110 protein-coding genes, 4 tRNA genes and 1 pseudogene (2 of these 115 cut by a window edge) are annotated in these 112,589 nt (G+C 65.0%); 87 read left to right on the top strand and 28 right to left on the bottom strand.

Annotation, left to right across the window (positions count from 1 at the left end; all coding sequences use genetic code 11):
• On the bottom strand, positions 1 to 334 hold the start of the coding sequence (locus HV793_RS07630) for a LysR substrate-binding domain-containing protein (RefSeq protein ID WP_175181601.1). The gene continues 599 nt to the left of window position 1, outside the view; only the first 334 of its 933 coding nucleotides appear in the window; it begins with the start codon at positions 332 to 334; its stop codon lies off the left edge, out of view.
• Between the two features lie 116 nt (positions 335 to 450).
• On the opposite strand from HV793_RS07630, the gene HV793_RS07635 reads away from it, so the two are divergent.
• From HV793_RS07635 to HV793_RS07650, 4 genes and pseudogenes are all read left to right on the top strand, one after another.
• Positions 451 to 1,038: a cysteine dioxygenase family protein gene (locus HV793_RS07635; protein ID WP_119449761.1), complete on the top strand. Its 588-nt coding sequence runs from the start codon at positions 451 to 453 to the stop codon at positions 1,036 to 1,038.
• Between the two features lie 2 nt (positions 1,039 to 1,040).
• A pseudogene (gene metC / locus HV793_RS07640) lies at positions 1,041 to 2,186 on the top strand (cystathionine beta-lyase); the annotation flags it as partial.
• Between the two features lie 36 nt (positions 2,187 to 2,222).
• Positions 2,223 to 3,821 carry a rhodanese-like domain-containing protein gene (locus HV793_RS07645; protein WP_175213166.1) on the top strand — a complete coding sequence of 533 codons (1,599 nt, stop codon included), beginning with the start codon at positions 2,223 to 2,225 and terminating at the stop codon, positions 3,819 to 3,821.
• Positions 3,822 to 3,984: 163 nt separating this feature from the next.
• Complete coding sequence (locus HV793_RS07650) at positions 3,985 to 4,986, top strand: Bug family tripartite tricarboxylate transporter substrate binding protein (protein WP_125470756.1); 1,002 nt, start codon at positions 3,985 to 3,987, stop codon at positions 4,984 to 4,986.
• Between the two features lie 19 nt (positions 4,987 to 5,005).
• Here the strand turns inward: HV793_RS07650 and HV793_RS07655 are convergent, their stop codons facing one another.
• Genes HV793_RS07655 through HV793_RS07670 form a run of 4 tightly spaced genes read right to left on the bottom strand, consistent with a single transcriptional unit; the run spans position 5,006 to position 9,563 of the window.
• Positions 5,006 to 5,767, bottom strand: coding sequence for a DeoR/GlpR family DNA-binding transcription regulator (locus HV793_RS07655; RefSeq protein ID WP_054455856.1), 762 nt, complete (start codon positions 5,765 to 5,767; stop codon positions 5,006 to 5,008).
• A gap of 17 nt (positions 5,768 to 5,784) precedes the next feature.
• Positions 5,785 to 7,467 carry an ABC transporter permease subunit gene (locus HV793_RS07660; RefSeq protein WP_119449759.1) on the bottom strand — a complete coding sequence of 561 codons (1,683 nt, stop codon included), beginning with the start codon at positions 7,465 to 7,467 and terminating at the stop codon, positions 5,785 to 5,787.
• A gap of 31 nt (positions 7,468 to 7,498) precedes the next feature.
• The gene (locus HV793_RS07665) at positions 7,499 to 8,506 is read right to left on the bottom strand and encodes an ABC transporter ATP-binding protein (protein ID WP_175212949.1); all 1,008 of its coding nucleotides are present in this window, start codon (positions 8,504 to 8,506) and stop codon (positions 7,499 to 7,501) included.
• Positions 8,507 to 8,555: 49 nt separating this feature from the next.
• Positions 8,556 to 9,563, bottom strand: coding sequence for an ABC transporter substrate-binding protein (locus HV793_RS07670; protein ID WP_119449757.1), 1,008 nt, complete (start codon positions 9,561 to 9,563; stop codon positions 8,556 to 8,558).
• Between the two features lie 194 nt (positions 9,564 to 9,757).
• On the opposite strand from HV793_RS07670, the gene hisN reads away from it, so the two are divergent.
• The 17 genes from hisN to rpoC all read left to right on the top strand — a co-directional run bounded on the left by hisN (position 9,758) and on the right by rpoC (position 28,514).
• Positions 9,758 to 10,564 (top strand): histidinol-phosphatase, encoded by an 807-nt coding sequence (hisN, locus tag HV793_RS07675; protein WP_175212950.1) that lies wholly within the window; start codon positions 9,758 to 9,760, stop codon positions 10,562 to 10,564.
• 57 nt (positions 10,565 to 10,621) lie between these two features.
• Positions 10,622 to 12,007 carry a glutamine synthetase family protein gene (locus HV793_RS07680; RefSeq protein ID WP_054455860.1) on the top strand — a complete coding sequence of 462 codons (1,386 nt, stop codon included), beginning with the start codon at positions 10,622 to 10,624 and terminating at the stop codon, positions 12,005 to 12,007.
• 31 nt (positions 12,008 to 12,038) lie between these two features.
• Positions 12,039 to 13,427, top strand: a complete 1,389-nt coding sequence (locus HV793_RS07685; RefSeq protein WP_175212951.1) for an aldehyde dehydrogenase family protein — start codon at positions 12,039 to 12,041, stop codon at positions 13,425 to 13,427.
• A gap of 24 nt (positions 13,428 to 13,451) precedes the next feature.
• A complete protein-coding gene (locus tag HV793_RS07690) occupies positions 13,452 to 14,615 on the top strand; it encodes an iron-containing alcohol dehydrogenase (RefSeq protein ID WP_175212952.1) in 1,164 nt (387 codons plus the stop codon).
• 113 nt (positions 14,616 to 14,728) lie between these two features.
• A tRNA-Tyr gene (locus tag HV793_RS07695) sits at positions 14,729 to 14,815 on the top strand.
• Between the two features lie 147 nt (positions 14,816 to 14,962).
• Positions 14,963 to 15,036, top strand: a tRNA-Gly gene (locus HV793_RS07700).
• 10 nt (positions 15,037 to 15,046) lie between these two features.
• A tRNA-Thr gene (locus HV793_RS07705) sits at positions 15,047 to 15,121 on the top strand.
• A 51-nt stretch (positions 15,122 to 15,172) separates the two neighbouring features.
• Entirely contained in the window at positions 15,173 to 16,363 is a 1,191-nt protein-coding gene (gene tuf / locus HV793_RS07710; protein WP_175205412.1) for an elongation factor Tu, read from the top strand.
• A 132-nt stretch (positions 16,364 to 16,495) separates the two neighbouring features.
• Positions 16,496 to 16,571 (top strand) — tRNA-Trp (locus tag HV793_RS07715).
• 64 nt (positions 16,572 to 16,635) lie between these two features.
• The gene (gene secE, locus HV793_RS07720; protein ID WP_054459362.1) at positions 16,636 to 17,016 is read left to right on the top strand and encodes a preprotein translocase subunit SecE; all 381 of its coding nucleotides are present in this window, start codon (positions 16,636 to 16,638) and stop codon (positions 17,014 to 17,016) included.
• A gap of 9 nt (positions 17,017 to 17,025) precedes the next feature.
• Positions 17,026 to 17,559 (top strand): transcription termination/antitermination protein NusG, encoded by a 534-nt coding sequence (nusG, locus tag HV793_RS07725; protein WP_006389586.1) that lies wholly within the window; start codon positions 17,026 to 17,028, stop codon positions 17,557 to 17,559.
• 66 nt (positions 17,560 to 17,625) lie between these two features.
• Positions 17,626 to 18,057, top strand: a complete 432-nt coding sequence (rplK, locus tag HV793_RS07730) for a 50S ribosomal protein L11 (protein ID WP_006389587.1) — start codon at positions 17,626 to 17,628, stop codon at positions 18,055 to 18,057.
• Positions 18,058 to 18,059: 2 nt separating this feature from the next.
• A complete protein-coding gene (gene rplA, locus HV793_RS07735) occupies positions 18,060 to 18,758 on the top strand; it encodes a 50S ribosomal protein L1 (RefSeq protein ID WP_054459364.1) in 699 nt (232 codons plus the stop codon).
• A gap of 249 nt (positions 18,759 to 19,007) precedes the next feature.
• Positions 19,008 to 19,532 (top strand): 50S ribosomal protein L10, encoded by a 525-nt coding sequence (rplJ, locus tag HV793_RS07740; protein ID WP_054459366.1) that lies wholly within the window; start codon positions 19,008 to 19,010, stop codon positions 19,530 to 19,532.
• A gap of 81 nt (positions 19,533 to 19,613) precedes the next feature.
• Positions 19,614 to 19,994: a 50S ribosomal protein L7/L12 gene (gene rplL, locus HV793_RS07745; RefSeq protein WP_042795892.1), complete on the top strand. Its 381-nt coding sequence runs from the start codon at positions 19,614 to 19,616 to the stop codon at positions 19,992 to 19,994.
• Between the two features lie 163 nt (positions 19,995 to 20,157).
• The gene (gene rpoB, locus HV793_RS07750) at positions 20,158 to 24,270 is read left to right on the top strand and encodes a DNA-directed RNA polymerase subunit beta (RefSeq protein WP_054459368.1); all 4,113 of its coding nucleotides are present in this window, start codon (positions 20,158 to 20,160) and stop codon (positions 24,268 to 24,270) included.
• On the top strand, positions 24,270 to 28,514 hold the full coding sequence (gene rpoC / locus HV793_RS07755) for a DNA-directed RNA polymerase subunit beta' (protein WP_054459370.1): 4,245 nt from the start codon (positions 24,270 to 24,272) through the stop codon (positions 28,512 to 28,514). Before rpoB ends, rpoC begins: the two co-directional genes overlap by 1 nt.
• A 108-nt stretch (positions 28,515 to 28,622) precedes the next feature.
• Here the strand turns inward: rpoC and HV793_RS07760 are convergent, their stop codons facing one another.
• Positions 28,623 to 29,018, bottom strand: coding sequence for a TssQ family T6SS-associated lipoprotein (locus HV793_RS07760; protein WP_054459372.1), 396 nt, complete (start codon positions 29,016 to 29,018; stop codon positions 28,623 to 28,625).
• 155 nt (positions 29,019 to 29,173) lie between these two features.
• Here HV793_RS07760 and HV793_RS07765 point away from each other — a divergent pair, with 155 nt between their 5' ends.
• Positions 29,174 to 30,448, top strand: coding sequence for a serine/threonine-protein kinase (locus tag HV793_RS07765; protein WP_175160073.1), 1,275 nt, complete (start codon positions 29,174 to 29,176; stop codon positions 30,446 to 30,448).
• Positions 30,449 to 30,460: 12 nt separating this feature from the next.
• Here the strand turns inward: HV793_RS07765 and HV793_RS07770 are convergent, their stop codons facing one another.
• The 3 genes from HV793_RS07770 to HV793_RS07780 are packed head-to-tail and all read right to left on the bottom strand — an operon-like array spanning position 30,461 to position 34,652.
• Positions 30,461 to 32,782, bottom strand: a complete 2,322-nt coding sequence (locus HV793_RS07770; protein WP_175212953.1) for a CHASE2 domain-containing protein — start codon at positions 32,780 to 32,782, stop codon at positions 30,461 to 30,463.
• Between the two features lie 10 nt (positions 32,783 to 32,792).
• Positions 32,793 to 33,902, bottom strand: a complete 1,110-nt coding sequence (locus HV793_RS07775; protein ID WP_175212954.1) for a FecR family protein — start codon at positions 33,900 to 33,902, stop codon at positions 32,793 to 32,795.
• 33 nt (positions 33,903 to 33,935) lie between these two features.
• The gene (locus HV793_RS07780) at positions 33,936 to 34,652 is read right to left on the bottom strand and encodes a response regulator transcription factor (RefSeq protein WP_054459379.1); all 717 of its coding nucleotides are present in this window, start codon (positions 34,650 to 34,652) and stop codon (positions 33,936 to 33,938) included.
• A gap of 269 nt (positions 34,653 to 34,921) precedes the next feature.
• Between HV793_RS07780 and HV793_RS07785 the strand changes: the two genes are divergently transcribed.
• The 17 genes from HV793_RS07785 (at position 34,922) to HV793_RS07865 (ending at position 46,810) form a co-directional block, all read left to right on the top strand.
• Positions 34,922 to 35,626: a response regulator transcription factor gene (locus tag HV793_RS07785; protein ID WP_054459381.1), complete on the top strand. Its 705-nt coding sequence runs from the start codon at positions 34,922 to 34,924 to the stop codon at positions 35,624 to 35,626.
• Positions 35,627 to 36,176: 550 nt separating this feature from the next.
• Positions 36,177 to 36,554: a 30S ribosomal protein S12 gene (rpsL, locus tag HV793_RS07790; RefSeq protein WP_005017264.1), complete on the top strand. Its 378-nt coding sequence runs from the start codon at positions 36,177 to 36,179 to the stop codon at positions 36,552 to 36,554.
• A gap of 166 nt (positions 36,555 to 36,720) precedes the next feature.
• Positions 36,721 to 37,191 (top strand): 30S ribosomal protein S7, encoded by a 471-nt coding sequence (rpsG, locus tag HV793_RS07795; RefSeq protein ID WP_006216561.1) that lies wholly within the window; start codon positions 36,721 to 36,723, stop codon positions 37,189 to 37,191.
• Positions 37,192 to 37,209: 18 nt separating this feature from the next.
• On the top strand, positions 37,210 to 39,312 hold the full coding sequence (gene fusA / locus HV793_RS07800; protein WP_054459383.1) for an elongation factor G: 2,103 nt from the start codon (positions 37,210 to 37,212) through the stop codon (positions 39,310 to 39,312).
• Between the two features lie 76 nt (positions 39,313 to 39,388).
• Positions 39,389 to 40,579, top strand: coding sequence for an elongation factor Tu (tuf, locus tag HV793_RS07805; RefSeq protein ID WP_175205412.1), 1,191 nt, complete (start codon positions 39,389 to 39,391; stop codon positions 40,577 to 40,579).
• A gap of 75 nt (positions 40,580 to 40,654) precedes the next feature.
• Positions 40,655 to 40,966 carry a 30S ribosomal protein S10 gene (gene rpsJ / locus HV793_RS07810; protein ID WP_003806903.1) on the top strand — a complete coding sequence of 104 codons (312 nt, stop codon included), beginning with the start codon at positions 40,655 to 40,657 and terminating at the stop codon, positions 40,964 to 40,966.
• A 447-nt stretch (positions 40,967 to 41,413) separates the two neighbouring features.
• Positions 41,414 to 42,103, top strand: a complete 690-nt coding sequence (gene rplC, locus HV793_RS07815; RefSeq protein WP_008168945.1) for a 50S ribosomal protein L3 — start codon at positions 41,414 to 41,416, stop codon at positions 42,101 to 42,103.
• Between the two features lie 4 nt (positions 42,104 to 42,107).
• Positions 42,108 to 42,728 (top strand): 50S ribosomal protein L4, encoded by a 621-nt coding sequence (gene rplD, locus HV793_RS07820; protein ID WP_013397019.1) that lies wholly within the window; start codon positions 42,108 to 42,110, stop codon positions 42,726 to 42,728.
• On the top strand, positions 42,725 to 43,021 hold the full coding sequence (gene rplW / locus HV793_RS07825) for a 50S ribosomal protein L23 (RefSeq protein WP_006216557.1): 297 nt from the start codon (positions 42,725 to 42,727) through the stop codon (positions 43,019 to 43,021). The genes rplD and rplW overlap by 4 nt, the downstream gene beginning before the upstream one ends.
• Positions 43,022 to 43,849, top strand: coding sequence for a 50S ribosomal protein L2 (gene rplB, locus HV793_RS07830; RefSeq protein ID WP_054457285.1), 828 nt, complete (start codon positions 43,022 to 43,024; stop codon positions 43,847 to 43,849).
• A gap of 12 nt (positions 43,850 to 43,861) precedes the next feature.
• Positions 43,862 to 44,137, top strand: a complete 276-nt coding sequence (gene rpsS, locus HV793_RS07835) for a 30S ribosomal protein S19 (RefSeq protein WP_006216555.1) — start codon at positions 43,862 to 43,864, stop codon at positions 44,135 to 44,137.
• A 3-nt stretch (positions 44,138 to 44,140) separates the two neighbouring features.
• On the top strand, positions 44,141 to 44,470 hold the full coding sequence (gene rplV / locus HV793_RS07840) for a 50S ribosomal protein L22 (RefSeq protein WP_043541551.1): 330 nt from the start codon (positions 44,141 to 44,143) through the stop codon (positions 44,468 to 44,470).
• 9 nt (positions 44,471 to 44,479) lie between these two features.
• On the top strand, positions 44,480 to 45,274 hold the full coding sequence (gene rpsC / locus HV793_RS07845; protein WP_042795906.1) for a 30S ribosomal protein S3: 795 nt from the start codon (positions 44,480 to 44,482) through the stop codon (positions 45,272 to 45,274).
• Between the two features lie 2 nt (positions 45,275 to 45,276).
• Positions 45,277 to 45,693: a 50S ribosomal protein L16 gene (gene rplP, locus HV793_RS07850; protein WP_006389610.1), complete on the top strand. Its 417-nt coding sequence runs from the start codon at positions 45,277 to 45,279 to the stop codon at positions 45,691 to 45,693.
• 11 nt (positions 45,694 to 45,704) lie between these two features.
• Complete coding sequence (rpmC, locus tag HV793_RS07855; RefSeq protein ID WP_003806912.1) at positions 45,705 to 45,896, top strand: 50S ribosomal protein L29; 192 nt, start codon at positions 45,705 to 45,707, stop codon at positions 45,894 to 45,896.
• Between the two features lie 2 nt (positions 45,897 to 45,898).
• Positions 45,899 to 46,180, top strand: coding sequence for a 30S ribosomal protein S17 (gene rpsQ / locus HV793_RS07860; RefSeq protein WP_006216549.1), 282 nt, complete (start codon positions 45,899 to 45,901; stop codon positions 46,178 to 46,180).
• Between the two features lie 114 nt (positions 46,181 to 46,294).
• Positions 46,295 to 46,810, top strand: a complete 516-nt coding sequence (locus tag HV793_RS07865) for a hypothetical protein (RefSeq protein ID WP_175160065.1) — start codon at positions 46,295 to 46,297, stop codon at positions 46,808 to 46,810.
• Between the two features lie 12 nt (positions 46,811 to 46,822).
• On the opposite strand, the gene HV793_RS07870 is transcribed toward HV793_RS07865, so the two are convergent.
• From HV793_RS07870 to HV793_RS07895, 6 genes are read right to left on the bottom strand one after another with little or no spacing between them, the layout of a single operon-like run.
• Positions 46,823 to 47,890, bottom strand: a complete 1,068-nt coding sequence (locus HV793_RS07870) for a branched-chain amino acid ABC transporter permease (RefSeq protein WP_054457281.1) — start codon at positions 47,888 to 47,890, stop codon at positions 46,823 to 46,825.
• 11 nt (positions 47,891 to 47,901) lie between these two features.
• A complete protein-coding gene (locus tag HV793_RS07875; protein ID WP_175212955.1) occupies positions 47,902 to 48,912 on the bottom strand; it encodes a branched-chain amino acid ABC transporter permease in 1,011 nt (336 codons plus the stop codon).
• Positions 48,909 to 49,658: an ABC transporter ATP-binding protein gene (locus HV793_RS07880; RefSeq protein ID WP_119449748.1), complete on the bottom strand. Its 750-nt coding sequence runs from the start codon at positions 49,656 to 49,658 to the stop codon at positions 48,909 to 48,911. The genes HV793_RS07875 and HV793_RS07880 overlap by 4 nt, the downstream gene beginning before the upstream one ends.
• Positions 49,655 to 50,425: an ABC transporter ATP-binding protein gene (locus HV793_RS07885; RefSeq protein WP_054457275.1), complete on the bottom strand. Its 771-nt coding sequence runs from the start codon at positions 50,423 to 50,425 to the stop codon at positions 49,655 to 49,657. Before HV793_RS07885 ends, HV793_RS07880 begins: the two co-directional genes overlap by 4 nt.
• A 15-nt stretch (positions 50,426 to 50,440) precedes the next feature.
• Positions 50,441 to 51,613 carry a substrate-binding domain-containing protein gene (locus tag HV793_RS07890; RefSeq protein WP_119449747.1) on the bottom strand — a complete coding sequence of 391 codons (1,173 nt, stop codon included), beginning with the start codon at positions 51,611 to 51,613 and terminating at the stop codon, positions 50,441 to 50,443.
• A 12-nt stretch (positions 51,614 to 51,625) separates the two neighbouring features.
• Positions 51,626 to 52,522 carry an alpha/beta fold hydrolase gene (locus HV793_RS07895; RefSeq protein WP_054457271.1) on the bottom strand — a complete coding sequence of 299 codons (897 nt, stop codon included), beginning with the start codon at positions 52,520 to 52,522 and terminating at the stop codon, positions 51,626 to 51,628.
• 168 nt (positions 52,523 to 52,690) lie between these two features.
• Here HV793_RS07895 and HV793_RS07900 point away from each other — a divergent pair, with 168 nt between their 5' ends.
• A complete protein-coding gene (locus tag HV793_RS07900; RefSeq protein ID WP_054457269.1) occupies positions 52,691 to 53,650 on the top strand; it encodes an AraC-like ligand-binding domain-containing protein in 960 nt (319 codons plus the stop codon).
• 97 nt (positions 53,651 to 53,747) lie between these two features.
• On the opposite strand, the gene HV793_RS07905 is transcribed toward HV793_RS07900, so the two are convergent.
• Positions 53,748 to 55,175 (bottom strand): NAD-dependent succinate-semialdehyde dehydrogenase, encoded by a 1,428-nt coding sequence (locus HV793_RS07905; protein ID WP_175212956.1) that lies wholly within the window; start codon positions 55,173 to 55,175, stop codon positions 53,748 to 53,750.
• Positions 55,176 to 55,367: 192 nt separating this feature from the next.
• Here HV793_RS07905 and HV793_RS07910 point away from each other — a divergent pair, with 192 nt between their 5' ends.
• From HV793_RS07910 to rplQ, 19 genes are all read left to right on the top strand, one after another.
• The gene (locus HV793_RS07910) at positions 55,368 to 56,120 is read left to right on the top strand and encodes an aspartyl/asparaginyl beta-hydroxylase domain-containing protein (protein WP_244958599.1); all 753 of its coding nucleotides are present in this window, start codon (positions 55,368 to 55,370) and stop codon (positions 56,118 to 56,120) included.
• Positions 56,121 to 56,473: 353 nt separating this feature from the next.
• A complete protein-coding gene (rplN, locus tag HV793_RS07915) occupies positions 56,474 to 56,842 on the top strand; it encodes a 50S ribosomal protein L14 (RefSeq protein ID WP_006216531.1) in 369 nt (122 codons plus the stop codon).
• Positions 56,843 to 56,853: 11 nt separating this feature from the next.
• Positions 56,854 to 57,174 (top strand): 50S ribosomal protein L24, encoded by a 321-nt coding sequence (gene rplX / locus HV793_RS07920; RefSeq protein ID WP_006389623.1) that lies wholly within the window; start codon positions 56,854 to 56,856, stop codon positions 57,172 to 57,174.
• A gap of 12 nt (positions 57,175 to 57,186) precedes the next feature.
• Positions 57,187 to 57,726 carry a 50S ribosomal protein L5 gene (gene rplE, locus HV793_RS07925; RefSeq protein WP_054457265.1) on the top strand — a complete coding sequence of 180 codons (540 nt, stop codon included), beginning with the start codon at positions 57,187 to 57,189 and terminating at the stop codon, positions 57,724 to 57,726.
• A gap of 12 nt (positions 57,727 to 57,738) precedes the next feature.
• Positions 57,739 to 58,044 (top strand): 30S ribosomal protein S14, encoded by a 306-nt coding sequence (gene rpsN, locus HV793_RS07930; RefSeq protein WP_006216527.1) that lies wholly within the window; start codon positions 57,739 to 57,741, stop codon positions 58,042 to 58,044.
• A gap of 10 nt (positions 58,045 to 58,054) precedes the next feature.
• On the top strand, positions 58,055 to 58,450 hold the full coding sequence (gene rpsH, locus HV793_RS07935; RefSeq protein ID WP_006216525.1) for a 30S ribosomal protein S8: 396 nt from the start codon (positions 58,055 to 58,057) through the stop codon (positions 58,448 to 58,450).
• A gap of 12 nt (positions 58,451 to 58,462) precedes the next feature.
• The gene (gene rplF, locus HV793_RS07940; RefSeq protein WP_054457262.1) at positions 58,463 to 58,996 is read left to right on the top strand and encodes a 50S ribosomal protein L6; all 534 of its coding nucleotides are present in this window, start codon (positions 58,463 to 58,465) and stop codon (positions 58,994 to 58,996) included.
• A 21-nt stretch (positions 58,997 to 59,017) separates the two neighbouring features.
• Positions 59,018 to 59,383: a 50S ribosomal protein L18 gene (gene rplR / locus HV793_RS07945; protein ID WP_054457260.1), complete on the top strand. Its 366-nt coding sequence runs from the start codon at positions 59,018 to 59,020 to the stop codon at positions 59,381 to 59,383.
• 15 nt (positions 59,384 to 59,398) lie between these two features.
• Entirely contained in the window at positions 59,399 to 59,920 is a 522-nt protein-coding gene (rpsE, locus tag HV793_RS07950) for a 30S ribosomal protein S5 (RefSeq protein ID WP_013397003.1), read from the top strand.
• 3 nt (positions 59,921 to 59,923) lie between these two features.
• Complete coding sequence (gene rpmD, locus HV793_RS07955) at positions 59,924 to 60,109, top strand: 50S ribosomal protein L30 (protein WP_006216520.1); 186 nt, start codon at positions 59,924 to 59,926, stop codon at positions 60,107 to 60,109.
• A 9-nt stretch (positions 60,110 to 60,118) separates the two neighbouring features.
• The gene (gene rplO, locus HV793_RS07960) at positions 60,119 to 60,559 is read left to right on the top strand and encodes a 50S ribosomal protein L15 (protein WP_059379401.1); all 441 of its coding nucleotides are present in this window, start codon (positions 60,119 to 60,121) and stop codon (positions 60,557 to 60,559) included.
• Positions 60,560 to 60,573: 14 nt separating this feature from the next.
• The gene (gene secY, locus HV793_RS07965) at positions 60,574 to 61,899 is read left to right on the top strand and encodes a preprotein translocase subunit SecY (RefSeq protein ID WP_013397001.1); all 1,326 of its coding nucleotides are present in this window, start codon (positions 60,574 to 60,576) and stop codon (positions 61,897 to 61,899) included.
• Between the two features lie 8 nt (positions 61,900 to 61,907).
• Positions 61,908 to 62,126 (top strand): translation initiation factor IF-1, encoded by a 219-nt coding sequence (gene infA / locus HV793_RS07970; RefSeq protein WP_003806927.1) that lies wholly within the window; start codon positions 61,908 to 61,910, stop codon positions 62,124 to 62,126.
• 34 nt (positions 62,127 to 62,160) lie between these two features.
• Positions 62,161 to 62,274: a 50S ribosomal protein L36 gene (gene rpmJ / locus HV793_RS07975; protein WP_003806928.1), complete on the top strand. Its 114-nt coding sequence runs from the start codon at positions 62,161 to 62,163 to the stop codon at positions 62,272 to 62,274.
• A gap of 43 nt (positions 62,275 to 62,317) precedes the next feature.
• Positions 62,318 to 62,683: a 30S ribosomal protein S13 gene (gene rpsM, locus HV793_RS07980; RefSeq protein ID WP_008168996.1), complete on the top strand. Its 366-nt coding sequence runs from the start codon at positions 62,318 to 62,320 to the stop codon at positions 62,681 to 62,683.
• A 15-nt stretch (positions 62,684 to 62,698) separates the two neighbouring features.
• The gene (gene rpsK / locus HV793_RS07985) at positions 62,699 to 63,100 is read left to right on the top strand and encodes a 30S ribosomal protein S11 (RefSeq protein ID WP_006216516.1); all 402 of its coding nucleotides are present in this window, start codon (positions 62,699 to 62,701) and stop codon (positions 63,098 to 63,100) included.
• A gap of 11 nt (positions 63,101 to 63,111) precedes the next feature.
• Positions 63,112 to 63,735 carry a 30S ribosomal protein S4 gene (gene rpsD, locus HV793_RS07990; RefSeq protein ID WP_054457258.1) on the top strand — a complete coding sequence of 208 codons (624 nt, stop codon included), beginning with the start codon at positions 63,112 to 63,114 and terminating at the stop codon, positions 63,733 to 63,735.
• Positions 63,736 to 63,950: 215 nt separating this feature from the next.
• Positions 63,951 to 64,937, top strand: coding sequence for a DNA-directed RNA polymerase subunit alpha (locus HV793_RS07995; RefSeq protein ID WP_006216514.1), 987 nt, complete (start codon positions 63,951 to 63,953; stop codon positions 64,935 to 64,937).
• Positions 64,938 to 65,121: 184 nt separating this feature from the next.
• Positions 65,122 to 65,514 carry a 50S ribosomal protein L17 gene (rplQ, locus tag HV793_RS08000; protein ID WP_006389635.1) on the top strand — a complete coding sequence of 131 codons (393 nt, stop codon included), beginning with the start codon at positions 65,122 to 65,124 and terminating at the stop codon, positions 65,512 to 65,514.
• 73 nt (positions 65,515 to 65,587) lie between these two features.
• Here rplQ and HV793_RS08005 read toward each other — a convergent pair whose 3' ends face one another.
• Positions 65,588 to 66,025, bottom strand: a complete 438-nt coding sequence (locus HV793_RS08005) for an HIT family protein (protein WP_054457256.1) — start codon at positions 66,023 to 66,025, stop codon at positions 65,588 to 65,590.
• Positions 66,026 to 66,147: 122 nt separating this feature from the next.
• Here HV793_RS08005 and cutA point away from each other — a divergent pair, with 122 nt between their 5' ends.
• Together cutA and dsbD are read left to right on the top strand one after the other, a co-directional pair.
• A complete protein-coding gene (cutA, locus tag HV793_RS08010; protein ID WP_054457254.1) occupies positions 66,148 to 66,495 on the top strand; it encodes a divalent-cation tolerance protein CutA in 348 nt (115 codons plus the stop codon).
• Entirely contained in the window at positions 66,495 to 68,384 is a 1,890-nt protein-coding gene (gene dsbD, locus HV793_RS08015; protein ID WP_175212958.1) for a protein-disulfide reductase DsbD, read from the top strand. The genes cutA and dsbD overlap by 1 nt, the downstream gene beginning before the upstream one ends.
• Positions 68,385 to 68,492: 108 nt before the next feature.
• Here the strand turns inward: dsbD and HV793_RS08020 are convergent, their stop codons facing one another.
• Positions 68,493 to 69,341, bottom strand: coding sequence for an IclR family transcriptional regulator (locus HV793_RS08020; protein WP_082401217.1), 849 nt, complete (start codon positions 69,339 to 69,341; stop codon positions 68,493 to 68,495).
• Between the two features lie 153 nt (positions 69,342 to 69,494).
• Between HV793_RS08020 and HV793_RS08025 the strand changes: the two genes are divergently transcribed.
• From HV793_RS08025 to HV793_RS08055, 7 genes are all read left to right on the top strand, one after another.
• Entirely contained in the window at positions 69,495 to 71,243 is a 1,749-nt protein-coding gene (locus tag HV793_RS08025) for an FAD-dependent oxidoreductase (protein WP_175212959.1), read from the top strand.
• A complete protein-coding gene (locus tag HV793_RS08030; protein WP_054457250.1) occupies positions 71,240 to 72,007 on the top strand; it encodes an SDR family NAD(P)-dependent oxidoreductase in 768 nt (255 codons plus the stop codon). Before HV793_RS08025 ends, HV793_RS08030 begins: the two co-directional genes overlap by 4 nt.
• Positions 72,008 to 72,083: 76 nt before the next feature.
• Positions 72,084 to 73,271 (top strand): ABC transporter substrate-binding protein, encoded by a 1,188-nt coding sequence (locus HV793_RS08035; RefSeq protein WP_119449743.1) that lies wholly within the window; start codon positions 72,084 to 72,086, stop codon positions 73,269 to 73,271.
• A gap of 32 nt (positions 73,272 to 73,303) precedes the next feature.
• On the top strand, positions 73,304 to 74,227 hold the full coding sequence (locus HV793_RS08040) for a branched-chain amino acid ABC transporter permease (protein ID WP_175181590.1): 924 nt from the start codon (positions 73,304 to 73,306) through the stop codon (positions 74,225 to 74,227).
• A complete protein-coding gene (locus HV793_RS08045; RefSeq protein ID WP_119449742.1) occupies positions 74,224 to 75,996 on the top strand; it encodes a branched-chain amino acid ABC transporter ATP-binding protein/permease in 1,773 nt (590 codons plus the stop codon). The genes HV793_RS08040 and HV793_RS08045 overlap by 4 nt, the downstream gene beginning before the upstream one ends.
• Positions 75,997 to 76,032: 36 nt before the next feature.
• On the top strand, positions 76,033 to 76,743 hold the full coding sequence (locus tag HV793_RS08050; RefSeq protein WP_054457241.1) for an ABC transporter ATP-binding protein: 711 nt from the start codon (positions 76,033 to 76,035) through the stop codon (positions 76,741 to 76,743).
• 138 nt (positions 76,744 to 76,881) lie between these two features.
• Positions 76,882 to 77,766 (top strand): DMT family transporter, encoded by an 885-nt coding sequence (locus tag HV793_RS08055; protein ID WP_119449922.1) that lies wholly within the window; start codon positions 76,882 to 76,884, stop codon positions 77,764 to 77,766.
• Between the two features lie 58 nt (positions 77,767 to 77,824).
• Here HV793_RS08055 and hemB read toward each other — a convergent pair whose 3' ends face one another.
• The 3 genes from hemB to HV793_RS31235 all read right to left on the bottom strand — a co-directional run bounded on the left by hemB (position 77,825) and on the right by HV793_RS31235 (position 79,704).
• Positions 77,825 to 78,841 (bottom strand): porphobilinogen synthase, encoded by a 1,017-nt coding sequence (gene hemB / locus HV793_RS08060; protein WP_054457239.1) that lies wholly within the window; start codon positions 78,839 to 78,841, stop codon positions 77,825 to 77,827.
• The gene (gene yihA / locus HV793_RS08065; RefSeq protein WP_042795930.1) at positions 78,838 to 79,461 is read right to left on the bottom strand and encodes a ribosome biogenesis GTP-binding protein YihA/YsxC; all 624 of its coding nucleotides are present in this window, start codon (positions 79,459 to 79,461) and stop codon (positions 78,838 to 78,840) included. The genes hemB and yihA overlap by 4 nt, the downstream gene beginning before the upstream one ends.
• Before the next feature lie 114 nt (positions 79,462 to 79,575).
• On the bottom strand, positions 79,576 to 79,704 hold the full coding sequence (locus HV793_RS31235) for a hypothetical protein (protein ID WP_255509206.1): 129 nt from the start codon (positions 79,702 to 79,704) through the stop codon (positions 79,576 to 79,578).
• Between HV793_RS31235 and HV793_RS08070 the strand changes: the two genes are divergently transcribed.
• From HV793_RS08070 to ccsB, 3 genes are all read left to right on the top strand, one after another.
• Positions 79,703 to 80,404, top strand: coding sequence for a c-type cytochrome (locus HV793_RS08070; protein WP_042797483.1), 702 nt, complete (start codon positions 79,703 to 79,705; stop codon positions 80,402 to 80,404). The genes HV793_RS31235 and HV793_RS08070 overlap by 2 nt on opposite strands.
• Before the next feature lie 118 nt (positions 80,405 to 80,522).
• Complete coding sequence (locus HV793_RS08075; RefSeq protein ID WP_175212960.1) at positions 80,523 to 82,601, top strand: cytochrome c biogenesis protein ResB; 2,079 nt, start codon at positions 80,523 to 80,525, stop codon at positions 82,599 to 82,601.
• An 8-nt stretch (positions 82,602 to 82,609) separates the two neighbouring features.
• Positions 82,610 to 83,977, top strand: coding sequence for a c-type cytochrome biogenesis protein CcsB (gene ccsB / locus HV793_RS08080; protein WP_054457234.1), 1,368 nt, complete (start codon positions 82,610 to 82,612; stop codon positions 83,975 to 83,977).
• A 15-nt stretch (positions 83,978 to 83,992) separates the two neighbouring features.
• On the opposite strand, the gene HV793_RS08085 is transcribed toward ccsB, so the two are convergent.
• The 5 genes from HV793_RS08085 to HV793_RS08105 are packed head-to-tail and all read right to left on the bottom strand — an operon-like array spanning position 83,993 to position 90,905.
• Positions 83,993 to 84,376 carry a DUF4150 domain-containing protein gene (locus tag HV793_RS08085; protein WP_054457232.1) on the bottom strand — a complete coding sequence of 128 codons (384 nt, stop codon included), beginning with the start codon at positions 84,374 to 84,376 and terminating at the stop codon, positions 83,993 to 83,995.
• Between the two features lie 44 nt (positions 84,377 to 84,420).
• Positions 84,421 to 85,479, bottom strand: coding sequence for a pentapeptide repeat-containing protein (locus HV793_RS08090; protein WP_175212961.1), 1,059 nt, complete (start codon positions 85,477 to 85,479; stop codon positions 84,421 to 84,423).
• Positions 85,476 to 88,103, bottom strand: a complete 2,628-nt coding sequence (locus tag HV793_RS08095; RefSeq protein WP_054457227.1) for a DUF2169 family type VI secretion system accessory protein — start codon at positions 88,101 to 88,103, stop codon at positions 85,476 to 85,478. The genes HV793_RS08090 and HV793_RS08095 overlap by 4 nt, the downstream gene beginning before the upstream one ends.
• A gap of 2 nt (positions 88,104 to 88,105) precedes the next feature.
• Positions 88,106 to 88,510 (bottom strand): hypothetical protein, encoded by a 405-nt coding sequence (locus tag HV793_RS08100; protein WP_175160050.1) that lies wholly within the window; start codon positions 88,508 to 88,510, stop codon positions 88,106 to 88,108.
• A 7-nt stretch (positions 88,511 to 88,517) separates the two neighbouring features.
• Entirely contained in the window at positions 88,518 to 90,905 is a 2,388-nt protein-coding gene (locus HV793_RS08105) for a type VI secretion system Vgr family protein (RefSeq protein WP_054457222.1), read from the bottom strand.
• A gap of 527 nt (positions 90,906 to 91,432) precedes the next feature.
• On the opposite strand from HV793_RS08105, the gene tssA reads away from it, so the two are divergent.
• From tssA to tssH, 10 genes are all read left to right on the top strand, one after another.
• Positions 91,433 to 92,482: a type VI secretion system protein TssA gene (gene tssA, locus HV793_RS08110; RefSeq protein WP_175213167.1), complete on the top strand. Its 1,050-nt coding sequence runs from the start codon at positions 91,433 to 91,435 to the stop codon at positions 92,480 to 92,482.
• A gap of 39 nt (positions 92,483 to 92,521) precedes the next feature.
• Positions 92,522 to 93,073 carry a type VI secretion system contractile sheath small subunit gene (tssB, locus tag HV793_RS08115; RefSeq protein WP_054457219.1) on the top strand — a complete coding sequence of 184 codons (552 nt, stop codon included), beginning with the start codon at positions 92,522 to 92,524 and terminating at the stop codon, positions 93,071 to 93,073.
• A 31-nt stretch (positions 93,074 to 93,104) separates the two neighbouring features.
• A complete protein-coding gene (gene tssC, locus HV793_RS08120) occupies positions 93,105 to 94,607 on the top strand; it encodes a type VI secretion system contractile sheath large subunit (protein WP_059379448.1) in 1,503 nt (500 codons plus the stop codon).
• A gap of 71 nt (positions 94,608 to 94,678) precedes the next feature.
• The gene (locus HV793_RS08125) at positions 94,679 to 95,146 is read left to right on the top strand and encodes an Hcp family type VI secretion system effector (protein ID WP_088607795.1); all 468 of its coding nucleotides are present in this window, start codon (positions 94,679 to 94,681) and stop codon (positions 95,144 to 95,146) included.
• A gap of 13 nt (positions 95,147 to 95,159) precedes the next feature.
• A complete protein-coding gene (locus HV793_RS08130; protein ID WP_175212962.1) occupies positions 95,160 to 95,975 on the top strand; it encodes a type VI secretion system accessory protein TagJ in 816 nt (271 codons plus the stop codon).
• Positions 95,975 to 96,526, top strand: coding sequence for a type VI secretion system baseplate subunit TssE (gene tssE, locus HV793_RS08135; protein ID WP_054457215.1), 552 nt, complete (start codon positions 95,975 to 95,977; stop codon positions 96,524 to 96,526). The genes HV793_RS08130 and tssE overlap by 1 nt, the downstream gene beginning before the upstream one ends.
• Complete coding sequence (gene tssF / locus HV793_RS08140; RefSeq protein ID WP_175212963.1) at positions 96,526 to 98,430, top strand: type VI secretion system baseplate subunit TssF; 1,905 nt, start codon at positions 96,526 to 96,528, stop codon at positions 98,428 to 98,430. The genes tssE and tssF overlap by 1 nt, the downstream gene beginning before the upstream one ends.
• A 28-nt stretch (positions 98,431 to 98,458) precedes the next feature.
• Positions 98,459 to 98,998, top strand: coding sequence for a DUF3540 domain-containing protein (locus tag HV793_RS08145; protein ID WP_054457211.1), 540 nt, complete (start codon positions 98,459 to 98,461; stop codon positions 98,996 to 98,998).
• A gap of 4 nt (positions 98,999 to 99,002) precedes the next feature.
• Positions 99,003 to 100,106, top strand: coding sequence for a type VI secretion system baseplate subunit TssG (gene tssG, locus HV793_RS08150; RefSeq protein WP_175212964.1), 1,104 nt, complete (start codon positions 99,003 to 99,005; stop codon positions 100,104 to 100,106).
• A 14-nt stretch (positions 100,107 to 100,120) separates the two neighbouring features.
• Positions 100,121 to 102,730, top strand: coding sequence for a type VI secretion system ATPase TssH (gene tssH, locus HV793_RS08155; protein WP_125472569.1), 2,610 nt, complete (start codon positions 100,121 to 100,123; stop codon positions 102,728 to 102,730).
• A gap of 4 nt (positions 102,731 to 102,734) precedes the next feature.
• On the opposite strand, the gene HV793_RS08160 is transcribed toward tssH, so the two are convergent.
• Together HV793_RS08160 and HV793_RS08165 are read right to left on the bottom strand one after the other, a co-directional pair.
• Entirely contained in the window at positions 102,735 to 103,496 is a 762-nt protein-coding gene (locus HV793_RS08160) for an FHA domain-containing protein (protein WP_175212965.1), read from the bottom strand.
• A 27-nt stretch (positions 103,497 to 103,523) separates the two neighbouring features.
• Positions 103,524 to 103,895 carry a TssQ family T6SS-associated lipoprotein gene (locus HV793_RS08165; protein WP_054457206.1) on the bottom strand — a complete coding sequence of 124 codons (372 nt, stop codon included), beginning with the start codon at positions 103,893 to 103,895 and terminating at the stop codon, positions 103,524 to 103,526.
• Positions 103,896 to 104,013: 118 nt separating this feature from the next.
• Between HV793_RS08165 and tssJ the strand changes: the two genes are divergently transcribed.
• The 6 genes in view from tssJ to HV793_RS08195 are tightly spaced (at most 27 nt apart) and all read left to right on the top strand, a layout consistent with a single transcriptional unit that may run on beyond the window.
• Positions 104,014 to 104,574: a type VI secretion system lipoprotein TssJ gene (tssJ, locus tag HV793_RS08170; protein WP_054457203.1), complete on the top strand. Its 561-nt coding sequence runs from the start codon at positions 104,014 to 104,016 to the stop codon at positions 104,572 to 104,574.
• An 18-nt stretch (positions 104,575 to 104,592) separates the two neighbouring features.
• A complete protein-coding gene (tssK, locus tag HV793_RS08175) occupies positions 104,593 to 105,927 on the top strand; it encodes a type VI secretion system baseplate subunit TssK (RefSeq protein WP_175212966.1) in 1,335 nt (444 codons plus the stop codon).
• Between the two features lie 27 nt (positions 105,928 to 105,954).
• On the top strand, positions 105,955 to 107,232 hold the full coding sequence (locus HV793_RS08180) for a DotU family type VI secretion system protein (RefSeq protein ID WP_054457200.1): 1,278 nt from the start codon (positions 105,955 to 105,957) through the stop codon (positions 107,230 to 107,232).
• Positions 107,229 to 110,858, top strand: a complete 3,630-nt coding sequence (gene tssM, locus HV793_RS08185) for a type VI secretion system membrane subunit TssM (RefSeq protein ID WP_054457198.1) — start codon at positions 107,229 to 107,231, stop codon at positions 110,856 to 110,858. The genes HV793_RS08180 and tssM overlap by 4 nt, the downstream gene beginning before the upstream one ends.
• A gap of 13 nt (positions 110,859 to 110,871) precedes the next feature.
• Positions 110,872 to 111,588, top strand: a complete 717-nt coding sequence (gene tagF, locus HV793_RS08190; protein ID WP_054457308.1) for a type VI secretion system-associated protein TagF — start codon at positions 110,872 to 110,874, stop codon at positions 111,586 to 111,588.
• A gap of 19 nt (positions 111,589 to 111,607) precedes the next feature.
• On the top strand, positions 111,608 to 112,589 hold the 5' portion of the coding sequence (locus tag HV793_RS08195; RefSeq protein ID WP_175212967.1) for a hypothetical protein. 371 nt of this gene lie beyond the right edge of the window; only the first 982 of its 1,353 coding nucleotides appear in the window; it begins with the start codon at positions 111,608 to 111,610; its stop codon lies off the right edge, out of view.

The following is a 112,589-nucleotide window of genomic DNA, read 5'->3' on the forward strand; positions in this document are numbered from 1 at the left end:
TCAGCAGCGTGGGCAGGATCGAGTCCGCCACGTCCAGCGGCGCGCCCAGCTTCAGGTCGCCTTCCAACGGCCCGTCCTGCAGGGCGCGCAGCGCCTCATCGTTGATGGCCAGCATGTGGCGGGCATATTCCACCAGACGCCGCCCATGCGACGAAAGCACCTTGTTGCGGCCCTGCTTCTCGAACAAGGGCTGGCCGATAAGGGATTCCAGCCGCTGCATCTGTTGCGTCACGGCGGACTGTGTCTTGTGCAGGCGGTTGGCGGCTTCCGAAAAGGTGTCGTGCCGGGCGATGGCCGTCAGCGTGCGGAGCAGGTCCAGATCCAGGTTGCGCATGGGTGTGTAGAAAGTATTAGCGACGCTAATGGAATCTTAAGGCAATTTAAATTGTTCCACGCCAGCAGGGGGGATACATTCAATGGCATAACTCATGAAAATAGGGAAAACGTAAAGTGAGCAACGCACATCCTCACCAAGCCGGCATCGCTAACGCCATCGGAAATATTAAAAAAACTGTAGGAAATAAGGGGCTGAACCGCGACAGTCTCCAGGCCGTACTCGACGAGTTGATCGGCTTGGCCGGCCACACCGACTGGTGGGCAGCCGACCGCTATCCCGCGCCGGAAGACGGCGAACGCCAGGCCCGCTACCTGATCGCCGAGGACGCCGACAAAAGCTACGCGCTCTATCTGAACGTCATGCGTCCCGGCAAGCAGATCGTTCCACACAACCACACGACCTGGGCCTGTATCGCGGCCGTGGAAGGCGTGGAATACAACTACGTCTATGACCGCAGCGACGACGGCTCCGTGCCCGGCGTGGGCCGGCTCGAAAAGACCGGCACCGTGGTGGTTGGCCCCGGCACCGGCATCGCGCTGATGCCGGACGATATCCACGCCGTGGAAATCCAGGGCGACAGCGTCATCCGCCACCTGCACATGTACGGCCGCGCACTGGAAACGCTGACCGAACGCCTGGCGTTCGACCTGCAAGCCGGCACCTGCAAAGTCATGCCGATCGGCGTGCAGACGCGCCGCTGATCATGGACAAGCCCTATCGGTCCGCCACGCGCCTCCTGCGCGCCGGTCGCCCTCATCGCGGCTGGGTCAATACGCCCGTCACGCGCGCCAGCACCTACGTCTTCGAAAGCGTGCAGGCCTGGCGCGACACGCGCAGCCGCCGCGACCAGGAACGCCTGCCGTCCTACGGCGCGCGCGGCACCGATAGCACGCACGCGCTCGAAGACGCGTTGGTCGAGCTGGAAGAAGGCTATCGCGCCAAGCTGTATCCCACCGGCCAGGCCGCCATCGCCACCGTGCTGCTGGCTTACTTGCGCGCCGGGGACCACGTACTGATCACGGATGCGGTGTACGAGCCCGTGCGCCGCTTCTGCGCGGAACATCTGGCGCGGCTGGGCATCGCGTATACGTACTACCAGCCTGACGGCACGGGCATCGAAGCGCTCATCCGTCCTCAAACCCGCATGATCTACGCGGAGTCGCCGGGCTCGCTGACTTATGAGATGCCAGATCTGCCGGCGTTGGCCGCTTTGGCCCGCGTGCATGATTGCTGGCTGGCTGTGGATAACACCTGGGCCTCCGGATTGCTGCATCAACCCCTGACATTGGGCGCCGACATTTCGATCCTGGCGGCCACCAAGTATCTGGGCGGACATGCCGATGTGATGATGGGCGCGGTGATCTCCAATGCACGGGCCTGGAATGCGCTGGAGCGCGCCACCGTGGATCTGGGGCAGACCGTTGGCGCCGATGACGCCTATCTGGTGTTGCGCGGCATGCGCACGCTGCCTTTGCGCATGGCGCAGCACGCCCGCAGCGCCTTGCGTGTGGCGGACTTTCTGTTGAGCCGTCCGGAAGTGGCGCGTGTCCTGTGTCCAGCCTTGCCCGGCGATCCTTCCCACGCGTTGTGGCAGCGCGATTGCACCGGCGCGAATGGCCTCCTGACGGTGGAGTTCGCCGGCGCGGTCGGCGTCGACGCCGTCGAGCGACTTATCAACAGCCTGCAGCTATTCGGCATCGGCGCATCGTGGGGCGGTTTCGAAAGCCTCGTGATACCGGTGAATCTTGCCGCGGCGCGGTCTTTGCCGGATCCCGAGCCGCGCGGCGCCATGCTGCGCCTGCATGTAGGCCTGGAGGACCCCGACGACCTCATCGCCGACCTGAAACAAGCGCTATCCCGACTTTCTCCGTCTTCGCTGAACACCATGATGCACCCCACTCAAGACCCGTCCGCCATCGACATCGATCCGCACACGCTCAAGCAATGGCTGCATGATGGCGCGGAAATCGCGCTGCTGGACGTGCGCGAGCATGGCCAGTATGGCGAGGGCCATCTGTTCTACGCCGCGCCCGTGCCCTACAGCCGGCTGGAAGTGGATATCGTGCGCCTGGCGCCGCGGCGCGATGTGCGCATCGCGCTCTACGACGACGGCGGCGCCGATGACACGGCGGCGCGCGCCGCGCAGGCCCTGACAGCGCTTGGGTACTGCAATGTCCATCGCCTGAGCGGCGGCATCGCGCAATGGCAGCGCGACGGCTATGCCGTCTTCGCGGGCGTGAACGTGCCCAGCAAAACCTTCGGCGAACTGGCCGAAGAAGTTTTCCACACCCCGCGTATCGGCGCGCGCGACCTGGCCGAACGCCAGCGCCGCGGCGACGACCTGATCGTGCTGGACGGCAGGCCTTATGCGGAATACCAGAAGATGAGCATCCCGGGCGGCATCTGCTGCCCCAACGGGGAACTGGCGCTGCGCGCCCACGCGCTGGCGAGCAATCCGCAGACCACCATTGTGGTGAACTGCGCCGGCCGCACGCGCAGCATCATCGGGGCGCAGACGCTGATCAACCTGGGCGTACCCAATCCTGTCTACGCGCTGGAGAACGGCACGCAAGGCTGGTACCTCGAGGATCTGCAGCTTGAACACGGCGCGCGCCGCCGCTACGACGATGGCGTTGCACCACAAGACCTGCCCGCGCTGGCACAGCGTTCCGCGCGACTGGCCGAAAGCCATGGCGTGCCTACGGTGAGTGCGCAAGCGGTGCAAGCATGGTTGCGCGACAAGAACCGCAGCACCTTCCTGTGCGATGTGCGCAGCGCCGAAGAGCACGCCCAAGGTTCGCTGCCCGGTGCGCAGCACACGCCTGGCGGCCAGTTGATCCAGGCCACCGACCAGTACCTGGCCGTGCGCGGCGCGCGCATCGTCGTGTTCGATGCCGAAGGCGTGCGCGCGCCGGTGGTCGCCAGCTGGCTGCGGCAGATGGGCTGGGACGCCAGCGTGCTGCGCGAAGGCGTGCAGGCGCATTTGGACAACCCTGTGGAAAAGGCGCTGGCGCCGCAATTGCCCTTGCTGGATGATGCGCAGCTTGCAGCCGCGCGCGCGCAGGGCGCGCAGCTGATCGATCTTCGTCCCAGCATGCGCTATCGCGCCAGCCATATTGCAGGCGCGCGCTGGTCCATTCGCCCGCGTCTCGCCAGCCTGCCCCTGGACGCCACGCGTCCGGTAGTGTTGCTGGCCGAGGATGCGGCCCTGGCCGCCTGGGCCGCGCAGGACTTGCGGGCGCTGGGAGTGAACGACATCCATGCCAACACCGGAGATCCCTCTGGCTGGGCCGCGCAGGGCATCGCACTGGCGTCCACGCCGGCCGAGCCCGCCGACGCCGACTGCATCGACTATCTGTTTTTTGTGCATGACCGCCACGACGGCAACAAGGCCGCCGCGCGCCAGTACCTGGCCTGGGAGACCAATCTGGTCAAGCAGATCGACGAACGCGAACTGGCGGGCTACCGCTTTCCGGCCCGCTGACACCGGAGCCGCCGCGCTCGCCTGATCCGGCCTCGCGGCACAGCAGACGCATCAATCCGAAAAGTACGCCCCGGCCTGCACGGCCGGGGTGCGGACGGTTCATGCCGAACCGGAATGCAAAGGACGGCCGAGTATCCGGCCGCCAATCACAAGGGGAACTCAGATGAAGCACCATGCATCGCACATACGCAAGGCCGCTGCCGCGGCGCTGGCCGGTTTGCTGTGGGGGACCGTCGTCCACGCCGAGGCGCCCGCGCCTCTACCCGACTATCCCAGGCAGGCCATCACGGTCGTGTCGCCGTTTCCTCCGGGGGGCGGTAATGACGGCGTCGCACGCCTGATCGCGCAGGAACTGGGCGCCATCACGGGCCAGAGTGTGGTGGTGGAAAACCGCTCGGGCGCGGGCGGCAACGTCGGCACGGCGCAGGTGGCGCGCGCCAAGCCCGATGGCTATACCCTGGTGATGTCGCAGACCAGCGTCATGGCCGTCAATCCGCGCCTGTACAAGAACGTGGGCTTTGATCCCGTCAAGGACTTCACGCCCATCTCGCAGATCACTTCCGCGCCGCTGGTGCTGGTGGCGCGCAGCGAGGGCCCGTACCGCACGCTGAACGACTATCTGGACGCCGCGCGCAAGCAGCCCGGCGTGGTCACCTATGCGACGCCCGGCAACGGCACCATGAGCCATCTGATGGGCGCGCTGCTGTCGCAGAAGGCCGATGTGAAACTGGTGCATGTGCCGTATCGCGGTGCAGCGCCCGCCATCACCGATCTCATGGGAGGCACGGTGGACATGTTGATAACTTCACCGGCCTCGGCCGAACCCATGGTCGCCGCCGGCAAGCTGCGCATCCTGGCGCTCAGCCACGAGAACAGCATCGGCATCTTCAAGGGGGCGCCCACACTCAAGCAGGCAGGCATGGAGGGCATTACCGCCGATGACTGGTACGGACTGTTCGCGCCCGCCGGCACCCCGCCCGAGCGCGTCGCCTACCTGGCGCAAGCAGTGGGGCAGGCGATGAAATCGCCCGCCGTGATCGCCAAGATCAACAGCGGCGGCAGCTGGGCGGTGGGCAGCCAGCCCGCCGCATTCAAGACGCGGCTGCAGGAAGACACCGTGTACTGGGCCGACATGGTGAAAACTGCGGGCGTGTCGCTGGACTGACGCGTGGCCGAAGCTTGCACTACACCGCCAGGATTTTGCCGACGGCGGATTTCAAGGCGGCGTAGGCGGGCGACTTCTGCGCGCTGGTGTTGGTGACCAGATGGTCGATGCGGTCCGCGCTGCAGTACGACACGCGGCTGCACAAGCCGATCTTGCTGAAGTCGGCCAGCAGCACCAGTTGCTTGGCGCTGGCCGCCATGGCGCGCGCCACCTCGGCCTCGCGCAGGTCGTAGTTGGTGGCGCCGAATTCGGCGTCCACGCCCACCGGCGACAGCAGCGCCAGATCCGCGCGATAGCGGTGGATCTCGGCGATCGTGATGTCGCCAGCCGTGGCGCAGACGGGGCCGCCCACGGAGCCGCCCAGCATGATGAGCTGGTTCGCGCCATTGCCGGCCGCGCCTACCTTCAAGGCCACGTCGAACGAGTTGGTGATGACGGTCAGGCCCGACAGCTTGGCCAGTTCGTCGGCCAGCACGCTGGTGGTGCTGCCGGCGTCCAGGAACAGGGTCTGTCCGCTGGATACCAGCCCCGCGGCCGCGCGCGCGATGGCGCGCTTGTATTTGACGCGCGTATGCACGCGTTCCGCGATGGGCGGTTCGCTGTGTACCGGCACGGCGCCGCCGTGCACCCGGCGTAATTCGCCCATGGCCTCCAGTTCCAGCAGGTCACGCCTGACTGTTTCCCTCGACACCCCTAGTTCGCCGACGATACGGTCGGTCGATACCTGCTGCAATGAAGACAGCAGGGCGCGGATTCTCTGATACCGCTCTTCTTGCCACATGTCCGATGTTTCCTAATCTATGTCCGGCGCCGCGCGGCTGCGGCGATCAGCGCGCGCAATGCCAGCAGGGAGCCCCCCACGACCAGCATGATAAGGGTTGAATAGGCGGCAGCCTGCGAGACGAACCCCGCTTCGTCCAGGCGCAGGACGGAAACGGGCGCCACGCTCACGGATGGCGTGACCAGGAAGATCACCGCTGACAGCGTCACCATGGACCGCATGAACAGGAAGAAGAACACGCCGAGCACGGTCGGGCCGATCAGCGGCAGCACCGCGTCGCGCAGCACCCGCAGCGTGCCGCCGCCCAGGCAGCTGACCGCCTCCTCCAGCGCCTGCGGCACGGCGCGCATGCCGGTCATCATCGTCAGGAAACCCTGCGTGTGGTAGTGGTAGAAGTTGCACAAGGCGATCAGCGCGGCGCTGCCATACAGCGCATACAGCGGCGTGCCGGGGGCGTTGAAGGCGAAGATGTACGACAAGCCCAGCACCAGGCCAGGAACTCCCACCGGCAGCACCGAGACCAGGTACACCAGCTTGGCCCACGCGCGTGGAATGCGGCACACCCCGAAGCTCAGGAAGAACAGCAGCAGTACGCCGCCGCCTGCCGCCGCCAGGGAAAGGTACAAGGACGTCCAGAGCGGCGTGTAGCCGCCGCTGACCGTGATGTCGTAATGCTTCAGCGTCCATTCCATGCGATAGGGCCATAGCCGCATGAAGCTGGCGAAGATCACCGTGGCCACGGTCAGGATGATGGTGCCGCTGGCCAGCAGCACGCCGGCGGTGAACGCCGCATCGCGTCCGCGAGCCGGCTGCGGCGTGACCCGCAATCCGCTGGGCGAGGCCGAGCCGAACTGGCGCTGCGAGGCGACGCGTTCGATCTGCACCGAAATCAGCGAGGGCAGCAACAGCAGGATGCCGACCACCGAGCCCATGCCGAAGTTCATCTGCCCGGACACCTGGCTGTAGATCTCCGTGGCCAGCACCCGGTAATTGCCGCCGATCACGGCCGCGTTGCCGAAGTCGGTAATCGTGATGACGAACACCACGAAAGCTGCGCTCAGGAGGCCGAACTTGCAGTTGGGCAGGGTGATGTCGAAGAACTGGCGCGAGCCGGACGCGCCCATGACTTCGGCCGCGTCGTAGTAGCGCGCGTCCATGTTGCGCAGGGCCGCCTGCAGGATCAGCACGGCCTGGGGCAGGGCGTAGAACACGTTGGAGATCAACAGGCCCCAGAAGCCGTAGATATCGATCTCCCAGCCCGTCCAGCGGTGTACCAGCCCGTTGCGGCCCAGCAGGAAAATGAGTCCCAGGCCCTGAACCAGCGAAGGCGCCAGCAGCGGCAGCACCAGCGCCAGCCGCACGGCGGCCTTGCCGCGCATGCAGCTGCGATCCAGGCCATAGGCGATGGCAAAGCCCAGCCCGACGCTCACCACCGTGGTGGCGGTGCTCATGACCAGGCTGTTGAGCGTGGCGGTGAGCACGCCGCGCGTGGCGAAGACCTCGGCATAGTTGCCCAGGCCGACCGAGCCGTCTTTCTCGACCAGGCTGCGCCACGCCACGGTCGCCAGCGGATAGAGGAAGAACAGCGCCAGGCCGGCAAGTGGAATGCCGACGCAGCTCCACAGCAGCACGCGGTCGGCGGACCAGGGGGCGCGGCCGGTTGGCGCCGCGATGGCCGGGCTGGCGTGGGCGGCGCTCAAGCGGCGGCTCCGGTTTGCGTGGCGCGATCCGTCATACGCTGACCCAGGCGCACTGGCCCGGGTCCATGTCCAGCCGTACGGGGGCGCCGCGCGACAGGCCGGCGGCGCCATGTTGCTCCACCAGTAGTTCGCGTCCCTGCCAGGCGATGCGCAGGCGGGTGAGGTTGCCCATGAACGTCATGTCCTGCACACGGCCAGGCCCGCGATCGTCCGCGGCGATGCGCAGGTTCTCGGGCCGCAGGCAGGCCTCGTAGCGCTCGCTGGCTCCCTCGGGCCGCGTCGCCAGCAGCTGGGGCATGGCCTCCCGTACCCAGTCGGTGGGCAGCAGATTGCTCAGGCCCACGAAGTTCGCCACGAAACGGGTGCGCGGGCGCAGGTACAGATCTGACGGCGAGCCTACCTGTTCGATGCGGCCGTCGTTCATGCACACGATCTTGTCGGCCAGCGTCAGCGCTTCCTCCTGATCGTGCGTCACCATTACCGTGGGGATCTTCAGGCGCCGCTGCACGTCGTGGATTTCGGCGCGCATGTCGGTGCGTACGCGCGCGTCCAGCGCGGACAGCGGTTCGTCCAGCAGGATCAGCGCCGGATCCACCGCCAGCGCGCGCGCCAGCGCAACGCGCTGCTGCTGGCCGCCGGACAGCTGGTGCGGATAGCGTTCGGCATGCTCGGGCAGCTTGATCAGCGTCAGCAGTTCCTTCACGCGCGCGCCGATGCGTTCGCGCGATTCACCGCGGATGCGCAGGCCGTAACCCACGTTCTGCGCCACCGTCATGTTGGGGAACAGAGAATACGACTGGAACACGATGCCGAAGCCGCGCTTGCGCGCCGGCAGCGCGCTCAGGTCGCGCCCGCCCAGCGTGATGGTGCCGCGGTCAAAGGGCAGCAGGCCCGCCACGATGCGCAGCAAGGTGGTCTTGCCGCAGCCGCTGGGGCCAAGCAGGCAGACGAATTCATGTTCGCCCACGGACAGGTCGATGTCTTGCAGCGCTACCGACGCATCGAACGTCTTGCGGATTCCGCGCAATTCCAGATACATGGCGTCTCCAGGACAGGCGGCAGCCGGCTGTGCGCCGGCCGCGGCACCGTCAACGCTTGATGGTTTCCTGCCAGGTCTTGATGGTGGCGTCCCGTTCCGCGGCGGACTTGGGGAAGTCCACGGGGTACAGCACGGCGGTCAGGTCTTTGGGCAGGCCGGCGGCTTCGGCGGCCTTGTTGGGCGTGGCGCCGGGGATGGTCACCAGTTCCTTGTACTTGCTGTACAGGCCGCCCGCCTGCGCCGATAGCGTCCAATCGAGGAAACGTTTGGCGTCGGTGGGATTCTTGGCCGTTTTCATCAGGCCCGAGGCTTCCAGCTCGTAACCCACCCATTTGGACGGAATCACCATCTTGATGGGGAATCCTTCCTCTATGGATTGCATGGCGGGAAAGGCGAAGGACACGCCGATGGCGTACTCGCCGGCGCGCGCCATCTTGCAGGGGCGCGAGCCCGACGGCGTGTACTGCGCCACGTTCTTGTCCAGGTCCTTGAGCAGCGCCCAGCCTTTCTCCTTGCCCATGCCCTGCAGCAGCGCGACGATCTGCAGATAGCCGGTGCCCGAGGCCGCGGGGCTGGGGATAACTATTTCGCCCTTGTAGACGGGCTTGGTCAGGTCTTCCCAGGAGGTCGGCATGGGCAGGTTCTTGGACTTGAGCCTGTCCGTGTTTACACAGAATGCGGCCACGTAGCCAGTGGCTGCGAACCACTTCTGGTCGGCGCCCTTGTACTGCGCGGGCAGGGCGTCCATGCCTTTGGCCGCGTACGGCTCCAGCAGGTTCTGCAGGCGCGGATCCAGCATGTTGCTGACGGCGAACCCCCAGATCACGTCCTGCTGCGGGTTGGAAGCCTCGGCGATCAGGCGCGCGCCCAGATCGCCGGTGGACAGCCGCAGCACGTTGACCTTCACGTCCGGCATGGCGGCGTTGGCGGCTTTCAGGTAGGCCGCGATTTCGTCTTCTTCGAGGGCGGTGTAGACGGTGATGGCGCCGGCGTGAGCCTGCGTCCAACCTAGGGAAATTACTGCAACCACAAGGCTAAGCTTCTTCATACATTGCATGATGGGACTCCGGTTGGAATACACGGCAACGGTGGCGAGCTACGTAGTTGGACAGCCTTCTGCAACAAATCCGGCAAGTTGCAGTTTTATGTATGTTTGCAAATTTGTGGCAACGTGTCTAGACTGGAAAAACCAGTATTCAAGGGTTTTTTTGGCGTAGGCGCATCCTCCCGCGCCACGCCTGGAGCTCATCGATGCAAACTTCACCGCCGTTATCCGCGCAGCAGCTGGCCGCGTACTCCTCGTTCGCCCAAACGCTGGCGGACCGCGTGCGTCCCTTGTCGCGCAAGTGGTTCCGGCATCCGCTGGACGTGGACACCAAGGCGGACGAAAGCCCGGTCACGCAGGCTGACCGCGAAGTCGAGGCTGCCCTGCGCGAGGCCATCGCCCAGCACTATCCCGAGCACGGCATTTTTGGTGAGGAGTTCGGCGCTTCGCATGCCGAAGCCGAATTCGTGTGGTCGCTGGATCCCATCGACGGCACGCGCGCCTTCATTTCCGGCAACCCGCTGTGGGGCACGCTGCTGGCGCTGCTGCATCGGGGCAAGCCCGTGCTCGGGGTGATCGACATACCCATGCTGGATGAGCGCTGGGTCGGTGCGGCAGGCGCGGCCGCGCAGTTGAATGGCGCCGCCTGTCGCGCCAGCGCTTGCGCCGAACTGCGCCAGGCCACTCTGTACGCCACCTCGCCCGACATTTTTGCCGGCGCGGAACTGGCCGCCTTCGAGGCGCTGACGCAGGCCGCGCGCATGCGCCGCTACGGCGGCGATTGCTACAGCTACGGCCTCCTGGCCAGCGGACACGTCGACCTGGTGGTCGAGTCCGGCCTGCAGCCGTATGACTATCTGGCGCTGATGCCCGTGATCGAGGGGGCGGGCGGCGTCATTACCGATTGGTCGGGGCAGCCGCTCAGTCTCGAATCGCAGGGCCGCGTCGTCGCGGCCGCCACGCCGCAGCTGCATCGCCAGGCGATGCGGGTGCTGGGGGCGGCCATGACCTGAACGCCGCGCCGCCCGCCCGCAGTCCAACGCAACGCTTCAGTCACAAGGTGAAAGAGCATGCATGCACTAGGGGTAGCAACGGTGGAAGACGCGGAGCGGCTGGTGCAAGCCAGCCAGCTCTCGCACATCAAGGTAGGCTTGTCCGACGTCGATGGCGTCATGCTGGGCAAATACCTGCGGCGCGACAAGTTCCTGGGCGCGCTGCGCTCGGGGCTGGCGTTTTGCGACGTGGTATTCGGCTGGGACCTGGACGACCAGCTGTACGACAACACCAAGTACACGGGTTGGCACACGGCCTATCCCGATGCCAAGCTCAGGATCATCCCCCAAAGCGGCCGCAGGCTGCCGCTGGAGCAGGGACCGGGCGGCGAAGACATGCTGCTGTTCCTGGCGGAATTCGAAGGCGACGCGGGCGCCATCTGTCCGCGGCGCCTGTTGCACCGGACGCTGGACCGGGCCGCCGGCATGGGCTATGACGTCTATGCGGCGCTGGAGTACGAGTTCTTCATGTTCCGCGAAACGCCGCATTCCGTGCGCGCCAAGAACTACCGCAACATGGAGAACTGGACGCCGGGAAATTTCGGCTACTCGGTGCTGCGCAGCACGGTCGAGGGCGACTTCTACCGCAAGCTGCTGGACATGTGCGAACGCATGGACATGCCCATCGAAGGCCTGCACACCGAAACGGGGCCCGGCGTGCTGGAAGCGGCACTGGCGGTGGACCTGGCCGCGGCCGCGGGCGACAAGGCCTTTCTCTTCAAGACCTTCACCAAGGCGCTGGCGCAGCAGAACGGGCTGATGGCGACCTTCATGGCGAAATGGTCGCATGATCATCCCGGCCAGAGCGGCCACATCCATCTGTCGCTGCGCGATCACAAGACCAACCGCTCCGCCTTCTACGACGAATCCCGGCCGCATGGCATGAGCGCGACGCAAGCCTCCTTCATGGCCGGCGTACAGCGCTACCTGCCGGAATTCATGGCCCTGTATGCGCAGACCATCAACAGCTATTCGCGCCTGGTGCCCGGGTACTGGGCGCCCCTGGATGCCACCTGGGGCATGGAAAACCGTACCACCGCCCTGCGGCTGATTCCAGGCAGCGACAAATCGCAGCGCGTCGAGGTGCGCATCGGATCAGCCGATGCCAATCCTTACCTGGCCTTGTCCGCCGCCCTGGCTTCGGGTCTGTATGGCATCGAACAGGGCCTGGAACCCGAGCCGATGGTGCAGGGCAATGCCTACACGCAGCAGTTTCCAGCGCATCTGCGCCTGCCCACCACGCTGTGGGAATCCGCGCAGCGGCTGCGCGAATCCGAGGCCGCGCGGCATCTGTTCGGCGATGCCTTCGTCGAACACTACGCCGCCACGCGCGAATGGGAAGAACGGCAGTTCCGCCGCCACGTGACCGATTGGGAACTGGCGCGCTACTTCGAAATCATCTGAATCCAAACCACATCGCTTGCGCAGGGCAGACATGACCCAGGAACTCATCACCATCAGTCCCATCGACGGGCGCGAGGTCGTGCGCCGACCCTATGCCAGCGAGGCGCAGATCGCGCAGGCACTCGCTGACGCCCAAGCCGCGCAGGGCGCGTGGCAGGCGCTGGGCGTGCAGGAGCGGGGGCGCATCGTGTCCGCGGCCGTCGACCGCTTCGTTGCCGCCAAGGAAGAGATCGCGCGCGCCATCACCATCCAGATGGGACGGCCATTGCGCTACACGCCGGGCGAAGTGGCAGGCTTCGAGGCGCGCGCCCGTCACATGATCGCCATCGCGGGCGAGGCGCTGGCGCCCATCCAGGTACCGGAGCAAACCGGTTTCACACGCTTCATCAGCCGCGAGCCGATAGGTGTCGCGTTGACCATCGCGCCGTGGAACTACCCCTTATTGACGGCCGTGAACAGCATCGTGCCCGCTCTGATGGCGGGCAATACGGTCATCCTCAAGCATTCCGACCAGACGCCCTTGTGCGCGGAATTTATCGAACGCGCGTTCCGCGAGGTCGGGGCGCCCAAAGGCGTATTCCAGTATCTGCATGCCAACCACGACATCGTGCACCGGCTGCTCCGCGCGCCGGAGATCGGCTACGTGTCGTTCACCGGGTCCGTGCGCGGAGGGCATGCGGTCGAGGAAAGCGCGGCGGGGCGCTTTATCGGCATGGGCCTGGAGCTAGGCGGCAATGATCCGGCCTATGTGCGGGCCGACGCCAAGATCGAACACGCGGTCGAAACCCTGGTGGACGGCGCGTACTTCAATTCGGGCCAGTCCTGCTGCGGCATCCAGCGCATCTACGTGGCGCGCACCAGGTACGATGAATTCGTCGAGCGCGCCGTCGAGTTGACGCGCGGCTATGTCCTGGGGAATCCGCTGCACGCCGACACTACCTTGGGCCCGGTCGTGCGCGCCAAGGCCGCCACCGAGATCCGGGCCATCATCGACGAAGCGGTTTCGGCGGGCGCCAGGAATATGATTGATAGCTCGCATTTCAAGGAAGCGAGCATAGGCTCGCCTTATGTCGCGCCGGCGTTGCTCACGCAGGTCGATCACCGCATGCGCATCATGACCGATGAATGCTTCGGGCCGGCCGTCGGAATCATGGCGGTAGACAGCGACGAGGAAGCCATCGGTCTGATGAACGACAGTCCCTATGGCCTGACGGCGGCGGCCTTCACGCAGGACGAGGAAGCGGCCTTGCATATCGGTCGCCAGGTCCGCACGGGAACCTTTTTCATGAACCGCTGCGATTACCTGGATCCCGCGCTGGCCTGGACCGGCGTCAAGAATTCCGGCCGCGGCGTGTCCCTGTCGGTTGTTGGCTACGAACAGCTCACGCAAGCCAAATCCTTTCATCTGCGCAGCGTCTGACACGACGCCATCAGGAAACCAACCATGACCTTGCCCAGCGTTAATTGGAACTATCCCACGGCCATCAAGGCCGGCCCTGGCCGCATCAAGGAATTGCCGGCGCTGTGCCGCGGGCTGGGCATGGCGCGGCCATTGCTTGTGACGGATCCCGGGCTGGCCGCCTTGCCCATGGTCGCGGGCGCCGCGCAGGGCTGCCGTGACGCCGGCCTGGAGTGCGGCCTGTTCCACGAAATCAAAGGCAACCCCACGGGCCGCAACGTCGACGACGGCGTGCGTGCTTACAAGCAGGGCGGCCACGACGGCGTGATCGCATTCGGCGGAGGTTCTGCGCTGGACGCGGCCAAAGCCATTGCGTTGATGGCGGGCCAGACGCGGCCGCTATGGGATTTCGAGGACATCGGCGACAACTACTTGCGCGTCGACGTGGCCGGCATGGCGCCGGTGGTGGCGGTGCCGACCACTGCGGGCACCGGTTCCGAAGTCGGGCGCGCCTCCGTCATCACCGACGAGGCCGCTGAAGTAAAGCGCATCATCTTCCATGCGCGCATGCTGCCCTCGGTCGTGATCCTGGACCCTGAACTGACGGTAGGCCTGCCGCCAAAGATCACGGCGGCGACGGGCATGGACGCGCTGTCGCACAATCTGGAGGCCTACTGTTCGCCGTTCTTCCATCCCATGGCGGCGGGCATCGCGATCGAAGGCATGCGCCTGGTGAAGGAGTACCTGCCGCAGGCGGTCGCCCATGGCGATGACCAGCAGGCGCGCCTGCAGATGCTGGTGGCGTCCAGCATGGGCGCGACGGCATTCCAGCGCGGGCTGGGCGCCATGCATGCGCTGGCGCACCCGCTGGGCGCGCTGTACGACGCGCATCACGGCATGCTCAACGCCATCCTGATGCCGTATGTGCTGAAAGCCAACGAACACGCGGTGGCGCCGCGGCTGCAGGCCTTGGCGCGCTATCTGGATCTGCCGGATTCCGGCCCTGGCGCGGTGCTGGACTGGGTGTTGCGCCTGCGCGAGACCGTGGGCATTCCGCATACCCTGGCCGAAATCGGCATCGACGAGGCTCAGGCCGAACGAATAGGGCGCATGGCGGCCGAGGATCCTTCGGCCGGCACCAACCCCGTCAACTACACGCCCGAGCAGTATTCCGATCTTTTCCGTGCAGCAATTCGCGGAAACCTGTAAGCTTCGCCCCCTCTGCGCGGAAACGCTGCGGTGGTTGAAGAAGAATTTTGAATATTTCGTCCGAAGCGTTTGACAGCGGATTTGAAAGTGTTCATAATCTCGAATTCTCCTCTGGAGGAGTGCCCGAGTGGTTAAAGGGGGCAGACTGTAAATCTGTTGGCCTTGCGCCTACGTTGGTTCGAATCCAACCTCCTCCACCAGAGACCCATTCCTAAATCCAGGCGCGGTTTGCCTGGATTTACAATGTGAAGCTCAGAAAGCTGAGCAGCCTTCGCAAAGAAGGTTGTAAGGTTTTCCAGGGCTTCGGATTGAAAAGGTTTGGGAAAGAGAAGGTGAAAGGGTATGCCGCGGGTGTAGCTCAATGGTAGAGCAGAAGCCTTCCAAGCTTACGACGAGGGTTCGATTCCCTTCACCCGCTCCAAGATTTATTTGCCCATGTGGCTCAGTGGTAGAGCACTCCCTTGGTAAGGGAGAGGTCGCGCGTTCGATCCGCGCCATGGGCACCACTAATTCCTCTTTTCTTCAGTCAGAAGCGCAATCCAGGTCAGGAGTCAGCCATGGCAAAAGGCAAGTTTGAACGTACCAAGCCGCACGTGAACGTGGGTACGATTGGTCACGTTGACCACGGCAAAACGACGTTGACGGCGGCCATCACGACCGTTCTGTCGAACAAGTTCGGCGGCGAAGCCAAGGGCTACGACCAGATCGATGCGACTCCTGAAGAAAAGGCTCGCGGCATCACGATCAACACGGCTCACGTCGAGTACGAAACGGAAGCGCGTCACTACGCGCACGTTGACTGCCCGGGCCACGCTGACTATGTGAAGAACATGATCACGGGCGCCGCGCAAATGGACGGCGCGATCCTGGTCGTGTCGGCCGCTGACGGCCCGATGCCGCAAACCCGCGAACACATCCTGCTGTCGCGCCAGGTTGGCGTGCCGTACATCATCGTCTTCCTGAACAAGGCTGACATGGTTGACGATGCCGAGCTGCTCGAGCTGGTGGAAATGGAAGTCCGCGAACTGCTGTCGAAGTACGACTTCCCGGGCGACGACACCCCGATCGTGAAGGGTTCGGCCAAGCTGGCACTGGAAGGCGACAAGGGCGAACTGGGCGAACAGGCCATCATGGCTCTGGCCGCTGCGCTGGATTCGTACATCCCGACGCCCGAGCGCGCCGTGGACGGCACGTTCCTGATGCCGGTTGAAGACGTGTTCTCGATCTCGGGTCGCGGCACCGTGGTGACCGGCCGTATCGAACGCGGCGTGATCAAGGTCGGCGAAGAAATCGAAATCGTCGGTATCGTTCCGACGGTCAAGACGACCTGCACGGGCGTGGAAATGTTCCGCAAGCTGCTGGACCAAGGTCAAGCGGGCGACAACGTGGGCATCCTGCTGCGCGGCACCAAGCGTGAAGACGTCCAGCGCGGCCAAGTTCTGGCCAAGCCGGGCTCGATCACCCCGCACACCGACTTCACCTCCGAGGTGTACATCCTGTCCAAGGAAGAAGGCGGCCGTCACACCCCGTTCTTCCAAGGCTATCGTCCCCAGTTCTACTTCCGCACGACGGACGTGACGGGCACGATCGAACTGCCGGCCGACAAGGAAATGGTTCTGCCGGGCGACAACGTGGCCATGACGGTCAAGCTGCTGGCCCCCATCGCCATGGAAGAAGGCCTGCGTTTCGCCATCCGTGAAGGCGGTCGTACCGTCGGCGCCGGCGTCGTCGCCAAGATCCTGAAGTAAGCAATACCCGGATGGGTAGAGTGGACTCTAAAGTCCCTCTATCCATCTTTGCTGTAAAAGTAGTATGATGTATGGTTCCGCAAGTTGTTGCATGTAGGCGGAAGCAGCTGTGTAGTGCAAGTGTAGTGTTTTAGGGGCATAGCTCAATTGGCAGAGCGTCGGTCTCCAAAACCGAAGGTTGTAGGTTCGATTCCTACTGCCCCTGCCACCGCCAGGATAAACCCGCGGGAGATCATCGCGAGTTACGCATTCACGGCGGCTCGCGTCGCAATATGTCTAATACCAGCGTAGAAACCGTAACCAGTACCGCCGACCGGGTGAAGCTCGGGCTGGCGGTTCTTGTCGTTATTGCTGGCATCGTCGGGTTCTCCGTGCTCAGCGCGCAACCGATGCCTGCACGTATCGGCGTATTCGTCGGCGGCCTAGTGATCGCAGCCGTGATCGCCTGGTTCAGCGAACCCGGCCGCCGCACCCTGAGCTTCGCCAGCGAGTCCTACAACGAAGTCAAGCGTGTCTCGTGGCCCACGCGCAAGGAAACGACCCAGATGACGGGTATCGTTTTCGCGTTTGTGGCGGTCATGGGCCTTTTCATGTGGGTGCTCGACAAGGGCATCGAATGGATTCTTTACGGCCTGTTGCTGGGCTGGAAATAAGGACGGCGAATGAGTAAGCGTTGGTATGTCGTCCATGTGTACTCCGGCATGGAAAAAAGCGTACACAAGGCCCTGAACGAGCGCATCGAGCGCGCGGGCCTGCAAACGTCTTTTGGCCGCATTCTTGTGCCCTCCGAGGAAGTCGTCGAGGTCAAGGGTGGCCAGAAGTCGATCACCGAGCGCCGCATTTTCCCCGGTTATGTCCTGGTTGAAATGGACCTGACCGACGAAACGTGGCACCTGGTCAAGAACACCAACCGCGTCACCGGGTTTTTGGGTGGCTCGGGCAACCGTCCGACCCCGATTTCCGAAAAGGAAGTCGAGAAGATCCTCTCCCAGATGGAAGAGGGCGTCGAGAAACCCCGTCCCAAGATCCTGTTCGAAGTGGGCGAGATGGTTCGGGTCAAGGAAGGTCCGTTTGCAGACTTCAACGGCAACGTCGAAGAAGTCAATTACGAAAAGAGCAAGGTGCGCGTGTCTGTCACCATTTTTGGTCGCGCCACGCCCGTCGAACTCGATTTCAGTCAGGTCGAAAAGACCTAATTTCAACCCCCGGGGAGCTCCCAGGCCTGAACGCCCAGGAGCGATATAACCCGCAAGGAGCAAAGCATGGCGAAGAAGATCGTCGGCTTTATCAAGCTGCAAGTGCCGGCTGGTAAGGCTAACCCCTCCCCCCCGATTGGCCCGGCCCTGGGTCAGCGTGGCCTGAACATCATGGAATTCTGCAAGGCGTTCAACGCCAAGACTCAAGGCATGGAGCCTGGTCTGCCGATTCCGGTGGTGATCACCGCCTTCGCCGACAAGAGCTTCACCTTCATCATGAAGACCCCGCCCGCGACGGTCCTCATCAAGAAGGCCGCCGGCGTGCAAAAGGGTTCGTCCAAGCCGCATACCGACAAGGTCGGCACGCTGACCCGCGCTCAAGCTGAAGAGATCGCCAAGGCCAAGGGCCCCGATCTGACCGCCGCTGATCTGGACGCCGCCGTGCGTACGATCGCTGGCAGCGCCCGCAGCATGGGCATCACGGTTGAGGGGATCTAATCATGGCAAAACTGTCCAAGCGCGCCGCCGCCATTGCGCAGAAGATCGACCGCACCAAGCTGTATCCGGTCGCTGAAGCCCTGACCCTGGTCAAGGAAACCGCCGTCGCCAAGTTCAATGAATCCATTGACGTGGCCGTGCAGCTCGGCATCGACCCGAAGAAGTCGGACCAACTGGTTCGCGGCTCGGTCGTTCTGCCCGCCGGCACCGGCAAGTCGGTTCGCGTGGCCGTGTTCGCCCAAGGCGACAAGGCTGAAGCCGCCAAGGCCGCTGGCGCCGACATCGTCGGTCTGGACGACCTGGCTGACCAGATCAAGGCCGGTCAAATGGACTTCGACGTGGTCATCGCCTCGCCCGACACGATGCGTGTCGTGGGTGCCCTGGGTCAGATCCTGGGCCCCCGTGGCCTGATGCCGAACCCGAAGGTCGGCACCGTGACCCCGGACGTCGCTACCGCTGTCAAGAACGCCAAGGCCGGTCAGGTTCAGTACCGCACCGACAAGGCTGGCATCATCCACGCAACGATCGGCCGCGCGTCGTTCGGCGTGGAACAGCTGCAAACCAACCTGGCCGCTCTGGTCGACGCCCTGCAAAAGGCTCGTCCCGCAGCTGCCAAGGGCATTTACCTGCGCAAGCTGGCCGTTTCGTCCACGATGGGCGGCGGTGCGCGCGTGGAAATTGCCTCGCTGTCGGCCAACTAAGCCGATAGCTGTAAACGTACTTTGGGCTGCATCCGGATTCCTCCGGATGTTGCTGTCAAAGACCGCTGGAGCAGGGTGGTTCAAGCAGTACCGGACCCCTCCGCTTAATACCGAAGCCCGTAAGGTTCGGATCCAGCGTAGACGGCGTCCCCAGGAAGATTTCTTTACACGAAGAACTCGACCAGGCGCCGCATTCGGTTGACGCGCAAGGCTCAGGCCCCAGGCGTCTTTTGATGGAGTGTTCAAACCGTGAGTCTCAATCGTCAAGAGAAAGCGGTGGTGATCGAGGAAGTCTCGGCGGAAGTCGCCAAGGCCCAATCGATTGTTATCGCTGAGTACCGTGGTCTGGACGTCGCCTCTGTCACCGTACTGCGCAAAACTGCGCGTGAATCGGGCGTGTATCTGCGTGTTCTGAAGAACTCGCTGGCCCGTCGTGCTGTTGCCGGCACGGCTTTCGAGCCGTTGGCTGAGCAACTGACCGGTCCGCTGATCTATGGCATCAGCGCTGATCCGGTCGCGGCGGCCAAGGTCCTCGCAGGTTTCGCGAAAAGCAACGACAAGCTGGTCATCAAGGCGGGCTCGCTGCCCAACAGCCTGTTGAACCAAGAAGGCGTGAAGGCCCTGGCCACCATGCCCTCGCGCGAAGAGTTGCTGTCGAAGCTGCTGGGCACCATGCAAGCCCCCATCGCGCAATTCGTGCGTACGCTCAACGAAGTTCCGACCAAGTTCGCCCGTGGCCTCGCCGCCGTGCGCGACCAGAAGGCAGCGGCTTAATCGCCCTGCTGTCCGGAATTCGCTGAACGACCGAGCGACACCCAAACCCTGGCATTACCAAAATATTTGGAGTTCTGAAAAATGGCACTTAACAAAGCTGAAATCCTTGACGCCATCGCTGGCATGACCGTGCTCGAGCTGTCCGAGCTGATCAAGGAAATGGAAGAGAAGTTCGGCGTGTCGGCTGCTGCCGCCGCTGTCGCTGTCGCTGCTCCCGCTGCTGGTGGCGCTGCCGCCGCCGCTGAAGAGCAAACCGAGTTCACCGTCGTCCTGACCGACGCCGGCGCCAACAAGGTTAGCGTCATCAAGGCCGTGCGCGAGCTGACCGGTCTGGGTCTGAAGGAAGCCAAGGACCTGGTCGACGGCGCTCCGAAGCCCGTCAAGGAAGCTGTGGCCAAGGCTGACGCCGAAGCCGCCAAGAAGAAGCTGGAAGAAGCTGGCGCCAAGGTCGAAGTCAAGTAAGACCTGCGTCAATTTGCCCGGGGACAGCGCAGTTTGCAGTCCCCGGGCTTTTGCGTTTCCAGGAAACCCCTACTGGGGGTATGCCCTTTACAGGGGGGTTTCCTGGAGTCGTATCACCTGGGGCCGTGGTTGACGGCCCATGCAACCTCGAGTCGGAGTGCTCATGCCTTACTCGTACACCGAAAAAAAGCGCATCCGCAAAAGCTTCGCCAAGCGTGAAGACGTTCAAAACGTTCCTTTCCTGTTGGCGACACAGCTTCAATCCTACCTAACTTTCCTGCAGGCGGATACCGCCCCGTCCGATCGCGTAGCCGACGGTTTGCAGGCGGCGTTCTCGTCGATTTTCCCGATCGTTAGTCACAACGGTATGGCGCGCTTGGAGTTCGTGAGCTATGTGCTCGGCGAACCGGTGTTCGATGTCAAGGAATGTCAGCAACGTGGCCTGACCTATGCCTCGCCCCTGCGAGCCAAGGTCCGCCTGGTGCTGCTTGACCGCGAAGTCAGCAAGCCCACCGTGAAGGAAGTGAAGGAACAGGAAGTCTACATGGGCGAAATTCCGCTCATGACGGGCACGGGTTCCTTCGTCATCAACGGCACCGAGCGTGTCATCGTTTCGCAGCTGCACCGCTCGCCTGGCGTGTTCTTCGAGCACGACCGCGGCAAGACCCACAGCTCCGGCAAGCTCTTGTTCTCGGCCCGCGTGATTCCTTACCGCGGCTCGTGGCTGGACTTCGAATTCGATCCGAAGGACGTCCTGTTCTTCCGCGTCGACCGTCGCCGCAAGATGCCCGTCACGATCCTGTGCAAGGCCATCGGCATGACGCCGGAATCGATCCTGGCCAACTTCTTCGACTTCGACAACTTCGAATTGAAGAGCGAAGGCGCGATGATGGAATTCGTTCCTGAGCGTTGGAAGGGCGAAATGGCCCGTTTCGACATCAGCGACCGTAGCGGCAAGGTCATCGTCGAAAAAGACAAGCGCATCAACGCCAAGCATCTGCGCGACCTGGCTGCCGGCGGCATCCAGCGCATCTCCGTGCCGGAAGACTTCCTGTATGGCCGCGTGCTGGCCAAGAACATCGTCGACCCGGACACCGGTGAAGTCATCGCCAACGCCAACGACGAAATCACGGAAAGCGTGCTGGGCGCCCTGCGCGCCGCCAACGTGCACGACATCCAGGCCCTCTACACGAACGACCTGGACCGCGGCCCGTACATCTCGCAAACGCTGCGCACCGATGAAACCGCCGACCAGATGGCCGCGCGCGTTGCCATCTACCGCATGATGCGTCCTGGCGAACCGCCCACCGAAGAAGCGGTGGAAGCGCTGTTCCAGCGTCTGTTCTACAGCGAAGAAACCTACGATCTGTCGCGCGTCGGCCGCATGAAGGTCAACAGCCGTCTGGGCCGTGGTGAAGACATCACCGGTCCGATGACGCTGACCAACGAAGACATCCTTGAAACCATCAAGGTGCTGGTCGAGTTGCGTAACGGCCGTGGCCAGATCGACGACATCGATCACCTGGGCAACCGTCGCGTGCGTTGCGTCGGCGAACTGGCCGAGAACCAGTTCCGCGCCGGCCTGGTGCGCGTCGAGCGCGCCGTCAAGGAACGTCTGGGCCAGGCCGAGACGGAAAACCTGATGCCGCACGACCTGATCAACTCCAAGCCGATCTCGGCTGCCATCAAGGAGTTCTTCGGTTCGAGCCAGCTGTCGCAGTTCATGGACCAGACCAACCCCCTGTCGGAAATCACGCACAAGCGCCGCGTTTCCGCACTGGGCCCGGGCGGTCTGACCCGCGAGCGCGCCGGCTTCGAAGTCCGCGACGTGCACCCGACCCACTACGGCCGCGTCTGCCCGATCGAAACGCCGGAAGGCCCGAACATCGGCCTGATCAACTCCATGGCGCTGTACGCTCGCCTGAACGAGTACGGCTTCCTGGAAACGCCTTACCGCAAGATCATCGACGGCAAGGTCAGCGAGCAGATCGACTACCTGTCGGCCATCGAAGAAAGCCACTACGTCATTGCGCAGGCCAACGCCGCGCTGGACGAGGAAGGCCGCTTCGTGGACGACCTGGTGGCTTGCCGCGAAGCCGGCGAAACCATGCTGACCGCCCCGGCCAACGTGCACTACATGGACGTTGCCCCGTCGCAGATCGTGTCGGTCGCCGCCTCGCTGATTCCGTTCCTGGAGCACGACGACGCGAACCGCGCGCTGATGGGCGCCAACATGCAACGTCAGGCCGTGCCTTGCCTGCGTCCGGAAAAGCCGGTCGTGGGTACGGGCATCGAGCGCACCGTGGCCGTTGACTCGGGTACGACCGTGCAAGCCCTGCGTGGCGGCCTGGTCGACCACGTCGATGCCGAGCGTGTCGTGATCCGCGTGAACGATGAAGAAAACGTCGCTGGCGAAGTCGGCGTCGACATCTACAACCTGATCAAGTACACCCGTTCCAACCAGAACACGAACATCAACCAGCGTCCCATCGTCAAGCGTGGCGACAAGGTCGCCAAGGGCGACGTGCTGGCTGACGGCGCATCGACCGACCTGGGCGAACTTGCCCTGGGTCAGAACATGCTGATCGCGTTCATGCCCTGGAACGGCTACAACTTCGAAGACTCGATCCTGATCTCCGAAAAGGTTGTTGCCGATGACCGCTACACCTCGGTCCACATCGAGGAACTGACGGTCGTCGCCCGCGACACCAAGCTGGGTCCGGAAGAAATCACGCGCGACATCAGCAACCTGGCCGAGACGCAACTGAACCGTCTGGACGATTCGGGCATCACGTACATCGGCGCCGAAGTCAGCGCCGACGACGTGCTGGTCGGCAAGGTCACGCCCAAGGGCGAAACCCAGCTGACGCCGGAAGAAAAGCTGCTGCGCGCCATCTTCGGTGAAAAGGCGTCCGACGTTAAGGACACCTCGCTGCGCGTGCCCTCGGGCATGACCGGCACCGTGATCGACGTGCAAGTGTTCACGCGCGAAGGCATCGTGCGCGACAAGCGCGCCCAGTCCATCATCGACGATGAACTGCGCCGCTATCGCCAGGACCTGAACGACCAGCTGCGCATCGTTGAAAACGACCAGTTCGACCGTATCGAAAAGATGCTGGTCAACAAGACCGTCAACGGCGGCCCGCGCAAGCTGGCCAAGGGCGCCACGATCACCAAGGCATACCTGGCTGATCTGGACCGCTGGCAGTGGTTCGACATCCGCCTGGCCGACGAGCCGCACGCCGTCGTACTGGAGCAGGCCAAGGAATCGCTGGAGCAGAAGCGCCACCAGTTCGACCTGGCTTTCGAAGAAAAGCGCAAGAAGCTGACGCAAGGCGACGAGCTGCCCCCGGGCGTGCTGAAGATGATCAAGGTCTATCTGGCCGTGAAGCGTCGTCTGCAGCCTGGCGACAAGATGGCAGGCCGTCACGGCAACAAGGGCGTGGTTTCGCGCATCACCCCGGTGGAAGACATGCCGCACATGGCTGACGGCACGCCGGCCGACATCGTTCTGAACCCGCTGGGCGTGCCCTCGCGGATGAACGTCGGCCAGGTGCTGGAAGTGCACTTGGGCTGGGCTGCCAAGGGCGTGGGCCACCGCATCGCCGACATGCTGCGCGACGAGCGCACTGCGCAGGTCAAGAACGTCCGCGCCTACCTGGACAAGGTCTACAACACGACCGGCACCGGTGCGCGCATCGACGAGCTGACCGACGAAGAAGTCATGGAAATGGCGCAGAACCTCAAGAACGGCGTGCCGTTCGCGACGCCCGTCTTCGACGGCGCGACCGAAGAGGAAATCACCACGATGCTGGAACTGGCCTATCCGGACGAAGTCGCCAAGCGCATGGCGCTGACGCCTTCGCGCACGCAGGCGTGGCTGTACGACGGCCGCACCGGCGAGCAGTTCGAGCGTCCGGTCACGGTCGGCTACATGCACTACCTGAAGCTGCACCACCTGGTCGACGACAAGATGCACGCGCGTTCGACCGGCCCGTACTCGCTGGTTACCCAGCAGCCTCTGGGCGGCAAGGCGCAGTTCGGCGGTCAGCGTTTCGGGGAAATGGAAGTGTGGGCGCTGGAAGCATACGGCGCCGCCTACACCCTGCAGGAAATGCTGACGGTGAAGTCCGACGACATCACCGGCCGTACCAAGGTATACGAAAACATCGTCAAGGGCGATCACGTCATCGACGCCGGCATGCCGGAATCGTTCAACGTGCTGGTCAAGGAAATCCGCTCGTTGGCCCTGGACATGGATTTGGAGCGTAACTAATGAAAGCGCTACTCGACCTCTTTAAGCAAGTCTCGCAAGACGAGCAGTTCGATGCCATCAAGATCGGCATCGCCTCGCCCGAGAAGATCCGTTCGTGGTCCTACGGCGAAGTTCGCAAGCCCGAGACCATCAACTACCGTACGTTCAAGCCAGAGCGCGACGGCCTGTTCTGCTCCAAGATCTTTGGCCCGATCAAAGACTACGAGTGCTTGTGCGGCAAGTACAAGCGCCTGAAGCATCGCGGCGTGATCTGCGAAAAGTGCGGCGTGGAAGTCACCGTCGCCAAGGTTCGCCGTGAACGCATGGGCCACATCGAGCTGGCCAGCCCCGTCGCGCACATCTGGTTCCTGAAGAGCCTGCCGTCGCGTCTGGGCATGGTGCTCGACATGACCCTGCGCGACATCGAACGCGTTCTGTACTTCGAAGCCTGGTGCGTGATCGAACCCGGCATGACGCCGCTCAAGCGCGGCCAGATCATGTCGGATGACGATTTCCTCGCCAAGACCGAAGAGTACGGCGACGACTTCCGTGCCCTGATGGGCGCGGAAGCCGTGCGCGAACTGCTGCGCACCATCGACATCGACCGCGAAGTGGAAACGCTGCGCGGCGAACTGAAGGCCACCAGCTCGGAAGCCAAGATCAAGAAGATCTCCAAGCGCCTGAAGGTGCTGGAAGGCTTCCAGAAGTCCGGCATCAAGGCCGAGTGGATGGTCATGGAAGTGCTGCCCGTGCTGCCGCCGGACCTGCGTCCGCTGGTGCCGCTGGACGGCGGCCGCTTCGCGACCTCCGACCTGAACGACCTGTACCGCCGCGTCATCAACCGCAACAACCGCTTGAAGCGCCTGCTGGAGCTGAAGGCTCCGGAAATCATCCTGCGCAACGAAAAGCGGATGCTGCAGGAAGCCGTCGACTCGCTGCTGGACAACGGTCGCCGCGGCAAGGCCATGACCGGCGCCAACAAGCGCCAGCTCAAGTCCCTGGCCGACATGATCAAGGGCAAGAGCGGTCGTTTCCGTCAGAACCTGCTGGGCAAGCGCGTCGACTACTCGGGCCGTTCGGTCATCGTGGTGGGTCCGCAGCTCAAGCTGCATCAGTGCGGCCTGCCCAAGCTGATGGCCCTGGAACTGTTCAAGCCGTTCATCTTCAATCGTCTGGAGATGATGGGCCTGGCCACGACCATCAAGGCTGCCAAGAAGCTGGTGGAAAGCCAGGAACCGGTGGTCTGGGACATCCTGGAAGAAGTCATCCGCGAACACCCGGTCATGCTGAACCGTGCGCCCACGCTGCACCGTTTGGGCATCCAGGCGTTCGAGCCGGTCCTGATCGAAGGCAAGGCGATCCAGCTGCACCCGCTGGTTTGCGCGGCGTTCAACGCCGACTTCGACGGTGACCAGATGGCCGTTCACGTGCCGCTGTCGCTGGAAGCCCAGCTGGAAGCGCGCACGCTGATGCTGGCCTCCAACAACGTGCTGTTCCCGGCCAACGGCGAACCGTCGATCGTGCCGTCCCAGGACATCGTGCTGGGTCTGTACTACACGACGCGCGAGCGCATCAACGGCCGCGGCGAAGGCATCTTCTTCACCGACGTCGCTGAAGTGCAGCGCGCCTACGACAACGGCGAAGTCGAACTGCAGTCGCGCATCACCGTGCGTCTGAAGGAACACGAGCGCGACGAGAACGGCGAATGGCAGCCGGTGATCCGCCGTCACGAGACGACGGTCGGCCGCGCGCTGCTGTCCGAAATCCTGCCCAAGGGCCTGCCCTTCACGGTGCTGAACAAGGCGCTGAAGAAGAAGGAAATCTCGCGCCTGATCAACCAGTCGTTCCGCCGCTGCGGCCTGCGCGACACCGTGATCTTCGCTGACAAGCTGATGCAGTCGGGCTTCCGCCTGGCCACGCGCGGCGGTATCTCCATCGCCATGGGCGACATGCTGATCCCGACCGCCAAGGAAGGCATCCTGGCCGAAGCCAGCCGCGAAGTGAAGGAAATCGACAAGCAGTACTCGTCGGGTCTGGTCACGTCCCAGGAACGCTACAACAACGTGGTGGACATCTGGGGCAAGGCCGGCGACAAGGTCGGCAAGGCGATGATGGAACAACTGGCCACCGAGCCCGTGATCAACCGTCACGGCGAGGAAGTGCGCCAGGAATCGTTCAACTCCATCTACATGATGGCTGACTCGGGCGCCCGCGGTTCGGCCGCCCAGATCCGCCAGCTGGCCGGTATGCGCGGCCTGATGGCCAAGCCGGACGGCTCGATTATCGAAACGCCGATTACCGCGAACTTCCGTGAAGGCCTGAACGTACTCCAGTACTTCATTTCGACTCACGGCGCGCGTAAGGGTCTGGCCGATACGGCACTGAAGACCGCCAACTCGGGCTACCTGACCCGTCGTCTGGTCGACGTGACGCAAGACTTGGTGATCACCGAGGACGATTGCGGCACCTCGCAGGGCTACAACATGAAGGCCCTGGTCGAAGGCGGTGAAGTCATCGAACCGTTGCGCGATCGCATCCTGGGTCGTGTGGCTGCTGTCGATATCGTCAACCCGGACACGCAGGAAACGGCCATCGTCGCCGGCACCCTGCTGGACGAAGACATGGTCGACACCATCGACCGCATCGGCGTGGACGAAGTCAAGGTCCGCACGCCGCTGACTTGCGAAACGCGCCATGGCCTGTGCGCGCACTGCTACGGCCGTGACCTCGGCCGCGGCTCGCCGGTCAACCAGGGCGAAGCGGTTGGCGTCATCGCCGCCCAGTCCATCGGTGAACCGGGCACGCAGCTGACGATGCGTACGTTCCACATCGGTGGCGCGGCATCGCGTTCGGCCCTGGCCAGCGCGGTGGAAACCAAGTCCAGCGGTACCGTCGGTTTTGCCAGCACGATGCGCTACGTCACGAACGCCAAGGGCGAACGCGTGGCGATCTCGCGCTCCGGCGAACTGGCGATCTTCGACGACAACGGCCGCGAACGCGAACGCCACAAGATCCCGTACGGCGCGACCGTGCTGGTGGGCGATGGCGAAGCCGTGAAGGCTGGCGCGCGCCTGGCGACCTGGGATCCGCTGACCCGTCCGATCGTGTCGGAATACGGCGGCGCCGTCCGCTTCGAGAACATCGAAGAAGGCGTGACCGTTGCCAAGCAGGTGGACGAAGTCACCGGCCTGTCGACGCTCGTCGTCATCACGCCGAAGACCCGTGGCGGCAAGATCGTCATGCGTCCGCAGATCAAGCTGGTCAACGAGAACGGCGAAGACGTCAAGATCGCCGGCACCGATCACTCGGTGAACATCTCGTTCCCGGTGGGCGCGCTGATTACCGTGCGTGATGGCCAGCAGGTTGCCGTGGGTGAAGTTCTGGCGCGTATTCCGCAAGAATCGCAAAAGACCCGCGACATTACCGGCGGTCTGCCGCGCGTGGCCGAGCTGTTCGAAGCCCGTTCGCCGAAGGATGCCGGCATGCTCGCCGACGTCACCGGCACGGTCTCGTTCGGCAAGGACACCAAGGGCAAGCAGCGTCTGGTCATCACCGACCTGGAAGGCGTGAGCCACGAGTTCCTGATTCCGAAGGAAAAGCAGGTTCTGGTGCACGACGGCCAAGTGGTGAACAAGGGCGAAATGATCGTGGACGGCCCGGCCGATCCCCACGACATCCTGCGCCTGCAAGGCATCGAGAAGCTGGCGACCTACATCGTCGACGAAGTGCAGGACGTGTACCGTCTGCAGGGCGTGAAGATCAACGACAAGCACATTGAAGTGATCGTCCGCCAGATGCTGCGTCGCGTGAACATCGTCGACGCCGGCGATACCGAGTTCATCCCGGGCGAGCAGGTCGAGCGCTCCGAGCTGTTGAACGAGAACGACCGCGTCACGGCTGAAGACCGCCGTCCGGCCAGCTACGACAACGTGCTGCTGGGTATCACCAAGGCCTCGCTGTCGACCGACTCGTTCATCTCGGCCGCTTCGTTCCAGGAAACCACCCGGGTCCTGACCGAAGCCGCCATCATGGGCAAGCGCGACGACCTGCGCGGCTTGAAGGAAAACGTCATCGTCGGCCGCCTGATCCCGGCGGGTACCGGCCTGGCTTACCACCATGCCCGCAAGGACAAGGAAGCGCTGGAGGCTGCGGAACGCGAAGCAGCCCGCCAGCTGGCCAACCCGTTCGAAGACTCGCCGGTCACGGTGGGCTCGGATGCGGAAACGCCGGCTTCCGACCTGGGCGCCGAGGATTCCGCCGAATAAGCGGAAGCACCCGGCAGGGATGCCGCGCGCAGTCCGGCGCGGCATGCCCGGAATCAAAAAGGCCGCTGATGCGAATCAGCGGCCTTTTTTTGTCTGGCGCAGGGGAGCTTACTTTGCGACCTGCGCCTGCGCGTGCCGGAACACGGGCCCCCAGACGGGATGGCCGGCTTCGTTGGGCGCCAGTTCGAAGGCGGGGTCCAGCGCCAGAATGCGGGCGAAGCTGTCTTCGCACAGCCGCGGATACTTGCTCACGCAGTAGCTGAACGCCTGCAGCTTGTAGGCCTCGATGCGTACGGCCTTGGTGGAGGTGGCCAGGGCGTCGGAGGTGGCGACGCCGCGGATGACTTCTCCGTAGCGGCCGGCGCTGTATTTGTCGCGTACCTGCTGCAGCTGGTCCAGGGCTTCCGCGGTGGGAGGCGCTTCCGGCTTTTGGGATGAGACGCCGGCGCAGCCCGCCAGCAGGGCCGATAAGCCGAGCAGACTACTCAGAACGCGAATTTTCATGGCTTCCAAAGGTGTAGAGGGGTTTATCGGTACGCTATCGTGCCACAGCCTGATGCGCTCGGACATTTTCGGCAATGTCCTTGCGGTGCGGATTGGATAATATTCGCCTTATTCCATAGTTAATTCAGCTGTCGCGCGACAGCGCAGTCCCGATCATGTCTTCTTCCGCCGGCCTCCTGACGCCGCGTGGCCCCTTTTCCGGCGCCGCGCCGCTTGCACTGCGTCCGCTGAGCGCCATCGCCGCCAGCACGGCGGGGGGGGTGCCGGAAACCCGCATCAAGCGGCTTTTGTCCGATCTGCTGCCGTCCTTGATGGCGCTGCATGCCCAAGGTGAAATCTGCGGCGATATTTCGCTGGATACGGTGGGTATGGACGAAAACGCCCGTGCCCATCTGGTGCCTGAACTGGTCGTGGCGCGTTCGCGCCGCGCTACCCGCACGCCGACCCCGGGTTTTGCGCCGTTCGAACTCTACACGGATTCGATGGAATGGCCGCGCGGCCCCTGGAGCGACATCTACGCCCTGTGCGCAGTGATGCATACGCTGGTCATCGGCAGCAAGCCCGCCCCGGCGCCTGAACGCCGGGCGGAAGATACCTACGAGCCGCTTGCGTCCCTGGGTTTGCCGAAGTACAGCCAGGACTTCCTGGCAGTGATCGACGCCGGCCTGGCCATGGCGCCCGCCGACCGCCCGCAGACGCTGGCCGACCTGGCAGGCATGCTGGGCATCGCCGCGCCGGTCGAAACGGCGCCGGACCCGGTGATTCCGGCGCCGGCTTCGCGCGCGGCGCCCGCCGCTGCCGCCGCAGCGCATCAACCTGCGCGCGGACGCCATCCCCTGCTGGTTCTGCTGCTCATCGTGGCGTTGATCGGCGCGGGCGTTTACGCCTGGTTCGAGTCGGGAATGGGTGCGCCGAATGCGCTGATTACCCGGTCCGAAGTGGTCCAGCCGAACCCGCCAGCGGTGCATCCCCTGCCGCCGCCATCGCCATCGCAACCGGCGCCGGGAGCCGCGTCTGCGGTGCCGCCGTCGCTGCCCGAGGTTCGAACCCCGCAGGAAACCGCGCCTCAACCCCCAGTCGCGGGAAGCGCACCCGCCCAGAGCGACACTCCGGCTCAGCCGGCGGTGCCCGCCGAGGCGTCTGGGACTACGTCAACTCCGCCCGCGGCCGCGCCGGCCGAGACTCCCGCCGTGGCCGAAGAGGCTCCCAAGCCCAAGCCGGTTCCCGTGTTGGTGCGGTTGGACATCCGCCCTTGGGGCGAGGTCTGGATCAATGGCGTGGCGCGGGGCATCAGTCCGCCCGTCAAGGAACTGCGGCTGATACCCGGCAAGTACCAGGTGGTGCTGCGCAACGCCGATCTGCCCCCGTACCGCATGACGCTGGAGGTCAAGGCGGGCAAGCCCGCCGTGATCTCGCACGTCTTCCAATAAGGATCGCCGCGGCTATGCCGCGGGCATCTCCTCCGGCGCCATCGGCAGGCGCAGCGTGAAGACCGAACCCACGCCCAGCTCGCTGCTGACCTCGACTGATCCGCCGTGGCGTTCGGCCACCGTGCGCACGAATGCCAGGCCCAGGCCCGCGCCACCGACATCGCCGCGGGTTTCCACACCCACGCGCGAGAACGGCTCGAACAAGCGGGCCAGATCCTGCGCTGCGATACCCTGGCCCTGATCGCGGATATTGACGCGCCAGAAGCCGGGTTCCTCGTCGACGCCGCATTCGATCCGCGTGTCCGCCGGGCTGTACTTGATGGCGTTGTCGATCAGATTGCACAGCGTGCGCATGAGCAGGGTCTGATCGCCGCGGACGTAGGCGGCGGGCAGCGGCAGCGCGAGGGCGAGTTCGATGCCGCGCTTCTGCGCCGAGGCCCAGAATTCGTCCACGGCGTCCTGGAGCAGGCTGCCTAGATCCAGCTCTACTGCGCTGATCGTCATCGATTCGGCACGGGTCAGATGCACGAAGTCGTCGACCAGGCGCAGCGTACGGTTGGCCAGCGCGGCGATGCGGCCCAGGGTTTCACCCTGGTCTTCGGCCGAGCCGCTTTCCTGCTTCATTTCGACCAGCGCAAGGATCGAGCTTTGAGGCGCGCGCATGTCGTGCGAGATGAAGCGCAGGGTTTCCTCGCGCTGGCGTTCGGCCTGGCGGATGCGCGAGATGTCCGTCAGCGTGGTGACGGTGCCGGCGAAGTTGCCTTCGGCGGTATGGATGGGCGCGCATTTCAGGATCAGGTCGCGCCCCGCGTGGTCGCGTATTTCCAGGTCGGCGCTCCAGGGCGATGACGCGGCGACCGGGCCTTGGCCGCTAAGCGCTTCGGCGACGCGTTGGCGCGTGGCAGGATCGGAGATGGTCTTCTCGAGCAGGTGCGCGGCCGGGCGGCCGACGCGGGGAGGGCGCATGCCCAGCCGCTGGAAATACATGACCGCCGCCTGGTTGCGGAATTGCATGCGGCCGTCCTGATCGAAAACCAGCGTGGCGTCCGGCATGCCGTCCAGGCCGTCGGCCAGGAAGCGGCGCAGGTTGCGCACTCGGGCCAGCGCCCGGCGCAGCTCCCCGACGCGGCTCTCCAGCGACACGCTGGGTCCCGCGCCCTGGGCGCCGGCTTCGTTCAGCACCGGCGGGTACTCGCGCTGCAGGCGACGCAGCTCGTTGTCCATGTAGCGCAGCGCGGCCTCCTGGCTGCGCCAGCTCCAGAGCGGATAGCACAGCGTCACGCCCAGCAGGGCCGCGGCCGGCGCGAACCACACATAGGCATAGGCCAGCAGCAGCAGCGCCGTCAGCAGGATGAGGGCGAACAGCGCCAGGCTGACCAGCAGGGCCCGCTTGGGCGACAGCCGCCACAGGGCCAGGCAGGCCAGCAGCACGGGCAGCGCCGCAAACAGCGCGTTGCACCAGGCGGGCGGCAGCCGATAGGCGATGTCGTCGCGCGCGGCGTGCAGCAGGTTGGCGATGATCTCCACCCCCGACATGCCGCTGACGTCATGCGATACCGGTGTCGGGTAAGCGTCGCCCAGGCCGGTGGCCCAGGCGCCGACCAGCACGTACTTGCCGCGCAGATCCTCCGGCGACAGATCGCCGCGCAACACGGACAGGTAGGACACGGTGCGCGTATGCGCGGTGGGGCCGGCGTAGGGGATCAGGATGCTGCCGTCAGGCGCGGCGCGTTTCAACAGCTTTTGCGCGGAATCCGGTTCGCCGCCGACGTCCAGCATGGCCAAGGCCAGATGGTTCCAGCGGCGGTCTCCAAGCCGCGCGGTCAGGGTGGCTTCGCGCACCACGCCATCCGGGTCGATGCGCGCGTTGATGAAGCCTTTCGCGGCGGCGGCCTGCGCCACGCCGGGGATGGGTTCGTTGACGGCGGAAGGGCGGTCGAGCCGGTCCAATACGACCGGCAGGACGGCGCGTCCGTGGCGCCGGATGCTGTCGGCCAGAATGCGGTCGTCGTTCGGATTGGCCATGTCCGGTTCGGCGAAGATCAGGTCCAGCGCCACGGCTCGAGCGGCCTGCAGCCGGTCCAGCAGCGCCGCGTGGACCGCGCGCCGCCAGGGCCAATGGCCCAGTGCCTTGACGCTGTCATCGTCTATCGCGACGATCAGGATATCGGGATCGGCGGCGCGCCCGGTTACCGACAAGGCGCGGTCATAAAGAATCTGGTCGAAACGGCCCAGGCCGTTGAAGGCACCCAGGATGGCGGCAAGCGCCGCCAAAGCCACAGTCAGCCACAGCCCTGAGCGCGAGGTCCGGTCCTGCGGATCGGCGTCGGCCATGGGGCGGGCTCTAGTAATCGGTCAGCGTGATCAGGCCGCCCGTGCCGCTGGCGACGCCCGAGCCGTCGGAGGTCAGGAGCATGTTCGCGCCCTCGAAGGTTGCGATCGCGTCGCGCCCGTTCAGGCCCAGGTCATCCACCGCGCGCACGGACACGTAGTAGGTGCCGGGACCGGGCGCCGTAAAGCGGATGTCGTTGGTGGGGAAGCTCGTCGACGATACCGGCAACGCGCCTTCGGCATCGCGCGAGACGCGCACCAGATAGCTCTGTGCGCCGGACACGGGCGAGACGTCAGCGGTCCAGGCGCCGCCGCCCGCACGCGTGGGCGTGCCCAGTTGCGGCGCATCCAGCAGCGCGCGCATGCCCGAGACGACGCCGTCCGTGCCGACCGCCGCACCGTAGCCCGTGGCCACCGCCACGGGTTTGGCCGGGGCCGATCCGGGGGCGTGGGGCTGCAGCCGCACGCTGCCTTCCAGCACTTCGCTGTGCACGCCTTGCGCGCCGCTTTGTACGCGGAAGCGCGTGCCGCGCACGCCGGTGACTGCGACCGGCGTGCGGACTTCGAAGCGGCCCACGCCCTGTCCGGACGGTGCCACGGTCGATTCCACGCCGCCCTTTTGCACCTGGACGACGGAATCCGTCAGCGCCGTGCCTTCGAACTGGCGCAGGCGCGTCAATTCGACCGAACCGCCAGCCGGCAGCGTCAGCTTGGAACCATCGGCCAGCTCCAGCGTCACGAAGCCGTTGGCGGCGGTGCCGACCGTGCTGCCTTCGGCCACGGTATCGCCGGCCCGCAGGGGCTTGCCATCGACGTTCGCCTGGCCGCTGACGTGCACGACGCGGGCGTCGGCGGGCCGTACGGGAATCATGGACAGCGGAATGCGCAACTCCAGCCCGATGGGCAGCGTTTCGGGCGTGACGACCTTGTTCAGGGTCTGCAACTGGTTCCAGTTGGCCGGCTTGTGCGTATAGCGGGTCGCCAGGTCGATCAGCGTATCGCCTTGCCGTATGCGGTAGATGAAATCATCTCCGAGCGCGCCGGCAGGCTGGCTGCGCGCCGGCGCCATCAACGTCAGGCAGGACATCAGGGCAAGCAAAGAAAGCGCGCGGCAGCGGCTCATGACTCTCGATTCTCCAGGGATGCGCGCAGGCGCTTACTGCGGATTGACTGCGATGTCTTCCGGCGAGCTGATCAGCTCAAGCCGGTAGCCCAACGCATATGAAGACGTAAGACGCACGCCATGTTCCGGACGCAGCTGGAGCTTTTGCCGGATGTTCGACAAGTGGGTGTCCAGGGTGCGCGAGGTGGCCGGAATTTCCCGGTTCCATACACATTCAGCCAGCACGTCGCGGGACATGAGGCGGCCGACATTGCGGAAAAACAGCAGCGCCAGTTCGAATTCCTTGGGGGCGAGCGGCACAACCGCGGAATCCAGGGTGATGCTGCGGGCGGCGGGTTCGATGCGATAACGCGCTACGTCGAAGGCATCGTTCGCGGGCTCGGCAATCTGGCTGCGGCGCAGCAAGGCCGCCACCCGGGCCAGCAGCTCCAGGGGGCGCAACGGTTTGACGATGTAGTCGTCCGCGCCCGCGCGCAGGCCTTCCACCAGATCGTCTTCGCTGGACCGGTTGGTCAGGAAGATGACCGGGATGCGCGGGCCGATATTGGCACGCAGCCACCGCACCACATCGTCACCGTCGATGTCGGGCAGATGCCAGTCCAGCAGCACCAGGTCGAAATGCTCAGTGCGTAGCGCGGCCAGCAGATCCCGGCTTTGCTGATAACTGGTGCAGTCGTATCCGGCAGTGGTCAGAACTTGCTGGATGCGTCGTGCTTGATCCAGGTCGTCTTCCAGCGACGCGATTTTCATCAGACGTGTTCTCGCGAAGGTTTGCTACGCAAGCGCGCGCTATGGCGCCCTACTGCAAGATGAGAAAGGAATATATAGGTGTAAACGAATGATAACTCGGGAGGGGCCCCGGCTGGCTACGTTATGGCAAGAACTGTCAAACATTGCAAAGTTGACGAATCTTGACTGGAGTTGTTGCGTAACAACGCGCCACACTGTCTCAATCGTTCTCCCCTCCGCAGTACGGCGGGGGCGGAGCCGGTCGAGGTTGTTGGTCGGATGGAACAGATATGAATCAATTGCGCATACTTATGATGTCACCGGACGAGGCCGCTCGCGGCATTGCCGTGTCCGCATTGCTGCAAGCTGGTATTTCTGCACGCGGTTGCTCGACGTCTCTCGAATTGTTTGGATTGCTCAACGGCGGCGGCTATGACGTCGTGGTCCTGGATGTCGGGACCTTGGGTGAAATCGGCTACGCCCTGGTGGCGCGCCTGCACGGCTCGTCGTCGATGGGCATCGTGGTCACGGGGCGCGGCATGTCGGTGGATAGCCGCCTGCGCTGCCTGCAAAGCGGCGCAGACGCCTGTCTGCCAGATCCGCAGGATCCGCGCGAGCTGGCCTGCATCCTGCTGTCCCTGGCGCGCCGCTTGCCCGCGGGGCAGGACGCGGCGTCCGTGGCCGAGGCCGCCCAGAACGGGCAGTGGGAACTGCGAGACCAGGGCTGGACCCTGGCGGCGCCCTCGGGGGCGACCATCTCCCTCTCCGCCAACGAACGCCTGATCGTGCGCTCGCTGCTGGAAGTCGCGGGCAAGGCCGTGGGCCGGACTGAATTGGGCGACGAGCTGCAGGTTGAAGGCGGCGGGGTGCGCGCCAGCGGTTCGCGCAGCATCGACGTGATCGTCAGCCGCTTGCGCCGCAAGGCCGAGCTGGCCGGGGTGATGCTGCCGATCCGCACGGTCTACGGCAGCGGCTACCTGTTCGCCGATCAGTAACGCGGGCGGGTACACTGGTTGGCGTGCCTGGCGCCAGCTGCTGCCGGAAAGTCCGCCTATCGTTTTCCCGCGGTTCGTCACGATCAGTGGCCCCAATTTCCGCTTCCGTTTTTCGGCATATGTGGCCCTAATTTCCGCGAGCGCCGCCGAACGGGCGGTCTTCTGCCGGCAACACGCCACGTCGCAGGCCTTACAATTTTCTTTGACAGCAAGCCTTTATCTCAGTTATGCTAAAGGGCTTACTGCTTTATTTCGCGCGCAAAAACTGGCCGCGGTAGGGTTCAGAAGTACGGTGTCTGGGAACGGGGTGCGTCACGAGCCTTTCGTCTTCCAGGCCACACGGCTTCGCGGCATCGGGTCCTTCCGGCGTCGTCGCTCCACGGCATCCAGCTTTGTGCGTTTTGTCATAGTTTGTTGGCAAGCCCGCTCTTTTACGTATACGAACGTTTGAGGCGGTTTTGCGCGAACTGCCTTCTCCGAAAGTTCACTGCTTGAGGAGACGAGTACGTAAGTACTTACCCAGTGGTACGTAAAAGGGATTTCAAAGGTCATGCCTACCATTAGCCAACTCGTGCGCAAGCCGCGCGAAGTCAGCATCATCAAAAGCAAGAGCCCCGCGCTCGAAAACTGCCCGCAACGCCGCGGCGTGTGCACTCGCGTGTACACCACCACCCCCAAGAAGCCGAACTCTGCTCTGCGTAAGGTTGCCAAAGTGCGTCTGACCAACGGTTACGAAGTCATTTCGTACATCGGCGGTGAAGGCCACAACCTGCAAGAGCACTCGGTGGTTCTGGTGCGTGGCGGTCGTGTGAAGGACTTGCCCGGTGTGCGTTATCACATCGTGCGCGGTTCCCTCGACCTGCAAGGCGTCAAGGATCGTAAGCAAGCCCGCTCGAAGTACGGCGCCAAGCGCCCGAAGAAGGCTTAATAACGAGTCAGCAGTACCCCCGCGTGGCGGAAGTCCGTCACTAGGGAAGTGCGACCGCGCCATCCAGATGATGGGAATGTGCGCGGCACGTAAGGGGTCGTCTCCATGGACGGCCATGGCCGTGTAATGAAACACGGTTCAACTGAACAGACACAAGGAAGCAACAATGCCCCGTCGTCGCGAAGTACCCAAGCGCGAGATTCTGCCCGATCCCAAGTTCGGCAGCGTCGAACTCGCCAAGTTCATGAACGTCGTCATGCTGGACGGCAAGAAGGCCGTCGCCGAGCGCATCGTTTACGGCGCCCTCGAGCAAGTGCAAACCAAGACCGGCAAGGAGCCGATCGAAGTTTTCAGCCTGGCGATCAACAACATCAAGCCGATCGTCGAAGTGAAGAGCCGCCGCGTTGGCGGTGCCAACTACCAAGTGCCGGTTGAAGTGCGCCCCGTGCGCCGCCTGGCCCTGGCTATGCGTTGGCTCCGTGAAGCCGCCAAGAAGCGTGGCGAGAAGTCGATGGATCTGCGTCTTGCTGGCGAACTGATCGACGCCTCCGAAGGTCGTGGCGCCGCGATGAAGAAGCGCGAAGACACGCACAAGATGGCAGAGGCCAACAAGGCCTTCAGCCATTTCCGCTGGTAATTTAAGGACTAACCCACCATGGCCCGCAAAACCCCGATCGAGCGCTATCGCAACATTGGTATCTCTGCGCACATCGATGCAGGGAAAACCACCACGACCGAACGTATCCTGTTCTACACCGGCGTCAATCACAAGATTGGCGAAGTGCATGATGGCGCAGCCACCATGGACTGGATGGAACAAGAGCAAGAGCGTGGCATCACCATTACGTCGGCTGCTACGACGGCGTTTTGGCGTGGCATGGCCAAGAACTATCCCGAACACCGCATCAACATCATCGACACCCCGGGACACGTGGACTTCACCATTGAGGTGGAACGTTCCATGCGCGTCCTGGACGGTGCTTGCATGGTCTACTGCGCGGTGGGCGGTGTTCAGCCCCAGTCCGAAACCGTGTGGCGCCAAGCCAACAAGTACGGCGTGCCGCGTCTGGCCTTCGTCAACAAGATGGACCGCACCGGCGCCAACTTCTTCAAGGTCTATGACCAGCTGAAGAACCGCCTGCGCGCGAACCCCGTCCCCGTCGTGATCCCCATCGGCGCCGAAGACACGTTCAAGGGCGTGATCGACCTGGTCAAGATGAAGGCGATCATCTGGGACGAAGCCAGCCAAGGCATCAAGTTCGACTACGAAGACATTCCGGCCGAACTGCAAGGCGCGGCTGAAGAATGGCGCGAAAAGCTGGTCGAAGCTGCCGCCGAGTCGTCCGAGGAACTGATGAACAAGTACCTCGAGACCGGCTCGCTGGAAGAAGCCGAGATCAACCTGGCCATCCGTCAGCGCACCATCGCCGGCGAAATCCAGCCGATGCTGTGCGGCACCGCCTTCAAGAACAAGGGCGTGCAGCGCATGCTCGACGCCGTCATCGACTACCTGCCGTCGCCCGTGGATATTCCGCCGGTCGAAGGCACCGATGACAACGGCAACGAAGTCCTGCGTCAAGCTGACGACGGCGAGAAGTTCTCGTCGCTGGCGTTCAAGCTGATGACCGACCCGTTCGTCGGCCAATTGACCTTTGTCCGCGTGTACTCGGGCGTCCTGAAGTCGGGCGACACCGTGTTCAACCCGATCAAGGGCAAGAAGGAGCGTATCGGCCGCATTCTGCAGATGCACGCGAACAACCGCGAGGAAATCAAGGAAGTTCTGGCTGGCGACATCGCCGCCGTCGTGGGCCTGAAGGACGTGACCACCGGCGAAACGCTGTGCGATGTCGATTCGCACGTGACGCTGGAGCGCATGGAGTTCCCCGAGCCCGTGATTTCGCAGGCCGTGGAACCCAAGTCCAAGGCTGACCAGGAAAAGATGGGCCTGGCGCTGTCGCGCCTGGCGCAGGAAGATCCGTCGTTCCGCGTGCGCAGCGACGAAGAATCCGGCCAGACCATCATTTCCGGCATGGGCGAACTGCACCTGGAAATTCTGGTTGACCGCATGAAGCGCGAATTCGGCGTGGAAGCGAACGTCGGCAAGCCGCAGGTGGCTTACCGCGAAACCATCCGCAAGACCTGCGACGAAGTTGAAGGCAAGTTCGTCAAGCAGTCGGGCGGTCGCGGTCAGTACGGTCACGTGGTTCTGAAGGTCGAGCCGTTGGCTCCTGGCGGTGGCTACGAATTCGTGGACGCCATCAAGGGCGGTGTGGTTCCTCGCGAATACATCCCCGCGGTGGACAAGGGCATCCAGGAAACGCTGCCTTCGGGCGTGTTGGCTGGCTACCCGATCGTCGACGTCAAGGTCACGCTGTTCTTCGGTTCGTACCACGACGTGGACTCGAACGAAAACGCGTTCAAGATGGCCGGCTCCATGGCATTCAAGGAAGGTCTGCGCAAGGCCAGCCCCGTGCTGCTGGAACCGATGATGGCCGTTGAAGTCGAAACGCCTGAAGACTACGCTGGCACCGTGATGGGCGATCTGTCCTCGCGTCGCGGCATGGTTCAGGGCATGGACGACATGGTTGGCGGCGGCAAGACCATCAAGGCCGAAGTTCCGCTGGCCGAGATGTTCGGTTACGCCACGAACCTGCGTTCGCTGACGCAAGGTCGTGCCACGTACACGATGGAATTCAAGCATTACTCCGAGGCTCCCAAGAACGTCGCTGACGAAGTCATCGCCGCTCGGGCCAAGTAAATAACCCTCGCCGCGTCCGCCCAAAAGGCGGCGCGGCAAATATCGAAATTTCCTTGAAAGTCAAAGGATAGAGATCATGGCAAAAGGCAAGTTTGAACGCACCAAGCCGCACGTGAACGTCGGCACCATCGGCCACGTTGACCACGGCAAGACCACCCTGACGGCGGCCATCACGACCGTTCTGTCGAACAAGTTCGGCGGCGAAGCCAAGGGCTACGACCAGATCGACGCGACTCCTGAAGAAAAGGCTCGCGGCATCACGATCAACACGGCTCACGTCGAGTACGAAACGGAAGCGCGTCACTACGCGCACGTTGACTGCCCGGGCCACGCTGACTATGTGAAGAACATGATCACGGGCGCCGCGCAAATGGACGGCGCGATCCTGGTCGTGTCGGCCGCTGACGGCCCGATGCCGCAAACCCGCGAACACATCCTGCTGTCGCGCCAGGTTGGCGTGCCGTACATCATCGTCTTCCTGAACAAGGCTGACATGGTTGACGATGCCGAGCTGCTCGAGCTGGTGGAAATGGAAGTCCGCGAACTGCTGTCGAAGTACGACTTCCCGGGCGACGACACCCCGATCGTGAAGGGTTCGGCCAAGCTGGCACTGGAAGGCGACAAGGGCGAACTGGGCGAACAGGCCATCATGGCTCTGGCCGCTGCGCTGGATTCGTACATCCCGACGCCCGAGCGCGCCGTGGACGGCACGTTCCTGATGCCGGTTGAAGACGTGTTCTCGATCTCGGGTCGCGGCACCGTGGTGACCGGCCGTATCGAACGCGGCGTGATCAAGGTCGGCGAAGAAATCGAAATCGTCGGTATCGTTCCGACGGTCAAGACGACCTGCACGGGCGTGGAAATGTTCCGCAAGCTGCTGGACCAAGGTCAAGCGGGCGACAACGTGGGCATCCTGCTGCGCGGCACCAAGCGTGAAGACGTCCAGCGCGGCCAAGTTCTGGCCAAGCCGGGCTCGATCACCCCGCACACCGACTTCACCTCCGAGGTGTACATCCTGTCCAAGGAAGAAGGCGGCCGTCACACCCCGTTCTTCCAAGGCTATCGTCCCCAGTTCTACTTCCGCACGACGGACGTGACGGGCACGATCGAACTGCCGGCCGACAAGGAAATGGTTCTGCCGGGCGACAACGTGGCCATGACGGTCAAGCTGCTGGCCCCCATCGCCATGGAAGAAGGCCTGCGTTTCGCCATCCGTGAAGGCGGTCGTACCGTCGGCGCCGGCGTCGTCGCCAAGATCCTGAAGTAATTCGGATCACTTAAGCAGCACACAACCAGCGAGGGCGGCCTCGTCGCCTTCGCCTCTCGTTCTTTAGGAAACGCCATGAAAAACCAAAAGATCCGTATCCGCTTGAAAGCCTTCGATTACAAGCTGATCGATCAATCGGCCGCTGAAATCGTCGATACCGCCAAGCGTACCGGCGCAGTTGTCCGCGGTCCGGTGCCGCTGCCCACGCGTATCCGTCGCTACGACGTCCTGCGCTCGCCGCACGTCAACAAGACGTCGCGCGACCAGTTCGAAATCCGTACGCACCAGCGCCTGATGGACATCGTTGATCCCACCGACAAGACCGTTGACGCTCTGATGCGTCTGGACCTGCCGGCCGGCGTCGACGTCGAAATCGCGCTGCAGTAATAAAGCGCTTCGGGCCTGCTACCTTCGCCGGCAGGCACGAAATAAAAATGGCCGCATCCCTCGGGAGTGCGGCCATTTTGTTTTGGAACCGCTGAGCGCGACGCCCGGTTCCGGGCGGGCAGGGCGCCCAAACGTTTCCTTCCGGATTTTGTTAGCAGGCGCTCACTACCGGATTCAGCCCCAGCCAACGCCGCCAAGGCGGTCTGCTTATGCTGGCTGTGGTGAATTTGCCCTTTGCAGTGGCGCCGAAGCGCGCTAAGTGCTTGTGTCCACTGGAAAAAACGTGCTAATATGCGAAGCTTGCCATTTTGTGGCAAGAGCAACTATGGGAAAAAGAAAGGCGGCCCCCGCCGGAATTCGTACCAGGTTGAACATAGTCGTAGGGCAAAGGCCGTTACCTTTTGCCTGATTAGCCCCGACCAATCGCAGTCGGGAATGGAGAAAACGATGTCGAATTCGACACCCACGCCCGCCGCTCACCGGCTGGGGCTGGTGGGTCGCAAGGTCGGCATGACCCGCATTTTTACCGAGGAAGGTGAATCCATCCCGGTGACCGTGCTGGACGTGTCGAACAACCGCGTGACCCAAGTTAAGTCGCTGGAAACCGACGGCTACGCCGCGATCCAAGTGGCTTATGGCACTCGTCGTGCCTCGCGTGTGGCTCAGCCGCAAACGGGCCACTACGCCAAAGCCGGCGCTGAAGCCGGTAGCATCCTCAAAGAATTCCGCCTTGATCCCGCTCGCGCCGCTGAATTTGCGGCCGGTTCCGTGATCGCCGTGGAATCGGTGTTCGAAGCCGGCCAACAGGTCGACGTCACGGGCACCACCATTGGTAAAGGCTTCGCCGGTACCATCAAGCGTCACAACTTCGGTTCGCAGCGCGCGTCGCACGGTAACTCCCGTTCGCACCGCGTCCCGGGCTCGATTGGTCAAGCTCAAGATCCGGGCCGTATTTTCCCGGGTAAGCGCATGGCCGGTCACCTGGGTGATGTCACCCGCACCGTTCAAAACCTCGACGTCGTTCGCGTTGACGTTGAGCGCGGCCTGCTGCTGGTCAAGGGCGCTGTCCCCGGCCACGCTGGCGCCGACATCGTCGTGCGCCCGGCCATCAAGGCCCCGGCCAAGAAGGGAGCGTAAGTAAATGGATCTCAAGCTCCTGAACGACCAAGGTCAGGCCGCTGCTACGTTCAGCGCACCGGACACCATCTTCGGCCGTGACTTCAACGAAGCGCTGATTCATCAGATCGTGGTGGCTTTCCAAGCCAACGCCCGTTCGGGTAACCGCGCTCAGAAGGATCGCACTGAAGTCAAGCACTCGACCAAGAAGCCCTGGCGCCAGAAGGGTACCGGCCGCGCTCGCGCCGGTATGACTTCGTCGCCGCTGTGGCGTGGCGGTGGTCGGATTTTCCCGAACTCGCCCGAAGAGAACTTCAGCCAGAAGGTCAACAAGAAGATGTACCGCGCCGGGATCCGTTCGATCCTGTCGCAGCTCGCTCGCGAAGACCGCATCGCCGTCGTCGAATCGTTTGATCTGGCATCGCCCAAGACCAAGGACGCAGCTGCCAAGCTGAAGAGCCTGGGCCTGGACTCGGTCCTGATCATCACCGACAGCGTTGATGAAAATGTTTACCTCGCCACCCGCAACCTGCCGCACGTTGCTGTTGTCGAGCCCCGTTATGCCGATCCGTTGTCGCTGGTCCACTACAAGAAAGTGCTGATCACCAAGCCGGCCATCGCTCAACTCGAGGAGATGCTGGGATGAACGCTGAACGCTTGATGCAAGTCATTCTGGCCCCGATCGTGACCGAAAAGGCCACCTTCGTTGCCGAGAAGAATCAGCAAGTCGCTTTCCGTGTCGTGGCTGACGCTACCAAGCCGGAAATCAAGGCTGCCGTCGAACTGCTCTTCAAGGTGCAGGTCGAGTCCGTGCAGGTCCTCAACCGTAAGGGCAAAGTCAAGCGCTTTGGCCGATTCGTTGGCCGTCGTCGCAATGAGCGCAAGGCTTACGTGTCGCTCAAGGACGGCCAGGAAATCGACTTTGCGGAGGTGAAGTAAATGGCCCTCGTAAAAGTTAAGCCGACTTCGGCTGGCCGCCGTGGCATGGTGAAGGTTGTCAGCCCGAACCTGCACAAGGGTGAGCCCTACGCGCCGCTGCTGGAAAAGAAGACCCGTGGTTCTGGCCGTAACAACAACGGTCACATCACGATCCGTCATCGTGGCGGTGGCCACAAGCAGCACTACCGCGTCGTCGACTTCCGTCGCGACAAGGATGGCATCCCGGCAAAGGTCGAGCGTCTGGAATATGACCCCAACCGTACGGCGCACATCGCTCTGCTGTGCTACGCCGACGGCGAACGTCGCTACATCATCGCTCCGCGCGGTCTGGAAGTTGGCGCCACGCTGCTGTCGGGCGTCGAAGCCCCGATCCGCGCTGGCAACACGCTGCCGATCCGCAACATCCCGGTGGGTACGACGATTCACTGCGTCGAAATGCTGCCTGGCAAGGGTGCCCAGATGGTCCGTTCGGCCGGCGCTTCCGCCGTCCTGCTGGCTCGCGAAGGCATCTACGCTCAAGTGCGTCTGCGCTCGGGTGAAGTCCGCCGTGTGCACATCGAATGCCGCGCCACCATCGGTGAAGTCGGTAACGAAGAACACAGCCTGCGCCAAATCGGCAAGGCCGGTGCAATGCGTTGGCGCGGTGTCCGCCCGACGGTTCGTGGCGTTGCCATGAACCCGGTGGATCACCCGCACGGTGGCGGCGAAGGCCGTACCGGCGAAGCACGCGAACCGGTCAGCCCGTGGGGCACTCCGGCGAAGGGTTACAAGACCCGTCGCAACAAGCGGACGAACAATATGATCGTCCAACGGCGCAAGCGCAAGTAAGAGGCGAACACTATGTCACGTTCGATCAAGAAAGGCCCGTTTGTCGATGCTCACCTGATCAAAAAGGTGGACACGGCCGTCGCGGGCAAAGACAAGAAGCCGATCAAGACCTGGTCGCGTCGCTCCACGATCCTGCCCGAGTTCATCGGTCTGACGATCGCTGTGCACAACGGCAAGCAGCACGTTCCCGTTTACATCAACGAGAACATGGTCGGTCACAAGCTGGGCGAGTTCGCGCTGACCCGTACGTTCAAGGGTCACGCCGCGGACAAGAAGGCGAAGAGGTAAGCGATGGAAACTACTGCCATTATCCGTGGGGTTCACATCTCCGCTCAAAAGACCCGACTGGTTGCGGACCTGATCCGCGGCAAGTCCGTCTCGCAAGCGCTGAACATCCTCACCTTCTCGCCGAAGAAGGCGGCCGCCATCCTGAAGAAGGCTGTCGAATCCGCCATCGCCAACGCCGAGCACAATGACGGCGCCGACATCGACGAACTGAAAGTCACCACGATCTTCGTGGACAAGGCTCAGTCGATGAAGCGCTTCTCCGCTCGCGCCAAGGGCCGCGGCAACCGTATCGAGAAGCAGACCTGCCACATCACGGTCAAGGTCGGAGCTTAAGGAGTCACGATGGGTCAGAAAATTCACCCCACTGGGTTCCGTCTCGCGGTCACCCGTAATTGGTCCTCGCGTTGGTTCGCCGACGACAAGGCCTTCGGCTCGATGCTGGCCGAAGACATTCGCGTTCGCGAGTACCTGAAGAAGAAGCTCAAGAGCGCCTCCGTCGGTCGCGTGATCATCGAGCGTCCCGCCAAGAATGCCCGCATCACCGTCTACTCGGCTCGTCCGGGCGTGGTGATCGGCAAGCGCGGCGAAGACATCGAAAGCCTGAAGGCTGATCTGCAGCGTCTGATGGGCGTGCCTGTGCACGTCAACATCGAAGAAATCCGCAAGCCGGAAACCGATGCTCAACTGATCGCCGACTCGATCTCGCAACAGCTCGAGAAGCGCATCATGTTCCGTCGCGCGATGAAGCGCGCGATGCAGAACGCCATGCGTCTGGGTGCCCAAGGCATCAAGATCATGAGCTCGGGCCGTCTGAACGGTATCGAAATTGCTCGCACCGAGTGGTATCGCGAAGGCCGTGTGCCGCTGCACACCCTGAAGGCCAACATCGACTACGGCACCTCCGAAGCCCACACGACCTATGGCGTGATCGGCATCAAGGTCTGGGTCTACAAGGGCGACATGCTGGCCAACGGCGAATTGCCGCCGGAAACCGCTGCCCCGCGCGAAGAAGAACGTCGTCCGCGCCGCGCTCCGCGTGGTGATCGTCCGGACGGTGCTCGCACCGGTCGTCCGGGTGGTCGTGGTCGTGGTGGTCCCCGCAAGGCGGACGCTGCTCCGGCGCCTGAAGGAGAATAACCATGCTGCAACCCTCTCGCAGAAAGTATCGCAAAGAGCAGAAGGGCCGCAACACCGGTCTGGCGACCCGTGGTACCCACGTGTCGTTCGGCGAATTCGGTCTGAAGGCCACCGGCCGTGGCCGTCTGACCGCTCGCCAGATCGAAGCTGCTCGTCGTGCCATCAATCGTCACATCAAGCGTGGCGGCCGTATCTGGATTCGCATTTTCCCGGATAAGCCCATCTCGCAGAAGCCTGCCGAAGTCCGTATGGGTAACGGTAAGGGCAACCCGGAGTACTGGGTTGCTGAAATTCAGCCCGGCAAGGTGCTCTACGAAATGGAAGGGGTTAGCGAAGAGCTCGCGCGTGAAGCTTTCCGCCTGGCCGCTGCCAAGCTGCCGATTTCGACCACGTTCGTCGCGCGTCATATCGGTGCTTAAGGAGTACTAACATGAAAGCTAGCGAACTCCGTTCGAAAGATGCCGCCGAGCTCGGCAAAGAGCTCGAAAGCCTGCTGAAGGCACAATTCGGTCTGCGCATGCAGAAGGCCACGCAGCAACTGGCCAACACCAGCCAGCTGCGCAACGTGCGTCGCGACATCGCGCGCGTTCGTACCTTGCTGACCGAGAAGGCAGGGAAATAAAGATGAGCGAAACTCAAAACACCCAAGTGGCCAAGCGCCAGCGCACGCTGGTTGGCAAGGTCGTCAGCAACAAGATGGACAAGACTGTCGTCGTGCTCGTTGAGCGCCGCGTCAAGCACCCCATCTTCGGCAAGATCATCATGCGTTCCGCGAAGTACAAGGCGCACGATGAATCGAACCAGTACAACGAAGGCGATACGGTTGAAATCGCTGAAGGCCGTCCCATCTCGCGCTCGAAGTCGTGGCGCGTGGTGCGTCTGGTTGAAGCCGCACGTATCATCTAAGTAAAGCAGTACATCGGAACGGCGCGCCGTTCTGATATAAGACGGCAAGGGATCAAACCCTTGCCGTTTTTTTTCGCCCGGATCTTTTGCTTCGAACTCAGGAATCAGGACATCATGCGCGGTTTCATGAATGCGGCGCGGTTTGGCTTGTTGATGGCTTGCGCATGGATGGCGGCGCTGCCGGCCGCCGCTCAGACTGCCGCGCCGTCGGGACAGCAGCCATCGCCGGCGCAGGATCCTGCAGCCCTGGGCCGCGCCTTGCTCGACGCCGGTCCCGATGCCAGGGTACGCATGGACGGCCTGTCGCGCGATCACGCGGCGATCTTCGGCACTGAAGACGCGAATGAGCAGGCCTTGATGGACCAGGATCGGGCCATCGGGGAACGCAGGGAACAGATGCGGATGCTGGAGAAGCTCTTCAGCGAGAAGCCTGCGGCCGGATCGCATCCGCCGACGATGATTCCATTGAAGCCGGGCGGGGACATGACCATGCCGGCTCTGACGCCGACCCCGTCCGGTTCGCAGCTGGACCGCGGCGCCCAGGACACGCGCCGCAGCCTGGATGACATGCAGCGGCGCGTCGACGGATTGCGGCGCGAGGCCGATGCGTTGGGGCAGCGTGGCCGCTGAGGGCCGGCCCCGTCAAGGGCGCCGCGCCAGTTCCCGCAACCGCCCCGCGATTCCCGTCGGGAAGTAATAGACCGACACCACGAACAGGATTCCCAGCCACAACAGCCACCGGTCTGGCTCGAACAGCAGAGCCAACGGCGCCACGCCCGACACCGCGTCGTGGATCACGTGGAGCCCATCTTGCAGATAGCTCTGCGCGAACACGAACAGGCTTGCGCCCACCACGGCGCCGTACATGGTGCCCATCCCGCCGATCACCAGCATCAGCAGAATGTTGAGCATGATCTCGAACGACAGCGAGGTATCCGGGCCGTTGTAGCGCAGCCAGAGCGCGTACATGGCGCCCGCAAGCGTGGCGAAGGCGGCCGCCAGCAGATTGGACAGGCTGCGGTAAAGCACCGTGCGGTAGCCGATGGCTTCGGCGCGGAACGGGTTCTCGCGTATGGCTTGCAACACCCGGCCGAAGGGCGAATTCACGATGCGCAGCAACAGCAGGAACAGCACCACGCAGACCGCCGCGATCAGGTAGTAGGTGATGACGCGGCCGTCCACCGTCACGCCGAAGATCTGCTCCGAGAAAGGCCGGAAGGCCGGCCGCAGCATCTGCGGCACCTTGAAGTTCAGCCCATCCTCGCCACCCGTCAGATCGGACAATTGCGACACCAGCGTCTGGAACGCCGCAGCGACGGCCAGGGTGATCATGGCGTAGAAGATCGCGCGCACGCGCAGGCTGGCCAGGCCGATCAGCAAGGCGAACGCAAGCGATACCACCAGGCCGCCGCCCAGGCCTGCGAACACCGCGGTCCAGCCCGGTTCCATGCGGATGCTGGCGATCGCCACGCCATACGCGCCGATGCCGAAGAACATGGTGTGCGCAAAGCTGACGATGCCGGTGTAGCCCAGCAGCAAGTCATAGCTCGCGACCAGGATCACGAACACCAGGATCTTCGCGGCCACCGCCAGCGACTTGGGACCGGGAAAGAGGAAGGGTGCGGCGGCAAGCAGGGCCACGATGGCGATAAGCGCCAGGGCCAGCAGCGTGCTGCGCGGAGGATCGCCGGAAAGCAGGCGTACGGACATGTCGGCGGTTCCTAGCGATTCGTGACCGGGTACACGCCTTGGGGACGCCACAGCAAGATGGCGACCATCAGCGCGATGTTCGAGAACAGGGCGGCCTTGGGCAGCAGGAAGCCGGTGTAGTTGGCCATCAGCCCCACCAGCAGCGCGCCGATCAGGCAGCCCACAGTGGAGCCCAGGCCGCCGATCATGATGACGATGAAGATCAGCACGTTGACCTGCGCGCCCAGCTGCGGCACGACCGATTGCTGGTACATGCCCCATAGCACGCCGCCCAGTCCCGCCAGCATCGAGCCGGCCACGAACACGCCGACGAACAGATGACGGATGCGGTAGCCCAGGCTTTCCACCATCTCGCGGTCCTCGACGCCAGCGCGGATCAGAAGGCCCAGCTTGGTTCGGTTGAGCAGCCACAGCATGCCGGCCAGCACCAGCAGCCCCGTCAGCAGGGCGACAATGCGGAGCTTCTCGATGGCGGCATCGCCCAGCAGGAATGCGCCGCGCAGCGCCTCGGGCAGCGGTAGGGAAATCGTCTGCGGACCCCACAGCATCTTGATGATCTCCTCGCCGATGATCATGCCGCCCATGGTGATGAGGATCTGCTTCAGATGCTGGCCGTAGACAGGCCGCACGATGACGCGTTCGAACGCCAGGCCCACTGCGCCCGCGACCAGCATGCCGACGATCATGGCGGGCAGCACCGCGCCCAGGTTGATCCACAAGCTGCCCGACTGGGTCCAGTCGGCCATGGAGCCCAGCACGGTTGCGGCTATGTACGCGCCGATTGCGATGAACAGGCCGTGGCCGAAGTTCAACACGTCCATCAGGCCGAAGACCAGCGTCATGCCCGAGGCCACGATGAAGATGATCATGCCCATGGCCAGCCCCGCCAGGGTCAGGGTGACCCAGGTGGAGAAGGAACCCACCAGGGGCAGGGCAAGTGCGGCCAGCGCGACCACCAGCAGCACGGGGCGCAGGTCCGCGCGCACGCGCGGCAGCGGGGTATCGAGTTCGAGCGTGCTCATTGATGGCTTCCCAGCGACAGGCCCAAGAGGCGCGTCTGTAGTTCATCGTCCGCGGCCAGTTCGGCCATGCCGCCTGCATGGACGACGCGGCCGTTGTCCATCACGGCGACGTGATCGCCGACCAGGCGCGCGAAGTTGAAGTTCTGCTCGACCAGCAGGATGGTGGTGGACGCCTGCTTCAGTTCAATGAAGGCGTCGATCATGTTCTGGATGATGGCGGGCGCCAGGCCTTTGCTGGGCTCATCCACCAGCAGCAGCCGGCGCGGCTCGATGATGGCGCGCGCCACAGCCAGCATCTGCTTTTGACCGCCCGACAGCTTGCCGGCGGGATGTAGCCAGAACTTCTTCAATGCCGGAAAGAACCCGAAAATCCATTCCAGCCGCGCCGTATCCAGCTGGCTGGCGTTCCTGGCCTGGCGCGCCGCGAGCAGGATGTTCTCCTTCACGGACAGGTCGGCGAAGATGCCCATGCTTTCGGGCACGTAAGCCATGCCCATGCGTGCCATGTCGGGCGGCGAGGTGCGCGTGCCCGGGCCGCCGACGGGCGTGCCGTCAAAGCTCACCTGGCCTTGCGATGCGCGCCACAATCCCATGATGGTGCGCAGCGTGGTGGTCTTGCCGGCGCCGTTGCGGCCCAGCAGCATGGTCACGGCCGCCGGCGCGACCGCCAGGTCCACGCCGTGCAGGATGTGGTACGCGCCGATGTGGGTGTGCACGTTCTTCAATTCCAGCAACGCCTGCGTCATGCCGCCTTCTCCGCCGGGCTCACGCCCAGATAGGCCTGCTGCACGATGGGCGAGGCGATCACCGCCGCCGGGTCGCCGTCGGCCATCAGCTGGCCGTTGTGCAGCACCACGATGCGGTCCGCCAGTTCGCGCACCACGTCCATCTTGTGCTCCACGAGCAGAATCGTTTTCGTCGGATCGTTCTTGAGTTCGCGGATCAGGTCCAGCACGACGGGCACGTCGTCCACGCTCATGCCTGCCGTCGGTTCGTCGAACATGAAAACCTGCGGCTCCAGCGCGATCAGCATGGCGATCTCCAGCTTGCGCTGGTCGCCGTGCGGCAAGTCGGCGGCAGGCTGGTCACGGCGCGCGGACAGGCGGGTGCGTTCCAGCAGCGCGTCGGCGCGTTCGATCAGGCCCCGGTCGTCGCTCCAGGTGCGCCAGAACCGGATCTGGCGCCAGCTCATGCCTTGCTGGCGCGATTGCAGGGCCAGGCGCACGTTCTCATGCACGCTCAGGCGCGGGAACAGCTGGGTCAGCTGAAAGGCACGCCCCAGTCCCGCATGCATGCGCGCGGGGGCGGCCAGCGGGGTCAGGTCGCGCCCGTTCAGGCGCACCGTCCCGGCGCTGGCGCGCAGCTGCCCGGAAATAAGGTTGAAGTAGGTGGTCTTGCCCGCGCCGTTTGGGCCGACTATGGCGGTCAGGGTGCCAGGCGCAAAGCTGCAGCTGACTTCATTGACCGCCACGTGTCCGCCGAAACGGATCGTGAGCGATTGGGTTTCCAGCATGGATGGGCTACGCGCTCAGCGTTTGTTCTGGATTGGCACCGACATCTGGTCCGGCGTGATTTCCTTGACCAGATCCTGCACGGCCCACGGCACCGACGGATCGTTCTTGATGCGGAAGTGGTACATGGACTGCATGGCCTGGTGGTCCTCGGGGCGGAAGGTCATCTTGCCCTTGGGCGTCTCGAAGCTCATGCCTTCCATGGCCTTGATCAGCGTGTCGGTATCGGAGTCGCCTTTGGTCTTGGCCAGCGCGGTGGCGATGGCGATGCCCGAGGCCATGCCGCCTGCGGTGAAGAAGTCCGGCGGCTGGCCGTAGCGCTTCTGGTGTTCCGCCACCAGCCAGTCGTTGATCGGATTCTTGGGGATGCCGTAGTAGTAATAGGTGGCGCCTTCCATGCCCGCCAGCGACTTCAGCGGCGTCATCGCGGCCAGCGTGTTGCCGCCCGTGGCGATCTCGATGCCGAAGCGCTTGGGGTCCAGGTCGGCGATCTTGAACGGGTTGCCCGCGCCCGCCCACAGGATGAAGATGATCTTGCGGCCCGGCTTGTCCTTCAACGCATCGAACAGGCGCTGCGCGCCGGCGGTGAAGTCGGTGGCGTTGGCGGGCAGGTATTCCTCGTGCACGATCTTGGCGTTCTTCAAGGCGCCTTTGAACGCCTTCACGCCGTCGCGGCCGAAGGCGTAGTCCTGCGCCAGCATGGCGATCGAGGTGCCGGCCTGGTCGAAGGCGACCGCGTTGGCGATGGCGTCCTGCGACGAATTGCGGCCGGTGCGGAAGATGTACTTGTTCCACTTGTCGCCCGTGATCGAATCCGCCACCGCGGGTTCGACCAGCAGGATCTTTTCGTACTCCTCGGCGATGGGCAGCATCGCCAGCGCGACGCCGGAAGAGGTGGGGCCGACGGCGATGTCGGCGTTGTCGTCCGCGTAGGCCGAGGCCAACTGCGCGCGCGCCACGTCGGGCTTGCCCTGGTTGTCCTTTTCGATCACGCGGATCTTGCGCCCGGCGACCGTCATGGTGCCTTGCGTTGCATATTCCAGCCCCAGCATCAGGCCGTTCTGGGTTTGCTTGGCGTAGGCCTCCAGGGGGCCGGTTTTGTCGTAGACGTGGGCGACGACGAAGTCTTTCGCCGCGATGGCGGAATTCATGCAGAGGCCGGCGAGCGCGGCGAGCAGGACGCGTTTCATGGGTATCTCCTGTTATTGGGGGCGGTCAGCCGCCGTGTGGTCCGGCGTGGCAAGGAACTGGCGGATGGCGTCGATCTGCGCAGCGACATTGAGAGCAGGGGCGTGGCCGCAATCGGGGAAGTCGATGCGCTGCGCGCGCGGCCCGCGGCGGGTCATGGCGTCGGCGACTTCGGGCAGCAGCAGGTCCGAATCGGCGCCGCGCAGCAACAGCAGCGGCATGCGCAGCGAGTCGTAACCATTCCAGCGGTCGTAGTCCCGCGGGTGGTTGCTGAACTGGCCGACGATGGCCGGATCGTAGTGCAGGGTGATCCGGCCGTCCGGCAGCCGGCGCACGGATGTTTCTGCCATACGGCGCCATTGCTCGTCGCTCTGCCAGCCGTAGGGCTTATAGGCGACGCGCAGCCAGGCTTCGAGTTCGGTGACCGTATCGAAGGCCGGCGGCGCGCCGACATAGGCCACGATGCGGTCGATGGCGGCCTGCGGCAGTTCGGGCCCGATGTCATTGACGACCAGGTGCGAGATCCGGTCGCGCAGGGTCGTGGCGGCAGCGTGCATGCCGGTGGCGCCGCCCATGGACGTTCCCACCCAGCGCACGCGATCCAGCGACAGCCCGTCCGCCAGGGCGCGGGCCAGCGTTGCATAGAAGTCGAGCTGGTATTCGGCGACCGGGTCGGGGCTCCATTGCGACAGGCCGCGGCCGATCGCGTCCGGGCAGATGATGCGGTAGTCGTCCGCCAGCGCCTGCGCCAGGTCGTCGAAGTCGCGGCCAGTGCGGGCCAGGCCATGCCACATGATGACGGGGGGCGCGTCCGCGGCGCCCCATTCGGTGTAATGCAGCTCGCGGCCTGCGCAGCGCAGATAGCGCGAAGCCGGCGCGTGGCGGCCGGCTGGTGCGGGCGCTGGTGCCATGAGTCTCCTCCCGGGTTGTCCAGGTTGTGTGCTTATCGGGCTGAATATAGACTTGCGCCAAGCGCGCCTTCAAGGCGCCGGACACCCCGCAGCAGGGTGAGTCAAGAATATGTAGACGCAGGATCACGAGCGCCCGGCCGCGGCGCAGGCGTCCAAGGAGACCGAACCATGTCCGATACGGAATTCGCCATTTCGGCCAGCGCTGGCGCTGACCGGCGCGACGAATGGCGCGCGGCGTTGTCGCACGCGTTCGGTCCCTTCGAGGTGCATGGCGGCCGGCCCGACAATTTCGCCGGACATGTGCGCTACGCGCGGCGGGGCAGCCTGCAGTTCAACGACCTCCATTACCAGGGACAGAAGCTGGAGCGCACCGCCGGCAACGTGTCGCGCCTGGATCAGGAGTTCTATACCTTCGGCCTGCCGCTGGCGGGACCTCTGGTTGTGCAGCAGCAGGGGCGGGAGTTCCAGGTCGAACCCGGCTGCGTCTATCTGATGAACCAGAGCCTGCCCTACCAGGCCACGGCACAGGGCGCTGCGGGGTACCGCAGCCTGAGCGTGTCTTTTCCGCGCAGCGCGCTATTGCAGCGCGATTCCCGCGTCGGCGCCTTCTACAAGCTGCGCGTCGACGACGGTTCGCCGCGCGGCGCTTTGCTGGCCAGCTACATGGACCACTTGTTCAAAGGCGTGGACGGCTGGTCGGATGTCGAGGCGGCGGAACTGGGCGAGCGCCTGATCGACCTGATCGTGCTGTTTCTGGTGCAATCAGGGCAGGGGCATGCATCGGAGTCGGACAGCAGCGTCACGCTGGCGCATCGGCAGCGCGTGCTGGCCTACATCCGCCAGCATCTGGCGGATCCCGCGTTGTCGCCGCAGCAGGTGGCTCAGGGCTGCGGCTTGTCGGTGGCCTATCTGCATCGCATCCTGCGCGCGGGCGGCCTGTCGGTGGAATCCTTCATCTTCGACCAGCGGCTCGACAAGTGCCGCGAGCTTTTGTTGAGTCCGCAGCACAGCCACCGCAGTATTGCCGAACTGGCCTATCAAGTGGGCTTCTCGCATCCCTCGCATTTCAGCCGACTGTTCAAGCGCCGCTTTGGCATGACGCCGCGCGATTTGCGGGCAAGTTCCTGAGCGGCCTTCTGCCGCGGACATCCCGGCCCGGTTCTCCAGGCATGAGGCAAAAAAAAGCCCCGCAGAAATCCTGCGGGGCTTTGTTGTCACTGCCAGGTCAGATGTGCGTGATGAACTTCGTGACCAGGTAGCCGTCGAACGTTTCCAGACCGCCTTCGCTGCCGATGCCGCTGTCCTTGATGCCGCCGAAGGGCGTCTCGGCCAGGGCGCTGCCGAAGTGGTTGATGTTGACCATGCCGGCTTCAAGGCCGTTGGAGACCTTGGTGGCCGTCTGCAGCGAGTTCGTGAACACGTAGGACGACAGGCCGAAGGGCAGGCTGTTCGCGCGGCGCAGCACTTCATCGGTATCCGTGAAACGGACCACCGGCGCGACCGGGCCGAAGGGCTCCTCGGTCATCAGCATGGAGTTGTCGGGCACTTCGGTCACGACCGTGGGGGCGAAGAAGAAGCCCTTGCGGTCCAGCGGGCCGCCGCCGACCACCACCTTGCCGCCGTGCTTCTTGGCGTCGTCGATGAAGGCGCTCATGGCGGGGACGCGGCGCTCGTGCGCCAGCGGGCCCATGTCGGTGCCGGCTTCCAGGCCGTCGCCGACCTTGATGTTCTTCAGCACGTCGGAGAAGCGCGCGAGGAACTGCTCGTAGGCGCCGTTCTGGACATAGAAGCGGGTCGGCGACACGCACACCTGGCCGGCGTTGCGGACCTTGAACTTGGCCAGCATGGTGGCGGCGCGGTCGATGTCGGCGTCGTCGAACACCAGCACGGGCGAGTGGCCGCCCAGTTCCATGGTGACGCGCTTCATGTGGGCGCCGGCCAGCGCGGCCAGCTGCTTGCCCACCGGCACGGAGCCGGTGAACGACACCTTGCGCACGATGGGCGAGCGGATCAGGTAGTCGGAGATCTTGGCGGGTTCGCCCCAGACGATGTTCAGGCAGCCCTTGGGCAGGCCGGCGTCGTGGAACATGCGCGCAATGGCCATGACGGCGCTGGGCGAGTCCTCGGGACCCTTCAGCACTACCGTGCAGCCGGCGCCGATGGCGGCGGCGATCTTGCGGATGGCCTGGTTGTACGGGAAGTTCCAGGGCGTGAACGCGGCGCAGACGCCGATGGGTTCGCGCACCACGATCTGGCGCACGTCAGGATTGCGCGGCGGGACCACGCGGCCGTAGATGCGGCGGCATTCCTCGGCGTGCCAGTCGGCGTGTTCGGCGCAGGAGGTGACTTCGCCCACGGCTTCGGCCAGCGGCTTGCCCTGGTCCAGCGTCATGTTGCGGCCGATTTCCTGGGCGCGTTCGCGCGACAGCGTCGCAACCTTGCGCAGGATGGCCGAGCGGTCCATGGGAGAGGATTTCTTCCACGACTCGAACGCGCGCTGGGCGGCGGCTAGCGCGCGATCCAGATCCGCTTCGGTGGCGTGGGGCAACTGGCCGAGAACTTCCAGCGTGGCCGGGTTGATGACGTCCTGGGTGCGCCTGCCCTCTCCGGCGACGAATTCGCCGTCGATATACAGCGCCAACTGTTCATACATGCCTGTCTTCCCTTGCGAAATAGGAGTGGATAGCGATCACTGTCGCCCACGCCAGTCTAAACCAGCTTGTCCGCGGCGGGGAGGGCCAATGCCCGGCGGCGCCTTGGAGCCAATCTGCTGGCGCAAGTCTTGCGTGCCCGCGCCGGCATGGACAAAATGGTGCATCTTTGGCTGTCTATCCGGCTACCTATTGTGCAACCCCTCGATGCGCGTCCGCCCAGCAAGCCCAGTTTCTACTCGCGCACCTTTTTCCGTTTCATAGACTGGTTGCGCAACCGGATCGCCCAGGCCTCGCTGGTCGGCGACCGTCCCATTTTCGACAATGGCCAGTTTCCCTGGGTCGCCGCGCTCGAGGCCCAGGCGCCCGCCATCCGCGCCGAGTTGGCCGGCCTGCTCTCCGAACGCCAGCACCTGCCCGCCTTCCATGAAATCTCTCCGGACGTGGGCCAGATCACCTCGGACGACCAATGGAAGACTTTCGTCTTCATGGGCTACGGCCTGCGCTCCGAGCGCAATCTGGCGCGCTGTCCGGCGACCGCCCGGGCGCTGCAGGGAATTCCGGGCATCCGCACGGCGTTCTTCTCCATCCTGGAGGCCGGCAAGCGCATCCCGCTGCACACGGGCCCGTACAACGGCGTCCTGCGCCTGCACCTGGGACTGGTGGTACCGGAACCGGCCGAGCAATGCTGGATCGAGGTCGGGGGCGAGCGTTACAGTTGGCGCGAAGGGCGGGCGGTGGTGTTCGACGACCTGTACCCGCACCAGGTCCACAACGACACCGCCGGACTGCGCGCCGTGCTCTTCGTGGACTTCGAGCGTCCCTGCCGCGCTCCGGTAAAATGGCTCAACCGCCTGGTGCTCATGGCTGCCCCCTTCACGGACGAAATCCGTCGCGGCAAGGCCAACCACGATGCCTGGGAGAAGGGCTACTACCGCCAGAAATAGGGGGCGGATAGCCTCGGTTCACCCCGGTCAAGGGGAAAGCGTGGCTTTTGTGGGTTATCCACACAAAGTGCTTGCGCTCAAAAATTAACCACGTTAGAATTATCAGCTTTCCCAGATTGTCGATCGAGTTGGCCCGCGCCTATGCAGGTTAGCCCGACGTGTTGGGGGAATACCCGCAGGATTTCAACCCAGGGTCGTTGCGTTGCCAACCAGTTGCGTGAGTAGGGCGAAAGCTCCAGACATGCCAACACAAAAGCAGGGCGGCAGACCTGACGGGACCAAAACTGGCAGGAATTGCAGTGTTCCCTTGTTGGGAAAACCGTATTTCCAGTTAAGTTGGAACAGGAAAAATCATGATCCAAATGCAGACCACGCTGGATGTGGCCGATAACACTGGTGCGCGTCATGTCATGTGCATTAAGGTGCTCGGTGGCTCCAAGCGCCGTTATGCCGGTATCGGCGACATCATCAAGGTGAGCGTCAAAGATGCGGCTCCGCGCGGACGCGTCAAGAAAGGCGAAATTTACAATGCCGTGGTGGTTCGTACCGCCAAGGGCGTGCGCCGTAAAGACGGTTCGCTGATTCGTTTCGGTGGCAATGCCGCCGTGTTGCTCAACGCCAAGCTGGAGCCCATCGGCACCCGCATCTTCGGACCCGTTACGCGTGAACTGCGTACCGAGAAGTTCATGAAGATCGTGTCGTTGGCCCCGGAAGTGCTGTAAGGAGCCCTACGATGAACAACATTCGTAAAGGCGACGAAGTCATCGTCCTGACCGGCCGCGACAAGAAGCGTCGCGGTACCGTGCTGGCGCGCGTCGATGCCGACCACGTTCTGGTCGAAGGCGTCAACGTCGTCAAGAAGCACGTGAAAGCCAACCCGATGGCTAACAACCCGGGCGGGATTGTCGAAAAGACCATGCCGATTCACATCTCGAACGTCGCGCTGTTCAACCCGGCCACCGGCCGTGGCGATCGCGTCGGCGTGCAAGAAGTCGAAGGCCGCAAGGTTCGCGTGTTCCGTTCCAATGGTGCCGTTGTCGGCGCCAAGGCGTAAGGGGCGATAGACATGTCTCGTTTGCAAGATCTCTACAAGAGCAAGGTCGCTGCCGACCTGCAAGCCAAGTTTGGCTACAAGAGCACGATGGAAGTGCCGCGCATCACCAAGATCACCCTGAACATGGGTGTGTCGGAAGCGGTGTCGGACAAGAAAGTCATCGAGCACGCTGTTGGCGACCTGACCAAGATCGCCGGCCAGAAGCCCGTCGTGACGAAGACCAAGAAGGCTATCGCCGGGTTCAAGATCCGCGAAAACTACCCGATCGGTTGCATGGTCACGCTGCGCGGTCAACGCATGTACGAATTCCTGGATCGCCTGGTGGCGGTTGCGCTGCCTCGCGTGCGCGACTTCCGCGGCATCTCGGGTCGTGCGTTCGACGGCCGTGGCAACTACAACATCGGGGTGAAAGAGCAGATCATTTTCCCCGAAATCGAGTACGACAAGATCGACGCGCTGCGTGGGCTGAACATCAGCATCACCACCACCGCGAAGACCGACGAAGAAGCCAAGGCGCTGTTGACGGCCTTCAGCTTCCCGTTCCGTAACTAAGGGGCTGATGACGTGGCTAAACTTTCCCTCATCAATCGCGACATCAAGCGCGCCAAGCTGGCTGACAAGTTCGCCGCCAAGCGCGCTGAGTTGAAGGCGATCATCGACGACCAGTCGAAGACCGACGAAGAACGTTACCAAGCTCGGCTCAAGCTGCAACAGCTGCCGCGCAATGCCAACCCGACGCGTCAACGTAACCGTTGCGTGGTCACCGGTCGTCCGCGCGGCGTGTTCCGCAAGTTCGGCCTGACGCGCCACAAACTGCGTGAAATGGCGATGAAGGGTGAAATCCCCGGCATCACCAAGGCCAGCTGGTAGGAGAAACAATATGAGCATGAGCGATCCCATCGCCGATATGCTGACCCGCATTCGCAATGCGCAGCAAGTGGACAAAGTTACGGTGAGCATGCCCTCCTCGAAGCTGAAGGCGGCCATTGCCGCTGTGCTGAAGGACGAAGGCTACATCGACAGCTTTGAAATCAAGGGCACCCAGGCCAAGCCTGAGCTCGAGATCACCCTGAAGTACTACGCTGGCCGTCCGGTCATCGAGCGCATCGAACGCGTTTCGCGCCCCGGTCTGCGTATCTACAAGGGCCGTACCAGCATTCCTCAGGTCATGAACGGCCTGGGCGTGGCTATCGTTTCGACCTCGCGCGGCGTCATGACCGACCGTAAGGCTCGCGCCAACGGCGTCGGCGGCGAAGTGCTGTGCTACGTGGCCTAAGGAGAAATTCGAATGTCACGTATCGCTAAGTATCCGGTCGAACTGCCCAAGGGTGTTGAAGCCAACATCCAGCAGGATCAGATCACCGTCAAGGGCCCGCTGGGCTCCCTGACCCAAGCCCTGACCGGCGACGTCACGATTGCGTTGGACAACGGCAAGCTCACGTTTGCCGCCGCCAACGACAGCCGTCACGCCAACGCCATGTCGGGTACCGTGCGCGCTCTGGTGGCCAACATGGTCACGGGCGTGAGCAAGGGCTTCGAGCGCAAGCTGACCCTGGTCGGCGTGGGTTACCGCGCATCGATCCAAGGCGACGCCGTTAAGCTGCAGCTCGGTTTCTCGCACGACGTTTTGCACCAGTTGCCGGCCGGCATCAAGGCCGAGTGCCCGACCCAGACGGAAATCGTCATCAAGGGCGCCAACAAGCAAGTCGTCGGTCAGATGGCCGCTGAAATCCGCGCGTACCGCGAACCCGAACCCTACAAGGGCAAGGGCGTGCGTTACTCGGACGAACGCGTCGTCATCAAAGAAACCAAGAAGAAATAACGGCGCACGCAAGGACGAATCATGGACAAAAAAGTTTCCCGTTTGCGTCGTGCGGTTCCGACCCGCCGGAAGATCAACGAGCTGCGCGTTCATCGCCTCTCGATTTTCCGCTCGAACCAGCACATCTACGCCAACATCATTTCGCCGGAAGGCGATCGCGTTTTGGTCAGCGCCTCGACGGTCGAAGCCGAAGTGCGCGCGCAACTGTCCGGCCAGTCCGGTCAGGGCGGCAACAAAGCCGCTGCGTCGCTGGTCGGCAAGCGCGTGGCCGAAAAGGCCAAGGCTGCCGGTATTGAACTGGTCGCTTTCGATCGCTCGGGCTTTCGTTACCATGGCCGCGTGAAAGCGCTGGCCGATGCCGCGCGTGAAGCCGGCCTGAAGTTCTAAGCGAGGATCTGTCAAATGGCTAAAGTACAAGGCAAGAACGCCGCGGAAAAAGAGAACGATGACGGCCTCCGCGAAAAGATGATCGCGGTCAACCGCGTGAGCAAAGTGGTCAAGGGTGGTCGCACCATGAGCTTTGCCGCGCTGACCGTGGTTGGCGATGGCGATGGCCGCATCGGCATGGGTAAGGGCAAGGCGCGTGAAGTGCCGGTGTCCGTTCAGAAGGCTATGGAACAGGCCCGTCGCGGCATGTTCAAGGTCGCTCTGAAGAACGGCACGCTGCACCACACCGTGGTTGGCAAGCATGGCGCCGCTACCGTGCTGATCTCGCCCGCTGCTGAAGGTACCGGCGTTATCGCCGGCGGCCCGATGCGCGCTATTTTTGATGTGATGGGTGTGCGTAACGTGGTTGCCAAGAGCCTGGGCTCGAGCAACCCCTACAACATGGTTCGCGCCACGTTGAACGGCCTGCGCGCCTCCATGACCCCGGCTGATGTTGCTGCCAAGCGCGGCAAGTCGGTCGAAGAAATCCTGGGGTAAATCATGGCTCAGAAGCAGATCAAAGTGACCCTCGTGCGCTCGGTGATCGGTACCAAGCAATCGCACCGTGACACGGTTCGCGGTTTGGGCTTGGGCCGTATCAACAGCAGCCGCGTGCTGGTCGATACGCCCGAGGTGCGTGGGATGATCCGTAAGGTGGATTATCTCGTTTCCGTCTCGGAAGCCTAAGGAATCACCATGTCGGATATGCAACTTAATTCGCTGAAGCCCGCTGAGGGCAGCAAGCACGCCAAGCGCCGCGTCGGCCGTGGCATCGGTTCGGGTCTGGGTAAGACCGCCGGCCGTGGTCACAAGGGTCAGAAGTCGCGTTCGGGCGGTTTCCATAAGGTTGGCTTCGAAGGCGGTCAAATGCCGCTGCAGCGTCGCCTGCCCAAGCGTGGTTTCACCCCGCTCGGTCAGCACCTGTACGCCGAAGTCCGTCTGTCGGACCTGCAAGCCCTGCCCATCGACGAAGTCGACGTGCAAGTGCTGAAGGCCGCTGGCGTGATTGGCCAGGCGGTTCGTTTCGCCAAGGTCATCAAGTCGGGTGAACTCTCGCGCAAGGTCGTGCTCAAGGGCATTACCGCGACGGCCGGCGCTCGCGCCGCCATCGAAGCCGCGGGCGGCTCGCTTGCTTGATCACGAGGTGACGAGTGGCTAACGCGCAGGCATTGGGCAAAACCGGAGCACGGTACGGCGATCTGAAGCGCCGCCTCGTGTTCCTGGTGCTCGCCCTGGTGGTTTACCGTTTGGGTACACACATCCCCGTGCCGGGCATCAACCCGGATGCGCTGGCGGACTTGTTCCGTCAGAACCAGGGCGGGATCCTGGGCCTGTTCAACATGTTCTCGGGCGGGGCGCTCTCGCGCTTCTCGATTTTTGCCCTGGGGATCATGCCGTACATTTCGGCATCCATCATCATGCAGCTTATGTCTGTGGTGGTGCCGTCGCTGGAATCGCTCAAGAAAGAGGGCGAAGCCGGCCGTCGGAAGATCACCCAATACACCCGCTACGGCACGGTTGTGCTGGCGCTGGTGCAGGCTGTGGGCATTTCGGTAGCGTTGGAGTCCCAGCAGGGACTGGTGATCGATCCGGGCATGCTGTTCCGCTTTACGACCGTCGTGACCTTGGTCACCGGCACCATGTTCGTCATGTGGCTGGGTGAGCAAATCACGGAACGTGGTCTGGGCAACGGGATTTCCATCCTGATCTTCGCAGGTATCGTTGCGGGTCTGCCCGCGGCGCTGGCTGCACTGTTGGACCTGGTCCGCACCAACTCGATGTCCGTGCTTTCGGCACTGTTCATCGTGGCTCTGGTGGTGCTGGTTACCGCTTTTGTGGTGTTCGTGGAACGCGGACAGCGCAAGATCACGGTGAACTACGCCAAGCGTCAGGTCGGCAACAAGGTCTACGGTGGTCAAAGCTCGCATTTGCCGCTGAAGCTGAACATGGCAGGGGTGATTCCGCCGATCTTCGCATCGTCGATCATTCTGTTCCCGGCCACGATCACGAGCTGGTTCTCCAGCAGTGAGAACATGCGCTGGCTTAGCGACCTGGCTGCGGCCCTGTCGCCTCGTCAACCGCTCTACATCACGCTGTACTCGGTCGCGATTATTTTCTTCTGCTTTTTCTACACGGCTCTGGTGTTCAACAGCCGCGAAACGGCGGACAACCTGAAGAAGAGTGGTGCGTTTGTTCCGGGCATCCGTCCGGGCGAACAAACAGCGCGCTACATCGACAAGATCCTGATGCGTCTGACGCTCGCAGGTGCCATCTACATCACGTTGGTGTGCCTGTTGCCGGAATTCTTGGTGATGCGCTGGAACGTTCCTTTCTACTTCGGTGGTACGTCCCTGTTGATTATTGTGGTGGTGACGATGGATTTCATGGCGCAGGTTCAGGCCTACATGATGTCTCACCAGTACGACTCGTTGCTCAAGAAGGCTAACTTCAAGGGCGCGGGTTTGCCGATGCGGTAAGCAAAAGAATGTCCAAGGACGACGTCATTCAGATGCAAGGTGAGGTTCTTGAGAACCTCCCGAACGCGACATTTCGCGTCAAGCTCGAAAACGGCCACGTGGTGTTGGGCCATATTTCCGGCAAGATGCGTATGCATTACATCCGGATCCTGCCGGGTGACAAGGTCACAGTGGAGCTCACGCCCTATGACCTGACGCGAGCCAGGATAGTTTTCCGCTCCAAATGAGCGGAACCGGATTACGGAAAATTAGGAGTCAACCATGAAAGTAATGGCATCGGTTAAGCGGATCTGCCGCAACTGCAAAGTTATCAAACGTCACGGCGTGGTGCGCGTTATCTGCACCGACCCGCGTCACAAGCAGCGTCAAGGCTAACTCGGGTTAGCGACTACGCAACGGATTTATTCAAGGAACAGTCATGGCCCGTATTGCTGGCATTAACATTCCGCCGCAACAGCACGCCGAGATCGGCCTGACCGCCATTTTTGGCATCGGTCGTACGCGCGCTCGCAAGATTTGCGAAGCGGCAAACGTACCCTTTGACAAAAAGGTCAAGGATCTGAGCGACGCTGAATTGGAACGCGTCCGCGAACATGTTGGTTTGTTCACGGTTGAAGGCGACCTGCGTCGTGAAGTACAGCTCTCGATCAAGCGTTTGATCGACCTGGGAACCTACCGCGGCATGCGTCACAAGCGCGGTTTGCCCGTGCGCGGCCAGCGCACTCGCACCAACGCCCGCACCCGTAAGGGCCCGCGTCGTGCTGCTGCGTCCCTGAAGAAATAATCGAGGAACTGGATTATGGCGAAAGCTTCCACCAGCGGCGCTTCGCGCGTGCGCAAAAAGGTCAAGAAGAACGTCTCGGACGGCATCGCGCACGTTCACGCGTCGTTCAACAACACCATCATCACCATCACCGATCGTCAGGGCAACGCGCTGTCGTGGGCCACGTCGGGCGGTGCTGGCTTCAAGGGTTCGCGCAAGTCGACCCCGTTCGCCGCGCAGGTCGCTGCTGAAACGGCTGGCCGCGTTGCGCTGGAGTACGGCATCAAGACGCTGGAAGTGCGCATCAAGGGCCCCGGCCCTGGCCGCGAATCGTCGGTCCGCGCTCTGAACGCGCTGGGCATCAAGATTTCGTCCATCGCCGACATCACGCCCGTTCCGCACAACGGCTGCCGTCCGCCGAAGCGTCGTCGTATCTAAAGGGAATCCACATGGCTCGTTATACTGGACCCAAATGCAAGCTCTCGCGTCGCGAGGGTACTGATCTGTTCCTGAAGAGCGCCCGCCGCTCGCTGGATTCCAAGTGCAAGCTGGATTCCAAGCCTGGCCAACACGGCCGCACTTCGGGTGCCCGCACTTCCGACTACGGTCTGCAGCTGCGCGAAAAGCAAAAGCTCAAGCGCATGTACGGCGTGCTGGAAAAGCAATTCCGCAAGTACTTCGCTGAAGCCGAGCGTCGCCGTGGCAACACCGGCGAAACGCTGATCCAGCTGCTGGAATCGCGCCTGGACAACGTCGTCTACCGCATGGGCTTCGGCTCGACCCGCGCCGAAGCTCGCCAGCTGGTGAGCCACCGCGCCATCGAACTGAACGGCCACACGGCTGACATCGCTTCGATGCTGGTCAAGGCTGGCGACGTCGTGTCGGTCCGCGAAAAGGCCAAGAAGCAAGGCCGCATCAAGGAATCGCTCGACCTGGCCACCAGCATCGGCATCCCCCAGTGGGTGGAAGTCGATACGACCAAGTTGACCGGTACGTTCAAGTCGGCCCCCGATCGCGCTGACGTCGCTCGCGACATCAACGAATCGATGGTCGTCGAACTGTACTCGCGTTAATCAGGCCTGCCGGCGCTACCTTCGCAATGCGCCGGCGAGCTGGTCTCGCGACCCGTTCGCACGTCCCGCAGCAGCCCGCTTTCCGCCTTCAGGCGGAGCGGGCTTTGCGGTAAGTATTGGCCGGTGTTTTTCGCGCCGTCCGCATTTCAAGTTTCACCCTGTCCATCAGCCTTATCGGTGTAACGAGCCGAGGGTATTGAAAAGGAACACAGTAAATGTCCACTCAAGGTTTCCTGAAGCCGCGCTCCATTGAAGTCGAACCGGTCGGCACGCACCATGCCAAGATCGTGATGGAGCCGTTCGAGCGTGGCTACGGTCACACGCTGGGCAACGCCCTGCGCCGCATCCTGCTGTCTTCGATGACCGGCTACGCGCCGACCGAAGTCCAGATGACGGGCGTGGTGCACGAATACTCGACCATCCCGGGCGTTCGCGAAGATGTCGTCGACATCCTGCTGAACCTGAAGGGCGTGGTCTTCAAGCTGCACAATCGCGACGAAGTGACCCTGGTTCTGCGCAAGACCGGCGCGGGCACCGTGCTGGCCAGCGACATCGAGCTGCCGCACGACGTCGAGATCATCAACCCCGGCCATGCCATCTGCAACCTGACGGATGCAGGCAAGCTGGAAATGCAGATCAAGGTTGAAAAGGGCCGCGGCTACGTGCCGGGCAACGTGCGCGCGCTGTCGGAAGACCGCACCCACACCATCGGCCGCATCGTTCTGGACGCTTCGTTCAGCCCGGTCCGCCGCGTGAGCTACGCGGTTGAAAGCGCCCGTGTGGAACAGCGTACCGACCTGGACAAGCTGGTCCTGGACATCGAAACCAACGGCGTCATCTCGCCCGAGGAAGCGGTGCGCCAGTCGGCTCGCATCCTGATGGACCAGATCTCGGTCTTCGCCGCCCTGGAAGGCGCTGGCGATTCGTACGAAGCCCCGGTCCGCGGCACGCCGCAGATCGATCCGGTGCTGCTGCGCCCGGTCGACGACCTGGAACTGACCGTGCGTTCGGCCAACTGCCTGAAGGCCGAAAACATCTACTACATCGGCGACCTGATCCAGCGTACCGAAAACGAGCTGCTCAAGACCCCGAACCTGGGTCGCAAGTCGCTCAACGAGATCAAGGAAGTCCTGGCCGCACGCGGCCTGACGCTGGGCATGAAGCTCGAAAACTGGCCCCCCCTGGGCCTGGAGCGTCCCTAAGTCTTGAAAGGGTGCCGCCTCTGGAAAGGGGCGGTTCCCGCAGGCAGCCGGCCTCGCGCCGGCCAGTTTGCGAAACCGTCGTAAAATGCACCGTTTTCTACCGGACCGCGGCCTGATTGCAGGTTGATAGAAGAGCCGGCAACCCGATGGCTGACGCCATCTTTAGATTCAAAGGAAACTTATCATGCGTCACGGTAATGGCTTGCGTAAGCTCAACCGCACCAGCAGTCACCGTCTTGCCATGTTCCGCAACATGGCCGTTTCGTTGATCACCCACGAAGCCATCAAGACCACGCTGCCGAAGGCGAAAGAATTGCGCCGCGTCATCGAACCCCTGATCACGCTGGGCAAGGAGCCCACGCTCGCGAACAAGCGTCTGGCTTTTGCCCGTCTGCGCGATCGCGATGCGGTGGTGAAGCTGTTCGCCGAAATCGGCCCGCGCTACGCGGCCCGTAACGGCGGCTACACCCGCGTGCTGAAGATGGGCTTCCGTCAAGGCGACAACGCTCCCATGGCTTTCATGGAACTGGTTGACCGTCCGGAAGTCGATGAAGCCGCTGAGGACAGCGCCGAATAATTTCGGTAGCTCGATAAGCGACAAGGGCGGGTCTTCGGACCCGCCCTTGTTTTTTTTGTGCGGCCGCCGCGCGCTACGAGGCGTGCAGCTCGCTGCGCAGTTGCGCCGCCGTTGCGGCCAGCGCCTCGGTCGCGGGCTGCGGCGGCATCTTGAAGGTCAGGTCCTGCTGCTCGATGTATTGGGTGGACGTGACGTCCTGCGGGTGATGCATGGGGATGACGTGGGCGTGCGCATGCGCCACGTGGATGCCGGTGAAGGCGAAGCCCACGCGTTCCACGTCATACAGGCGCTTCATGTGGCGTCCGAGCTTCTGGCCCAGGTTGAGGATGCTGCCTGCCAGGTCGGCCGGCATATCCTCGTAATAGGGATAGTGCTGCTTGGGGATGATGAGCACATGCCCGGGGCGCACCGGGTGGATATCGAGAAAGGCCAGCAGGCGTTCATCCTCGTGGACCACGTGCGCGGGGATTTCGTGACGGGCGATGCGGCAGAACAGGCAGTTATCGGACATGCGTGCCTCGGTGGGTGCGGGTGGCATGGCGGCGCGTTCAGGCCCGGCGGATCCGGACGATGGCCGCAATACCGATAAAATACCCCGAGTTACGTCCCATACGGGTATCCCGAGGAGCCTCCATGTTGCGAGATGACGACGTTGTGCTGGTCATCAGCAATGCGCCCGACCTGCTGCTGGCCAAGCGGATTGCGCATGTCCTGGTCGAAGACGGATTGGCCGCCTGCGTGAACCTTGGCGCGCCGGGCCTGTCCATCTACATGTGGAAAGGAGAGGTCGAAGGGGCGGAAGAAATCCCCATCCACATCAAGACCACATACGCGCGCCACCAGGCCGTAGTGCAGGCCCTGGCGCAGATGCATCCCTACGATGTGCCCGAGATCATCGTGCTGCCTGTCATTGGCGGCGCGGCGCCCTATCTGGATTGGGTGCGTGAACAGACGGCCGTCACGCAGAACAAGAGAGACTGATGTTGCAACTAGTCGGTATCGGCGCGCTCCGGCGCGAGTCCCGCGCGCCGCGCGCCTTCTTCAGGCAGTGGCTGGCCTTGTTGGCCATGATGCTGCTGTTGCTGGGCTGGCAGGCTGCCGCGCGCGCCGAGGCCGAGTTCCTGGAGCCCGAGAAGGCCTTCGTGTTCAGCGCCGAGATGGTGGCGCCTGAAACGCTGGAACTGCGCTACCGCGTCGCGCCCGGCTACTACATGTACCGCGAGCGCTTCGGCATCACCATCAGTCCCATCGGCGCCGCCAAGCTGGGCGAAGCCGTCTATCCCAAGGGCGAGGTCAAGTACGACCCGACCTTCGAGAAGGACATGGAGGTCTTCCACCAGGACGTGGTGATCCGCGTGCCGGTGGCTGCGGGCGGACAGCCCTTCACCCTGACCCTGACCGCGCAAGGCTGCGCCGATGCGGGGCTGTGCTACCCGCCCATGGACAGCAGCGTGAAACTCACGCCGGTGGCAGGTGGCTATGCACTGGCCGGACCGGGAGGAATCCCGGCCGCCGCGTCTGGCGCATCCAGCGGGCTCGGCGCGCTGGTCAACGCGGGCGACACCGACCTGGCCGACGCCCTGGGCGGCCTGGGCTGGGTAAAGACCGCCGGCGTGTTCCTGGTGCTGGGCCTGTTGCTGGCATTCACGCCCTGCGTGTTGCCCATGATTCCCATCCTGTCCTCCATCGTGCTGGGCGGGGCCGCGCAGGCCAAGCCGTCGCGCGGCCGCGGCCTGGCCCTGGCCGCGACCTATGTGCTGGGCATGTCCGTCGTCTACACCGCGCTGGGCGTGGCGGCCGGATTGAGCGGGGCCGGACTCGCCGCCTGGCTGCAGACGCCTTGGATCCTGACCCTGTTCGCCATCCTGCTGGCTGTGTTGGCGCTGGCCATGTTCGATGCCTTCACGTTCCAGATGCCTGCCGGCATCCAGGGCTGGCTGTCGCAGCGCTCGGCGCGCATTCCGGGCGGGCGCTACACCGGCGCCTTGGTGATGGGCGCCTTGTCGGCGCTGATCGTCGGCCCCTGCGTGGCCGCGCCGTTGGCGGGCGCGCTGTTGTATATCTCGCAGACCGGGGACGTGGTGCTGGGCGGATCGGCGCTCTTCGCAATGGCCTGGGGCATGGGCGTGCCGCTCTTGATCGTGGGGGCGTCCTCGGGCGCCTTGCTGCCCAAGGCCGGTCCCTGGATGGACGGCGTGAAGCGCTTGTTCGGCATGCTCTTGCTGGCGACCGCCTGGTGGATGCTGATCCCGGTAGTGCCGACCTGGGTGCAGATGACGGGCTGGGCTTTCCTGGCCGTGGTTGCCGCCGTGATGCTGCGGGCGTTCGATGCCTTGCCCGATGGCGCGGGCGCTGCGCGCATGTTCGGCAAGGGTGTGGGCCTGTTGCTGGCGCTGGCGGCCGCGGCCTGGCTGATCGGCGCGGCCAGTGGCGGACGCGACGTGCTGCAGCCGTTGTCGCACCTGGCGGCCCGCGGCGATGCGCCCGTGGGCGCGGCGGCCAGCAGCGGTGCGGTGCACTTCACCCGCGTACGCAACAACGCGGAACTGGACGCCTTGCTGGCGCAAAGCCGTCAGCCGGTGATGCTGGATTTCTACGCCGATTGGTGCGTGTCGTGCCGCGAGATGGAGCGCTTCACCTTTACCGATCCGGGCGTTGCGCAGCGCATGTCGGGCATGCTGCTGGTGCAGGCCGACGTGACCGCGAACAACGCCGATGACCGCGCGTTGCTCAAGCGCTTCCGCCTTTTCGGCCCGCCGGGCATCATGTTCTTCGAACCGGGTGGCAAGGAGCTGCCCGAGGCGCGCGTGGTGGGCTTCCAGGACGCCAAGCGCTTTACTGAATCGCTGGACAAGGTCCTGCTGCGCTGAACGCGCGCGGCTTTGCCGCAAGCGTGATCCGCCATACAAAAGGCCGCTGCATGGAACCGACCGTGCAGCGGCCTTTTTTTGCCGCGTGGCCTTTCTGTTCTGCGGACGCTAGCCCTGGCGCGTCGCGCGCACGTCGTGGTTCTGCCAACCCAGTTCAGCTGAGATGGCGTCGGCGCAGCGCTTGATGTCATCGATCAACGGACTGGTCCAGCGCACGTCGAACACGCCGGCTGCGCCGATGGCTGTGATCACCAGCACCACGTTGCCGTTGGAGTCGAACACGGGGGCGCTCAGGCCGTTGATGCCGGGGATGGGGTCGCCCATGGCGCGCGCGACGCCGCGCTGGCGGACTTCGCGCAGGGTCCGTTCGAACTTTTCTGTCTTGCCCAAAGAAGGCACGGCGCCCAGGCGCAGATGGTCTTCATGCAACAGGCTTTCTATTTTTTTGGGCGGCAGCAGCGCCGCGAACACCTTGCCCGTCGCCGTGTTGGTCAGCGACATGACCGTGCCGGTGCGCATGTTGACGTGGATGGGGTAGTTGGATTCGTGCAGGTGAACGATGACTGGCCCCAGGTTGCCCAGCACCGCGATGGCGATGGTCTGTCCGGTTCTTTCGGCGAACTCGCGCGTCATGGGGATGGCGATCTTGATGGGATCGAGCCGGTGCAGCGCCGCCAGCCCCAGCTGCAGCGCGAGCGGCCCCAACTCGTATTCGCCGGTGTTCGGGTCTTGCCTGACCAGGCCCAGATTGCCGTAACTGACGAGATAGGCGTGGGCATTGGCGCCCGACATGCCGGCGGCCTTGGCCAGCGCGCCCAGCGGCAACGAAGACGAGTGTTCCAGCAGCGCCAGCAGAATCTTGCCGCCGACTTCGATGGACTGGATGCCGCGCCTGCGCGGCGGCGAGGCAGGAGCGTGATCGGCATTGCGCTTGCCGGAGCTGGGTCTGGTGGCCATTTTCTTTTATCGAATGAGATTGCCTATGTTAGTACTTTCGCTAATCGTGAACCATATTGACATTATCAAATGCGTTCTCTATAGTCGAAAGAATAAGAAGGCTGCCCCGGTTTTGCGATCGGGAGCAAGCCGCCCCAAGGGTATGGAGACAACGTGGAAGATTCTCGTCAATACGACTGCGACGTGTTGGTGGTCGGGTCGGGCGCGTCGGGCATGGCTGCCGCAATCACCGCGGCAACGTCAGGCCTGAAGGTCCTTATCGTTGAAAAAGAGCCGCGCTTCGGCGGCTCCACCGCGCGTTCCGGCGGCTGGCTGTGGATACCGGGCACCTCGCTGGCCAAGGTGCAGGGCATCCATGAAACGCCGGACGAAGGCCGCGCCTATCTGCGCCACGAAGCCGGCGACAGCTACAACGCTGAACGTGTGGATGCCTTTCTGGAGCAGGGGCCGCGCGCGGTGGACTTCTTCACGTCGAACACCGAAGTGCAGTTCGACATGCCGCTGGTGTTCCCCGACTATCACGCGGAAGCGCCCGGCGGAAAGCAGGGCGGACGCTCGATGGTGGCGCGGCCCTACGACGGCCGCAAGCTCGGCGCCCACGTCAGGGACCTGGCGCCCGCGCTGCCCGAGCTGACTGTGTTCGGCATGATGCTGGGCTCGGGCAAGGAGATCGTGCACTTCATGCGGGTCACGCGCTCGCTGGCCTCGGCCTGGTACGTGGCCAAGCGCCTGACCCGGCATTTCCTGGACGTGGCCAGGCATGGCCGCGGCATGACGCTGACCAACGGCAATGCGCTGGCGGGCCGGCTGGCGGCCTCCGCGTTCAAGCTGGGCGTGCCCCTGTGGCTGAACGCGCCGGCCAAGTCCCTCATCATCGAAGACGGCGCCGTGCGCGGCGCGGTCGTGCAGCGCGATGGCGCGGCCGTGCGCGTGCGCGCCGCGCGCGCCGTGGTGCTGGCTTCCGGCGGCTTTCCGTACGACATCGAACGCCGCAAGCAGCTGTATGCACACGCACCCAACGGCACGGAACACTACTCTCCGTCGCCCACGGGCAATAGCGGCGACGGGCTGCGCCTGGCCGAGAGCGCGGGCGGGCAGGTCAACACCGCCTTGCCCAATGCCGCGGCATGGGTGCCGGTGTCCGTGGTGACGCGCAAGGACGGCAGCCCGGGCTACATGCCGCACTTCATCGACCGCGCCAAGCCGGGCGTCATCGCCGTCACGCGCAATGGCCGTCGCTTCACCAACGAAGGCAGTTCGTACCACGACTTCGTGCAGGAGATGGTGCGCGCATGCGAGGGGCAGGGCGAGACCTGCGCCTGGCTGATCTGCGACCACAAGACCCTGCGCAAGTATGGTCTGGGCAGCGTGGCGCCGTTCCCATTGCCCATCAAGCGCTATCTGGACACGGGCTATCTGACTCGCGGCGCGTCGGTGGCGGAACTGGCGCAGAAGACCGGCATCGATGCCGGCAGCCTGCGTCAGACGGTCGAAGCATACAACCGGGAGGCGGCGCTGGGCCGCGATCCGCAATTCGGCAAGGGCAGCAAGGCCTACAACCGCTATCAGGGCGATGCGCTGCATGGCCCGAATCCCTGCGTGGCGCCCATCGTGAAAGGGCCGTACTACGCGATCAAGGTCATGATCGGCGACATCGGCACTTTCGCCGGCCTGAAGGTCGATGGCCAGGGCCGCGCACTGAACGAACTGGGGGCGGTCATACCCGGCCTGTACGCCGTGGGCAACGACGCCTGCAGCATCATGGGCGGCAACTATCCGGGCGCGGGCATCACCTTGGGTCCGGCGCTGACCTTCGGCTATATCGCGGGCCAGAGCATTGCCGCCGCCGGCAAGGCCGCAGCGCGCATGCAGGCGGACGCTTCCGCGCAGGCGGCCGCATGAGTGCCGCGCCGGCGGGACTGCTGCAGGGCAAGCTGGTCCTGGTGACGGGAGCGGGGCAGGGTAACGGACGGGCATTGGCGCTGGGCCTGGCGGCCGCGGGCGCGCGCGTGGTGGCGACCGACGTGCAGGCCGACAACGCCGCGCAGACGGCAGGCGCCATCATCGACACCGGCGGCGACGCCTGGAGCCACGCGCTCGACGTGACGGACCCCGAGGCATGCGCGGCGGTCGCGGCGCAGGTGCAATTGGAAGTGGGGCCGATCGACGTGCTGGTCAACAACGCCGGCATCCTGATCCGCGAAGGCATAGATAGCCCGCGCGCCGCCGAGAACTGGCGTCGCGTGCTGGACGTGAACCTGAACGGCAGCTTCAACATGATCCACGCCTTCCTGGGGGCGTTGCGCGCCACGCGCGGCGTCATCATCAACGTCGGCTCCATCGCGTCGTTCGCCGGGGTAGGCGCCACCCTGGGCTATTCGCCGTCCAAGGGCGGCGTGAAGATGATGACGCAGGCCATGGCGCGCGACCTCGCGCCCGACGGCATACGGGTCAACGCCATTGCGCCGGGCGTCATCGAAACGCCGATGACGCAGTACACGCGGGACGATCCCGCCCGGCTGGCGAACTTCATGCAGCGCATTCCGCTGGGACGGGTGGGACAGCCCGAAGACTTGGTGGGACCCGCCGTGTTCCTGGCTTCGCCGATGGCGCAGTACGTGACAGGCGTGTCCCTGCCGGTGGACGGCGGCTATCTCGCGGTATAGCGCCAGGCTCCACGGGCGAGAGGCAGAAAAAAGAATCATCGACGTGCAGCACATCTGAAAAACACAGGAGACAACGATGAAAGCAACGGGGATTTTTTCCACCTTGTCCAAGGCGGCCGTCTTGTGCGCGCTGGCGGTGGGCGCGCAGGCCTACGCCCAGGACATCAAGATCGGCTTTAACGGCGACCTGTCGGCTTCGCCGTCCGCGCAAAGCGGGCAGGCCGCGGTGCTGGGTTTGCGCACGGCCATTGACGACATCAATGCCAATGGCGGCCTGCTCGGCCGCAAGCTGGTGCTGGTGGTGCGCGATGACCTGTCGCAGCCGCCGAAGTCCATCCAGAACATGGCGGACCTGATCGATAACGAGAAGGTCGTGGCCATCGTTGGTCCCACCAATTCCGGCAACGCACTGGCCTGGAAGCACATCCCGAACCAGAAGAAGATCCCCGTCATGGGCGCCATCGGTTCCGGCACCGACATCACCAAGCCCATGCGCGCGGGCGCGGACAACTACATGTTCCGCGTCGGCATGGTGGACCGCGAACAGGTGGACGGCGTGATCGGCTACCTGAAGAAGAATCCCAAGGTCAAGAACGTAGGCTTCATGATCGAGACCACCGGCTACGGCCAGAGCGCGCTCAAGGACCTGGAGGAAGTCGGCGCGGCGCAAGGCGTCAAGGCCGTGGCGGTCGAGAAGTTCGGTGTGGCCGATACCGATATGACGTCGCAGCTGAACAAGCTGAAGGCGGCGGGCGTGGATACGGTGGTGATCTGGGCGCAGAGCACGCCGATCGCGCACGTGTTCCGCAGCATGGAGAAGATCAACTGGTTCCCGCTGACGCTGACCTCGTGGGCGGCGGACAATATCGCCTTCTACGATACGGCGGGCAAGACGCTGTCGGAGAAGCCCTTCTTCCTGCGCACCATCACCGACAACCGCACGGCCGCGCAGCAAAAGCTGTATGACCGCGTGTCGGCCAAGATGACCTCGCCCACCGCGTTCGGCTTCCTGGCGCATGCCTATGACGGCATGAACCTGCTGGGCATGGCGATCAAGCAGGCGAACTCCACCGATGGCGAGAAGGTGCGCCTGGCGCTGGAGAACCTGGATGGCACCTACGAAGGCGCGATGAAGACCTACACCAAGCCATTCTCGGCCACGGTGCACGATGCGCTGCTGGTAAGCGATTACAAGTGGGCGCACTGGCAGGACGGCAAGCTGGTGCCTTACGCCGACGACGTGACCGTCGCCGTCGCCAAGTAGCAGCAGGACAGCGACAGGCATAAGGGGCCATCATGTTGGCGACATTGTTGCAGGCGCTCGTCAGCGGGCTAGCAGTGGGGGGCGCTTATGCGCTGGTGGCGCTGGGCTTCAGCATCACGTTCACGACCACGCGCACGCTCAACTTCGGGCATGGGGAATTCGTGTCCGTGGGCGCGTTCATCGGGGTAGGCGCCTTGTTCCTGTTTGCCGGCAAGCCGGTCACCACCGCGGCCTTCACGGGGCTGGAATTGAGCGGTTGGGAGTATCTGCTGGCGGGGCTTGCGGCGGTGCTGGTGATGGGCATGCTGGGCGTGCTGCTATACGTGTTCGGCGTGCGGCCGTTCGCTTCGCGCCCGGGCATGGCATGGGTCATGAGCACGCTGGGCTTTGGCATCCTGCTGCAGAGCGCCGCGTTCGCGGTCTGGGGACCGGCGCCCGTCACGGTGCCGGCGCCCTTCGGCGACGACGTGATCCGCGTGTTCGGCGCGGGCGTGCGCAGCCAGGAACTGCTGTTGCTCGCCGTGGCGGTGGTGGTGATGGTGCTGTTCGACCGCATCATGAACCGCACGGTGCTGGGCAAGGCGATGCGGGCCGTGGCCGCCAATCCCGCGGTCGCCAACCTGATGGGCATCAATGTGAACGCGGTGATGACCGGCGCCTTCTTCGCCAGTTCGGCGTTGGCCGGGCTGGCGGGCTTTCTGGTCGCGCCGATCACGTCGGCTTCGATATTCATGGGCCTGGCCATCGGCCTGAAGGGCTTTTCCGGCGCGATGATAGGCGGCCTGTCGAATCCGCGCGGCTGCGTGCTGGGCGGCTTTGTGCTGGGGCTGCTGGAGTCCTACGTGAACCTCTGGCAGTCGCAATGGCGTGAAGTGGCGATCTTCGGATTGGTGATCCTGGTGCTGGCGATCAAGCCCACCGGCCTGTTCGGCAAGCGTCTGGCGGAGAAGGTATGAAGCGGCACGGCCAGACCTTGATAACCGTGGCGCTCGCGGCGGCGCTAGCCTTGTTCGCCGCCCTGGTGGACAACGATTACTACCTGCGCATCGTGTTCATGGCTTGCGTGTACTACTTGTGCGCGGCGGGCGTGAACGTGCTGGTGGGGTATGCGGGACAGAAGTCGCTGGGGCAGGCGGGCCTCTTTGCAGCCGGCGCCTACACGGCGGCGTTGCTGACCTCGCGCTGGCAAGTCGATCCATGGCTGGCCCTGGCCGCGGCGCCCGTGGTGGCCGGCGTGTTCGGCGTGCTGATCGCCCTGCCGTCGCTGCGCGTGAAAGGGCCTTACCTGGCCATGGTGACGCTGGCCTTCGGCATCGTCATGGAGAAGATCGTCACCGAATGGGTGGACGTGTTTGGCGGCCCTTCGGGCCTGTTCGGCATCATGCCGCTGACCTGGGGCGGCAACCCGTTCACCAACCAGCAGTGGGTGTGGTTCGCGCTGGTGCTGTGCGTGGCGACGCAGCTCCTGCTGCGCAACGTGCTGGACGGGCGCTTCGGGCGCGCGCTGCTGTCGGTGCAGGCCGACGAGATCGCCTCGTCTTCCGTCGGGGTGCGCGTGTATCGCGCCAAGGTCATCGCCTTCGTGGTGGCGGCCGTGACCTGCGGCATTGCGGGCGCGCTGGTGGCGCAGCAGAACCAGTACATCAACTCGGACTTCATCGGCTTCAACCTGTCGATCTTCATCCTGCTGCTGGTGCTGTTCGGCGGTGCAGGCTCGAAGGCGGGGCCGGCCGTGGGCGCGATTGCGCTGACCATCATCGACGCGATGCTGGCGCGCTGGCCCTCGGTGCAGCATTTCTTCTACGGCGCATTGCTGCTGTTCGCGCTGTACTTCATGCCAGGCGGGGTGATGGGACTGTTCTCGCGCCGCGAGCGGCGGGTCGCGGATGCGCGGCCGCAAGGCGCGGGCGAGGCGGCGGCCCCGCCCGCGGCCAAGCAGGCCGTTGGGGCGCAAGAAGACCTGCTGCTGGTGGTCGAGAGCCTCTCCAAGGCCTATGGCGGCGTGAAGCCGGCGCAGGACATTTCCTTCTGCCTGCGGCGCGGCCACGTGCATGCGCTGATCGGACCGAACGGCGCGGGCAAAAGCACCCTCATCAACATGCTCAGCGGCGTGGTGCTGCCGGATGCGGGCGTGGTCCGCTTCCAGGGCACGGATATCGCGGGCGAGCGGCCGCATGTGATCTGCAAGCTGGGCATCGGCCGCAGCTTCCAGAACCTGCGCCTGTTCGGCGAGCTGTCGGTGCTGGATAACGTATTGCTGGGCCGCCACAGCCGCATGAAGAACGGCTTCTGGGCTTCGCTGCTGGGACTGCCGCGTGCGCGGGCCGAGGAGCGCCGCGCGCGCGAGCACGCCTATCGCCTGGTGCGCATGGTGGGCCTGGAGCATCTGGCCGATACGCCGGCGGGCAGCCTGCCGTATGGCCTGCAGCGCAGGGTGGAACTGGCGCGCGCATTGGCCACCGAACCGACCTTGCTGCTGCTGGACGAGCCGGCGGCCGGGTTGAACCCGCAGGAGACCGCGGAACTGGGCGAGCTGCTGGTGCGCATCGGCGAGTCCTGCGGCATCACGCTGTTGATGGTCGAGCACCATATGGATCTGGTGATGGCGATTTCCGATCACGTGATCGTGCTGGACTACGGCATCAAGATCGCCGAGGGCAAGCCCGCCCAGGTGCAGGCGGACAAGCGCGTGATCGAGGCGTATCTGGGAACCGGCATGGCCTGAGGCCAGGCCATAGGCGTAGGAACAGGCCGTAAGACGATGCTGAAACTAGAATCCGTGCAGATTTCGTATGGCGCGATCCAGGCGGTGCGCGATGTGTCGCTGGAGATCCGCGCGGGCGAGATCGTGACCATCATCGGCGCTAACGGCGCGGGCAAGAGCACGCTCTTGAAGGGCGTGGCGGGCTTGGAGCCCTTGCAGGGCGGACGCGTGACCTTCGACGGGCGCGATATCACGCAGGTGGCGGCGCATCAGCGCGTGGGCCTGGGCCTGGCGCTGTCGCCGGAAGGGCGCGGCGTGTTCGCGGACCAGACCGTCTACGACAACCTGGTGCTGGGCGCCTACATCCGGCGCAGGGATCCCGCGGCAGTGGCCGAAGGCGTGGAGCGCGGCTACCGGCTGTTCCCGCGGCTGCGCGAACGGCGCGAGCAGCTGGCCGGCACCTTGTCGGGCGGCGAGCAGCAGATGCTGGCGATGGCGCGCGCGCTGATGAGCGAACCGCGCCTGCTGTGCCTGGACGAACCCTCGCTGGGGCTGGCGCCTTTGATCGTGCAGGACATCTTCGCGGCGATCTGCAAGCTGCGCGACGACGGGCTGACCATCGTGCTGGTGGAGCAGATGGCCAACCAGGCGTTGGGCGTGGCGGACCGGGCCTATGTGCTGGAGACCGGCCGCATCACCCTGAGCGGCTCGGGCGCGGAACTGCTGCGCGATCCCAACGTGCGGGCCGCATACCTCGGCGCGCATTGAGTCCAGGCCCCAGGCGCGATACCATGTCCGCGGCGCCGCGTGGGCGGCGCGTCCCATTCCCCTTCCAGGCCGGCGCCCGTGACGTCCCCGACAGTTGATGCAAGCCAGGACCGCACAGGTCTTATCTATCTTCAATTGATGTTCGTCATGGCCACATGGGGCCTGAACATCGTCTCGGTCAAGTACCTGACGCTGCACATGGATGTGCAGGCCCTGGCGGCCGTGCGCATCGTCATTGCGTTCATCACCGTCACCCTCATCATCAAGGCCCGCCGCGGCCGCATCCCCCGGCTCGGTCGCGCGGAGCTGGGCTGGGTTGCGCTGGCGGGCTTCCTGGTCGTGTATGCGCACCAGATTGCACTGGTGACAGGACTGCGGGTGTCGTCAGCCGCGAACGGCACGCTCATCATGGCGACCAGCCCCTTGCTGTCGGCGTTGCTGGCGGCCATCTTCTATCGCGAGAAACTGACGCTGGTGCGCATTTCCGGCGCCTTGTTGGGGCTCTTGGGCGTGGGCATGGTGGTGGTCGGCAGCGGCGCGCGGATCGGCCTGACGGGTTGGGGCGATGCGATCGTGTTCGTGGCGGTGCTGGTGTTCGTCTGCGGCGGGCTGGTGATCCAGCGCATGTCGCGCAGCATGGATCCGCTGGGCATGCTCTGGTACATGTACCTGGCCGGCGGCCTGATGCTGGTGGTGCACGCGGCGCTGACGCCCGCGTCCTACCAGGGCGATACCTGGCAGATGACGTGGTGGCCGTGGCTGGTGCTGCTGTTTTCCGCGGTGATCGCCTCGGGCGTCAGCAACATCGTCTGGAATGCCGGCATCGCGCGGCTGGGCATCAGCCGGGCAGCCTTGTTCGTGAACTGGCTGCCGATCTTCGGCCTGCTGTTCGCGGCCCTGTTCCTGGACGAGCACGTCACGCCCACGCACGTCGCGGGACTGGCCTGCGTGCTGGCGGGAACCTGGCTGGGATTGCGGCGCGGGGCGCCGGCAGCGGGCCGCAATGCGGCCGCCAAGACTTGATTTGCGGCAGGCGTCGCGGGCGGCCCATGTTGGCCTGGCCCGCGATGCCGCATAGCGCTTAACGCTGGCTCTTCAGCAGCTTCGCGGCTTCGATCGCGAAGTACGTCAGGATGCCGTCGGCGCCGGCGCGCTTGAACGCCAGGAGCGCTTCCATCATGACCTTGTCGTGGTCCAGCCAGCCGTTGGCGGCGGCGGCCTTGATCATGGCGTACTCGCCGCTGACCTGGTAGGCGAAGGTGGGCACGCGGAACGTGTCCTTGACCCGGCGCAGCACGTCCAGGTAGGGCATGCCGGGCTTGACCATGACCATGTCGGCGCCTTCCTGCAGGTCGGCGGCGACTTCGCGCAGGGCTTCGTCGAGGTTGCCCGGATCCATCTGGTAAGCCATCTTGTTGGACTTGCCCAGGTTGGTGGCCGAGCCCACGGCGTCGCGGAACGGGCCGTAGAAGGCGCTGGCGTACTTGGCGGAGTAGGCCATGATCTGCGTATGGATGTGGCCGTTGGCTTCCAGCGCGCGGCGCACGGCGCCGATGCGGCCGTCCATCATGTCGCTGGGCGCGACCATGTCGACGCCGGCCTCGGCTTGCGTGAGCGCCTGCTTGACCAGGATTTCGACGGTGGCTTCGTTGATGACGTAGCCGTTCTCGTCGATGACGCCGTCCTGGCCGTGGCTGGTGTAGGGGTCCAGCGCCACGTCGCACAGAATGCCGAGTTCGGGGACGTGCTTCTTCAGTTCACGCACCACGCGCGGGATCAGGCCATTGGGGTTGGTGGCTTCGATGCCGTCGGGCGTCTTGAGCGAGGGGTCGATGGCGGGGAACAGCGCCAGCACGGGAATGCCGAGGTCCACGCATTCGCGGGCCACCGGCAGCAGCGTGTCCAGCGAATAGCGGACCACGCCCGGCAGCGACGGCACGGCTTGCTGCAGGCCAGTGCCTTCGGCCACGAACACGGGATAGATCAGATCGTTGACCGTCAGGGCGTTTTCGCGCACCAGGCGGCGGGTGAAGTCGTCGCGGCGCAGGCGGCGCGGGCGGGATACCGGGAATTCAGGGGAGATGATCTGCGGGTTCATGGTACGACCTTGGGTGAAATCCAGTTTTCTATGTGCGCGCCGGCCTCTTCCAGGCCGATGCGTTCAGGCGCCGAGAAGGGGATGGTGTGCAGGGCGCCGATATCGGCCAGGTCCTTGCGCACGGAGAACACGGTGCGCACGCGCTGGCCGTAGGGCAGCTTGTCGGCCTTGGTCAGCAGCGCCAGCACCGGGCGGCCGGTGGGGGCGATGAAGTTGGCGAGGCGGCGGTCCAGTTCGGTGACGCCGCGGCGGATGTCAATGAGCAGCACGATGCCGGCCAGCGATTCGCGGTCGCGCAGATAGCCGCCCAGGATGTCGGCCCATTTTTCTTTTTCGTCGCGGGCCACGGAGGCGTAGCCGTAGCCGGGCAGGTCGACGAGATAGCCGATGTGGCCTTCCGGATCCAGCGGGTCGGGCAGGCTGAACATATTGATCAGGCGCGTGCGGCCCGGCGTCTTGCTGGAGAAGGCAAGGCGGCGCTGGTTGCACAGCACGTTGATGGCCGTGGATTTGCCGGCATTGGAGCGGCCGACAAAGCAGACCTCGGGAGCGCCGGCGGCCGGCAACTGGTCGAGGCGAGCCGCGGACGTGAGGAAAGAGGCGCGATGTAGGAGGGACACGGGTGGCTTTGGATACGGTTGGTTTCGAGCCCTATTGTATAATCCGGCGTTTGCAACAGTGGTCCCCGTGCGCGGAGCCGTCTTTTTTGCTTACTGTTTCGCTTGCTGAACGCTTTATCCGGCAAGTTCGCAGCAACATCGCAGGCAGGAAGGCAAAACAGGTTCGATACGGTATTCCAGGGTGTGCGGGCAGGCGTGGGCGCCTTTTTGCGCCTTGATCGATGCGATCGTCGAGGTCTTCATGAAGCGTGTGCTGTCCCGGATGTTGGTTGCGAGCGGGCTGTTGCTCGGCGCCTCCGCCTTATCTACTACGAGTTTCGCCGCCGAAGGCGCCGCGGGCCCGGTAAAACCAGATGCCGCCAAGGGCGGACAGCTGTTTGACCAGGGCGATGCGGCCAGGGGCATCATCGCCTGTGCGTCCTGTCATGGCGCGGCGGGCAATAGCACCATCCCGGTGAACCCCAACCTGGCCGCGCAGTCCCACGAGTACCTGGCCAAGCAATTGGCCGACTTCCAGGTCAAGCCCGGCGCCAAGCTGCCGGTGCGCAATGGCGCGGGCGGCAATCCCACCCCGATGACGGCCATGGCGCAGAACCTGACGCCCGCCGACATGCAGAACATCGCGCTGTACCTGGCGCAGCAGCCGCTCAAGGAGCCCGCCACGGCCGGCCAGGAGAAGCTGGTTGATCTGGGTCAAAAGATCTGGCGCGGCGGTTTGCCTGATCGCAAGGTTCCGGCTTGCGCCTCGTGCCATTCTGCCAATGGCGCGGGCATTCCCAGCCAGTACCCCCGGCTGTCGGGCCAGTTCCCCATGTACATTGAAGAGCAGCTGAAGCTGTTCCGCAGCGGCGACCGCAAGAACGACGTCATGTTCGCCATCGCGGACCGCATGTCGGACGCCGACATCAAGGCCGTGTCGGACTACGCCGCCGGTCTGCGGTAGGCGCCAGCCCGCCACGCGCGCGGCTGGTCCGCGTTCTGCAAACTCAGCGCAGCGGAACCTGCTTCCGCCGCGCGCTGTCTATGAGGGGGGTAGCCGATAGCGCGGCCCCCCTTTTTTCATGAATTCGACCCGTACACACTCCCGTCCTTCCCTGCGCAGCCTGCCCGGCGATTTCTTCGAATTGCTGGGTTCGATGCGTTTCGCCGTCAGCCTGCTGATGTTCATCTGCGTGGCGAGCCTGGTCGGGACCGTCCTGCAGCAGAACCGCTCGTCCAACAACTACATCGATCAGTTCGGGCCGTTCTGGTTCGAAGTGTTCGACAAGTTCTCCATCTGGCACGTCTACAACAGCTGGTGGTTCCTGCTGATCATGGGGTTCCTGGTCGTGTCGACCTCGGTCTGCCTGATCCGCAACGCGCCCAAGATGCTGCGCGATGCGCGCTCGTTCCGCGAACATGTGCGCGCCAGCAGCTTGCGCGCCTTCCCGCACCGGGTGGAAACCGAAGAGCCCACCGACGTGCCGCAGACGGCTGCGGGCCTCAAATCCCTGTTGGGCCGGCTGGGTTATGCGGTGCGCGAACGCCAGGATGCGGATGGCGTGCTGCTGGCGGCGAAGAAGGGCAGCGCCAACCGCCTGGGCTACGTGTTCGCCCACGCCGCCATGGTCATCATCTGCATCGGCGGCCTGCTGGACAGCGAGTTGCCGGTGCGCCTGCAGGTCATGTTCGGTGGTAAGAAGCCCATCGTCGAAAACATGCTGATCTCGGAAGTGCCGGAAAGCGGCCGCTTGTCGGTCGACAACCCGAGCTTCCGCGCCAGCGTCCTGGTGCCCGAGGGCGGCCAGGCCAGCACGGCGGTCGTGATGGTGGGCGACGGCGCCCTGGTGCAGCCCATGCCCTTCACGCTGAAGCTCAAGAAGTTCGTGGTCGACTATTACTCCACCGGCATGCCCAGCCGCTTCGCCAGCGAGGTCGAGGTCACCGACCCGGACACCGGCAAGAGTTTCGATTCCACCATCGAGGTCAACGAGCCGCTGCGCTTCAAGGGCATGACGGTCTACCAATCCAGCTTCGACGACGGCGGCAGCGCGGTGACGCTGAAAGGCTATCCGCTAGTAGGATCTGCCGCCGCTACCTTCGCGGTTGACGGTACGGTGGGCAAGACCAGCGAAGTAACCGCTCACACTGCCCGCGGCGCGCGCAGCATGGGGATCGAGATCACGGCCCTGCGGCCCATCAACGTCGAGGATCTGACCGGCGGCGTACCCAAGGGCGGCAACCAGAGCTTTGCCGACCATGTCGCGTCGGTGTCCGGCAGCGCCGCAGGCAAAAAGAACGAAAACCTGCGCAACGTCGGTCCCAGCGTCGAATACAAGCTGATCGACGATGCGGGCCAGGCCCACGAATTCCAGAATTACATGCTGCCCGTCGAGCTGGACGGCGCCGCCGTGTTCCTGGCCGGGGTGCGCAACAACGCCTCCGAGCCGTTCCGCTACCTGCGCATTCCGGCGGACGACGACAGCTCGATCGCCGAATTCATGCGCCTGCGCGCGACTCTGGCCGACCCCGCAGCGCGCCAGGAGGCCGCGCGCCGCTTCGCGGAACGCAACAGCCCGGCGGGGACGGATCGCCAGCCCCTGCAGACGGCAGCCGAGCGCGCCCTGGAAACCTTCGCCTCCGGCGGCTTGCAAGCCGTGGCGGCGTTCCTGCAGGCCAACACGCCGCCGCAGGACCTGGAGCGGGCAGCCGACGTGGTGATCCGCCTGATCGGCGCCAGCATGAACGAGTTGCGCGCCATCGAGCGCGAGCGCGCCGGCCTGCCCCCCGTGGCCACCGAAGGCCCGGAGGCCGAACGCGCCGCCGTCTGGTCGCGCCTGTCCGTGGCCGCGCTGTCGGACCTGACCGTCTATCCGGCGCCAGTGTTCCTGTCGCTCGCGGACTTCAAGCACGTGCAGGCCAGCGTGTTCCAGGTCAGTCGCACGCCCGGCAAGAACACCGTCTACCTGGGCAGCCTGCTGTTGGTCCTGGGCGTGTTCTCGATGTTCTATATTCGAGACCGCCGCATCTGGATCTGGATCAAGCCGCAAGGCGGCGGCAGCAGCGTCCTGGCGGCCATGACGTCCCAGAAGCGTACACTCGACTTCAACCAGGAGTTTGAACGCTTCAAGCAGGCGCTGCTGCGCCAGAAGAGGTCTTAAGGTTTCCTATGTCCACTACGACCACTACGCATCCCGCGCCGGCGCAAACGTTGGCTGCCTCGCCTGATCAACTTTGGCAGGACGCCCTGTCCGAAACCGGCGACGGCCGCGCGCAGCGCGGCAGGCCCGATTGGACCGACGTCGTCTTCTTCCTGTTGCTGGCGGTGGGTGCGGGATTCGCGCTGACCCGCTACAGCAACGCGATGGACTATTACGAGAAGATCATCCTGTGCGGCACCGTCCCGGTGCTGGCCTGGATGGGCTGGCTGTGGCGCCCGCTGCGCCACCTGATGGTCGCCTGTGCCATTGCGGCGGGGTTGGCGCTGATGCTGTACGGCAACGACCTGGCCCGGGCCGAGCAGGTGTTCTTCCTGAAGTACCTGTTCTCGTCGCAGTCGGCCATCCTGTGGATGTGCGCGCTGTTCGCGCTGGCCATGGTCTGCTACTGGATCGGCTTCTTCAGCCCTACCGCCGCCTGGCTGGGCACGGCGCTGAGCTGGGGCGCGGTGTTCGCCGGCGTCACGGGCCTCCTGGTGCGCTGGCGCGAAGGACACTTGATGGGCCCGGACCTGGGCCACATCCCGGTCAGCAACCTGTATGAAGTGTTCGTGCTGTTTGCGCTGATCACGGCGCTGTTCTACCTCTACTACGAACGCAAGTACGCCACGCGCGCGCTGGGCGGCTTCGTGATGCTGGTGGTGACGTCGGCCGTGGTGTTCCTGCTGTGGTACTCCTTCACGCGCGACGCCGGGCAGATCCAGCCGCTGGTGCCGGCGCTCAAGAGCTGGTGGATGAAGCTGCACGTTCCGGCCAATTTCATTGGCTACGGCACCTTCTCGCTGGCCGCCATGGTGGGCTTTGCCTACCTGGTGAAACAACATGGCCAGACCACGTCCTGGGCCAAGCTGGCGCCGCTGTTCGTGCTGGGCGTGCTGCTGTGCGCCGAGCCCATGGTGTTCCGTACCGATGGCCTGTCGGCCACCTGGATGCTGTACTTCGGCGTGGGCGCGGTGATCGTGGGCGCCATCCTGCTGGGACGCCGCCGCATCGCCGCGGCGCTGCCCTCGCTGGAAGTGCTGGACGACATCATGTATCGCGCCATCGCGATCGGCTTCGCATTCTTCACCGTCGCCACCATCCTGGGCGCGCTGTGGGCGGCCGACGCCTGGGGCGCGTATTGGCAATGGGACCCCAAGGAAACCTGGGCGCTGATCGTCTGGCTCAACTACGCGGCCTGGCTGCACATGCGCCTGATCAAGGGCCTGCGCGGCACCATGGCGGCCTACTGGGCGCTGATGGGCCTGCTGATCACCGGCTTCGCCTTCCTGGGCGTGAACATGTTCCTGTCGGGCCTGCACTCCTACGGCGAACTGTAGGCGCTGACGGCCTGTTCAGGCCGTCAGCACGACCATCACCGGCTGGGGCGAGTACACCTTGACGCCAGGCGCATTGATGGTGTTCTGCAGCGTCAGGCTCGTCATGCGGACGATGGGCGCGCCGCGCACCAGCATGGTGAACGCGCCCGTCATGTAGCGCGACTGGCCCATGAAGGTCTGCGAGATCAGGCCGCCGCCCACGCCGGCGGTATCGCCCAGCGTGACCGGTATCACCGTCGCCATGTTGTGCACCGGCGCTGCCATCAACCATACATTCCAGACCACGGGGATACCCATGGACGAGGTCGCCGTGTCGATGTGGGGCACCGGCGGCACCGGGGTCTTGCAGACGTCGGGAACGCCCACGGCCAGGCTGGGCAATTGGCAGACTGCGAGCATGTTGATCTCCTTAGGCGGCGAGGGGGCGGCGATGCCGCGTGGGGTCAAAGGGAGGCGCGTCCGGCCGACCAGAGTTCGGCTTCAAGCAGGGGCGCGTCGTTTTCGATGATGCCGCGGCGTTGCGTCCAACGCGTGCCCTGGGTCAACGCGCGATGCATGCGCGTGCGCAGGAAGGTGGCGTCGCGCAGGTCGGCCCCGCCCAGGTCGGCCAGCGAGAAGTCGGCGTCGGTCAGGTTGGCGCCGCGGAAATCGGTGTCGGCGCAACGCGCGCGCTGGAAGATGCACAGCGACAGGCTGGCGCCGCGCAAGGAGGCGCCGTCCAGCGTTGTCTCGGCCCAGATGGCGCCGTCGAAACGGCCGCCCTGCAGGTCGGCGCCGCTCAGGTCGGCCTGAGGGAACAAGCACTGCGGGGCCGACGCGCCAGCGAAGCGCGCGCCGCGCAGCGACGCGCCCTTGAAGCCGGCCTGGCGCAGGTCGGCATTGCGGAAGTCCGCGCCGTCCAGCTGGCTGTCGGTGAAATGGCAGAGCGGGTAGGCTTGGGACGAGAAGTCCTGCGCCGTCAGATCGCATTCGATGAACATGGTGCTTTCCGCGCCGGCGCCCGCCAGCACGATGCTGCGCAGGTCCAGCTGGTGGAACAGGGTGTAGCTCATCCGGGCCTGCGACAGGTCGGCACGCGTCAGCACGCCGCGCGAGAACACCGAGCGTTCCACGCGGGCGGATCGCAAGGAGGCGCCTTCGAGCGAGGTGGAGTTGAACGCCGCTTCCTTCAGCTCGGCCCCTTCCAGGCTGGCCTGACCCAGATCGCATTCGGTGAAGCTGACGCCATGGGCGTGGCTGCGGTCCAGCACCGCCCCGCGGGCCTGACAGCGGAACAGCCGGGCCATATCCAGATTGGCGTCCGCGGCGTCCACGCCAGTCAGCACGCAGTTGAGGAATTGGCTGTCCTGCAACTGGCAACCGCTCATCCTGGCGCCGCTCAAATCCACTTGGTCGAAGAACGCGCCCGCCAGGTCCAGGCCGCGCAGGTCCCGGCCCGCCAGGCTGCGGTGCGCTATCGGCTCGCCGTGGCGCACCTGGTCCAGCAACTGATCCAGGTTCATGCGGCGTTCTCCGGCTGCCGGGCCGGCCAGAGCTTGGCGCCTTGGGTATGGGCGTCGTCCAGCCCGGTGCTGCCGTCCATCTGCGCCTGCGCGACATCCGCGCGAAAGAGGTTGGCGCCGGTCAGGTCGGCGCGCAGCAGGATGGCCTTGCCGAGCAGGCTGTTGATCAGGTTGGCGTTGCGCAGGCGCGCGCCGGTGAAGTCGGCGCGCACGAAGTGGGTGTCGGGGGCGGCCATGCCGCTGAGGTCTGCTTCCCGCAGGCTGCAGTTCGAAAAGTCACTGGCGGCGACTTGCGCGCCACGCAAGTCGGCGCGATCGAGCATCGCGCCACGCATGCTGCCCACCTTGAACCGCATGCCGCGCAGGCAGGCGCCGGCAAGCGCTACGCGTCCCGCGTAGGCGCAGCCATCGAGCGTGGCGTTCTCCATGCTATGGCGGCCCGAGAACTCCACGTCCATGAAGCTGACGCGCAGCAAGTCCGCGCCGGAGAAGTCGGCGTTCGCCATCGTGCCCTGCATGAACACGCATTGATTCAAGCGCGCTTGGTGAAAGCGGCAATCCTCGAAGGCGGCCATCATCGCGGCCCATTGCTCGAAAGACGCGCCGCTCAGGTCGCAGCCGCGCAAGCGCGCCTGATGCAGGCGTCCCAGCAACCAGACGCTGCCGGCAAAGCTGCAATCTTCGCAGTTGGCATGGTCCCAGATGGTTTCCTTGATGCGGCTTTCGGTGAAGTCCGTCTGCACGCACTGCGTGCGGCCCAGGTTCGCGCGCGACATATCGGCGCCGCGCATACTGGTGCGCGCCAGGTCGGCGCCTGCCAGCACCGCGTCGGTGAGGTTGCAGCCGTCCAGCCGCGCGTCGGCGAGATTGGCGCCGGCCAGGATGGCGCGCTGGAAGTCGACGCCGGAAAGATCCATGCCGCTCAGGTCCGCGCCAGTCAGGTTCATGTCGCGGCAATCGCGATTGCCTTTCAGGCGCGCTTCCAGCTTCGAACGCGTGCGCCGTGCGCGCAACGGCGGCATGGGCGGGGGCGGCGCGAACTGATGCGCCGATTGCTGATAGGCCTGATGCACCTGCGGACCCAGGGTCTGGCTGAGCGGGGGCGGCACGCCTGGTGCATCCGGCGCGCCGCGCTCGGCCTGCGTGTGCGGGTTGGCATCGAAGTCGGCGATGTGCCGCTTCACCTTGCGTGGGTCGAAGCCGGCGGGAAGCTTGCCGTCATCCTCCAGCTTGCGCAGTGCGTCCATGTCTACCCCGGAGACTGCGGCCATGGAGGGCAGGTTGGGATCGGCCAGCGCGCGCGCGCCGGGACCGCCCGACAGGCGTTTGGCCTCTTCCAGCTCCCGCTGCATGCGCAGGATGGTCTGCGGCAGATCGGCCAGGTTAGGCGCCTTTGGCGGCGGCTGCAGGGGAACCATGTACAGATCGGGATCCAGGCCCTGGGCGAGCAGCGATTCGCGCTCGCGGGCATGCCGCCGTGCGGCGCCGGCATGCAGGTTGCGGTTCGACGGACGCTGGGCCGTGGCTTCCATGGCCGCCTGCGGCAGCTCGCCGCAGATGTCTTCCGGTACGAGCTGGGCATCCAGCAGGGCATGGACCGCGCCGAGCTCGGTATCGAGGCGCTGTCCCACCACAGTCTGGTAATGCGCCACGTCGCGCTCCTGGCCGGCGTGTTCCAGCGCGGGCATGATGTGCAGGATATCTGCCGCATCGTCTTCGCGTACCGGTAGCGCGCCATGCCAGATCAGCGCCAGCTGCGTGCGGTCGGGGAAGAACCAGGCCGTGGTCAGGCGCAACGCGACTTCCTCGAGCGCGCTGCCATCGGCCTGGCGGCTGAAGAAACAGCGGGCGCGCCAGTCGGGCAGGCGGCCGCGCAGCACCTCGCGTTCAGGGTGCATGTTCCACAGTTCATAGTCGGCGCCGCCGGCAAGCGCCGAATTGGCGGGCCCCCATTGGTCGGGCGGGGCGGCATTGAAGAAGCGCCAGTCCATGTCGGACGCGAAGCCCGGGAAGTCATGTTCCAGCCACTGCTGGCCATACTGGCGGCCCAGCAGCGCGGCCCGCTGCGGCCAGTCCATGGGCATGGCGGTGAAACCGGCGGGCGCGACGCGCTGGGAGGGCGATGCGACGCGTTCCTGCGGGTGTTCGATGTTGGGCAGCCGGCGCACGCGCACGCCGTTGACGTCCTCTTCCTGCGCGCCTATGCCCTGCGGGTTTTCTGCGCAGCCGGGGCCGCCGTAGGCGCGGCTCCAGTCCAGACGCATGCGCTCGAAGGGCTGGGGGGCGGTGGCCTTGCCATCGAGCCAGTAGCGGTCGCCGAAGACCAGCAATGATTTGTCGATCGCGCCCACCTTCAGGCGCACGGCGCAGGCGCCGGGACTCTTGGGATCATGCGGATAGGCGTGGCCGGCGACCAGCACTTCCGGACACAGCTTGGGCGTGGCCAGGTCCAGCAGGCCGCCAGCTTCGGCGCCTGCCAGCTTCCAAAGTTCCTGGTCCATGAGCAGCGTGGGCGCGTGCGCGATATCGACCAGCGCGAACACCGCCACGCCCAGCACGTCGCGGCGTTGCCAGCGGTAGGGGCGGGTAAGCAGGCCCAGGCGGAACGGCTTGATGGTCTTCATGGCTATCCGGTGGCCTGGTCCACGACGACCTCCCGGGTCGCGGGATCGACGCGCACCTGTATGGTCTTGCCGACGCCGAAATCGGCCAGGTGCAAGGGCGACAGGGGCACGCTGAGCGTGCGCGACAGCGCGGGCGTGGCGCTGGTGGCGGCGACGTCCAGGTCCAGCTCGATGACGAAGTACAAGGTATCGCCGATGCGGCGGCGCGTGTCGCGTGCCGCCGTCACCCGCGCGGTGCCGGGCAGTCCGCTGACGCGCAAACCGTCCTGCCGCTGCACTTCCTTGCGTCCCGCCGCGCGACGCTGGCGCTCGCGCCACAACATGTACGCCGCCTGCGCCAGGGACAGCAACAGGCCCAGCCATACCCACTTGGCCCAGCTGGGCCATGCATCGATGAAGTCGGACATGGCGGCCTTAGATGATGCTCCAGAGACCGACCATCGACGCGCCCAGGCCCACCTTTTCCGCAGTGACCGCGTCGAACTGGTAGCTGGCGCCGGTGGTGCGGTACGAGACCATCTGTCCGATGCTGCTGACCATGGCGTAGTTGGTGAACGAGAGGTTCAGCATGACCGTGGTGCGGAACAGCGCCAGGCGATGCATGCCGAATTCCGCCTTGGCCACTGCCAGGCCGATGGAAAATGGCGTGGCCTGAAGCCAGCTTTCCTTGGAAAGATCCTTGACGTTGGCAGCGTCCATCACGACATCGGCAGGGGTTTTCAGCGTGATGTTGCCGTCGGCCTTGACCAATACGGTGGATCCCGTCGACTCCATGTCTATCTTGCCCTTGGCCTTGAGATCCATGGTGGACGTTTCGGACTCCACGTGCATCGCGGTCTTGGCCTTGACGTCCATGTTCGCGTCGGTGGAAAGCACTTCGACCTTGCCCTTGGCCTTCTCGGTGAGCATGCCGGTCTTGACGTGATGCAGCGAGTCGCCTTCGTTCACGTAGACCTGCTCGCCGTTCTTCAAGGTTTCCTTGAAGAGACCCGTGATCTCGCGTTCCTCGCCCTTGGCTGCGACCGTCGTCTTCAGGCCGTTGTCGAACTTCTCGTCCATCAGGCCGTCTTTCACGTTGACCGTGCGCGATGCCTTGACGGTGTATTCCTCGTGCCCCTTCACGAACACGTCGCGCGTCTTGTCGACATGCAGCTTGTCGGTGCCGGTGACCTTGATGTCGCGGTTGCCGCCGATCCTGGTGGTGTCGTTGTCGCCGATGGTGGTGCTGCGGTTCTCGTCGGTCGAATGGAATTCGTTGGCTTCCACCTCGGTGCAGAGTTCGCGTTCCGCATGCAGCCAGATGCGTTCGCTGCCGCTCTTGTCCTCGAACATGAGCGCGTTCGCCGTTGCGGGCGTGCCGCTCTTGGAGCGGCTCAGGAAGCCGCTTTGCGTGGCATTGTCCGGCAGGTCCCAGGGCGGCAGGTTGTTGGCGTTGAAGACGCGGCCGATCACGATGGGGCGGTCGGGCTGCCCGCCGATGAAGTCGACGATCACTTCATCGCGCACGCGCGGCAGCTGGATGCCGCCAAAGCCGCCGCCGGCCCAAGGGCTGGACACGCGCACCCAGCACGAGCTGTTCTCGTCCTTCTTGCCATAGCGGTCCCAATGGAACTGCACCTTGATGCGGCCCATCTTGTCCGTCCAGATTTCCTCTCCTTCCTTGCCCACTACCGTGGCGGTCTGCGGGCCATGGGTGCGCGGAACGGGCGTCACGCGCGGCGCGCGGAATTGTGTGCTGGACGGCAGCACGACGAACTCCAGGTCGAAGTCGCCGGGATCGGGCTGGCCGCTGGCATAGCCTGTTTCACGGATCCGGTAGTAGGTGCTGACGACGAGGTACTCGCGGTTCTCGGCCTGGCGCGGATGATTGCGCAGCGTGAAGAGATGGCCCGTGGCCAGCCCGCGGGCGTTGGAGCCGCCGGCGCTTTGCTCCTTTCTGCATTGCAGGTCTTCGAGCCGCACGCGGGTGTAGTGCTCCGCGTCGTCAGGATTGGTGTAGCCCCCTTGCCATTCGTACATCTCCAGGTCGCCATGGTCGTGCGCGCCGGGGTTGTTGCGGCGCGCTTCCAGGCTGGCGGCGGGCGTGAGCGGATGGTAGTCCGTGGTGGCAAAGGCGCCGGGCGTGATCTGTTCGGCCACTTCCCATTTGTAGACGTGGTCTTCGCGCGGGATGGTGATGCGGTCCGGCCCGTAATAGGGAATCTGCTCGTAGCCCGAGACGGGCTCGTGCTGCGTGATGTCGTCGGTGAGGACCAGGGTGTGCTTGCCCTTGTCGTGCTTGAACCAGAAGTAGATGCCCTCGTGCTCCATAAGGCGGCTGATGAAGGCGTAGTCGGTTTCCTGGTACTGGACGCAGTATTCCCAATTGCGGTAGCTGTCCACCAGCTTGAACTCGATGGGATAGTCGTAGTCCTTCAGCACTTCCCGGATGACGTCGGGCACGCTCTTGTTCTGGAATATCTTGTTGTCCGAGGTCTGGGTCAGGTACCAGAGCCACGGCCGCACCGTGGCGCGGTAGATGGTGTAGCGCGAGGTGTTGTTCTCGCGGCCCACCAGCGCGCAACGCGTGATGTGTCCGCTGAGATAGCGCGGTGCGGCGGACCCGGTTTCGATCTCCAGCGTCAGCGGCTTGCCCAGCAGCGACTTCATATCCAGCGAATAGGATTCCGAGACCAGCTCGACCTCCAGTTCGTACAGCTGCGAAAGGCTCTCGGCGCCATGCATGGCGCGGAACTTCAGTTGCTCCGGCGGCAGGGGCGTATGCGCCTTGACGACACGTTCGCTGGGCACGTTGCGGTCCATCTCACCGTCTCCTTATGAGAATGCTTCGCCTGTTGCTGCGTTTGCTGCTTTCGATTTCTTCGCGGGCGCGCGCCAGGCGCGTCACGATGACTGCAATGGGATGTCCGGCCACGCGATGGGGCCGCTTGCATAGGCGGGCAGGGGCTCGTCACGAACGGGTCTGCGCCGGGGAAATCTGTCTCTGGATCTGATGCGCGCCGGTCTTGCCGCCAGCGTGAGCGCCGATTGTAGGCAGGGGCGAAAGCGCCGGAGAAGCGCTCTCACATGCTTTTGTGTTTTTTACGCTTCGGTAACAGTCCTTCCGTGATGGGCCCGATTCCGTAAGGTCTGTGTCCAAAAATCAATGCAGCAGGGAGACAAGTGTTCAATTGTTTACTCGGGTGTTAGCTATCTGTAAGAAAAATCTGTAGTTGTTAGGTTGCCGTTGCATGCGGAAAGAGATGCCTAGAATTCACCCTTCCGTGAAGCAGCGCGGAGCGTAGTGGTTGTATCCAGGCAGCATCCCAGCAGGCATTTAACTGATGACTATGGAATTCGCCGGCATCCTCAATACACTCGATTCACGTCTGCCCTGCGGGGAAGACCTCGAATACGACGCCGACTTCCTGCAACTGCAGCAAGCCGCGGCGGGGCGCGACGAACAGCAGTTCGGGTCGACCATCATTGCCGCGCAGCCGCCTGACTGGCGCGAAGTCGAACGCCTGGCGCGCGCGCTGCTGGAACGCACCCGCGACCTGCGCATCATTAGCCTGTTGACCTCAGCCTGGACCGAAATCCGCGGCCTGCCCGGCTATGGCGATGGCCTGGCGCTGGCCGTCGATACCCTGGAACGCTATTGGGAGCCGGTGCATCCACGCCTGGACAGCGTGGGGGAAGACGATCCCATGCCGCGCATGAACGCATTGGCGGCCTTTGGCGACATGCAGGGCTGTGCGCGCAGCCTGCGTTCGGCCAGCCTGATCAGCGGCGTGCATGGACAACTCACCGTGCGCGATACCGAAGCGCTGCTGGACGGCAGCCGCCAGGATGCGGACGGCTATCCAGGCGGGCGTCCGCGCCTGGTCGAGCGCTTGCGCCAGGCATGGACGCAAGGCGATGCCGACGTGCAGGCGCTGGCCTCAGCCGCCGATGCGCTGCGGCGCATTCAGAAACTCGTGACGGACAAATTGGGCGCCGCGTGGGCGCCCGACTATGCGGCCATCCTGCGCACGCTGGACCTGGTGCTGGACGCGGCGCGCGATCCGCAATCCGCGAGGCCGACCGCGGCGCCGGCCGACGAGGCGCGGACCGCGGCAGAGGCGCCAGCCACGCAGCCGGTCGCGAGCGCGGCGGATCACGCCGCACGCTGGCAGGACGCGACGATCCAGTCGCGCGACGAGGCCGTGGCGATGCTGTCCAAGGTCTGTGCGTACTTCGAGGCCAACGAGCCCGGTCATCCCGCGCCTTACCTCATCCGCAGGGCGCAGCAGCTCATCCCAATGAGTTTTCACGACATCATCAGGAATCTGGCGCCCCAGGGGCTGGAGCAGTTCGAGGCATGGCTGCCGCGGTCCGAGGCGAACCGGCAGGAACCGTAAGGCGGGCCAGCCGCCGCACCAACAAGAGGAGACGACATCATGGCGACCAGCCTGAAGGGAAGCGGCCAGAAGTTCATTGCAAGAAACCGCGCGCCGCGGGTGCAGATCGAATACGACGTGGAGATCTACGGCGCTGAACGCAAGATCCAGTTGCCGTTCGTGATGGGCGTGCTGGCGGACCTGGCCGGCAAGTCCGAAACGCCGCAGCCGGAAGTGGGCGAGCGCAAGTTCCTCGACATCGACATCGACAACTTCGATGAACGCATGCGTTCCATCCAGCCGCGCGTGGCGTTCCAGGTGCCCAACACGCTGACGGGCGAAGGCAACCTGAATGTGGACGTCACATTCGAGAGCATCGACGATTTTTCGCCGGCCACCGTCGCTCGCAAGGTTGGCGCGCTGAACGAATTGCTGAGCGCGCGCACCCAGCTGGCGAACCTGTTGACCTATATGGACGGCAAGACCGGCGCCGAGGAACTGATCGGCAGCGTGCTCAAGAATCCAGCGCTGATGAACGCGCTGGCGGCCGCGCCGAAGCCGCAAGAGGAGCCGCGCGCATCCGATGCCCCCGCGCCGGACCCGGCCGCCTGATTTCCGCTTGAATCGCTTTTCGGAGAATGCCATGACCGCAGTGGCCAAACGCGCCGACGCGCGTGCTGTCGAGACCCTGCAGGCGGACGATCTTTCCGCCCTGCTGAAGAAGGAATTCAAGCCCAAGACCGAGCAGGCGCAGGAGGCGGTGGAACACGCCGTTCGCACGCTGGCGCATCAGGCGCTTGAGAACAGCGGCGTAGGCCTGTCGTCGGACGCCTACCGCACCATCCAGGCCATCATCGCCGAGATCGACCGCAAGATGTCGGAGCAGATCAACCGCGTGATGCATCACCCCGACTTCCAGCAGCTGGAGGGCGCGTGGCGCGGCCTGCATTACCTGGTCACCAACACCGAGACCGACGAACTTCTGAAGATCCGCGTGATGTGCCTGTCCAAGTCGGAACTGGGCCGCACGCTCAAGCGGCACAAGGGCGTGGGCTGGGACCAGAGCCCGATCTTCAAGCGCGTGTACGAGGAAGAGTACGGCCAGTTCGGCGGGGAGCCCATCGGCTGCCTGGTCGGCGACTACTACTTTGACCACAGTCCGCCCGACGTGGAACTGCTGGGCGAGATCGCCAAGATCTCATCCGCCGCGCACTGCCCCTTCATTGCGGGGGCTTCGCCCAACGTGATGCAGATGGATTCGTGGCAGGAACTGGCCAACCCGCGTGACCTGACCAAGATCTTCACCAACACGGAATACGCCGCATGGCGCAGCCTGCGCGAATCCGAGGACTCGCGCTACATCGGGCTGGCGATGCCGCGCTTCCTGGCGCGGCTGCCCTACGGCGCGCGCACCAATCCCGTCGACGAATTCGACTTCGAGGAAGACACAGACGGCGCGAACCACGACCGCTACACTTGGACCAATTCCGCCTATGCCATGGCGGCCAACGTGAACCGCTCGTTCAAGCTGTACGGCTGGTGCACGTCCATCCGCGGCGTGGAGTCCGGCGGCGCGGTGGAGAACCTGCCGTGCCACAGCTTTCCCACCGATGACGGCGGCGTGGATCTGAAGTGCCCGACCGAGATCGCCATCAGCGACAGGCGGGAGGCCGAACTGGCCAAGAACGGCTTCATGCCGCTGGTGCATCGGAAGAACTCCGACTTCGCCGCCTTCATCGGCGCGCAGTCGCTGCAAAAGCCGCACGACTACTACGAGGCCGACGCCTCGGCCAATGCCAAGCTGGCCGCGCGCCTGCCGTATCTCTTCGCATGCTGCCGCTTCGCGCATTACCTGAAGTGCATCGTGCGCGACAAGATCGGCTCGTTCCGCGAACGCGACGACATGGAGCGCTGGCTGAACGACTGGATCATGAATTACGTCGATGGCGATCCGGTGAACTCCTCGCAGGAAACCAAGGCGCGCAAGCCCCTGGCCGCGGCCGAGGTGCAGGTGCAGGAAATCGAGGACAACCCGGGCTATTACTCCGCCAAGTTTTTCCTGCGGCCGCACTATCAGCTGGAAGGGCTGACGGTGTCGCTGCGGCTGGTTTCCAAGCTGCCTTCGCTCAAACAGAACGAAGGCTGAGTGGCGCTGACAAGTCGGGGCGCAACCGTGCCCCATAACTCCAGGAGACAGATGTGGCAGTGGATATGTTCATGAAGATCGATGGCGCCAACGGTGAATCCAAGGACGCCAACCACAAGGACTGGACCGATATCGTGTCCTTTTCATGGGGCGCAACCCAGCCAGGCAACCTGGCCAGCGGCGGCGGCCTGGGCGCGGGCAAGGCCAGCTTCAACGATCTGCACGTAGTGGCCCGCATCGACAAGGCCGCGCCAGCCGTGATGAAGCACTGCGCCAGCGGCAAGCACCTCAGCAAGATCGAGCTGTCCATGTGCAAGGCGGGCGGCGAGCAGATCGAGTACTCCAAGATCACGCTGGAGGACGTGCTGGTGTCGTCGGTGCAGATATCCGGGGACCGCAGTGCCGAAGGCGTGGTGGTGAACTTCGCGTTCCAGGCGGCCAAGGTCAAGCAGCAGTACTGGGAGCAGACCGACAAGGGCGGCAAGGGCGCGGAAAGCCTGGTGGCTTGGGACATCAAGCAGAACAAGGAAGTGGGCTAGGGCGGAGACACCCATGTCCATCGCTGCGGTTCCCTTCGGCGCGCTCAGCCTGGCTGGCCAATTGGACGAGCTGCAGGCGCAGGTGCGCCGGCAGCCCGCCGACGCGGACCTGCGCGCCCAGCTGTTCCAGCTGCTGGCGGTGCAGGGGGATTGGGCGCGCGCGGCCGAGCAGCTCAACGTCTGCGGCCATCTGAACGCGCAGGCGCGGCCGACGCAGGTGCTTTACGCCAGCGCCATCGCGGCGGAACGCGAGCGCGAGGCCGTGCTTGCCGGGCAAGGCGAACCCGCGCTGCTGGACGAGCCCGCTGATTGGTTGCGGGCCATGATATCGGCGCTGCGTCTGGACGGCACTGCGCCAGGCCAGGCGGCCGAGCTGCGCGGCAAGGCTTTCGAGGATGCGAGCGCGCGTGCCGGCCTGTTGGAACTGGCGGCGCAAGAGACGGCGCAGCTTTTCCAATGGATCTGCGATGGCGACAGCCGCCTTGGTCCGGTGTTCGAGTTCCTGGCGGGCGGGCGCTACGTGTGGCTGCCCTTCGCCGGGCTCAAGCGCGTGCGTCTGCTTGCGCCGGAAGGCCTGTGCGACCTGGTCTGGGCGCAGGCCGAGATCGAACTGGAAGACGGCCGGGTGCGGCAGGGCCTGGTGCCGGCGCGCTATCCGGCAGCGCCCGGCGCGCGCATGGTCGAACTGTCCGACTCGGCCAAGCTGGGCAGGACGACCGATTGGCGCGCCTTGCATGGCGATACCTACGCAGGCGTGGGGCAGAAGATGTGGCTGACGGATGCCGCGGAAGTCGCGCTGCTCGAGGTACGCAGCCTGGAGCTGGCGTGATGGGCCACGCCGATCGTCCGCGCGATTGGGAGCCGTTGTCGCGCGGCCAGCGCGCGGCGCGCGACCGGTTGCAGCCGTCGCTGCTGGATCGCCTGATGGACAACGAGCCCGCCAAGCGCGAAGAACCGCGCGAAAACGCCATGTTGACGCATGAGGCGCTGCGCGCGGCGGTGCTGCGGGACCTGCGCTGGCTGCTCAATACCGTCAACCTGCAGGCGTCCCAGGACCTGTCGGCGCACCGGCCGGTAGCGGCCTCGGCGCTGAACTTCGGCGTGCGCGCCATGGCGGGAAAGCGCATGTCGGAGATCGACTGGATCGACGTCGAAGAGTCGATCCGCGCAGCGATCTCCGCGTTCGAGCCGCGCATCCTGGACTCGTCGGTGGAAGTGCGCTGCGTGTCCGATGCCGGCACGCTGGAACACCACAATGTGCTGAGCCTGGAGATACGCGGCATGCTGTGGTGCGTGCCGCAGCCGCTCGAGTTCCTGTTCCGCACGGACATCGACCTGGAAAGCGGCCACATGGATCTGCGCGATCTGGGCGGTGCCTGATGGACGATCGCCTGCTGGATTACTACAACCGGGAACTGGTCTATCTGCGGGAGCTGGGCGCGGAGTTTGCGCAGGCCCATCCCAAGGTGGCGGCGCGGCTGGGCATGAATGCCACGGAGGTCGCCGATCCTTACGTCGAGCGTCTGCTGGAGGGCTTCAGCTTTCTGACCGCCCGCATCCATATGAAGATGGATGCCGAGTTTCCGCGCTTCTCGCAGCGGCTGCTGGAGGTGGTCTATCCCAACTACCTGGCGCCCACGCCGGCGATGGCCATCGTGCAGTTCACGCCCAGCATGAACGAAGGCACCTTGGCGGGCGGCTTTGAATTGCCGCGCGGCACGCTGCTGCGCGGCCGCGTGGCGCGCGGCGAGCAGACGCCTTGCGACTTCACCACCGGCCACGCCCTGCGCCTGTGGCCCTTGCAGGTCACGCAGGCGGAATTCACCGCCGCGCCGCAGGATCTGCCGCTGGCGCGGCTGGGCCTGGCCGGGCGCGCCGCTCGCGTGCTGAGCGCGCTGCGCATCCGGATAGAGGTTTGCGGCGGGCAGCGTCTGGAGGACCTGGATCTCGATCAGCTGGTGTTCCACCTGAACGGCCAGGACCTGCAAATGCAGCGTTTGCTTGAAGTCGTGATGGGGCATACCGTGGCGGTGCTGGGCCATGACACCGCGAGACCGGTGGCATGGATCAACAGACTGCCGCCGGACGCGGTACGCCACGAAGGTTTTGCCGACGAACAGGCGTTGCTGCCGGGCGACGCCCGCGTGTTCCAGGGCTATCGCCTTCTGCAAGAGTATTTCGCATTCGCGCAGCGCTATCTGTTCTTCAGCATCAACGGATTGAAGCGGGGGCTGCGCACGCCCGCGATGCCCCAGGGCGCGCAGCGCGAAACCCGCGCATTCGATCTGACTCTGCTGTTCTCGATGGCGGCGCCGGAGCTGGAAGGCGCGATATCGGCCGCCAACCTGGCGCTGCATTGCGTGCCGGTGATCAACCTGTTCGCCAAGCGGGCGGACCGCGTGGCGGTTACGCCCAGGACTTCCGAGTACCACGTCGTCATCGACCGCAGCCGCCCGCTGGACTACGAGGTCTACGGGGTGACGCGCGTCGCGGGCCATGCCGCCGCGCAGCGGCAGGAGCAGGAATTCCGGCCGTTCTACGGTTCGCTGGGCAGCGATCCCGAAGAGCACGGCGCGTACTTTTCCATGCGCCGCGAGCCGCGGCTGGTGTCCGATAGCGCGCAACGCAACGGCACCCGTAGCGGCTACATCGGCAGCGAAGTGTTCCTGTCGCTGGTGGACCGGCGCGAGGCGCCGTTCTCGGGCGACCTGCGCCACCTGACCCTGGAAACCCTGTGCACGAACCGCGATCTGGCGCTGCTGTTGCCGCTGGGAGGCGATACCGACATGACCTTGCGCGTGTCGGCGCCGGTGCGCGCGGTCAAGGTGCTGCACGGACCCACGCGGCCCCGCGCGGCGCTGGCCGAGAACGCGGCCACCTGGCACCTGATCAGCCACCTGGGCCTGAACTACCTCAGCCTGACCGACCTGGACGCCGAGCAGGGCGCGCAGACCTTGCGCGAAATGCTGCACGTGTACGGCAACCTGGCCGAGCCGGGCGTGCGCCGGCACATCGCGGGCCTGCGGCACGTCAGCGCCACGCCGGTGCATCACCGTCTGCCCGTGCCCGGCCCCATCGTCCACGGGCGCGGCGTGCGCATCGCGCTGCAGGTGGACGAGACCGCGTTTTCGGGCATCAGCCCTTATCTGTTTGGCGCCGTGCTGGAGCAGTTCTTCGCCCGCCACGTATCGATCAACCTGATGTCGGAGCTGGTCCTCTCGACCCTGCAGCGCGGCGAGGTCGCCCGCTACAAGCCCCGCATGGGACGCCGGCCCGTGGTCTAGGGGCTGTGCACATTAAAAGGAGCGCGTGATGAAGTCCGCCGCACATCTGAACCGCATGGCTTACGACCCCGTCCATCTGCTGGGCGAGCTGCTGCGCCGCGAAGACGACGGCAGCTATGCCGTGGCCTGCGATGGCCGCGTCTGGACCGTGCAGCGCGCCGCCAGCTGCCTGCTGGAGCCGCAGCCGGGCGACGAAGTGCTGATCAGCGGGCCGGACCCCGCCCGCATCTACCTGATCGCCGTCACCGTGCAGGCCGATCCCGCACGCACCACGCTGCAGGCGGAGGGCGAATTGCTGCTGCGCTCGGGCAGCATCCGCATGGTGGCCAGGCAGCTGCATGCCACGGTGGGCGAAGTCCGTCTGGTGGGCCGCAGCTACGAGGCGGTGATGGACCGCATGACGCTGATGGCGCGGCTGTCGCAGCGCAGCGTCAGCGAGATGGACCAGGTGCGCGCCGGCGCCATCGATTTCCAGGCCGAGCAGAGCGCGCGACTGCACGCGGCCTACACCGTGGTGACGGGCGGCGACCTGGTGAAGGTGGACGCCAAGCAGATACACATGGGGTAGGACGGTGGATATCGCCCAGCCCGTTGCCGATCCCGTCCATCCGTCCGCCGCGCCTGATGGCGCGCTGGCGCATTGGTGGCGCGCGGTCGAACGCGAACCGTACGCCCATGACCTGTTCCATGCCTTGCGCTGGATCGATGCGCTATCGGGCGCGCGCAAGCCCTTGGGACGCGACACGGTCGCGCGCCACGAACCCGTGCGGCTGCGGCAGGAGCCGTCGATGGCGTTCGCGCCGTCCACCGTGGCCGCCGCGCGCGCCGCCACGGGCGGGCGGCCCGCGGAACTGTCGATTTACAGCTTCGGCCTGTTCGGCCCCAATGGACCCTTGCCCCTGCACCTGACGGAGCATGCCCGCGAGCGTCTGGCGCATCACGGGGACCGCACGCTGTCCGCATTTGCCGACGTGTTCCATCACCGGCTCATCCTGCTGTTCTACCGCGCCTGGGCGGACGCGCAGAGCACGGTCAGCCTGGACCGCAAGGATGAGCGCTTCACTCGCTACGTAGCCAGCCTGCTGCATATGGGCGAGCCGTCGATGCGCCGCCGCGACGCGGTGCTGGACCACGCCAAGTACCACATGGCGGGCCATCTGACGCGACAGACCCGCAACCCGGAAGGGCTCAAGCACATCTTGCAATCGTTCTTCGGCCTGCCCGTGCGCATCCGCGAGTTCGTGCCGCAATGGATCCGCCTGGAACCAGCCCAGCGGCTGGGCCTGGGCGGCTTTGCGGGGCTGGGGCGCGACACGGTGCTGGGCGTGGCGGTGCGCGATGCCCAGCACAAATTCCGCATCGAGATCGGCCCGCTGGCGCTGGAGGACTACCAGAGCTTTCTGCCGGGAGGCATACGCGCCCGCCAGCTGACGCATTGGGTCAGGCATTACATCGGCATGGAGCTGGCCTGGGACCTGAGACCGGTGCTGCGCGCGGAGGACGCGCGTGGCGTGAACCTGGGCGCCGCGCGTCCGCTGGGCCTGTCCTCATGGCTGGGCAAGCGCCGGCCCGAGCAAGGCGAGGCGGGCGATCTTCTGCTGGACTACGAAAGCCGCGGCGCCTGGCCGCCACGTGGCCGTGCGCCGGCCTCAACCTCAACGACGACGCGCGCGTGACGCGCCACCCTGCCATGTCCGATATCGGCCGCATCGACCTCTTCGGCAAGCTCAATCCACTGCTCTACCAGACGCTGGAGGGCGCCACCGCGTTCTGCAAGCTGCGAGGCAACCCCTATGTGGAGCTGGTGCATTGGGTGCACCAGATCCTGCACGCGCAAGACAGCGACCTGCATCGCATCGCGCGCCGCTTCGAGCTGGACCTGGCCGCCTTGCAGGCCGACCTGACGGCGGAGCTGGACCGCCTGCCGTCCGGCGCGGGCTCGGTCTCCGACCTGTCCGAACACATCGACCATGCGGTCGAAAGGGCCTGGGTGCTGGGCTCGCTGCGCTATGGCGCGGCGCGCATCCGCAGCGGCCATCTGCTGGCGGGACTGGCGCGGACCTATGCGCTGCGTCACGTGCTGCTGGGCATGTCGGCCCAGTTCTCGCGCATCGCGCCGGACACGCTGTTGGAACAGCTGCAGGAGATCGTGCAGGGCTCGCCGGAAGACGCGGCCGAGACTGCGCCCGTTGCCGCTGCCGGGGCGCCGGACGCGGGCGGTTCCGCGCTGGCGCGGTTCGCCGTCGACCTGACGGCGCGCGCGCGCGCGGGCGAGATCGACCCGGTTTCGGGACGCGATGAGGAAATCCGCCAGCTCATCGACGTGTTGATGCGGAGGCGGCAGAACAATCCGCTGTTGGCCGGCGAGGCCGGCGTCGGCAAGACGGCCGTGGTGGAAGGGCTGGCGCTGCGCCTGGCCGCAGGCGAGGTGCCGCCGCAGCTGCGCGATGTGGCGCTGTACCTGCTGGATATTGGCCTGCTGCAGGCGGGCGCGGGCGTGAAGGGCGAATTCGAGCAGCGGCTGCGCGGTGTCATCGATGAGGTGCAGGCCAGCGAGAAGCCGGTGGTGCTGTTCATCGACGAGATCCACACGCTGGTGGGCGCGGGCGGCGCGGCAGGGACCGGAGACGCGGCCAATCTGTTGAAGCCGGCGCTGGCGCGCGGCGAGCTGCGCACCATCGGCGCCACCACCTGGTCGGAATACAAGAAGTACATCGAGAAAGACCCCGCATTGAGCCGCCGCTTTCAGGTCATACAGGTGCACGAGCCCGACGAGGCGCGCGCATTCGGCATGTTGCGCGGACTGGCTGAAACGCTGCAGGCGCATCATGGCGTGCTGCTGCTGGACGAGGCGATCGAAGCGGCGGTGACGCTGTCGCACCGCTACATTCCAGCGCGCCAGCTGCCCGACAAGGCCGTTGCGTTACTGGACACGGCCTGCGCGCGCGTCGCCGTCAGCCAGCATGCGGCGCCGCCCAGCCTGGAGGATGCGCGCAGGCGGGTACAGGCGCTGGAGCTGGCTCAACGCATCGCCGAACGCGAGCTGCGTCTGGGCGAGGGCGATGCGCAGCGGGTCGGACGCCTGGCGGCCGAGCAGGCCGTCGCCGCGAAAGAGGAGCAGGCGCTGGCGGAGCGCTGGGAGTCGGAACGCGCGCTGGCCGGAGAGGTGCTGAATTTGCGCCAGACGCTCGAGCTCGCCTCCTCCGATGCGCAGGAAGACCAGCGCCGCGCACTGGCGCAGGCGCGCATAGCGCTGGCGGCCAGTCAGGATGAATCCGCGATGGTGCATTGCGCGGTCGATGCCGCCGCCGTGGCCGCAGTGGTGGCCGACTGGACCGGCATCCCCGTGGGCCGCATGCTGCGGGACGAGGCGCGCGCGGTGCTGGACCTGGCGGACACGCTTTCGGCGCGTGTGATCGGCCAGCGAGATGCCCTGGAAGCGGTGGCGCGCCGCGTCCAGACTTCGCGGGCCGGCCTGACCGACCCGGACAAGCCGGTAGGCGTGTTCCTGCTCTGCGGCCCCAGCGGCGTCGGCAAGACGGAGACCGCGCTGGCGCTGGCCGAGGCGCTTTACGGCGGCGAGCAGAACCTGATCACCATCAACATGAGCGAGTTCCAGGAGTCGCACACGGTGTCCACGCTCAAGGGTGCGCCGCCGGGGTATGTGGGGTATGGCGAGGGCGGCGTGCTGACCGAGGCCGTGCGCCGGCGGCCCTACAGCGTGGTGTTGCTGGACGAGGTGGAGAAGGCGCATGCCGATGTGCACGAGATCTTCTTCCAGGTCTTTGACAAAGGTTGGATGGAGGACGGCGAGGGGCGCTATATCGATTTCCGCAATGCGGTGATCATCCTGACCTCCAACGTGGGCGCGGAACGGATCGCGGCGCTATGCCGCGATCCCGAGCTGCTGCCCGACGCCGCCGCGTTGGCCGCGGCATTGCGCGAACCGCTGCTGCAAGCCTTTCCAGCCGCGCTGTTGGGGCGGCTGGTGGCGGTGCCCTACCTGCCGCTGCCGGACGCCATGCTGGCGCGCATTGTGGACCTGCAGTTCGAGCGCGTGGGCCGCCGCCTGCTCGAGCAGCACGGCATCGTGCTGGAGGTGACGCCCGAGGCCACTGCGCTGGTGGTGGCGCGCTGCGCGGAAGTGGAGTCGGGGGCGCGCATGGTGGATGCCGTCCTGACCAATACCGTGCTGCCCCGGATCAGCCGGGAACTGCTGGGCGCCTCCATGCAGGACCGCAGGCTGAGCAAAGTAAGCCTGTCGGTCGCCGACGGGGAGTTCCGCTATGACTACGCCTGAGGCCTCAGCGGTTCTTGTCGCCGGGTTCTGGCTTGACGGGCGCGGGCCGCAGGTAGCCGCCGATCTCGCGCAGATGATCGGACGCGCTGCGGCCGTCTGCCGCGTCGCGCGGGCGGCCCAGCGCGTCGTCGACGGGATGGGCCCGGTGCTCGGCCAATGCGTCGTGCGCGGGCAGGGCGGACGGGGTGCCGTCCGAGAAGATGCTGGGTGTGTCGTCACCCGGCGCATCGAACAGCGCCAGGGGATCGGTGGGCGGGCGCGACACCGCGCCGTCGCCGGGCGGCAGGTGGCGCAGGGGATCTTCCGGGTTGCGCGCCTGCGCGGAGTCCAGATCGAAGGGGTGTGTGGAGACGTCCGGCGCGCTGCCCACGGGCAGGGTGCCGGGGCCGATCAGGTCGCTGAAGATGTCGTCGTCGACCACGGCGGCCGCGCTGGCCGCCGGAGTCTCCGGCGCGGCCGCTGCGGCGCGCAGCCGGTAGTCGCCGATCTGCAGCTCGTCGCCTGGATGCAGCGGCACTTCCTGGTCGCGCGCGAGCGCCTGGCCATTGACGCTGACGGTGCTCATGTCGCTCAGGTTGAGCAGAAAGCCGGCGTCATCGTCGTTGACGCGGATCGCCGCCTGCACGCGGCAGATGCCGCGCGTCGGATCGGGCAGGGCCAATTGGTTGTCGAGACTGCGGCCTACCGTGCCGCCGGGCGCCGTGAACACGGCGTGGATGGGTTCGAAGGCCGGATCGCCGGCACGCTGGAACACGGTGAGTTTCACGCCTGTCTCCTGGGCGCCGTCGGCGCGTTAACGGATCTGGGACGCTTGCGCCGCCTGGAATGCCGGTCCCCACTGGGGGTGTCCGGCCTCATTCGGCGCGAGCTGGAACGAGGGCTGCAGCTGCAGGATGCGCGCGAAGCTGTCCTCGCACAGTTGGCGATAGTTGGTCACGCAGTAGCTGAAGGCCTGCAGCTTGAGCGCTTCGACCCGCATGGGCGTGGGCGCGGTGGCAAGCGCGTCGGAAGTCGCCACCGTGCGCACGACGGCTCCGAAGCGGCTGGCGGCATATTCGTCGCGCACCTGCTGCAGCGCTTCCACGGCTTGCGGCGATGGGGTGGAAGCACAGGCTGCAAGCAGCGCGAGCGTGGATATCAAGCAAATGCGTGCGGACTGTTTCATGGCGCGGGCGTGTCGTTCGGAGTGTGTAGGCCTGGTCATTCCGCCGATGATAGCGGCCCGCCGTGCAAGGTATGCGTCGCGGCGTAACAGACGTGTGTACTTTTATTTCCGAGGTCTTATGAACGGTCCATGCCTACGAGTGATTCCGACGGGACGGCGGCGCACCGCGGCGATTCTCGCGGCTGCGTTGACGGCGGCGATGCTCGCGGCATGCTCGTCGACGGCCAAGCGAGTGCCCGTGCCGTACGCGATCGAACTGCGCGCGGATCCGAAAGTGAACCAGAACGCCAGCGGCAGGCCCTCGCCGGTGCAGGTGACGATCTATGAACTGAAATCGGCCAGCATCTTCGAATCGCGCGACTTCTTCACCTTGCAGGGCGATGCGCATGCGGCGCTGGGCGCGGAGCTGCTCAATGTCGACCAGGTCATCCTGAAACCGGGTGAAACCAAGGTGGTGCAGTACCCAGGCAACGCCGAGGCGCGCGTGGTGGGCGTGGTGGCGGCCTATCGCGAACTGGAGCAAAGCAAGTGGCGGCTGCTGGTGTCGTTGCCCGAGGCGCAGAACACCAACATCTACAAGGTCTGGCAGTTTTCGCCGAACGAGGAGACGGTGAAGGTCGCGGTCAAGCGCGACGGGCTGGAAGAAGTGGATCGCAGCCGTTCGTGGTGGCCCTTTTAGAAGCGAAGAGAACCGCACATGGTGAGTAGAGACAAAGTGATCTGGTCGGAGGGCATGTTCCTGCGGCCGCAGCATTTCCAGCAGTTTGAACGCCATATGCTGCATACCGCGCAGCAGCGCGCAGCCACGCTCCAGGGATGCTTCTGGGGCTTTGGCCTGCTGTCGCTGGACCGCGACGCGCTGGCGATCGGCAAGGTGGCGCTGACCCGGGCGCAAGGCGTCATGCCCGACGGCACGCCTTTCGATTTCTCGCATCCGGACGCGGCGCCCGCGGCGTTCGAAGTACCGGCGCAGACGCGCGGCGCGCGCATCGTACTGGCCCTGCCGCGCGTGCGCGCCGGCGCCAGCGACGTCATCTACGAAGGCGAGGAAGACACGCTGGCGCGCTATCTGGTGCACGAGGCCGAAGTGGAAGACAGCGGCTCCGTGGCGCTGGAACCCGTCCTGATGCAGCTCGGACGCTTGCGGCTGCGGTTGATGCTGGAAGGCGAACTCACCGACGACTGGCTGGGCCTGGGCGTGGCGCGCGTGCTGGAGCGGCGTTCAGACAACCGGGTGGTGCTGGACGAAGGCTATGTGGCGCCGTGGCTGGCGGCGGGCGAGCATCCGGTTCTGCGGGGCTTCGTCGATGAACTGCAGGGGCTGCTCGACGCGCGCAGCGAGGCGCTGGCCTCGCGCCTGTCGCAGCCCGGCCGCGGCGGCGTTTCCGAGGTGTCGGACTTCATGCTGCTGGAAACCGTCAACCGCTATATAGGTTCGATCTGGCATGCGCGGCAGCTTCCGGCGCAGCATCCCGAACGCCTGTTCCACGACTGGCTGATGCTGGCCTGCGACCTGGCCACCTTCACGTCCGCCACGCGCCGGCCCGGTGTGCTGCCGGACTACGTGCACGATGATCTGCAGGGCAGCTTCACGCCTTTGATGAACGAGCTGCGCCGCTCCCTGTCGGCCGTACTGGAACAGCGCGCCTTGCAGATACCGCTGCAGGACCGCGGCCAGGGCGTGCGCGTGGCGCAGATCCAGGACGCGGAACTGTTGCAGTCGGCCGGCTTCGTGCTGGCGGTGCATGCGGACCTGGGCGTGGAGACCGTGCGGGCGCGCTTTCCGGCGCAGGTCAAGATCGGTCCGGTGGAACGCATCCGCGACCTGGTGCACCTGCAATTGCCGGGCGTCGCCGTGCGCGCGCTGCCGGTGGCGCCGCGACAGATTCCGTACAGCGCCGGACATGTCTATTTCGAACTGGATAAGAGCGGCGAATTCTGGAAGCAGCTGGAGCGCACCGGCGCGCTGGCGTTGCATCTGGCGGGCGATTTTCCCGGGCTGACGATGGAGTTCTGGGCGCTGCGCGACTGAGCGCGGCCAAACCAGGCGGAGACAACTATGCATGCTTCGGATCACACGCTGGCCGGCCCTCCGGGCGGCATCGGCGAAGGCGCTGCCAATACGGCGGGCAGGCTGCGTCCCCACGATTACGTCATCAGCGGCGCCAATCCGCTGGTGGCGGCGGCCAATCCGCTGCTGGACCTGATCCCGCAGATCCGCGCCACGGCGACGCATCCCTCGCCTGCGATGCTGCGCGAGCACCTGCTGGACGAAGTGCGGCAGTTCGAGCTGCGCGCGCAGCAGGCGGGCATCCCCAACGAAACCATACTGGGCGCGCGCTACTGCCTGTGCACGGCGCTGGACGAGGCCGCGGCGCTCACGCCATGGGGCGGGGGCGGCGTGTGGTCCGCGCACAGCCTGCTGGTCACGTTCCACAACGAGACCTGGGGCGGAGAAAAGTTCTTCCAGCTGCTGGCCAAGCTGTCGCAGAACCCCGGGCAGCACCTGGATCTGCTGGAGTTGCTGTATTACTGCCTGCTGCTGGGCTTCGAAGGGCGTTACCGCGTGATCGACAACGGCCGCTCGCAGCTGGAAACGCTGCGCCAGCGCCTCTTGCGCATCCTGCGCGGCGCGCGCGGCGATTATCCGCTGGCGCTGTCTCCGCATTGGCGCGACGAGCCGGCGCAGACACCATTGCGCCGCCTGCCCGTGCCGCTGTGGGTGTTCGGCGCGTTGGCAGCCGTCCTGGCGCTGGCCCTGTACTGGGGCCTGGGCTGGCGTCTGGGCAGCGAGTCCGACGGCGTGTTCGCGTCCATCGCCAAGCTGCGTCCGCCCACGGTGCAGATCGCCCCGACCGCCGTGAAGCGGCCCGCGCCCGCGCCGCGGCTGGCGGTGTTCCTGGCGCCCGAGATCCGCGACCAGTTGGTCACCGTGCGCGATGAGGTGGACCGCAGCGTGGTGGTGCTGCGAGGCGACGGCGTATTCGAATCTGGCGCCAGTTCCGTGCGCGACCAGTACCTGCCGGTACTGTCGCGCGTGGCCGATGCCTTGCGCGAGACGCAGGGCAGCATCCTGGTGCGCGGCTACTCCGACAACACGCCGATGCGCAGTGCACGCTTTCCGTCCAACTGGCATTTGTCGCAGGCGCGCGCGGATGCGGTCAAGGACATGCTGGAGCAACGCCTGGGCCAGACGGCCCGCGTGCGCGCGGAAGGGCGCGGCGACGCTGATCCGGTGGCGCCCAATGACACGGCCGCGGGCCGCGCGCTGAACCGGCGGGTGGAGATCACGGTGCTGGTGCCGCCGGTGGCGCACGAGCAGGGAGGACAGGAATGATCTACAGGCTGTTCGGATGGTTCTTCAGCCGCCGCGTGTGGAACTTCCTGGGGCTGGTGGCCCTGGCGGTGCTGATCTGGATCGCGGGGCCGCTCATCGCCATCGGCACGGTGCGCCCGCTGGAAAGCGAAACGGTGCGCATCGCCGTCATCGTGGCGATGTTCGCGATCTGGCTGCTGCGGCTGTTGTGGCGCAAATGGCGCGAAGGGCGCTTGAACGCGCAACTGCTGAGCCAGTTGCGGCGGCCCCGGCCCAAGGCGGAAAAGCCGCTGGAGGAAGCCGCCGGCAACGACGAGATACGCCAGCTGGAGGCGCGCTTTCACGAGGCCGTGGAACTGCTGCGCAAGACCCGCTTCGAGAGCCGCGGCAGGCGCGGCGCGCTGGACCGGTTCTCCAAGCAGTACCTGTATCAGCTGCCCTGGTACGTGATCATCGGCGCGCCGGGCGCGGGCAAGACCACCGCGCTGGTGAATTCAGGCTTGAACTTTCCTCTGGCCGAACGCTACGGCAAGGTGGCCTTGCGCGGCGTGGGCGGCACGCGCAATTGCGACTGGTGGTTCACTGACGATGCCGTGTTGCTGGACACGGCGGGGCGCTACACCACGCACGAAAGCGATCCGACCGGCGACGAAGAAGAGTGGCGCGGCTTTCTCGGCCTGCTGTCCAAGTACCGCGGCCGCCAGCCCATCAACGGTGCCATGCTCACTGTCAGCGTCGAAGACCTGCTGTCGGCGTCGGATGCGGAACGGGCGCAGCATGCGGCAGTGCTGCGACGCCGCCTGCAGGAATTGCGCGAGCAGCTGGGCATCGCATTCCCGGTGTATGTGCTGGTGACCAAGACGGATCTGCTGTCCGGTTTCGAAGAGTACTTCGCTTCCTTTACCCGAGAGGAGCTGGCGCAGATCTGGGGCTTTACCTTGCCGTATGCGCGCGCGCAGGAGCCGGGTTTCGACCTGTATGAAGCCTTTCATGAAGAGTATGCGCTGTTGCAGCGGCGGTTGGATGACGCCTTGCCTGAAGTGGTGGCGGCCGAGAGCGATCCTGCGCGGCGCGCGCTTGCCTACATGTTGCCGCAGCAGTTCGCGGGCCTGCAGGCCATCCTGGGCCATTTCCTGAGCGATGTGTTCGCGACTTCGAAGTTCGAGGCGCGGGTCATTCCGCGAGGCGTCTACTTCACCAGCGGCACGCAGGGCGGAGAGACCTTCGACCAGGTGACTGGCCATCTGAAGCGCTACCTGCGCATCGACGGCGGCGCCGCGCCCGCGGCCAGCGTGCCGGGCGAGGCGGAAGGACGCAGCTACTTCCTGAAGAACCTGCTGCAGGACGTCATCTTCCGCGAGGCCGGCCTGGCCAGCCGCAACCTGCGTTGGGAACGCCGCTATCGGCAGTTGCACTGGGCGGGGTACGGCCTGGTGACAGCGGCCTTCCTGGCCTTGGTCGCGGGTTGGACCATGAGCTATCGCAACAACGCCGATTACGTGGAAGAGGTGGCGCGGCGGGTGCCGGCGGTGGAGAAGCTGAGCCGCGACATCAAGATCACGCGCACCGGCGACCTGCTGGGGCTGATGCCCTTCCTGGACAGCCTCTGGTACCTGCCCCAGCACGAGGGCTTCGAGATCGACAATCCGCCCCTGAGCTATCGCTATGGCCTCTACCAGGGCCAGAAGCTGCGGGCGGCGGCGCAGGGCGTGTACGGCAACACGCTGGACCAGGTGCTGCTGCCGCAGGTGGCGCGGCGCGTCGAGACCGCCCTGCGCGACGCCTCGGCCAGCGACCTGGAGTATTCCTACGAGGCGCTGAGGGCCTATCTGATGCTGTACGAGGCCGAACGCTACGACGCGGAGTTCATGCATGCGTGGCTGCTCTCGGATATGCAGGCCACCCTGCCTGAAGGCTACACGCGGCGCCAGTATGAGCAGCTGTCGCTGCACCTGCGCAACCTGACGCAGAGCCACGTGCTTGCATCGCCGTTTCCCAAGGACGACGCGCTGGTGGCCCAGGCGCGCGAGAAGCTGGCGCGCTACACGCTGGCGCAACGCGCCTACAGCCGGCTGCGCCGCACCCTGGCCAACGCCGACGCGGCGCCCGAGATCACGGTGGTGACGCTGGGCGGCGCGCAGGCCAGCGCCGTCTTCGTGCGCAAGAGCGGCAAGCCGTTGAGCCAGGGCATTCCCGCGCTCTACAGCTATCGCGGCTATTGGGACGTGTTCAACAAGCGCGTGACCGGCGTGGCCGAGGTGCTGCGTTCGGATGATGCGTGGATCCTGAACATCCCGTTGCGCAGCCAGCTGGACCAGACTGCGCAACGCCAGCTGGTGGTCGACATCAAGCGCTTGTACATGAACGACTACGTGGCGCAGTGGGACGGCTATCTGAACGATATGCAGCTGGCGCCCAGCAAGTCGCTGCTGCAGAACATCCAGATGGCGCGCACCTTGTCCGCGCCGGAGTCTCCGCTGGTGCAGCTGGTGCGCGGCGTTGCGCGCGAGACCTCCTTGCTGCGCGATACCGGCAAGGATGACCGCTCGCTGGTGGACCAGGCGCGCGACCGCGTCAGCAGCACGCGCGAGGCGCTGGAGCAGATGTTCGGGCCAACCGGGCCCGGCGCGGCCATGCGGGCCGACGCCACCGACGAGAAGCTGGAGCGCATCGTGGACCAGCATTTCGAGCCGTACCGTCGGCTGGCCGAAGGCGAGGGCGCGGCGGCCGGCGCCACCTCGCCGATCGCAGCCACCACCGGCCTCATCAACGAGCTCTATACCTATCTGACGGCGGCGGATGCGGCCTTGCGCAGCGGCAGCCCCGCACCCAGCTCGGATTCCGTGACCAAGCTGAGGGCCGAGGCGGGCCGCTTGCCAGGGCCGCTGCGCGACGTGCTCAACTCGCTGTCGGTGAACGCGTCCGGCGAGGTGTCCGACGTGGCCCGCGCGCGCATGGGCGAGACCGTGTCCGCCACCATCGGCATGTTCTGCGGCCAGTCCGTGGCCGGACGCTATCCGTTTTCGAGCCGTTCGGCGCGCGACGTGGCGCCCAACGATATGGCGCGGCTGTTCGGGCCCAATGGCCTGATGGACGACTTCTTCCAGAAGAACCTGGCGAACCAGATCGACGTTTCCGGACAGCGCTGGCGCTTCAAGCCCGGCATCGACGGCAAGTCGGGGGAGAACTCCACCACGCTGGACGCGTTCCAGCGCGCGGGCGTGATCCGCGACGTGTATTTCATGGCGGGCAATCCCATGCCCTCGTATCGGGTGGCCATCAGGCCCGTGGAAATGGACGCGGGCATTACCCAGTTCGTGATGGACGTGGATGGCCAGGCGGTGCGCTACGCGCATGGTCCGCAGGTGGCGACCACGGTGCAGTGGCCCGGTCCGCGCGGCAGCAACCAGGTGCGCATCGAGCTCACGCCGCAGGTCGGCGCGGCTGGCATGACCACGTCGGGCCCCTGGGCGCTGAACCGCATGCTGGACCGCGCCCAGCTGCGACGGGGGGCCACGCCGGAGGTCACGCTGGCCACATTCGATCTGGGCGGGCGCAAGGTGGTGCTGGAGATCACCGCCAGCAGCGTCAAGAGCCCTTTCCATCTGGCCGAGATGCAGGCGTTCGCCTGCCCGGGCGCGTCGTGAACAGGACATGGACATGGAGCTAGCAGTGGAGCGTGGGCGTGTGGGCTGGTACGGCAAGATTCCGGCGGCGGGCGACTTCGTGCACCGACGCCTGCCGCGCGAGCTGATCACCTGGTGGGACCGCTGGCTGCAGTTCGGGCTGGCGGCGCTGAAGCAGGCGCCGGACGTCAATGCCGCGCGCGGCTTCGCGTCGGCGCCCATCTGGAATTTCGCGATTCCCGCCGGGCCGGGCGCGGGTGTCGCACAGCTGGGCTGCATCACGCCCAGCCGCGACCGGGTGGGCCGGGGCTACCCGCTGTGCGTGGTCATGGCCGTACCGCCCGCGCAGTACCACAGCAGCATCCTGGATGGCGCCAGCGACTACTACCGGCAGATCGGCGCCAGCATGCTGGCGGCGGTGCGCCATGGCTGCCCGGCGGAGCAGTTCGACCGCAGCCTGCAGCAGGTGCGTACGCCTGCCGCAGCGCCGGGCGCCGCCGCGCCGCGCGGCGGCAGCGACATCATGGACATCCTGAGCGCCGGCCGCGAGCAGGATTCCGCGCCGCTGGCGCGCCGCGCGCTGGGCGCCTGGCCCGACCTGCCGTTCTGCTTCAACCCCAGTTCCCACACCAGCTATTGGTGGACCAACCAGGCGGACGGCGCGGCCTTGCAGACCTACATCCATGGCGGCGCGCTGAACGCGACGCTGTTCGCCAGGCTGTTCTCATCCCTGCCGACCTGGCATCCCTGAATCTGCCGGAGGACCGCGCATGCTACGAAACTCAGCTGTGCCGCCTGGACCGGGCGCGGGGGGCTTCCCGGCCGCGCCAGATGTGGAGCGCCTGGACGATATCCTGCGCCTGCCGCCCGGGCGGCTGCGTGAACAGGAGATCCTGCGAGTGGTGGCCGGCCTGTCCGCGTCCCTGGCCGCCATGCACGAAGGCGGCCGGGCGCATGGCGGCATTTGCCCAGATGCCGTGGTACGCGACGGGCAGGGTTTTGCCGTCCTGGCGCCGCCTTTCGATGTGGCGCCCGATGACGAAGACGCAGCGCGGCATGCCGGTTACGCCGCGTTCGAACAGTACACGGACGATCCGGGGCATTCTTGCGGCCCCTGGACGGACGTGTACGGGCTGGCGGCGCTGGCGTACTTCCTGGCGACGGGCGCGGCCCCTCCAGGCGCGCTGGCGCGCCGTGTACGCGACGATTGCCCGCCTCTGGATGAGTGGCATCCGGGCGCCTATCGCGCGGCCTTCTGCGCCGCCGTGGACGAGGGCCTGGCGATGGAGGCGCAGGCGAGACCGCGGACAGCCGCGGCGCTTGCTGCGGCGATGGGCGTGATCCCGCCGGCGGTGCCGGCTCCTGCGGCGGTTTCTGTGGCCGCTCCTGTGGAGGATCCGGAGCCGGACATGACCGCGCCTTCATTGATGATGGAGACGCCCGCCGGCGACCTTGCCGATCCGCCGCCGGCCGCCGCTCGCCTGACCGCGATGCGGCCGGAACACCCGACGCGCGCGCGGCGCATGCTGCCGCTGGCCGTGGCGGGCCTTTTGCTGCTTGCGGCGGGGGGATATGCATGGCTGCGGCCGGCACAGCCGCCGGTGGAGCTGGCTGGCGTGGCGCCGCCTCAAGCTCAGCCGCAACCCCAGCCCCAATCGGAGCCACCGTCCCAACCGCCGCCGCAACCCCTGCCGCCGTCGGAACCACAGCCGCAACCCGCGCCCGCGCCGACTCCACCGACCCCGCCGGATT

This window comes from Achromobacter aegrifaciens (assembly GCF_902859965.1).
Classification (GTDB): Bacteria; Pseudomonadota; Gammaproteobacteria; order Burkholderiales; family Burkholderiaceae_B; genus Achromobacter; species Achromobacter aegrifaciens.

Coding starts and splice junctions, on each gene's coding strand:
- HV793_RS07770 (WP_175212953.1), bottom strand. CDS start 32,782: ATGGCCGACGCCGATCCGCAGGACCGGACCTCGCGCTCAGGGCTGTGG.
- rpmJ (WP_003806928.1), top strand. CDS start 62,161: ATGAAAGTAATGGCATCGGTTAAGCGGATCTGCCGCAACTGCAAAGTT.
- rpsK (WP_006216516.1), top strand. CDS start 62,699: ATGGCGAAAGCTTCCACCAGCGGCGCTTCGCGCGTGCGCAAAAAGGTC.
- rpsM (WP_008168996.1), top strand. CDS start 62,318: ATGGCCCGTATTGCTGGCATTAACATTCCGCCGCAACAGCACGCCGAG.
- rpsG (WP_006216561.1), top strand. CDS start 36,721: ATGCCCCGTCGTCGCGAAGTACCCAAGCGCGAGATTCTGCCCGATCCC.
- HV793_RS08180 (WP_054457200.1), top strand. CDS start 105,955: ATGCATGCTTCGGATCACACGCTGGCCGGCCCTCCGGGCGGCATCGGC.
- HV793_RS08090 (WP_175212961.1), bottom strand. CDS start 85,479: ATGAACCTGGATCAGTTGCTGGACCAGGTGCGCCACGGCGAGCCGATA.
- rpsC (WP_042795906.1), top strand. CDS start 44,480: ATGGGTCAGAAAATTCACCCCACTGGGTTCCGTCTCGCGGTCACCCGT.
- HV793_RS08165 (WP_054457206.1), bottom strand. CDS start 103,895: ATGAAACAGTCCGCACGCATTTGCTTGATATCCACGCTCGCGCTGCTT.
- rpoC (WP_054459370.1), top strand. CDS start 24,270: ATGAAAGCGCTACTCGACCTCTTTAAGCAAGTCTCGCAAGACGAGCAG.
- rpsQ (WP_006216549.1), top strand. CDS start 45,899: ATGAGCGAAACTCAAAACACCCAAGTGGCCAAGCGCCAGCGCACGCTG.
- HV793_RS07905 (WP_175212956.1), bottom strand. CDS start 55,175: ATGTATGAACAGTTGGCGCTGTATATCGACGGCGAATTCGTCGCCGGA.
- rplA (WP_054459364.1), top strand. CDS start 18,060: ATGGCAAAACTGTCCAAGCGCGCCGCCGCCATTGCGCAGAAGATCGAC.
- HV793_RS31235 (WP_255509206.1), bottom strand. CDS start 79,704: ATGAAGACCTCGACGATCGCATCGATCAAGGCGCAAAAAGGCGCCCAC.
- rpsJ (WP_003806903.1), top strand. CDS start 40,655: ATGAAAAACCAAAAGATCCGTATCCGCTTGAAAGCCTTCGATTACAAG.
- HV793_RS08145 (WP_054457211.1), top strand. CDS start 98,459: ATGAAGTCCGCCGCACATCTGAACCGCATGGCTTACGACCCCGTCCAT.
- rplD (WP_013397019.1), top strand. CDS start 42,108: ATGGATCTCAAGCTCCTGAACGACCAAGGTCAGGCCGCTGCTACGTTC.
- ccsB (WP_054457234.1), top strand. CDS start 82,610: ATGTCCACTACGACCACTACGCATCCCGCGCCGGCGCAAACGTTGGCT.
- infA (WP_003806927.1), top strand. CDS start 61,908: ATGTCCAAGGACGACGTCATTCAGATGCAAGGTGAGGTTCTTGAGAAC.
- rpsL (WP_005017264.1), top strand. CDS start 36,177: ATGCCTACCATTAGCCAACTCGTGCGCAAGCCGCGCGAAGTCAGCATC.
- nusG (WP_006389586.1), top strand. CDS start 17,026: ATGAGTAAGCGTTGGTATGTCGTCCATGTGTACTCCGGCATGGAAAAA.
- HV793_RS08055 (WP_119449922.1), top strand. CDS start 76,882: ATGTTCGTCATGGCCACATGGGGCCTGAACATCGTCTCGGTCAAGTAC.
- HV793_RS07760 (WP_054459372.1), bottom strand. CDS start 29,018: ATGAAAATTCGCGTTCTGAGTAGTCTGCTCGGCTTATCGGCCCTGCTG.
- tssJ (WP_054457203.1), top strand. CDS start 104,014: ATGAACGGTCCATGCCTACGAGTGATTCCGACGGGACGGCGGCGCACC.
- HV793_RS07775 (WP_175212954.1), bottom strand. CDS start 33,902: ATGAGCCGCTGCCGCGCGCTTTCTTTGCTTGCCCTGATGTCCTGCCTG.
- HV793_RS07890 (WP_119449747.1), bottom strand. CDS start 51,613: ATGAAACGCGTCCTGCTCGCCGCGCTCGCCGGCCTCTGCATGAATTCC.
- HV793_RS08130 (WP_175212962.1), top strand. CDS start 95,160: ATGTCCATCGCTGCGGTTCCCTTCGGCGCGCTCAGCCTGGCTGGCCAA.
- HV793_RS08050 (WP_054457241.1), top strand. CDS start 76,033: ATGCTGAAACTAGAATCCGTGCAGATTTCGTATGGCGCGATCCAGGCG.
- HV793_RS07650 (WP_125470756.1), top strand. CDS start 3,985: ATGAAGCACCATGCATCGCACATACGCAAGGCCGCTGCCGCGGCGCTG.
- tssK (WP_175212966.1), top strand. CDS start 104,593: ATGGTGAGTAGAGACAAAGTGATCTGGTCGGAGGGCATGTTCCTGCGG.
- rpsD (WP_054457258.1), top strand. CDS start 63,112: ATGGCTCGTTATACTGGACCCAAATGCAAGCTCTCGCGTCGCGAGGGT.
- HV793_RS07645 (WP_175213166.1), top strand. CDS start 2,223: ATGATGCACCCCACTCAAGACCCGTCCGCCATCGACATCGATCCGCAC.
- HV793_RS08020 (WP_082401217.1), bottom strand. CDS start 69,341: ATGGCCACCAGACCCAGCTCCGGCAAGCGCAATGCCGATCACGCTCCT.
- HV793_RS08105 (WP_054457222.1), bottom strand. CDS start 90,905: ATGGACCGCAACGTGCCCAGCGAACGTGTCGTCAAGGCGCATACGCCC.
- HV793_RS07670 (WP_119449757.1), bottom strand. CDS start 9,563: ATGCAATGTATGAAGAAGCTTAGCCTTGTGGTTGCAGTAATTTCCCTA.
- rplK (WP_006389587.1), top strand. CDS start 17,626: ATGGCGAAGAAGATCGTCGGCTTTATCAAGCTGCAAGTGCCGGCTGGT.
- fusA (WP_054459383.1), top strand. CDS start 37,210: ATGGCCCGCAAAACCCCGATCGAGCGCTATCGCAACATTGGTATCTCT.
- HV793_RS08100 (WP_175160050.1), bottom strand. CDS start 88,510: ATGTCCGACTTCATCGATGCATGGCCCAGCTGGGCCAAGTGGGTATGG.
- HV793_RS07685 (WP_175212951.1), top strand. CDS start 12,039: ATGACCCAGGAACTCATCACCATCAGTCCCATCGACGGGCGCGAGGTC.
- rplV (WP_043541551.1), top strand. CDS start 44,141: ATGGAAACTACTGCCATTATCCGTGGGGTTCACATCTCCGCTCAAAAG.
- HV793_RS07690 (WP_175212952.1), top strand. CDS start 13,452: ATGACCTTGCCCAGCGTTAATTGGAACTATCCCACGGCCATCAAGGCC.
- rpsS (WP_006216555.1), top strand. CDS start 43,862: ATGTCACGTTCGATCAAGAAAGGCCCGTTTGTCGATGCTCACCTGATC.
- rplE (WP_054457265.1), top strand. CDS start 57,187: ATGTCTCGTTTGCAAGATCTCTACAAGAGCAAGGTCGCTGCCGACCTG.
- rplO (WP_059379401.1), top strand. CDS start 60,119: ATGTCGGATATGCAACTTAATTCGCTGAAGCCCGCTGAGGGCAGCAAG.
- rpoB (WP_054459368.1), top strand. CDS start 20,158: ATGCCTTACTCGTACACCGAAAAAAAGCGCATCCGCAAAAGCTTCGCC.
- HV793_RS07995 (WP_006216514.1), top strand. CDS start 63,951: ATGTCCACTCAAGGTTTCCTGAAGCCGCGCTCCATTGAAGTCGAACCG.
- tssH (WP_125472569.1), top strand. CDS start 100,121: ATGTCCGATATCGGCCGCATCGACCTCTTCGGCAAGCTCAATCCACTG.
- HV793_RS07875 (WP_175212955.1), bottom strand. CDS start 48,912: ATGAGCACGCTCGAACTCGATACCCCGCTGCCGCGCGTGCGCGCGGAC.
- rpmC (WP_003806912.1), top strand. CDS start 45,705: ATGAAAGCTAGCGAACTCCGTTCGAAAGATGCCGCCGAGCTCGGCAAA.
- HV793_RS07665 (WP_175212949.1), bottom strand. CDS start 8,506: ATGTATCTGGAATTGCGCGGAATCCGCAAGACGTTCGATGCGTCGGTA.
- tssA (WP_175213167.1), top strand. CDS start 91,433: ATGGAATTCGCCGGCATCCTCAATACACTCGATTCACGTCTGCCCTGC.
- rplL (WP_042795892.1), top strand. CDS start 19,614: ATGGCACTTAACAAAGCTGAAATCCTTGACGCCATCGCTGGCATGACC.
- rplF (WP_054457262.1), top strand. CDS start 58,463: ATGTCACGTATCGCTAAGTATCCGGTCGAACTGCCCAAGGGTGTTGAA.
- HV793_RS07870 (WP_054457281.1), bottom strand. CDS start 47,890: ATGTCCGTACGCCTGCTTTCCGGCGATCCTCCGCGCAGCACGCTGCTG.
- tssF (WP_175212963.1), top strand. CDS start 96,526: ATGGACGATCGCCTGCTGGATTACTACAACCGGGAACTGGTCTATCTG.
- rplR (WP_054457260.1), top strand. CDS start 59,018: ATGGACAAAAAAGTTTCCCGTTTGCGTCGTGCGGTTCCGACCCGCCGG.
- HV793_RS08085 (WP_054457232.1), bottom strand. CDS start 84,376: ATGCTCGCAGTCTGCCAATTGCCCAGCCTGGCCGTGGGCGTTCCCGAC.
- HV793_RS07900 (WP_054457269.1), top strand. CDS start 52,691: ATGTCCGATACGGAATTCGCCATTTCGGCCAGCGCTGGCGCTGACCGG.
- HV793_RS07865 (WP_175160065.1), top strand. CDS start 46,295: ATGCGCGGTTTCATGAATGCGGCGCGGTTTGGCTTGTTGATGGCTTGC.
- rplQ (WP_006389635.1), top strand. CDS start 65,122: ATGCGTCACGGTAATGGCTTGCGTAAGCTCAACCGCACCAGCAGTCAC.
- rpsE (WP_013397003.1), top strand. CDS start 59,399: ATGGCTAAAGTACAAGGCAAGAACGCCGCGGAAAAAGAGAACGATGAC.
- tagF (WP_054457308.1), top strand. CDS start 110,872: ATGGAGCTAGCAGTGGAGCGTGGGCGTGTGGGCTGGTACGGCAAGATT.
- cutA (WP_054457254.1), top strand. CDS start 66,148: ATGTTGCGAGATGACGACGTTGTGCTGGTCATCAGCAATGCGCCCGAC.
- HV793_RS07880 (WP_119449748.1), bottom strand. CDS start 49,658: ATGACGCAGGCGTTGCTGGAATTGAAGAACGTGCACACCCACATCGGC.
- tssC (WP_059379448.1), top strand. CDS start 93,105: ATGACCGCAGTGGCCAAACGCGCCGACGCGCGTGCTGTCGAGACCCTG.
- HV793_RS08070 (WP_042797483.1), top strand. CDS start 79,703: ATGAAGCGTGTGCTGTCCCGGATGTTGGTTGCGAGCGGGCTGTTGCTC.
- rplX (WP_006389623.1), top strand. CDS start 56,854: ATGAACAACATTCGTAAAGGCGACGAAGTCATCGTCCTGACCGGCCGC.
- rpmD (WP_006216520.1), top strand. CDS start 59,924: ATGGCTCAGAAGCAGATCAAAGTGACCCTCGTGCGCTCGGTGATCGGT.
- HV793_RS08040 (WP_175181590.1), top strand. CDS start 73,304: ATGTTGGCGACATTGTTGCAGGCGCTCGTCAGCGGGCTAGCAGTGGGG.
- tssE (WP_054457215.1), top strand. CDS start 95,975: ATGGGCCACGCCGATCGTCCGCGCGATTGGGAGCCGTTGTCGCGCGGC.
- hisN (WP_175212950.1), top strand. CDS start 9,758: ATGCAAACTTCACCGCCGTTATCCGCGCAGCAGCTGGCCGCGTACTCC.
- rplC (WP_008168945.1), top strand. CDS start 41,414: ATGTCGAATTCGACACCCACGCCCGCCGCTCACCGGCTGGGGCTGGTG.
- HV793_RS07680 (WP_054455860.1), top strand. CDS start 10,622: ATGCATGCACTAGGGGTAGCAACGGTGGAAGACGCGGAGCGGCTGGTG.
- hemB (WP_054457239.1), bottom strand. CDS start 78,841: ATGAACCCGCAGATCATCTCCCCTGAATTCCCGGTATCCCGCCCGCGC.
- HV793_RS07785 (WP_054459381.1), top strand. CDS start 34,922: ATGAATCAATTGCGCATACTTATGATGTCACCGGACGAGGCCGCTCGC.
- HV793_RS07885 (WP_054457275.1), bottom strand. CDS start 50,425: ATGCTGGAAACCCAATCGCTCACGATCCGTTTCGGCGGACACGTGGCG.
- HV793_RS07895 (WP_054457271.1), bottom strand. CDS start 52,522: ATGGCACCAGCGCCCGCACCAGCCGGCCGCCACGCGCCGGCTTCGCGC.
- HV793_RS08030 (WP_054457250.1), top strand. CDS start 71,240: ATGAGTGCCGCGCCGGCGGGACTGCTGCAGGGCAAGCTGGTCCTGGTG.
- tuf (WP_175205412.1), top strand. CDS start 39,389: ATGGCAAAAGGCAAGTTTGAACGCACCAAGCCGCACGTGAACGTCGGC.
- rplW (WP_006216557.1), top strand. CDS start 42,725: ATGAACGCTGAACGCTTGATGCAAGTCATTCTGGCCCCGATCGTGACC.
- HV793_RS08005 (WP_054457256.1), bottom strand. CDS start 66,025: ATGTCCGATAACTGCCTGTTCTGCCGCATCGCCCGTCACGAAATCCCC.
- rplP (WP_006389610.1), top strand. CDS start 45,277: ATGCTGCAACCCTCTCGCAGAAAGTATCGCAAAGAGCAGAAGGGCCGC.
- HV793_RS07780 (WP_054459379.1), bottom strand. CDS start 34,652: ATGAAAATCGCGTCGCTGGAAGACGACCTGGATCAAGCACGACGCATC.
- rplN (WP_006216531.1), top strand. CDS start 56,474: ATGATCCAAATGCAGACCACGCTGGATGTGGCCGATAACACTGGTGCG.
- tssB (WP_054457219.1), top strand. CDS start 92,522: ATGGCGACCAGCCTGAAGGGAAGCGGCCAGAAGTTCATTGCAAGAAAC.
- HV793_RS08075 (WP_175212960.1), top strand. CDS start 80,523: ATGAATTCGACCCGTACACACTCCCGTCCTTCCCTGCGCAGCCTGCCC.
- HV793_RS07765 (WP_175160073.1), top strand. CDS start 29,174: ATGTCTTCTTCCGCCGGCCTCCTGACGCCGCGTGGCCCCTTTTCCGGC.
- HV793_RS08035 (WP_119449743.1), top strand. CDS start 72,084: ATGAAAGCAACGGGGATTTTTTCCACCTTGTCCAAGGCGGCCGTCTTG.
- rpsH (WP_006216525.1), top strand. CDS start 58,055: ATGAGCATGAGCGATCCCATCGCCGATATGCTGACCCGCATTCGCAAT.
- secE (WP_054459362.1), top strand. CDS start 16,636: ATGTCTAATACCAGCGTAGAAACCGTAACCAGTACCGCCGACCGGGTG.
- HV793_RS07655 (WP_054455856.1), bottom strand. CDS start 5,767: ATGTGGCAAGAAGAGCGGTATCAGAGAATCCGCGCCCTGCTGTCTTCA.
- HV793_RS08125 (WP_088607795.1), top strand. CDS start 94,679: ATGAAGATCGATGGCGCCAACGGTGAATCCAAGGACGCCAACCACAAG.
- rplB (WP_054457285.1), top strand. CDS start 43,022: ATGGCCCTCGTAAAAGTTAAGCCGACTTCGGCTGGCCGCCGTGGCATG.
- HV793_RS08095 (WP_054457227.1), bottom strand. CDS start 88,103: ATGAAGACCATCAAGCCGTTCCGCCTGGGCCTGCTTACCCGCCCCTAC.
- tssM (WP_054457198.1), top strand. CDS start 107,229: ATGATCTACAGGCTGTTCGGATGGTTCTTCAGCCGCCGCGTGTGGAAC.
- dsbD (WP_175212958.1), top strand. CDS start 66,495: ATGTTGCAACTAGTCGGTATCGGCGCGCTCCGGCGCGAGTCCCGCGCG.
- HV793_RS08045 (WP_119449742.1), top strand. CDS start 74,224: ATGAAGCGGCACGGCCAGACCTTGATAACCGTGGCGCTCGCGGCGGCG.
- tuf (WP_175205412.1), top strand. CDS start 15,173: ATGGCAAAAGGCAAGTTTGAACGTACCAAGCCGCACGTGAACGTGGGT.